This window comes from Streptomyces sp. NPDC012827, assembly GCF_042900905.1.
Classification (GTDB): domain Bacteria; phylum Actinomycetota; class Actinomycetes; order Streptomycetales; family Streptomycetaceae; genus Streptomyces; species Streptomyces gulbargensis.
This window is the reverse complement of sequence record NZ_JBIBBY010000004.1, coordinates 353,447-465,447: the sequence shown is the minus strand read 5'-3', so window position 1 is coordinate 465,447 and position 112,001 is coordinate 353,447. Positions and strand designations below refer to the sequence as shown.

The window sequence follows — 112,001 nt, the reverse complement described above, 5'->3', positions numbered from 1 at the left end:
CGGCCTCGGCGCGGCCGACGCCGCCGACCTGGCCGTACGCCTCCGCAACGCGATCATTCCGCCGATCCGGGTGGACGGCAGGGCCGTGCGGGTCGGGGCGAGTTTCGGTATCGGCTGGGCCGAATGCGGCATGTCGGTGGAAGAGGTCCTGAACTCCGCCGACCAGCGGATGTACGTGGAGAAACGCTCCCGCGCCAAGGTCCACCGCCGCGCCGGCTGACCGCGCCGGGGGCCGCCGGCCGGTCAAGGGGCCGCACCGGGGTCTGGTCCGTTCGGGGTAGGCTCGCCCGGTCGGCGACGGCTGGCGAGCATGGATAGGAGTGACCCGGATGGCTGCCGGTAACAACGGCGCGAGCAAGCCCGAGGACGACGATCCCTTCGGCTATCTGTACGCGGACGGCCAGGCAGCCGGCGCGCAGGGCCCGCAGGGCGGCGGCTACGGCTACCCGGGCCCCGCGCCCGCGCAGCCCGGTGTGCCCCGCACCTCGTACAACCAGGTCCGCACGGTCGGAGAGCGCCAGTACGGTGCCCCCACCCAGGGCCACGGCCAGGCCTACGTACCGCCGCAGCAGCAGGCGCCGTACGGCAGGCCGCACCCGCAGTACGCGGCGCCCGAGACCTACGGCGGCCCCCCGACCCGTCCCGTCCCCCCGCAGCACGGCGGCGGCTCCGGCCGCGGCCCGAACACCAAGGGCCTCCTGATCGGCGCGGTCGCGGTCGTCGCGGTCGTCGTCGCCGGCATCGCCGCGGCCGTGATCTCGAACACGGGCGACGACAAGGACCCGCAGGCGGGGACGGGGACGACCTCCGCTCCGACGGCGCCCGCGTCCCAGAGCCAGGAGACCCCGAGCGCGCAGCCCAGCAGCGAGCCCACCCCCGCAGAGCTGCCGAAGCAGGACGCTGCCACGCTGCGACTCGGTGGTTCGGCCGCGCTCGGCAAGGACGTGAAGGGCGCCGAGGGCATCGACGGCGCCTATGTCGCGGGCTTCAACGCGCAGGGCTCCTCGGTGACCTGGAAGGCGAACATGCCCGACGGCGGCCAGTACCGGCTGACCGTGCGCTACACGATTCCCGCGGTCGACGCCAACGCCACCCTGACGGTCAACGGCAAGCCGAATCCGCAGCCGATCGGCCTGAAGAACTTCATCCACTCCTCGGACCCGAACCTGGAGAAGAACTGGCAGACCACGTGGGCGCCGGTCACCCTCCAGAAGGGCGAGAACGAGATCAAGATCTCGTGCGAGCAGGGCAACCAGTGTGACGTCCTGCTCGACTGGCTGCAGGTCACTCCCGAGCGGTAGGACCGGCCCCACGGGCCGGTCACGACCCCGGCGGCCGTGCCCCTGACCCCCGGTCAGGAGACCTCCCGCACCGTCACCTTCGGCAGCAGGTCCTCGTACGCCGCCGCGTCGAACTCGCCCGCCACCGGGGAGAGGACCGTCGCCGCCGAGAGGGCGACCGCGCGGGTCAGGCGGACGGCCCAGGGGGTGGCGTCGATCAGGCCCGAGAGGAGGCCCGCGACGGCGGAGTCGCCGGCTCCGGTGGGGTTGCCGTGGACGGGGCCGGGCGGGGCCGCCTGCCAGAGGCCTTCCGGCGTGGCGGCGAGAAGGCCCTCGGGGCCGAGCGAGGAGATCACCGCGTGGGCGCCGCGCCGGCGCGCGTCGAGGGTGGCGCGGTGCGGTTCGCGGGCCCCGGTCAGCTGGGCCAGTTCCTCGGCGTTGGGCTTCACGAGGTCGGGGCGGGCGGCGATGCCCCGGCGCAGCGGTTCGCCGCTGGTGTCGAGGAGGACGGGGACGCCGGCGGCGCGGGCGGCGCGGACGAGTTCGGCGTAGGCGCCGACGTGGACGCCGGGCGGCAGGCTGCCGCAGAGGGCGACCGCCCGGGCGCCGTCGAGCAGCTCGGTGAAGCGGTCGCGGAAGGCGGCCCACTCCTCGGGGGTGACGGTCGGCCCCGGTTCGTTGAGCTGGGTGGTGTCGCCGGTGGTGGTGTCCACGACGGCGACGGTGCGGCGGGTGGGCCCGGCGGTCTCCACGAGCGCGTCGCGGACCGTGGAGAGCTCCGCCAGCCGTTCGCGGAGCACGGCTCCGGTGGCGCCGCCCGCGAAGCCGGTGGCGACCGTCTCGTACCCGAGGGTGTCGAGGACGCGGGCGACGTTGAGTCCCTTGCCGCCGGGGCGTTCGATGACCTGGGTGACGCGGTGGGAGGCGTGCGGGACGAGGGCGGGGACGCGGTAGGTGAGGTCCAGCGCCGTGTTGAGAGTGACCGTGAGGATCACCTGCCCACCCTCCGTACTCCCTGGGACGATCCTGTGGAACGAACGCTCCGACGGGCATCGATCATGCCAAACGAAAGGCGCTCGGCACAGTCCCTCCGGCCGACCCGCGGCCGACCGCCCTCGTCCGGCCGCTGATCAGACCCCCGTGGGGGCCACCGTCCGGGCGGCCGTGGGCGTCACGATCCACTCCCCCTTGCGCATCACGCCCGCGAGGTCGAAGTTCCGGTCGAGGACGACGAGGTCGGCGTCCTTGCCGGGTTCCAGGGAGCCGACCCGGTCGTACACGCCGAGCAGCCGCGCCGGGTTGGCGGAGACGGCCTGGACGATCGCCTCGACGGGCAGCCGGTCGACGGTGGCGGCGCGCTTGAAGGCGCGGTCCAGGGTCAGGGTGGATCCGGCGATGGAGCCGCCCTCGACGAGCCGGGCCACCCCGTCCCTGACCTCGACGGCGAGCGTGCCGAGGGCGTACGTGCCGTCGCCGAAGCCGGCCGCGTCCATGGCGTCGGTGATGAAGGCGACGCGTCCCGGGCCGGCGTGGTGGAAGGCCAGTTCCAGGGCGGCGGGGTGCAGGTGGGTGCCGTCGTTGATCAGCTCGACGGTGATCCGCTCGTCCTCCAGGAGGGCGGCGATGGGGCCGGGCGCGCGGTGCCCGAGGGCGGGCATCGCGTTGTAGAGGTGGGTGGCGACGGTGGCTCCGGCGTCGATGGCGGCGACGGTCTGCTCGTACGTGGCGTCGGTGTGGCCGATGGCGGCGATGACGCCGTGCTCGGCGAGGAGGCGTACGGAGTCGAGGCCCCCGGGCAGCTCGGTGGCGAGGGTCACCATGCGGGCCTGGCCGCGCCCGGCGTCGATCAGCTTGCGGACCTCGGCCGGATCGGGGTAGCGGAGCAGGGTCTCGTCGTGGGCGCCCTTGCGGCAGGGGGAGATGAAGGGGCCCTCGAAGTGGAGGCCGGCGATTTCGCCCTGTTCGGCGAGTTCGGAGAGCAGTCCGGCCCGCTGGACGAGGAAGTCCATGTCGCCGGTGACGAAGGAGGCCGCGGTGGTGGTGGTGCCGTGGAGCCGGTGGGTGTGGACGCCCTGGAGGACCTCGTCCACGGTGCCGGAGGTGAAGGAGGCGCCACCGCCGCCGTGGTTGTGCATGTCGACGAAGCCGGGCACGAGCCAGTGGCCGGTGAGATCGAGGACGGGGGCGTCCCCGGGCGCGCTGCCCGCGATGCGCCCGCCGTCGATGATCACGCGCCCGTTCTCGACGGTCCCGGTGGGCAGCACGACGTGTGCGCCGGCGAGAACCTTGTGATCGGCCATCAGGCGGAAACCTCCGGGTCGGTGGGGCGCTGGGTCGGCTCGGGGCGCCGGTCGGCGAGCAGGTCCCAGGCGAGGAGGCCCGCGCCCAGGCATCCGGCGGTGTCCCCGAGGGCCGCCGGGACGATGGCGGGCAGCTTCTGGAACGTGACCCGTTCCTCCACCGCGGCCCGTAGTGGTGTGAACAAGGTTTCCCCGGCCTCCGCGAGACCGCCACCGATGATGAGGGTGCGCGGGTCCAGCAGGGTGAGCGCGGTGACGAGCCCGTCGGCGAGCGCGTCGACGGCCTCCTGCCAGACCCGTACGGCCGCGGGGTCACCGGAGGCGACGGCCTTGGCGCAGTCGGCGGCGTCCGCGCCGGGGTCGCCGCTCGCCTCCGCCCAGGCGAGGGAGACGGCGGAGGCGGAGGCGTACCGCTCCAGGCAGCCGCGCTGGCCGCAGCCGCAGTCGGTGCCGCCGGGGCGGACGACGATGTGGCCGATCTCGCCGGCGTAGCCGTGGGCGCCGGCCTCGATGCGGTCGCCGATGCCGATGGCTCCGGCGATGCCGGTGCCGAGGGGCACGAAGAGGAAGCGGTCGGCGCCGCGGCCCGCGCCGATGCGGCCCTCGGCGAGACCGCCGGTGCGCACGTCGTGGCCGAGGGCGACGGGGAGGCCGCCGAGGCGGTCGCTGAGGAGGGCGCGGAGGGGGACGTCACGCCAGCCGAGGTTGGCGGCGTAGACGGCGATGCCCTGCTCGGCGTCGACGATGCCGGGGACGGCGACGCCGGCCGCGGCGGCGGGTTCGCCGTACCGCTCCTCGCCGAGGGCGCGGAGTTCGGCGGCGAAGCCGAGGATCGTCCCGACGACGGCCTCGGGGCCGCGCTCGCGTCCGGTGGCGCGGCGGGCCTCGTGGAGCAGGGTGCCGTCCGCCCCGACCAGGGCGGCCTTCATGCCGGTGCCGCCCACATCGAGGGCGATGACGTGATTCACGGGGGACAGTGTGGCGCGCGACCACCCAAAAGGTCTAGTCCACTTCCGTGGATTGTTGCGTGCGGATACAAATGCGGGCTCCGTCATGGAGCCATGCTTCCCACCCGGTTGCGGAAGTGATACCCGCGTGGTGTAGACCTCTTATCCGGGCCGGGGGGAGACTGACGGCCTCAAGCGGTACGAACGTGCAGCTCAACGACGAGCAAAAGGTGGATGAAGCCGTGGAGCGGCGACGATTTCTTGGACTGACCGCGGCCGCCGCCGCCCTCGCGACGACGGGTACGGCCGCCGGCTGCGGCGTCCTCGGCGGCGACGACGGGAACGTGACGCTCACCGTGGTCGCGGCCGACTACGACCTGACCGGCGGCGACACCACGAAGAGGTACTGGGACGGCCTGGTCGCCGCCTACCGGGCCAAGCACCCCGAGGTGACGGTCCAGGTGCGGATCGAGTCCTGGAACGACGTGGACCGCACGGTCGCGGAGCTGGTGAAGGCCGGCAAGGCCCCCGACATCGCCCAGATCGGCGCCTACGCCGACCACGCCGCCGCGGACCGGCTCTACTCGGCCGACGAACTCCTGTCCATACCCGTTCAGGCGAACTTCCTCGGCCCGCTGCTCGCCGCCGGGGAGAGCCGGCGCACCCAGTACGGCCTCCCCTTCGTCGCCTCCACCCGCCCCCTCTTCTACAACCGCGACCTCTTCGAGGCGGCCGGCGCCCAGCCGCCCACCACCTGGGCCGAGCTCGCCGCCGCCGCCCAGAAGCTCAAGGCGCACGGCGTCCCCACCCCCTTCGCGCTGCCGCTCGGCCCCGAGGAGGCCCAGGCCGAGGCCATGATGTGGCTGCTCAGCGGGGGCGGCGGCTGGACCGACGCCGGCGAGCACTACGCCATCGACTCCGAGGCGAACATCCGCACCTTCGAGTGGCTGCGGAAGAACCTCGTCGGCAAGGGCCTCACCGGCCCCGTCGCCCCGGCCGAACTCAACCGCAAGGCCGCCTTCGCCGCCTTCACCGAGGGCCGGGTCGGCATGCTCAACGGCCACCCCTCCCTCGTGAAGGAGGCCGCGGCGAAGGGCATCCGGGTCGGCCAGGTTCCGCTGCCCGGCGTCGACGGCAAGCCCAAGACCTCGATGGGCGTCGCCGACTGGATCATGGGCTTCAGGCAGAACGGTCATCGCAAGGAGATCGGCGACTTCCTCGACTTCCTGTACAGCGACGAGAACGTCCTCAAGTTCGCCGGCGACAACGACCTCCTGCCGGTGACGCGCACCGCCTCCGCCCGGATGGAGACCGACCCCCAGCACGCCAACCTGCGCGAATTCCTCAAGGCGCTCCCCGACACCCAGCTCCCGCCGGTCGGCAAGACCTCGTGGGCCGCGGTCAGCGAGAACATCAAGCAGAACATCGGCCGCGCCGTCGCCCCCGGCGGCCGCCCCGCCGAGGTCCTCGGCGCGATCGGCCGCGCCGCGACGGCGGCGGAGGCCGCCGAGTAGGCGGTACGGCTCCGGCGGCGGCCGGGCGCGAGGGCGCACGGCACCGCAAGCGGCGGGCCCGGACGCGTACGGCTCCGGGGCGGTGGAGCCGGGGCCCGTACGGCTCCCGGGGCTCCACGGGCGCGCCCGTACGGCTCCGGGGGCGACCGTCGGTGCCGGGTAATAGGTTGGTCGTATGACCACCGGGGAGCGGGACGCGGCACAGGACGACGGGAGCGGGCTCGGCGCGCTCGCCCGCGCCCTGCTCGCCGTCGAGCGCCGCTCCTGGCCCGGCCCCGGCGCCAAGGAACGGGCCGTCCGGGAACAGCTCGGCCTCTCCCCGACCCGCTACTACCAGCTGCTCAACGCGCTCCTGGACGATCCGCGGGCCCTCGCCCACGACCCGGTGACCGTCAACCGGCTGCGCCGGGTCCGCGCCGAGCGGGAGCGCCGCCGCCGCTGAACCGCCCGGACGGCCGCCTGCCGGCCGGCGTGAGCCGGGCCACGCTGATGAGTCGCCCGTCCCTGGGTAGGGTCATGACATGGTCAGCAGCCTTCCGCACCCGACCACACCCGCCGGCCGCGACGGCCTGGCCGCGCTGCTCGCGCGGCCCGAGCAGGCCGTCGTCGCCCTGGACTTCGACGGGACACTCGCCGAGATCGTCCCCGACCCCGAGCAGGCCCGCGCCCATCCGGGTGCGGTGGCCGCGCTCGCCGCCCTCGCGCCCCGGATCGCCTCCGTGGTCGTCGTGACCGGCCGCCCCGCGGGGGTCGCCGTCCGGTACGGCGGTTTCGCCGGTGTCGCCGGGCTCGACCGCCTGGTCGTCCTCGGCCACTACGGGGCCGAACGCTGGGACGCGGCCACCGGCACCGTCACCGCCGCCGCCCCGCACCCCGGAGTGGCCGCCGTCCGAGCCGAGCTCCCCGGCTTCCTCGACCGGCACGGCGCCTGGCCGGGCGTCTGGATCGAGGAGAAGGGCCGCGCGGTCGCCGTCCACACCCGCAGAGCGGTCGACCCCGAAGGCGCCTTCGAGGCCCTCAAGGGCCCGCTCGGAGACCTGGCGGCCCGCCACGGCCTGGTCCTGGAACCGGGCCGGATGGTCCTGGAACTGCGGCCCCCCGGCATGGACAAGGGCGTGGCGCTCGCCTCGTACCTGCGCGAGACGGACGCCGGGTCCGTCCTGTACGCGGGTGACGACCTGGGCGACCTGCCCGCCTTCGCCGCCGTCGAGAAGCTCCGCGCCGACGGCGTCCCGGGCGTCCTCGTGTGCAGCGGCTCCTCCGAGGTCCCCGCGCTCGCCGACCGCGCCGACCTCGCCGTCCCGGGCCCGTCCGGTGTCGTGGAGTTCCTGACGGACCTGGCGGAGGCGGTGGGCGAGGCGCCCCGCTCCTGACCTGACCTGACCTGACCTGACCTGACCTGACCGGAACGGACCGACGCGGCGGGGGCGGTACGGAAGGCCGAGGCCTCCGTACCGCCCCCGGGGAAGCGGGTCCGCCGGCGTGCGGCCGGGCCGCTCACGCCGATCCCGGTGCCGTCGCCGGCGTCCGGCTCAGCCGCGCGGCAGCTCCCGCAGGGCCTCCAGCTGGGTCAGGAACCAGCGCTGGGGCGGGAGGGCCGTGGCGGCCGCCGCGAGGCGTTCGGTGCGGCGGGCGCGTTCGTCGTCGGGCATGGAGAGGGCCGTGTGGAGGGCCTCGGCGGTCCGGGAGACGTCGAACGGGTTCACCGTCAGCGCGTGCTCGCCCAGCTCGCCGTGGGCGCCCGCGCCCGTCGAGAGGACCAGGGCGCAGCCGGACTCGGAGACCACCGGTATCTCCTTCGCGACCAGGTTCATGCCGTCGCGGACCGGGTTCACCAGGGCCACGTCCGCGAGCCGGTAGGCGGCGAGGGAGCGGGTGAAGTCGTCCTCCACCGAGACGAGGACGGGCTGCCAGTCGTCCGCGCCGAACTCGGCGTTGATCTCGCCGGCGAGCCGCGCCACCGACTCGGTGTAGGCGCGGTACGACTCCAGATCCTGCCGGGAGGGGTACGCGGAGGCCAGGTGGACCACCCGGCCCCGCCACTCGGGGCGGGTGGTCAGCAGCTCGCGGTAGGCGAGCAGGCCGCGCAGGATGTTCTTCGACAGCTCCGTGCGGTCCACCCGGACGATCGTCTTCCGGCCCTCTCCGACCTCCTCGCGGAGCCGGGCCAGCCGCTCGTCCACCTCGGGGCGGTACGCGAGGGCCCGCAGCTCGCCGGCGTCCACGCCCAGCGGGTAGGCCCGGACCCGGGTGCGGCCCTTTCCGATGTCGTACCGCACGTGCTCGACGCCGTGCCAGGGGTCGCCGCTCGGCCAGACGCCCTCCGCCGTCCCCGTCGCGTCGTCCCGCCGCGCGCCGCTGATGAACGCGGACGCCCATTCCCAGGTGTGGAAGCCCAGCTCGTCCGCGCCGAGCATGCCCCACACCAGCTCGCCCGCGATGTCGTCCGGCAGCATCGCCAGGTACGCGGGGGAGGCCCACGGGGTGTGCGTGAAGTGTCCGATCCGCAGTTCGGGCCGCAGCTCCCGCAGCATGCCCGGGACCAGGGCCAGGTGGTAGTCCTGCACCAGGACGGCCGCGTCCTCGTCCGCCTCGGCGGCCAGCACCTCGGCGAAGGCCCGGTTGTAGGCGCGGTACGCCTCCCAGAGGCGGCGGAACTCCGCGTCGAAGACGGGCTCGCGCGGGATGTCGTACAGGTGGTGGTGGAGGAACCACAGCACCGAGTTGGCGATGCCGTTGTACGCGTCGGCGTACACCTCCGGGTCGATGTCCAGCATCCGGACGCCGGGCTCGGCGACGCCGCGCCGCACCGCCTCGCGGTCGCCCTCGCCGAGCGCCGCGCACACCCACAGGCTGTCCTGCGAGGAGACGGCGCTCAGGCCCGAGACCAGGCCGCCGCCGCCCCTGCGGGCGTCGAGCGACCCGTCCTCGCCGAGTGTGTACGAGACCGGTCCCCGGTTGGATGCCACGAGCACAGAAGCCATGTGCCGAACCTAGCCCGTCCCGTAAACGCTCAAACGTGCGTATACGAGACGGGCCGGTCCGGCCACGGCCGGGCCCCGGGAGCCGGGGGCGCCGTTCAGAGGTCGCGGCGCCCGCGCAGGGCCGCCTTCGCCACCAGACCGGTGCCGGCCAGGGCGAGGGCCAGGCCGCCCAGCAGCCACAGCCGTTCACCGTCGCCGCCGGTCGAGGCCATCGTCCCGCCGGCGGACGGCGGGACGTCCCGGGCCCCGGGCCCCGGAGCCCCGGGGAGGGCCGGGGCGATCCCGGACCCGGCCGGGTACGCCGTCCGGGTCGGCCCCGGGGGCGCGCTCGGGGCCGGCGTCGGGGACGCGGCCGGGGTCCCGCTCCGGGCCGGCGTCGTGGACGCGGCCGGGGTCGCGGGGGCCGGAGCCGTCTCCGTCGCGGGGCCGGGCCGCGCCGCCGGCGCGCCCGCCGCCCCCGTCGCCGCCGTGTCCGGCGCGGGTACGGACAGGGCCAGGGCGGCGGGCACGTACGTGTCGCCGTCCGGGGCGAAGGACAGCTCCACCGAGGTCGCGTCCCGGGCAACCGTGCCCTCGGGCAGTTCGAAGGTGCCGACGTCGAGCCCCGGCAGGACGGCCGGGAGGCCCGTACGGGACGCGGCCGCGCTCCGGCCGTCCACCAGGAACCGGTCCCCCGGTGCGACGCCGCCGAACGCCGTCACGGCCGCCCGGACCGTACCGCCGCGCCCGGTGAGCCCGGCGAGCCCGTCGACGGTGAGCGTGGTGACCCGCGAGGCCGGACGCTGCAGGACGTGCCCGCCGTACACGCGGACGTCCCGCCGCTCGCGGCCCGCCTTCGCGTCGGGCCCGGGGAAGGCGTACACCACGGTCAGGGACCAGCCGGCCGCGCAGCCCGCGCCGTTCGCCGCCCAGACGTTGCCCACGGCCACCGGTGTCGTGCCCGGCCCCGAGACGCCCGCGAAGGCGGCCGTGACGTCGGACTCGCCGGTGTAGAAGCGCGGCCCCTGGGTCTTCGCGGGGTCCGTGACCATGCTGTCGACCGGGACCGGAGCCGCGCGGCCCGTCCCGACCCGGAGCAGCGGGGCGGTCGTCGCCGGCTCGCCCGGGGACGGCACGGCGTCCGCGCCCGAGGCGGCACAGCGCCGCAGCCCCCGCCCGTCCGCCGTCTCGTACGTGCCGTCGTGACCGCCCCAGAAGAGGCGGGCGTACGCCACCTTGGCGCCGGCCGGCACCCGGATCCCGGCGGTGCCGGAGCCGTACGCGGGGGCTTTCCCGCCGGACGAGAGGCCCGCCGGGTCGACCCGCTCGCGTACGGGCGGCTTCGCGCCGGGCGGGACCCGGCCGTCCGCCGCGCACGGGGCGGGGGCGCCGGCGCACCGCATGACCGAGGCCCCGGCGGTCGTGAAGTCCCCGTACAGGGTGGCCCCGTACCGCCGGCCGAACGGTTCGATCACGTCCGCCGACGAGGGGGTGACCGCCGGAGCGGGGGCCGGTGGGGAGCTGTCCGCCGTGGCCGGGCCGGTCGCCGCGAGCGGGAGCGCGCTCGCGGCCAGGACGACGGCCGCGAGCACCCTTCCGGGGCGCGGCCGTCCGCAAGGGGCTTGTCTGAAGCGCATACAACAGAAATGTAGGTAAAACCCACCATTTCCGGGTGTTACGCCACGCGGCGCCGCGCATACTCCGTGATCCCGGCGATCGGCGGACGCTCCTCCGTGTCCACCGCGTACGTCCGGGGCTCGAAGCCCGACTCCCCCCGCTCGAACTGGGTCAGCCAGGGCCGCGTCAGGGGCCCCCGCGACAGCCGCAGCTGAGCCGTCCGGTAGATCGCCGCCGCCATCCGGCCGAGCGCCTGACCGTCCTGGTGCCGGTGCTTGCGGACGCCCACGTCCACCTGGGCGAGGGCGTCCAGGCCCACCAGGTGCAGCGCGTCCACCAGGAGCGCCAGCTCCACTCCGTAACCGACGGGGAACGGCAGCCGCTCCAGCAGGGAGCGCCGCGCCGCGTACTCACCGCCCAGCGGCTGGACGAAGCCGGCCAGCTGCGGCCAGTGCAGGTTCAGCAGCGGGCGCGCCACCAGTTCCGTCACGCGACCGCCCTGACCAGGGGCGTCGCCGAGGGGCCGGTCGTACATCGCCTTCACGAGGTCCACGTCCGGGTCCGTGAGCAGCGGACCCACGATGCCCGTGACGAAGTCCGCCGAGAAGTCCCGCAGATCGGCGTCCACGAAGCACACCACATCCCCGCCCGTCACCATCAGTGACCGCCACAGGACCTCGCCCTTGCCCGGCACGGCGGGTATCCGGGGGAGTATCGCGTCCCGCGCGACCACCCGGGCCCCGGCCGCCGCCGCCACCCCCGCCGTACGGTCCGTGGAACCGGAGTCGATCACCACCAGCTCGTCCACGAGCGGCACCGACGCGGTCATCAGCTCGCGCCGGATCACGGAGACGATGTCCCCGACCGTCGCCTCCTCGTTGAGCGCGGGCAGCACCACGCTGACGGTCGTCGAGCGCTTGGCGGCGAGAATCCGCTCCAGCGGTCGGTCGGCCACGGACCAGGACCGCCGGCCCAGCCAGCGCTCCACCTCTTCCAGCACGTGATCTCCATCTCGCGGTTCGGACGACCATCTCAACCGTCCATGCCTTCGGTTACAGTCTTGAACAACGCGAAGGCCCGTCGCATGTCGGGGTGCCGCCCGCGTTCCACAACCGAATACCGCTCATCCAGAGGGGCAGAGGGATACGGCCCGTTGAAGCCCCGGCAACCCTCCAGTCGGTTCTCGTCCGCGCCACGGCGCGCCAGCGGGGTCCCCGGCTAGGGAAGGTGCCAAATCCGTCTCATGGCGAAACGCGTCATGAGGAAGATGAGGAGAAAGGGCCTCGCCTCCATGGCTGTACAGACCGTCGCACCCGCCACCGGCTCCGCCGGCACCACCGTCGACCTCGGACCCGCCTCCGGACTTTCCTGCCGCGAATGCGGCGAGGTCTTCGCCCTCGGCCCGATCTTCGCCTGCGAACTCTGTTTCGGCCCCCTCGAAGTGGCCTACGAGCTCCCCGCCGGCGACCCCGAGGAGCTGCGCAGGCGGATCGAGTCCGGCCCCGCCAACATCTGGCGCTACGCCCCGCTCCTGCCCGTCCCGGCCGACGTCGCCGAGAAGCCGAACCTGAATCCCGGCTGGACCCCGCTGGTCAAGGCCGACAACCTGGCCCGCGAGATCGGCGTCGAGCCCGGCAAGCTGTTCGTGAAGGACGACTCCGGCAACCCGACGCACTCCTTCAAGGACCGGGTCGTCGCCCAGGCCCTGGAGGCCGCCCGCGCCTTCGGCTTCACCACCCTCTCCTGCTCCTCCACCGGCAACCTGGCCGGCGCCGTCGGCGCCGCCGCCGCCCGCGCCGGCTTCCGCTCCTGCGTGTTCATCCCGCACGACCTGGAGCAGGGCAAGGTCGTCATGGCCGGGGTGTACGGCGGTGACCTCGTCGCCATCGAGGGCAACTACGACGACGTGAACCGCTTCTGCTCGGAGCTCATCGGCGACCCGCTCGGCGAGGGCTGGGGCTTCGTGAACGTCAACCTCCGCCCCTACTACGGCGAGGGCTCCAAGACGCTGGCGTACGAGATCTGCGAGCAGCTCGGCTGGGTCGTCCCGGACCAGCTGGTCGTCCCGATCGCCTCCGGCTCGCAGCTGACGAAGATCGACAAGGGCCTCCAGGAGCTCATCAAGCTCGGCCTGGTCGAGGACAAGCCCTACAAGATCTTCGGTGCCCAGGCCGAGGGCTGCTCCCCGGTCTCCGCCGCCTTCAAGGCCGGCCACGACGTGGTCCGCCCGCAGAAGCCGAACACCATCGCCAAGTCCCTCGCGATCGGCAATCCCGCCGACGGCCCGTACGTCCTCGACATCGCGCGCCGCACCGGCGGTGCCGTGGAGGACGTGAACGACGAGCAGGTCGTGGACGCGATCAAGGTCCTCGCGCGGACCGAGGGCATCTTCGCCGAGACGGCGGGCGGTGTGACGGTCGGTGTGACGAGGAAGCTCGTCGAGGCCGGTCTCCTCGACCCCTCGCTCACCACCGTGGTCCTCAACACCGGTGACGGGCTCAAGACCCTGGACGCCGTGGCCGACAGCTCGCAGGCGACCGCCACCATCCGCCCCAGCCTGGACGCGTTCCGCGACGCCGGCCTGGCCCACTGAAAGGTTCGTGAACACATGGCCGTGAACGTCCGCATCCCCACCATCCTCCGCACCTACACCGGCGGGCAGGCCGAGGTGCCCGCCGAGGGCGCGACCCTCGCCGAGGTCATCGCCGACCTGGAGAAGAACCACACGGGCATCGCCGCCCGCGTCCTGGACGACCAGGGCAAGCTGCGCCGCTTCGTCAACGTGTACGTGAACGACGACGACGTGCGCTTCGAGCAGGGCCTGGAGACGGCGACGCCCGACGGCGCCGGCGTCTCGATCATCCCCGCCGTGGCCGGCGGCTGCTGAACCTCTCCCTCCCCTGCTTCCTCTTCTCCCCCTTCTCTCTCGAATTGCCCCTTCCGCTCCATAAAGCGGAGGGGGCAATTCTGCATGGTTGAGCGCGGTAGAGTTGGGGAAGCCCCCTCCGCTGCTCATGCCGGACGCATATGAGAATGCGTCCCCGCGCGACAAGAAGCAGCCAAAGTGCACGCACGTTCTGTACCTTCTGCGTGCTTTGCCGGGCCCGACTTGCCCCGGAATTCACAAGATTCGGACGAATTCACCTTTCCGTCGCGCCCAGAATTCTCGCTCGAATGGCCTGTTGCAGAGGGCAGTTGGGCAGATACATTCAGCCGCGGTCGACGCGTTCCGGCGCAGGGTCTGACCCGGGTCCGCGAAGTGCGGTCCCGCGCAAGGGCCAGTAATAGGGGAGTTAGGCATGGCTCAGGGCACCGTCAAGTGGTTCAACGCGGAGAAGGGCTACGGCTTCATCGCGGTCGACGGTGGTGCGGATGTTTTCGTCCACTACAGCGCGATCCAGATGGATGGCTACCGCACCCTCGAAGAGGGCCAGCGGGTCGAGTTCGAGATCTCGCAGGGCCAGAAGGGCCCGCAGGCGGACATGGTCAAGCTCGCCGTCTGAGCGCGGCGCGATCGGCCACCGACGCAACGCCGTCGAGGGGCCCGCATCCCGAGGGATGCGGGCCCCTCGCGCGTGCGCGGGGAGGTTCCGTACGGCGCGGGACGGGCCGGTTCCGTGCGCCGGGAGGTGGCGCGAACCCTTCCACGGGGCGCCGGGCGCGCCTCGCGCGGACGGCCCGAAAACCGAGAGGCGCTTGCACTCTCCTAGGGCGAGTGCTAATCATTGGCGTTAGCACTCGGAAGGTGAGAGTGCTACGAGGATCGAGCATGGCGAGGTCGCCGGCCGGGTGGGGCAAGGAACCACACGGAGCGCGGAGGCCGTCCGTCGCGGGCGTCGGCGCGGTCCTGGAGCGTTATCCACCCCATGTCCGGGAGGACCACTTCACATGGCCAAGATCATCGCGTTCGACGAGGAGGCCCGGCGCGGTCTCGAGCGCGGCATGAACCAGCTCGCTGACGCCGTCAAGGTCACCCTTGGGCCGAAGGGCCGCAACGTCGTCCTCGAGAAGAAGTGGGGCGCCCCCACGATCACCAACGATGGTGTCTCCATCGCCAAGGAGATCGAGCTCGAGGACCCGTACGAGAAGATCGGCGCCGAGCTGGTCAAGGAAGTCGCCAAGAAGACGGACGACGTCGCCGGCGACGGTACGACCACCGCCACCGTCCTCGCCCAGGCGCTCGTGCGTGAGGGCCTCCGCAACGTCGCCGCCGGCGCCAACCCGATGGCGCTCAAGCGCGGCATCGAGAAGGCCGTCGAGGCCGTCTCCGGCGCCCTGCTCGACCAGGCGAAGGAGGTCGAGACGAAGGAGCAGATCGCCTCCACCGCCTCCATCTCCGCCGCCGACACCCAGATCGGCGAGCTCATCGCCGAGGCCATGGACAAGGTCGGCAAGGAAGGCGTCATCACCGTCGAGGAGTCCCAGACCTTCGGTCTGGAGCTGGAGCTCACCGAGGGTATGCGCTTCGACAAGGGCTACATCTCGGCGTACTTCGCCACGGACATGGAGCGCATGGAGGCCTCGCTCGAGGACCCGTACCTCCTGATCGTCAACTCCAAGATCTCCTCCGTGAAGGACCTGCTCCCGCTCCTGGAGAAGGTCATGCAGTCGGGCAAGCCGCTGCTGATCATCGCCGAGGACGTCGAGGGCGAGGCCCTGTCGACCCTGGTCGTCAACAAGATCCGCGGCACCTTCAAGTCCGTCGCCGTCAAGGCTCCGGGCTTCGGTGACCGCCGCAAGGCGATGCTGAACGACATCGCCATCCTCACCGGCGGCACGGTCATCTCCGAGGAGGTCGGCCTCAAGCTGGAGAACGCGGGCCTCGACCTGCTGGGCCGCGCCCGCAAGGTCGTCATCACCAAGGACGAGACCACCATCGTCGACGGTGCCGGTGACAGCGAGCAGGTCGCCGGTCGCGTGAACCAGATCCGCGCCGAGATCGAGAACAGCGACTCGGACTACGACCGCGAGAAGCTCCAGGAGCGCCTCGCGAAGCTGGCCGGCGGCGTGGCCGTCATCAAGGCCGGTGCCGCGACCGAGGTCGAGCTCAAGGAGCGCAAGCACCGCATCGAGGACGCCGTTCGCAACGCGAAGGCGGCCGTCGAGGAGGGCATCGTCGCCGGTGGTGGCGTGGCCCTGCTGCAGGCGTCGAGCGTCTTCGAGAAGCTGGAGCTGGAGGGCGACGAGGCCACCGGTGCCAACATCGTCAAGCTGGCCCTGGAGGCCCCGCTGAAGCAGATCGCCGTCAACGGTGGTCTCGAGGGCGGCGTCATCGTCGAGAAGGTGCGCAACCTGCCCGTCGGCCACGGCCTGAACGCCGCGACCGGTGAGTACGTCGACATGATCGCCGAGGGCATCATCGACCCCGCGAAGGTCACGCGCTCCGCTCTGCAGAACGCGTCCTCCATCGCGGCGCTGTTCCTCACCACCGAGGCCGTCATCGCCGACAAGCCGGAGAAGGCCGCCGCGCCGGCCGGCGGCGGCATGCCGGGCGGTGACATGGACTTCTGAGCCACGGCTCAGCGGTTCTTCACGCACGACGCCGAGGGCGGCACCCCCACCGGGGGTGCCGCCCTCGGGCGTTCCCGCCGTTCTCAGGGGCGGTGGAAGAGGGCCGTCCACAGGAACGGTTCGCCGAAGTGGGGGGAGGCCGGGGGCTGGTGGCGCATGCGGCGGAGTTCCGTCGCCGTCATCGGGGAGAAGATCGCGCGGAGGGACGTGTCGGTGTAGGCCAGGCCGCCCTCCAGGGTGCCCGTGCGGTAGAACGCGGCGTCCGGCAGTTCCGAGCCCATGCCGCCCTCGCCGGCCGCGAAGGCGGTCAGGGCGAAGTGGCCGCCCGGGGCGAGGACGCGGTCGAGGAGCGCCAGGTGCGTGACGCGGCGGTGCGGCGGCAGGTGGTGGAAACAGCCGGAGTCGTACACGAGGTCGTACGGGCCGTCGGCGCCCAGCTCCGGGGCGGTGAAGGCGTCCCCGCACACGAACCGGATCCGGTCGGCGAGGCCCGCCTCCCTGGCCCGGTCCCGCGCCCAGTCGATCGCCGTGGGGGACAGGTCCACCGCGTCCACCGCGTAGCCGAGCGAGGCCAGGTACAGGGCGTTCCGGCCCGGCCCGCAGCCGAGGTCGAGCGCCCGCCGGACACCCGCGCCGCCTTCCGGGAGCAGCCCCCGTTCCACGTACGACACCAGGTTCTCGTCCGGCTTCGCGACGAAGAACGGCACCGGCCTTTCGCGGTCGGCGTAGAACCCGTCCCACCATCCGGCACCGCCCCGCGACCACCGGTCGGCGCCGGGCGCGAACAGCCCGTCGAGCAGGGCCATGACGTCCTCGACCGTACGGATACCGCGGTCCGTCTCCACCATCTGGATCTCCCCTCCGTGTCCCGCCAGCCTAGGGCGTGAAGGGGAGAAAGCCCAGGTCACAGCGGGTGCGGCGACGTGGCGTGGAGCTGCTTTACGGCCTCTGGGCGGGGCGCGGAGCCGGCCGCCGACGGGGCAGGCCACCGGCCCGGGCGAAAGGCTTCCGGAGCCCCTTCCCGACCCGGGAAACGGCCTTCCCGGGCGCCGCCGGGGACGGTTTCCCGCCGTCCGCGCGGGCTCCGCCGACGGCGAACGCCGTGCGGAAAAGGGGAGTTGGGGTGGTCCACTGACCGCATGGACATTCTGGTTCTGGGCGGTACGGCATGGGTGGGCCGCGAGTTGTCGCGGCAGGCGCTGGAGCGGGGTCACGAGGTGACCTGCCTGGCGCGCGGGGAGAGCGGAGAGGCGGCGGAGGGGGCCGCCCTGGTGGCGGCGGACCGGCGGGGCCCAGGGGCGTACGACGCGCTCCGGGAGCGGGACTGGGACGCGGTCGTGGAGGTGTCCTGGCAGCCCGCCTTCGTGCGTGGCGCGCTCGACGCGCTCGGCGGCCGGGCCCGCCACTGGACGTACGTGTCCTCGTGCAGCGCCTACGCCGCGCACGACGACCCGGGCGCGGACGAGTCCGCGCCGCTGCTGGAGCCGACGGAGCTGGGCGAGGTCGGCCGCGAGCTGTACGGCGAGGCCAAGGTCGCCTGCGAGCAGGCCGCCGCGGCGGTGGTCGGCGACCGGCTCCTCGTCGCCCGCGCCGGGCTCATCGGAGGCCCCGGCGACCACACCGGCCGCACCGGTTACTGGGCCGCCCGCGCGGCCCGCGCCCCGGAGGCGCCGCTGCTCGTGCCGGACGAGCCGGAGCTGCCGACCCAGGCGATCGACGTGCGCGACCTCGCGGCCTGGCTGCTGGACTCGGCGGAGACGGGCCGCACGGGAACGTACAACGCGGTCGGGCCGGCCATCCCCTTCCGCGAGTGGGTCGCGCTCTCCCGGGCCGCCGGCGGTCACACCGGCCCCGTGGTCCCCGCCCCCTCGAAGTGGCTCCTGGAGCAGGGCGTCGCGCAGTACATGGGTCCCGAGTCCCTGCCGCTGTGGCTGGCCGACGACGACTGGCGCGGTTTCCAGGCCCGCGCGGGCGAGGCGGCGGCCGCCGCGGGCCTGCGGCAGCGCTCCCGGGAGGAGCTGATCGCCGACACCCTCGCCTGGGAACGCGAGCAGGGCCTGGACCGCGACCGGCGGGCCGGTCTCAGCCCCGCCCGCGAACGCGAACTCCTCGCGCTCCTCGACGCCTGACCGGTGTCCGGCGCCCCGGGCAACCTTCACGGGCCACGCCGGGTCCTCCTTCGGAGAGGACCGCGAAGGGAGAGGGACACGATGGAGGAACTGGGGAGCGCCGTGGTGAAGGCACTGCGCTGGGCCGCGGTCGGCCTGGAGGCCCTCACCGCCTGGTACGACCTGCGCACCACGGGCGGGGCGCCCAAAGTCACCGGGAAGAAGGGACGTTGGGGCGCGGTGGGTTCTCCTTCCGGGCGCCGGGGCGCCGCGTAGGGTCGTCGGATGACCAACAGCGAGGTACGTGGTGATGTGCGGCCGCCCGATGTCGAGGGCGACGAGAGGACGACCCTGCTGGCCTTCCTGCGGTACCTGCGGGAGGCCGTCGTCGCGAAGACGTACGGCGCTCCCGAGGAGGCGCTGCGGACGCCCGGGGTGCCGTCGGGGACGAGCGTTCTCGGGTTGCTGAAGCACCTGACGGAGGTGGAACGCGGCTGGTTCGCCTGGGCCTACGCGGGGGAGGACATCGTTCTCGCCGAGGACGACGCCCTCACCCCGCAAGACACGGTGGACAGCCTCGTGGCCGCCTACCGGGCGGCCGCCGCGCACTCCGACGCGATCGTCGTCACGTGCGACGACCTGGACCGCCCGGGGGCCCGGTCCCTCCGGGAGACGGCCGCACCGTCGATGCGGTGGATCCTCGTCCACATGATCGAGGAGACGGCCCGGCACGCCGGCCACGCCGACATCCTGCGGGAGCGGATCGACGGCGCGGTGGGGCGCTGAGGCGTCACGGCCGGGGGCGGTGGAGGCCGTCCAGGGTCGCGAGGTCCTCGGGGGTGAGGCGGAGGGAGCCGGCGGCGACGTTGGCGGTGAGGTGGGCGGGGTCGCCGGTGCCGGGGATGGCGAGCAGGTGGGGTCCCTGGTGGAGGGTCCAGGCGATGCGGATCTGGGCGGGGCTCACGCCGTGGGCCTCGGCGACGGCGAGGAGTTCGGGGCTCTCGGGGGCCGTGGCGCCGCCCTGGCCGCCCGCGGCGGCGATGGCGTAGAACGGCACGAAGGCGATGCCCTGCTCGCCGCAGTGGCGGACGAACTCCGCGTACTCGGGGCGGACGCCGATCCCGTACATGTTCTGGACGCAGACCACGGGCGCGATGGCCCGGGCCTCGGCGAGGTGGTCCGGGGTGACGTTGGAGAGGCCGAGGTGGCGGATGAGGCCGGCCTCGCGGAGTTCGGCGAGCGCCCCGAAGCGCTCGGCTATCGAGTCGGTGCCGGTGATCCGGAGGTTGACCAGGTCGAGGTGGTCGCGGCCGAGCTGGCGCAGGTTCTCCTCGACCTGGGCGCGCAGCGTCTCGGGAGTGCGGGCGTGCTCGGCCCAGGCGCCGGAGGCGTCGCGGGCGGGCCCGACCTTGGTGGCGATGACGAGGTCCTCGGGGTACGGGCCGCCGAGCGCGCTGTTGATCAGCTCGTTCGCCGAGCGGAGCGGCGAGAAGTAGAAGGCCGCGGTGTCGATGTGGTTGACGCCCAGATCGACGGCCTTGCGCAGGACGGCGATCGCCTCGGAGCGGTCCCTCGGCACGGCGTGCGGGACGAGGGCCTCCCCGTACTGCGGCAGCCGCATCGCACCGAACCCGATCCGGCGGACGGTGAGGTCACCGAGGGTCCAGGTGCCCGCTCCGTCGGCGGAGGGCGGGGTGGTCGTGGTGGCGGTCGTGGCGCGTGGCGTCGTCATGGCGGGCATGATCTCCCGGCGGCGTGAGGAGCACGAAGTCATCTGTCCCGCAAGGGGGTTGGCGCGGCGGTCATCCGTCCGGGTGCAGGGCCGCGCGGAGGTGGCCGGCGGAGGCGGTGAGGCGGCGGGCGGCGGTCGGGGCGTCGATGTCGGCGAGGATCATGAGGATGGCGTTCTTCACCTCGCCGTCGGCGGCGGCGAGGGCCGCCTCGATCTGCTCGTCCGGTGCGCCGGTGGCGAGGGCGACGATCCGGCGCGAGCGGGCGTGGAGCTTCTCGTTGGAGGCGCGGACGTCGACCATGAGGTTCCCGTACGTCTTGCCGAGCCGGATCATGGTGATGGTCGAGATCATGTTGAGGACGAGCTTCTGGGCGGTGCCCGCCTTGAGGCGGGTGGAACCGGTGAGGAGCTCGGGGCCGGGGACGACCTCGATGCCGTGCTCGGCGGCGGCGGTGAGCGCGCTGTCGGGGTTGCAGGAGAGGCCGATGGTGAGCGCGCCCAGCCGGCGGGCGTGTTCGATGCCGCCGAGCGCGTACGGGGTGCGGCCGGAGGCGGAGACGCCGACGACGGTGTCGCGGTCGGTGAGCCCGAGGGCGGTGAGGTCGGCGACGGCGAAGTCCCGGGAGTCCTCGGCACCTTCGACGGCCCGGACCAGGGCGGTGGGGCCGCCCGCGACGAGGCCGACGACCTGGGAGGGGTCGGTGTTGAAGGTGGGCGGGCACTCGCTGGCGTCCAGGACGCCGAGCCGGCCGGCCGTGCCCGCGCCCATGTAGACGAGCCGGCCACCGTCGGCCATGCGGGCGGCGGTGGCGTCGATGGCGGCCGCGATGGCGGGGAGCTGCCGCGCGACGGCGGCGGGGACGGACTGGTCCTCGCCGTTCATGGTGCGGGCGATCTCCAGGGTGGACAGCCGGTCGATCTCGGCCAGTTCGGGGCGGAAGGCCTCGGTGGTGAGGGTGGCCAGCTGGGCGCGCAGTTCGGAGTACGTGGTCGGCACGGGCGGCGGCTCTTTCCTGGTGGTTCAGCGGCTGCGGGGCGAGTGGCGGTGGGCGAGGGCCTCGTAGGAGGCGGCGAGGGCGGGCGCGGCCGTCTCGTACGTGCGCTGCGTGACGCAGGTGAACAGGCAGTCCACGACCAGGAGTTGGCTGGTGCGCGAGGACATGGCGGCGGGCCGCAGTTCGCTCTCGCGGGCGGTGGAGGTGGTGAGGACGTGGTCCGCGTACTGGGTGACGGGGCCGTCCGGGCGGCCGGTGACGGCGACGGTGGTGGCGCCGTGGTCGAAGGCGACCCGGAGCGGTTCTATGACGTCGCCGGTGGAGCCGGAGTGGGTGATGGCGATGGCGACGTCACCGGAGCGCAGCTGGACGGCGTTGGTGACGGCGAGGTGCGGGTCGCCGGGGGCGTGCGCGATCAGGCCGATGCGCAGCAGTTTCTGGCCGAGGTCCTGCGCGACGAGACCGGAGGCGCCGATGCCGTAGATGTCGATGCGGCGGGCGGTGGCGAGGGCGGCGACGACGGCGCCGAGCTGCACGGTGTCGAGTGCGGCGGCGGTGTCGGCGAGGGTCTGCTGTTCGTCGTAGGCGAGTTTGGCGACGACGTCGGCGACCGGGTCGTCGACCGCTATGTCGGCGGTGACGGACGGCGCGCGGCCCGACTGCTGCTGGGCGGCGAGGCCCGCCAGGGCGAGGCGCAGGTCGCGGTAGCCGGGGTAGCCGAGGAGGCGGGCGGTGCGGACGACGGTCGCCTCGCTGGTGCCGGTGAGTTCGGCGAGGCCGGTGACCGTGAGCGCGGCGCAGCCCGCCGGGTCGCCGGCGACGGCTTCGGCGACCCGCTGCATGGAGCGGGTCATGGACGGGGCGAGGGTCCGGACCTTGGCCGCGAGGGCGGCGGGGGCCGGCGGCGCGCCGCTGGTGAAACTTTCCTTCACGTCTTGGGTCACATATGAAAGCTACTTTCGGTCCCGGCGGGCGACAAGACCCTCCGACCCGGAGAGAACCCTGGTCCGACCCGGGCCCCGACCCTGGTCCGTCCCTGCCCCGACCCCGGTCTTCTCGCCGCTCGGCCGCCGCGCGGGTCACAATGAACGCATGAACGAGATCGACCCCGTGGAGCAGGCGCTGCACGCCGCTCGCGCGCTGGTGCTGGCCGACCTCGCCGCCCGGGAGGTGGCCGCCGCCGAGGTCGTGTCGATGGTGGAGGAGTCGGTGACGCACCGGCGCTGGTGGGTCGAGCAGTGGCCCGAGGGCGTGTCGTACGTCGCCGGGCTCGTCGCCCAGGACGTGCAGGACGCCCTGCTCGAACGGTACGGGCGCTGGCCCATCTGCCCGGTCTGCGCCTCGGGCGACCCGCACGCCCTGGACGTGGAACCGGAGCTCGGCCCCGACCCGCACTGGGTGTGCGGCAAGCAGGGCGTGGTGGTGGCACCGGTGGGCGGGCTCACGTGACCGCGCCGCCGACCGGGACGCCACGGGCCCCCGCCGTCGGGCGCCGGGGCCGGACCGCGCGGGCGGGGGCGGGCGTATGACCCTCTACATCGACCCGCCCACCTGGCCGGGCCACGGCCGCATGTGGTCGCACCTCATCAGTGACGTCTCCTTCGAGGAGCTGCACGCCTTCGCCGCCCGGATCGGCGCCCCGCCGCGCGCCTTCGAGCGCGACCACTACGACATCCCCTCGGACCGGTACGCGGACGCGGTGGCGGGCGGCGCCGTCGAGGTCGGGTCGAAGGAACTGCTGCGCCGCCTCACGGAGGCGGGCCTGCGCCGCCCGAAGGGCCGCCCGCCCGCCTGACCGGCAGCGGCCCGCCCCCGTACGCCAGGAAGCGCGGCGGTCAGCGCAGGGCGCCGTCCGGCGTGGGCAGGGGGGTGGTCTCGCGGTCCTGGGCGCCGGTGACCACGCGGGAGCGGGACGCCGAGTGGAGGCGCAGCGAGACCGCGACCGCCGCGAGCGCGAGGACGGTCATGGCGGCGCCGGCCCAGGCGGGGGCGGCGAAGCCGAGGCCCGCGTCGATGACGGTGCCGCCGAGCCAGGGTCCGCCGGTGTTGCCGAGGTTGAAGGCGGCGGTGGTGGTGGCGCCGGCGAGGGTGGGCGCGGCGCCGGCCAGGTTGAACATGCGGGCGTTGAGCGCGGGGGCGGTGTAGAACGCGGAGACGCCCAGGAGGAAGGCGAGCAGCACCGTCACGACCGGGCTGGAGGCGAAGACGGCCAGCGCCGCCAGGAAGACGGTGGAGGCGGTGATGCCGCTGAGGAGCACTCCGAAGAGGTGGGCGTCGGCGACCCGGCCGCCGATCGTCGTGCCGACCAGGGCGCCGATGCCGAACAGGCCGAGGACGGCGGAGACCCAGCTGTCGTCGAGGCCGGAGACGTCGGTGAGCAGCGGGGCCAGGTAGGAGAAGGCGCAGAAGACACCGCCGGCGGCGAGCGCCGTGACGACGATGGAGAGCAGCACCTGGCGGTCGCGGTAGATGACCAGTTCCCGCCTGAGCCGGGGCGCGGTCTTCGGCACCGGGATGTGCGGGATGCGGGTGAGGACGCCGACGAGGGCGACGGCGGAGGCCGCGCCGACCGCCCAGAACGCGGAGCGCCAGCCGAGGTGCTCGCCGAGGAAGGCGCCGGCGGGGACACCGAGGACGTTGGCGATCGACAGGCCGCCGATCATCACGGCCATGGCGCGGGCACGGGCGTTCGCCGGCACCATGGCGATGGCGACGGCGGCACCGACGGCCCAGAAACCGGCGCAGGCGAGGGCGCTCACGACCCGGGACGCGAAGAGGACCCCGTAGTTCGGGGCGAGGGCGCCCGCGACCTGGCCGAGGCCGAAGACCGTGATGAGGGCGACCAGGGTCGTCTTCCGGGGGAGCCGCAGGGTGGCGGCGGCCAGCAGCGGGGCGCCGACGACCATGCCGATGGCGAAGGCCGATATGAGCAGGCCGGCGCGGGGGATCGAGACGTTCATGTCCTCCGCGATGGGCGGGAGGAGACCGGAGAGCATGAATTCGCTCGTACCGAGGGCGAAGACGGAGAGTCCGAGGATGTAGACGGCGAGCGGCATCCGGCCGGAGTCCTTCCCGGCCGGCGGCGCGGCCGCGGTGACGGACGACTTCCCGGAGGCGGTCGCGGGGTCGTTCCCGGGTACGGGGTCGTTCTCGGGTTCGGGGTCGGGCGTGGTCGTGGGCTCGGCTGACGAAGACGGCATGACATGGGTCAACGGGCCGTTTGTGCCTGTCATTCCCGCGAGGGGCGGGGTCTCGCGATACGAGACGGAGCGGTCCACCCCCGGTCCTTCTCCGCTCAGCCCGCGCCCGGGCCGCCCTCCAGCTCCGCCAGTTCCCGTTCCAGGTTCTCCCGGGCCCGCTCCTCCCAGGCCGCCGCCCCGTACGGCGTACGGAAGAGGCGGGGGAGGGCGAGGAGCTGCCGGAGGACGGCGGCGCGGCCGGTGCGGAAGGCGTCGTCGGGGACGAAGCCGTACTCCTCGCGGACCGCCGCCGCATACCCCCCGTACGTATCGGGGTCGCCCGCCAGGACCGCGAGGTCCGCGTCGCAGAGCGTCTCGCCGTTGAGGTCGCCGGGCGCCGGGTCGTGGGTGACGGTGAGGCGGACGAGGCGAGCCACCTCCGTGACCTCGCGGGCCGTGAGGCCGGCCTCGGTCAGGGCCTTCTCGGCGAGCGCGGCGGAGCGCTCCTCGTTCTCGGAGCGGTCGGGGCGGTAGACGGCGTCGTGGAACCAGGCGGCGAGCCGGACGAGTTCGAGTTCCCCGCCCTGGTCGGCCAGTTCGTCGATGCGGTCGAGGACCGCCCGGAGGTGGTCGACCGTGTGGTAGCGGCGCTGCGGTTCCGACCAGCGGGCCAGCAGGTTCCGGCCGTACGGGACGGGGTCCGGGCCCTCGCGGCCGGCCCGGGCGGCGAGCAGGGTGGCGGTCCAGCGCCGGAGCAGCTGGGGATCCTGGTCTGCGGTCATGCGGGGCATTCTGCCGGGCCGGTGGCCGGGGCGCGGCGCCGCCCGCCCCTTCCGGGGGGCGTTCCTCCGGGACCGGCGCGACCTCCGGAACCGGGCTTTCCCCTCACCGCCGACGGTTCTCCCTCCCTCTCTCGCATACCCCCCATGGGTATGTTACGGTGCTGCGCGAAGGTACCCCCCGGGGGTATAGGGCAGCGAGTGAAGGGTCAGGACGATGTCAGCCGAAACCGTCAATCCCCGGCGCTGGTGGGCACTCCTCGTGCTCGCCGCCGCCCAGTTCATGGTCATCATGGACACCTCGATCATCGGGGTCGCGCTCCCCGCGATGCAGAAGGACCTCGGCTTCACGCAGGGCGAGCTCCAGTGGGTCTTCAACGCCTACGTCATCGTCTTCGGCGGTCTGCTGCTCCTCGGCGGACGCCTCTCCGACCTCGTCGGAGCCCGCAGGATCTTCGTCTCCGGCTGGGCGGTCATGATCGTCGGCTCGGTCCTCGCCGCGGCCGCGCAGACCGCCTGGGTCGAGATCCTCGGCCGAGCCGTCCAGGGCGTCGGCGGCGCGCTCATCGCGCCCTCCGCGATGACCCTGCTGATGATGCTGTTCACGCACGACCCGAAGGAGCTCGGCAAGGCGATGGCGCTCTACGGCGCCGCGGCCCCCGCCGGTGGCACCGCCGGCGTCTTCCTCGGCGGCGTCTTCACCGAGTGGGCCGCCTGGCAGTGGGTCTTCGTCATCTACATCCCGATCGGCCTCGCGACCCTCGCCGCCACCAAGCTCCTCCCGAACGTCGCGTCCCGCCGCGGCTCCGTCGACGTCCTCGGCGCGGTCGCCGTCACCGCCGGTCTCGCGCTCGCCGTCCTCGCCGTCGTCCGGGCCCCCGAGGTCGGCTGGGGCGCCACCGCCACCATCCTGGAACTGGCCGCCGCCGCCGTCCTGCTGATCCTCTTCCTCGTGATCCAGAAGTCCGTCCGCGAGCCCCTCATGCCGCTCGGCGTCTGGCGGGTCCCGCGCCTCGGCTCCGCCAACCTGGCCATGACGCTGCTCGGCGCCGCATGGATCCCGATGTGGTACTTCCTCAACCTGTACCTCCAGCAGGTCCTCGGCTACGGGGCCTTCGCCTCCGGCGCCGCGCTGCTCCCGATGACCGTCCTCCTGATGATCTTCATGACGGCCCTCACCTCCCGGCTCATGACGAAGGTCGGCGCCAAGCCGCTCATCGGCGTGGGCCTGCTGCTCCTCGCGGCCGGTCTCGTCTGGCTCGCCGCCGTCGAGCCGACCGGCACCTTCCTCGTCGACGTCCTGCCGGCCTCGCTGGTCGCCGCGCTCGGCATGTCCCTCGCCTACATCCCGGCGATGATCGCGGCCATGTCCGGCGCCCCGCAGGAGCAGGCCGGCCTCGCCTCCGGCATCGTCAACACCACGTACAACGCCGGCTCCGCGCTCGGCCTCGCCGCGCTCACCGCCGTCGCCATGGCGCAGGGCGCCGACCGGCTCGGCAACCTGCCCCGCCTGACCGAGGGCTTCTCCGCCGCCTTCACCGGCGCGGCGATCATCGCGGCCGTGGGCGGTGTGCTCACCCTCCTCGTCATGAAGGGGGACAAGGCCGCCGCGGCCGGGGCCGCCCCCGCCCCGCGGGCCGAGAAGGCCGGCGTGTGACGCACCGGGTGCGCGCCACCACGTGGCCCAGGGGCCGCCCGACGTCCGTCCCCACGGATGCCGGGCGGCCCCTGTTCCGTACCCGGCGGGGCGGTCGCGCCTGTCCGGGCCGGGGAACGGGGTGAATCCTTTCCCCTGCGGCACGCCTCTCATAGGCGTGCGGACGACCGCGTCCGCTCCCCAGCCCACCGGGAGGACCCCATGACCACCACCGTCGTGATCGCCGTCGCGGCCGCCGCGCTGCTCGTGTGCGCGTGCGCCGTCACCCTGCGCCGCCGTCGGCGTCACCGTGGCTGACCACGGCTGGCCCGGCGCCGGCCTCGTCACGGCGGCGCAGCGCGGTGACGTGGAGGCGCTCACCGCGCTCGTGTACGGCTCCTATCCGCACGTGCGGCGGTTCGCGCACAGCCTGTGCGCGACCCCGCAGGACGCCGAGGACGCCGCCCAGGAGGCGGTGATCATCCTCTACCGGAAGATCGGCATGCTGCGTGCCTCCGGGGCGCTCGCCTCCTGGATGTTCCGGATCGTGCGCAACGAATGCCTGCGCCGCACCCGGGCCCTGCTCCACCGGGGACCGGGTGCCGTACCCGCACCGGGCGAAACCGCCCCCGGCGGAACGGCCCGGTCCGCCGAGGAGGACACCCTGCTGCGCCTGGAGGCCGAGCGGGTCGCCGCCGCCGTCGCGGCCCTCCCCGCCGACCAGCGGCAGGTTCTCGTCATGCGCGACATCCAGGGCCTCCCCGGCCGCACGGTCGCCGACCGTCTCGGCCTGAGCACCGCCGCCATGAAGTCCCGTCTGCACCGGGCGCGTTCGGCCGTCCGGGAGGCACTGAGCGAGGAGGGGAACCGATGATCACGAAGCACGGCCCCGCACCACGGCGTTTCGCCAGCGCCACCGTGCCACGGCATCTGGCCCGGGGAGCGCTCGGCTTCGGCGCCCTCGCCGGGGCCCTCGCCCTGCTGCCCACCCTCGGCCCGCTCGGCCTGCTCCTCGTCCCGGTCGGGCTGGTCGCGCTGCGCGGCTGCCCGATGTGCTGGGTCATGGGCCTGGCGGAGACGGTCTCGGCGGGCCGCCTGCGCCGCTCGTGCGCGGACGGGAGGTGCGAGCTGACCGCGACACGCTAGGGAACTCCGGCGAGGACGGCACGCCATGGCCCGGTCCGGGCTCCGGCTCCGGTCCGGGTTTCAGGTCCGGTCCTGGCTCTGGTCCCGGTCCGGGTTTCGGTCCCGGCCCTGGCTCTGGTTCCGGTGCCGGCTCCGGATTCGGTGCAGGCCCGGCACAGCCGTTCGTCCCCGACCGGCCGGAACAGCATGGGCTGGATGTGCTCCCCTTCGCACTCCCGCGCGCCCGCGAGCCGCGCCGACAGACGGGGCCGGTCCTGCGGGTCCTGCGGGTCCTGCGCGTCCGGTGCTTCGGGGGGCGGGGGTGGTGGCGGCACCTCCCGCAGGAGGTAGCGCAGGAAGCCGCCGGGCCGGTACACGGGTGTCCCGTCGCGTGGCAGGCAGCGCCGGACGTGTTCGCGTACGTCGGCGGAGGTGTGCCCGGCGACCAGCCAGCGCGCCGCCAGCCGCGTCAACTCCGCCCGCATCCCGGCCGGTACGAACCGCAGCGCGGGCGACAGCAGCGGCAGATCCCCGACGAGCGTCCGCGCTTCCTCGGCGACGGGGTCGAGCGGCGGGGGCGGCACCTCACGACCCGGGACGGGCTCCGGTGCGGGCTCGGGTGCCGGTTCAGGTTGCGGCGCCGGTTCGGGCTCCCGCGCCGGTTCGGGCTCCCGCGCCGGTTCGGGCTCCCGCGCCGGTTCGGGCTCCCGCGCCGGTCCAGGCTCCGGCGCCTGGGGTGGCGGCCGGAAGGAGGAGGAGTCTTCTTCCGGTTTTTTCTTTGGAAGACCGTCGGCCGCCCGACGGGTCCGCTCACCGACGGCCGGACCGCCGTCACTCGGCACCACCTGCGACGACATCCATGCGAGCAACTCGGCGGCCTCAGCGGCGGTCAACGGCTCGTTGGAGACGAGCTGGTACGTCTCCCACTTCCCGCCCGGCCCCTGCACACGCTTCTCGTGCAGAAACCCCTCGTCCTTGAGCTGCCGCTTGGCCTTGAGGAACGCGCCCGCACCGATTTTGGCCTGCCTGGCCGTCTCCCACAGCGGTTCGCGCTCATCGGGACGGAGCGACAGCTGCCAGGTCAGGATGCGCGCGGCGTGCGAGTCGAGACGCGGATGCCGGATGAGCGTGTGCTGAAAAAGGGTGAAGCCCTGGGTGGGCGCGATAAAGTGCCGGTAGATCATGGGTGGTCTTCCTAGTCGTCCACTCGTGATTCAGGCCCCCGCGGATGGCTGCTACCAACGCGGGGGCTGTTTGCTGAGAACGTACAGCGCGCATATGCCAATTCGGCCACGCAGAGTGAAGAACCCCCCGTTCGAGTGATCACCAAGTCCGTTACGGATCACTCAAGTTCGGGAATGCGCGAGCTGCTCCGGCACACGTCGACCGGACCGCCCGCGCCGGAGGGAGTGGACGTGGGAGACATGACGGCCAGGACACGCGTGGGGGGTCTCGTCATCGCGTACGCGGTCCTGGTCGACGCGAGCAACGCGTGCGACGCGGTGGACGAGGTGGCGGTGGCCGCCGAGAGCTGGGCATCGGCGGCGGATCTCCTCCGGGCTCGCGGTTACCGCAGGGTTCCCCGGCGGGCCGTCGGCGACCGGGTCCCGGACGGGGCGGTCGAGGCGGCGTTCGCCAGGCCCGGAACGGTGTTCCGCAAGCGGTTCATGGCGGACACCCCGTGGACGCCCGCCACCGGCTGAGAGAAGCGCCTCACCGGGTGCGGGCGCGCAGCTCGTCGGGGGAGTCCCGGAGCCGTACGCCCGCGTGCAGCTTCCCCGACTGGAACGCCGAGAAGCCGTCCCCGCGAAAACCCTTTGCGGCCCCCGCCCCCCGGCCGCCAGGCTTTCGGGCATGACCAGTCATCCCGTCCGCCCCGTCGCGGACCTCTTCGCCGCCGACGGGCGCCTGAAGGCGATCCCGCGCAAGCCCGCCCGCCGTGAGGCGCTGCTCGCGCACCTCGCCGAGACCCTTTTCGAGGCCGGCCGTACCTACCGTGAGGCCGAGGTCAACGAGGCCCTGACCTCGGTGCACGAGGACTTCCCGGCCCTGCGCCGCTACCTCGTGGTGGGCGGCTTCCTGGCCCGTACGAAGGACGGCGCGGCCTACCGCCGACAGCAGCGGCCCACCGGCACCGGAGGCGCGATCCCCGCCGTCGCGTGACGGGCGCGGTGGTGGCCGGCCTGCTGGCCGGCTACGGCATCGCGATCCCGGTCGGCGCCGTCGGCGCCCACCTGGTGGCGGTCGCGGCCCGCGGCCCGTGGCGTACGGGAGTGGGCGCGGCCCTCGGCGTCGCCACCGCCGACGGGGTCTACGCCCTGGTCGCGGTTCTCGGCGGCGCCGCCCTCGTCCCCGTCCTGGCCCCGGTGACGACCCCGCTGCGCTGGGTCTCCGCCCTGGTCCTGCTGGCCCTGGCGGCGCTCTCGTGCCGTACGGCCGTGCGGGCGCACCGCGCGGGACCCGCGCAGGCGCCGCCCGCGGTCCCGCCCCGGCGGGCGTACCTCACCTTCCTGGGGATCACGATCCTCAACCCGATGACGGTGCTGTACTTCACCGCGCTCGTCCTCGGCGGCGGTCCCGCGCGCGGCCCGGCCGGCGCGAGCGCCTTCGTCCTGGCGGCCTTCGCCGCCTCGGCGAGCTGGCAGCTCCTCCTCGCCGCCACCGGCACGCTGCTGGGCCACACCCTGTCGTCCCCCCGCGCCCGCCTCCTGACCGGCCTGGTGTCCAGCGCGCTGATCGCCGTGCTGGCGCTGGCCGTCATGGTGTGACGCCCACCCGGTGCGCCGTACTCCCCTCGGGTCGTCAGCTTCTGATCAGCCGGGCGATGCGCCGCAGGCGCCCGATGAGGTCTTCCTCGCGCTGCCCGTAGCCGGCCACGGCGGCGTCCTGCCGGTCCGTCACCTCACGCGTCGGCGGCCCGGAAGCCCCGCAGCCGCAGGCTGTTGCCGACGACGAAGACCGAGGAGAAGGCCATCGCGGCACCGGCGATCATGGGGTTGAGCAGTCCCGCCGCGGCCAGCGGGAGGGCGGCCACGTTGTAGGCGAAGGCCCAGAAGAGGTTGGAGCGGATGGTGCCGAGCGTCCGGCGGGAGAGCCGGATGGCGTCGGCCGCCGCCCGCAGGTCGCCCCGTACGAGGGTCAGATCCGCGGCCTCGATGGCGGCGTCCGTGCCGGTGCCCATGGCCAGGCCCAGGTCGGCCTGGGCGAGCGCGGCGGCGTCGTTCACGCCGTCGCCGACCATCGCGACCGAACGGCCCTCCGCCTGGAGGCGCTTGACCACGTCGACCTTGTCCTGCGGCATGACCTCGGCGATGACCTCCCCGATGCCGACCTCGGCGGCGACGGACTCGGCGACCGCCTTGTTGTCGCCGGTCAGCAGGATCGGGGTGAGCCCGAGGGCCCTGAGGCGGCGGACGGCCTCCGCGCTGGTCTCCTTGATCGCGTCGGCGACCTCCAGGACCGCGCGGGCCTTCCCGTCCCAGGCGACCGCGACGGCCGTCCTTCCGGCCTTCTCGGCCTCGTCCTTGGCGGACTTGAGCCCGGCGGGCAGCTCCATCGCCCACTCGCCGAGCAGCTTCTCGCGGCCGACGAGGACGGCGTGGCCCTCCACGACGCCCTGCACGCCGAGTCCGGGGACGTTCGCGAAGTCCTCGGGGGTGGGCAGGGTGCCGGTCCGCGCGGTGGCGCCGGCGGCGACGGCCTGGGCGACGGGGTGCTCGGAGGAGTGCTCCAGGGCGCCCGCGAGACGCAGGACCTCGGTCTCGTCCTCGCCGTCGGCGGTGTGGACCTTGATGAGGGTCATCCGGCCGGTGGTGACGGTGCCGGTCTTGTCCAGGACGATCGTGTCGACCTTGCGGGTGGTCTCCAGGACCTCGGGGCCCTTGATGAGGATGCCGAGCTGTGCGCCGCGGCCGGTGCCGACCATGAGGGCGGTCGGGGTGGCCAGGCCCAGGGCGCACGGGCAGGCGATGATCAGCACGGCGACGGCGGCGGTGAACGCGGCGGTCAGGCCCTGTCCCGTACCGAGCCAGAAGCCGAGGGTGCCCAGCGCGAGCGCGATGACGATCGGCACGAAGACGGCGGAGATCCTGTCGGCGAGCCGCTGGGCGGCGGCCTTGCCGTTCTGCGCGTCCTCGACGAGCCTGGCCATCCGGGCGAGCTGGGTGTCGGCGCCGACGCGGGTGGCCTCGACGACGAGGCGGCCGCCGGCGTTCAGGGTGGCGCCGGTGACGGAGTCGCCCACGCCGACCTCCACCGGCACGGACTCGCCGGTGAGCATGGAGGCGTCCACGGCGGAGGAGCCCTCGACCACGGTGCCGTCGGTCGCGATCTTCTCGCCCGGGCGGACCAGGAAGCGCGTCCCGACCCGGAGTTCGGCGGTCGGTACGGTGACCTCGCGGCCGTCCCGCAGGACGGTGACCTCCTTCGCGCCCAGCTGCATCAGCGCCTTGAGCGCGGCGCCCGCCTTCCGCTTCGAGCGGGCCTCGAAGTAGCGGCCGGCCAGGATGAAGGCGGTGACGCCGGCGGCGGCCTCCAGGTAGATGTTCCCGGCGCCGTCGGTGCGGGCGATGGTGAACTCGAAGGGGTGCGTCATGCCGGGCGTGCCGGCGGTGCCGAGGAAGAGGGCCCACAGCGACCACAGGAACGCGGCGGTGGTGCCGACCGAGATCAGGGTGTCCATGGTCGCGGCGCCGTGCCGGGCGTTGGTCCAGGCGGCCCGGTGGAAGGGCCAGGCGGCGTAGGTGACGACCGGCGCGGCGAGCGTGAGGCTCAGCCACTGCCAGTACTCGATCTGCAGGGCGGGGACCATGGCCATCGCGATGACCGGCACGGCCAGCGTGACCGCGGTGACCAGCCGCTGCTTCAGCGGCCGCAGCTCCTCGTCGGCCTTCTCCTCGTCGGAGGGGCCGTCACCCCCGGCCGTGTCGGCCTTCGGCGGCTCGGGCTCGGCGGCGGTGTAGCCGGTGGCCTCGACGGTGGCGATCAGGTCGGCGACCGGGATGTCGGCGGCGAAGGTGACCTTCGCCTTCTCCGTCGCGTAGTTGACGGTCGCCTCCACGCCGTCCATGCGGTTGAGCTTCTTCTCGATCCGGGCCGCGCACGAGGCGCAGGTCATGCCGCCGATGGCGAGCTCGACCTGGGCGGTGCCCGGAGTGGTCGTGGTCATTTCCTGCTCCTCGTTTCTTCCTGCTGAGGCCGGGTGAGCCTCAGCGGCGCGTCCCGGAGGGGGCGGGGCCGGGGCCCGGCGGACGGCGGCCGGGCCCCGGCGGCCGGGTCGGTCGTGGCGGTGCCGGTCAGGCGCGGCCGGTCAGCTCGTAACCGGCGTCGTCGACGGCGGCGGCGATGGCGGCGTCGTCGGGGGCGCCGCCGGTGGTCACGGTCACCAGGCCGCCGGCGATGTCCACGTCGACGGAGAGGACGCCGTCGAGGGCGCCGACGGAGGTGGTGATCGCGGTACGGCAGTGGCCGCAGGTCATGCCGGAGACGGCGTAGACCGTGGCGGTGCTCTCGGCGACGGCGGTGGCCGTGGTGGCCTCGCCGGTGTTGGTGGAGCAGCTGTGGTCAGGGGTGCAGCAGGAGCCCATGGCTCTCTCTCCTCGTCCATACGGCGGTGAATACCCTCGGGGGGTATCCGTTCGTGGGTCCATGTATACCCCTGGGCGGTATCGGAGGCAAGTGTTGACCCGACTTGACTTGATACCCCCCAGGGGTATGGTGAGGTGTATCGAACGGGTACGCCCGCCACCCAGTACGGGAGAGCAGTCATGAACACCGGAGTGAAGATCACTGCCTTCGCCACCGCGCTCGCCGCGACCTTCGGAACCGCGTACGGGATCGGCAAGGGCGTCGGCCCCGTCGCGGAACCGGCGAAGGCCGGGCACGGCGAGCACGCCGCCGCCCCCTCGGCGAACGCGGACGCCGGCGCGAGCGCGGGCGCCGACGGACACGCCGGGCACGGCGAGGGTGACGGCGCCGCCGCGCCCGCCGTCCCCGGCGGCCTCCAGGTCTCCGACGGCGGCTACACCCTCGCCCTGGAGACGCCCACCACCACCGCCGGCCGCAGCGTCCTGAAGTTCGCCGTCAAGGACGCCGCCGGGCGGAAGGTCGCCGCCTTCACCACCGAGCACGGCAAGGAACTGCACTTCATCGTCGCCTCGCGCGACCTGACCGTCTTCCGTCACCTGCACCCCGAGAAGGCGCCCGACGGCACCTGGACGACCACCGTCGACCTGCCCGCCGCCGGCGGGTACAAGGCCTTCGCCGACTTCAAGCCGGCCGCCCCCGGCGCCCGGGCGCTCACCCTCGGCGCCGACCTCGCCGTCCCCGGCGCCTACGCGCCCCGGCCGCTCCCGGCCGCGGCGCCGACCGCGACCGTCGACGGCTACCAGGTCCGCCTGGGCGGCACTCTCGACCCCGGCCGGGCCGGTGAGCTGCGGCTCACCGTCACCAAGGGCGGCAAGCCCGTCACCGACCTGGAGCCGTACCTGGGGGCGTACGGTCACCTCGTCGCCCTCCGCCGGGGCGACCTCGCCTACCTCCACGTGCACCCGAACGAGGGCGGCCCCGGCCCGGACGTCTCCTTCACGGCGACGGCGCCCAGCGCGGGCGCGTACCGCCTCTTCCTCGACTTCCAGCACGGGGGAAAGGTCCGGACGGCCGCCTTCACGGTGACGGCGGGCGCGAACGGGAAGGCTCCCGTCGAGGCCCCCGCGCCCACCCCGTCCGGAACCGGGGGTGACGGGCACGGTGCGCCCGGTCACTCGCACGGCTAGTCTGGTCATTGGACTAGACCTGTCGCCGTCTTTGTGGAGGAATGGGCTCGATGAGCAACCGTGCAGTCCTTGAGGTGATCGCCCTCGACGAGCGGGACGCGGTCGCCGCCCGGAACGGCGGCGCCGACCGGCTCGAACTCGTCACCGACATCGCGGCGGACGGCCTCAGCCCGTCCCCGGCCCGCTTCGCCGCCATCCGCGCCGCCGTCGACATTCCGCTGCGCGCGATGCTCCGCCTCAGCGACGGCTTCGCCGCCGGGGACATGGACGCCCTCGTCCGCCGGGCGGCCGAACTGCGGGAGGCCGGGGCCGACGAGTTCGTCCTCGGCTTCCTCACGGCGGACGGCACACCCGACCTGGTCGCCGTCGAACGGCTCATCGCCGTCCTCGACGGCTGCCGCTGGACCTTCCACCGCGCCATCGACCGCGCCGCCGACCGCGACGCCCTCCGCAAGAGCCTCGCCGACCTGCCGGGACTCGACACCTACCTCACCGCCGGCGCGGCCGGCGGCGTCGACGACGGCCTCGCCACCCTCACCGCCGAGGCCGCCCGCGCCGGCGAACCGGGTTACGAACCCCAGATCCTGGTCGGCGGCGGCCTCCGCCTCGACCACCTCCCCGCCCTCCGCGCCGCCGGACTCACCGCCTTCCACATCGGCGGCGCGGCCCGCCCCGCAGGCTGGACCGCGCCGGTCTCCACCGAAGCGGTCCGCGCCTGGCGCGAGGCCCTGGACGGCTGAGGGGGCCGGCACCGGCGGGGCACGCGCGAAAATCCGTGGTCCCGCCCCGGCGGGGCGCGAAAACCCGTGGTCCCCGCCCGCCCCGCCCCGTTAACCTCCCGCGCATGGTCGATCCCACGCAGAGTCAGAAGGCCGTCGTCGGTGTCCCGCTCGTGCGGCGCCTCGTGGCCGCGCAGTTCCCGCAGTGGTCCGCGCTCGACGTGCGCGAGGTCGAGTCGGCCGGCACCGACAACGCGATGTTCCGCCTCGGGGACGAGCTGGTGGTACGGGTACCGAAGGCCGCCTGGGCGGTACGCCAGGTGGAGAAGGAGCAGCGCTGGCTGCCCCGGATCGGACCGCACCTGCCACTCGCCGTCCCCGAACCCGTCGGGCTCGGCGCCCCCGGCGAGGGCTTCGGCCTGCCGTGGTCCGTCTACCGCTGGATCGACGGCCAGGACGCCTTCACCGCCCCCGTCACCGACCTCGCCCACGCCGCCGTCGCCCTCGGCCGCTTCGGCGCCGCCCTGCGCCGCGTCGACGCGACCGGCGGTCCCGCCTCCTTCCGGGGCGGCCCCGTCACCGCGTGGGAGGAAGGCGCCATGCCCGGCGCGATCCGGGCCCTCGCCGCCACCGGGGACCTCGACGCCGTCGCGGCGACGGACGCCTGGGAGCACACCCTCACCCTGCCGCAGTGGCACGGCGAGGCGGTCTGGGTCCATGCCGACCTGCTGCCCGGCAACCTCCTGACCCGCGCAGGCCGACTCCACGCCGTGATCGACTTCGGCGGCCTCGGCACCGGCGACCCGGCCTGCGACATGATGGCCGCCTGGACGCTCCTCACCGACGCGACCCGCCCCCTCTTCCGCGAGGCGGCGGAGGTCGACGACGCCACCTGGGCCCGGGGCCGGGGCTGGGCCCTGTGCTGGGGCGTCGTCACCGAGAACCACTACCGCACCACGAACCCGGTCCTCGCCGCCGTCGCCCGCCGCACCCGCACGGAGGCCCTCGCCGACCACGTCGCGAGCACCTGAGCCGGATCTGATCCCTGCCCCGGTCCCGACCGGCGGGTGCGAGACGTCGCCCAACCGCCTACGCCCCGGGCCGGTCGGGATCAGACACCGACCCGCCTGCTCCGGCCCCGCCCCGGCCGGTCGGGATCAGATGCCGCCCAACTGCTCCGGCAGCTCCGCCGCGTGGATCACCGTCAGCCCCGACACCGCACGCGTCAGTGCCACGTACAGCCGCCGCAGCCCCGTCCGCTCGTCCGGTTCGCCGTCCACGACCGCCGCCGGATCGTCCAGGACGACGTAGTCGTACTCCAGACCCTTCGCGAGCGAGGCCGGCACCAGCGTCAGACGCGACACGGCCGTGGTCTCCTCACCCGGCGAGAGGGACGCGAGCCCGGCCGCCGCCAAGGCCTCGGCGAGCGGCGCGATCCGCGCGTCCGCCGCGATCAGACCGACGGAACCCTCGTGCTCCAGCGCCTCCCGGCACGCCGCCACCACCTCCGCGTCCAGAGCGCCCGGCTCCGTCCGGCGCACGGCGAGCGAACCGGGGTTCTCCCGCACCGACTCCACCGGCGCAAGCCCCGGCGACATGTGCGGCAGCAGCCGCGAGGCGTACGCGATCACCTCACGCGGCACACGGAAACCGGCGGTCAGCTCCTCCACCACCGCCTCCGGCTTCCCCAGGTGCGCCAGCGCCTGCGCCCAGCTCTCCGTCGCCCACGGCGTCGTCCCCTGCGCGAGGTCGCCGAGGACCGTCGCCGAACCGGTCGTGCACCGCCGCCCCACCGCCCGGTACTGCATCGGCGACAAATCCTGCGCCTCGTCCAGGACCACGTGCCCCAGCGACTGCGTCCGCTCCACCAGGTCTTTCGCCTCGTCGATCAGCACCGCGTCCGCCGCCGACCACCGCGCCGACCTCACCCCGCGCGCCGGCTTCTCCCACAGCAGCAGCTTCTGCTCCTCCTCGTCGAGGAGACCGTCCGCGTGCTCGGCCAGGAAGTCCGCGTCGCTCAGCAGCCGCAGCACCAGCTTCGCCGGATCCACCGCGGGCCAGCAGGCGTTGACCACCGCCTTCACCGCCGTGTTCCGCGCGACCGCGTTCTGCACCCGGTCGTCGGGCGCCTCGCCCGCCTCCTCCATCCGGACGAGCACGGCATGGGCGATGCGCTGCGGAAGTGCCTCCCGGGCCGCGCCGTACCGGATGTCCCGGTCCAGCAACTCCCGGACCATCTCCTCCAGTTCGTACGCCGGAACCCGCCAGCGCCGCGAACCGCGCACCACCATCAGCGGCTCCCCGGGCATCGACACGTGCGAGCGGAGCGCCCGCCGCAGCACCTCCGCCATCCGGGCATCGCCCTTCACGACCGCCGTCGCCGCCGCGTCCGTACCCCGCACCTCCACGTGCGCCACCAGGTCGTCCACCGTCGCCTGCTGCACCTCCAGCTCACCGAGCGCGGGCAGCACCTGCTCGATGTAGTGGAGGAAGGACCGGTTCGGCCCGATCACCAGCGTGCCCGTGCGGGCCAGCCGCTCCCGGTGCGCGTACAGCAGATACGCCACCCGGTGCAGACCCACCGCCGTCTTACCGGTCCCCGGCCCTCCCTGCACGCACACCGTCCCCGACAGTCCGGAACGGACGATCTCGTCCTGCTCGGGCTGGATCGTCGCCACGATGTCCCGCATCGGACCGACACGGGGCCGCTCGATCTCCGCCTGGAGCAGCCGGCTCGTCCGCTCCTCCTCACCCGGGTCCGACAGGTGTTCGTCCTCGTACGCGGTGAGCTCGCCGCCCGTGTAGCCGAAGCGGCGCCGCAGCCCCACGTCCTGCGGATCCTTCCGCGACGCCCGGTAGAACGGCTGCGACACCGGGGCACGCCAGTCGATCACCATCGGCTCACCGTCGGCGTCGTGGACGTGCCGCCGCCCGATGTAGAAGCGCTGCCCCTCCTGCGCGGTGTGCAGGTAGTCGAGGCGGCCGAAGAACAGCGGGGTGCCGGCGAGGTCGGCGAGGGCCTTGATCCGCTCCTCGATCTGCCGGCCGAGGACGAGCGAGTTGACCCAGTTCGCCGTGACGTCCTTGATGTCGAGCGCCTCCACGTCCTCGCGCATGGCGCGCAGGGCGGCGCGGGACGCCGCCAGGTGGGCGCGCTCGCGTGCGAGGGGGTCGGGGAGCGGGTCGGATGCGGACACGGTGAAGCCTCCGGGCGGTACGTACACGGACACGACGAAGTGGCCGCCGGTTTCCGACCGGACGGCGGCGCTCCACGGGCACGAGGCGGGAGGCGGGAAGCTGGCGAGTGTAGCTGCGGCGCCGCCGCCCGGGCCACCTGATTTCCCCGCCCGCGCCCCCACCCGGACCCCGCCCCGCCCGCCCGCCTCCGCACCGGGCCGCCGCCCGGGAGCGGCCCGGTGCCGCTCCCCTGAGGCGGTCCCGCTCGCCGACGCCCTTACCCGCCCAGCAGCTCGTCCGCGTCCACGATCCGGTACGCGTACCCCTGCTCCGCCAGGAACCGCTGCCGGTGCGCCGCGAAGTCCTGGTCGATCGTGTCCCGCGCCACCACCGAATAGAAGTGCGCCTGGTGCCCGTCCGCCTTCGGCCGCAGCACCCGGCCCAGGCGCTGCGCCTCCTCCTGGCGCGAGCCGAAGGTGCCCGACACCTGGATCGCGACCGTCGCCTCCGGCAGGTCGATGGAGAAGTTCGCCACCTTCGACACGACGAGCACGCTGATCTCACCGGTACGGAACGCGTCGAACAGCTTCTCCCGCTGCGCGTTCGACGTCTCGCCCTTGATGACGGGCGCGTCCAGGTGCTCGCCCAGCTCGTCGAGCTGGTCGATGTACTGGCCGATGACGAGGATCTGCTGCCCCTCGAACTTCCTCACCAGCGCCTCGGTGACCTTCCGCTTCGTCGCCGTCGTCGCGCAGAAGCGGTACTTCTCCTCGGCCTCGGCCGTCGCGTACGCGAGCCGCTCCGCGTCGGTCAGGTTCACCCGCACCTCGACGCAGTCGGCCGGCGCGATGTACCCCTGCGCCTCGATCTCCTTCCACGGCGCGTCGAACCGCTTGGGCCCGATCAGCGAGAACACGTCCGACTCGCGCCCGTCCTCCCGGACCAGCGTCGCCGTCAGCCCCAGTCGCCGCCGCGCCTGGAGGTCGGCGGTGAACTTGAACACCGGCGCCGGCAACAGGTGCACCTCGTCGTAGACGATCAGCCCCCAGTCGCGGGAGTCGAACAGCTCCAGGTGCGGATAGACGCCCTTCCGCCTGGTCGTGAGGACCTGGTACGTGGCGATGGTGACCGGCCGGATCTCCTTCCGCGTCCCCGAGTACTCGCCGATCTCGTCCTCCGTCAGCGAGGTCCGCCGCACCAGCTCGCTCTTCCACTGCCGCGCGGAGACCGTGTTCGTGACGAGGATCAGCGTCGTCGCCTTCGCCTTCGCCATCGCGCCCGCCCCCACGAGCGTCTTGCCCGCGCCGCAGGGCAGCACGACGACACCCGAACCGCCGTGCCAGAAGCCCTCGACGGCCTGCTGCTGGTACGGCCGCAGGGCCCAGCCGTCCTCGGCCAGGTCGATCCGGTGCGCCTCCCCGTCCACGTACCCGGCGAGGTCCTCCGCCGGCCAGCCCAGCTTCAGCAGCGTCTGCTTGATCTGCCCCCGCTCCGAGGGGTGCACGACCACCGTGTCCGGGTCGATCCGCTCCCCGACCAGCGGCTGCACCTTCTTCGACCGGAGGATCTCCTCCAGGACCGGCCGGTCGGTGGTGGTGAGGACCAGCCCGTGCGCCGGGTGCTTGGAGAGCGTGAGCCGCCCGTACCGGGCCATGGTCTCCGCGATGTCCACGAGCAGCGCGTGCGGCACCGGATAGCGCGAGAACTCCACCAGCGCGTCCACCACCTGCTCGGCGTCGTGCCCGGCGGCCCGCGCGTTCCACAGCCCGAGCGGCGTCACCCGGTAGGTGTGGATGTGCTCGGGCGCCCGCTCCAGCTCGGCGAAGGGCGCGATGGCCCGCCGGCACGCCTCGGCGAGCTCGTGGTCGACCTCCAGGAGCAGTGTTTTGTCGCTCTGGACGATGAGAGGTCCATTCACCTGTGATCGGGTCCTTCCGGCCTGGCGGGCCGTCCCGTGACGGCCAATCCTCCAGTGTGCCGGAAGCGGGCCGCTTGTCACGGCCGAGGCGGCGCGGCACGGCCCCGGCCGGGGCGTCCTGGGGGACGTTCCGGGCGGGGCCGTGGTGGGGGTGACGCGGAAGGGGGTCAGCTCAGGGCGGTGAAGGAGTTCCAGCCCGCGCCGAGGGCGACGCGGGTGTCGTAGCCCGCGCCGGTGGACGGGTAGAGCCACAGGCCGCCGGCGGCGTCGCGGGCCGTCAGGTCGGCCAGGCCGTCGCCGTTCACGTCGCCGGGGGAGACCACGGCGGTCATGCCCTGCCAGCCGGAGCCGACCGGGACGGGGCGGGTGAACGGGGCGCCGGACTGGCCGGTGCCGGGGTAGAGCCACAGGCGGCCGTCGGTGCCCCGGCCGATCAGGTCGGCGGTGCCATCGCCCGTGACGTCACCGGCGCCGGCGAGCGTGTCGAGGGTGTTCCAGTTCGTGCCGACCTTGATCCGGCTCAGGAAGCCCTCGCCGGTGCCGCGTCCCGGGTACAGCCACAGGTCACCGGTGGCCTTGTCGCGGGCCAGCAGGTCGCCGCGGCCGTCGGCGGTCAGGTCGCCGGCGCCGATCACGGTGTTGTAGGCGTCCCAGCCGCCGCCGAGGTCCACGTCACCGGTGGCGCGCAGCGCGTGGAGCCGACCGCCGGAGATCTTGAGGGCGGTGCCGTCGGCGCCGTCGGTGAGGGAGGACGCCCAGATCACGGTGTCGGTGGGCCGGAGCGGGTTGCCGAGGGCGTGGAAGCCGATCGGGTTCTCGAAACCGGTGTGGGAGCCGTTGACGCGGTAGTACACGAGGGTGCCGTCCGCCGCCTTGGCGAGCAGGCTGCTCTTGCCGTACGTCCCGTTGGGGGCGCTGTCGCCGGCGAGGCCGAGGGCCTGGTGGAAGGGCTTCTGCACGAGGGTCGAGGCGCCGAGGCGGCCGTCGCCGAGGCCCGGATACGTCCAGGCGTTCGGGCCGGCCTTGTCACGGGCCAGGAGGCTGACGGATCCGTCGGCGTCGCCCAGGGCGAGGATCTCGCCGAACCGGTGCCAGCCGGTGCCGACGGTGACGGGCTCGGCGAAGGCGGTGTTCGGGTTGCCGGTGCCGGCGTGGAAGGTGAGGAGACCGCCGCTGCGGGCGACCACGTCGCCGAGACCGTCGCGGTTGAGGTCGTAACCGGTGACCAGTTCCCGGTTCAGCAGGTCGCCGGCGGCCGGGCCGGAGACCGGCGTCGGGCTGCCGTACGGGCTGGTGGTGCCGGCGGTGCCGGTGCCCGGGTAGACGTGGAGGGTGCCCGTGGTGGCGCGGGCCAGCAGGTCGAGGCGGCCGTCGCCGGTCAGGTCGCCCGCGCCGAGGACGGTGCTGAAGACGTGCCAGCCGCCCGAGGTCCAGCCGGTGGCCGTGGCCCCGGTGCCCTCGGCGGTCCAGAGCGCGGCCCCGCCCTGCGTGCGGATGGTCAGCAGCTCGGGCTTGCCGTTGCCGTCGAGGTCGCCGACCGGGACGACCTCCTTGAAGTCGCCGCCGACGGCGCCACCGTCGGCGGTGAAGGTGAACCGGGCCTCGGTGCCGTCGTCGAAGCGGACGGTCCAGCCGCCCGCCGGGGCACGCTGCAGGAGGTCGTCCGTGCCGTTCGCGTTCAGGTCGAGCCGGGGGCCGGCGGCCCGGGCGGCGGCCTCCGGGCCGAGGGGGACCGCGGTGCCGCTGCCGGGGTTCGGTACGGCGGGGACGACGGCGGCGGGCTTCCCGGAGGCCACGGGCGGCTCGGCGGCGACGGCCTGGCCCGCGGTGATCATGCCGGTGGCGAGAGCGAGGGCGGTGCAGCCGGCGAGACGGAGACGGCGGGCGGTGGCGCGGGCAAACATGTGAGTGATCCCCCCCGGGACGTGGTGTGAGGCCGCCCGTTCCCGGGAGGCGTGCATCACGTTACGGCCCGGAAAACCGCTGGTGAAGGGGGATTTGGGGGTGCGGGCGGGGCTGGAGCGGCGTGGTGATGCCGCTGTGACAGGACCGCGACATCGCCCGTGGGAATGGGGTATTCCGCTGCCCGTACGGAGGCCCGTGTGCCGCGCCCGCCGCCCGCCCGGCCCACCTGCCGCGCCCGCCGCCCACCCGGACCGCGGGCCCGTCCGCATCCGTCCCGCTCCCGGCCCTACACCTGGTCGTCCGCCAGTTCCGCGACGCCCGTGATCCGGTGCAGCGGGTAGGTGCGGACCTCGTCGGCGGTGTGGTCGTACCCCGTCACGAAGCCGCCTTCCACCCGCACCGGGGCGATGACCCGCTGGCTCGCCGCGCCCTCGGCGTTGACGTAGCCGATCCAGACGGCCGAGCCGGTGAGCGCGGCGGCCTGGACGGTGGCCAGGGTCTCGGCGGCGGAGGTGCGCGGGAGCGCACCGGCGGCGGGGGCGGCCGGTTCCTTCCGTACCGCCGTCGCCGCCCGGTCACCGGCCCGGATCGCCCGGACCGCCGCGCCGAGCAGGGTCGCGTCGGGGGCGGGCGGACCGTCCGGGACGGGCACGGGGGCCGTACGGGCCGGGGTGCGGTACGCGTCGGCGCGGGTGATCAGGACGTCGCCCTCGGCGGACTCGGCCGCCGGCGCGTACCCCATGGCCCGCAGCCCGTCGAGCAGCGCCGCCGGATCGGCCTGCGCGGCCAGCACGGTCGGGGCGAGGCGGCGCAGCCGCAGGGAGGCGGAGCGCCGGTCGGCGAGGATCTCGCCGAGGAGGGTGTCGTCGTCGCAGCGCACGTACGCGGAGGCGGCGCCGATCCGCAGGTGGCCGTGCTTCCGCGCCACGTCGTCGATCAGGTAGGCGAGCGGCTGCGGAACGGGCGTGCGGGAGTGCGCGGTGAGGAAGTCGTGCAGCTCGGAGGCGGTCCGGCCGGTGTCCAGGGCACGCCGTACGGAACCGGGCGTGAACCGGTACACCGTGGCGCCACCCTTCGATTCCACGTCCGCCAGGACGGCGAGCGCGTCGGCGAGCGGACGCAGCAGCGGGCCGGGCGCGACGGCGGTCAGGTCGGCCTGGAGGAGGACGTGGTCGACGGGTTCCGGCAGCAGCGGCGCCAGGAGCTCCGCCGCGCGTTCGGCCGCGACCGAGAGTTCGACCTCGCCCGCGTGGCCGGCGGGGTCGGCGGCCTCGGCGAGCGGCAGGTTCAGCAGGGCGCGGGCCGGGGTGGAGAGGGCACCGCGCCCGGTGATCCCGAGCAGCTCCGCCTCCTCCAGCGTCCACCGGGCGATCCGGGCCCGCAGGTCGGGTGCGGGACCGCCCGGGCCGTGCCCTGAGGACCCGGGTGAGCCGGTGCCGTACGGCGGTGCGCCGTGGCCGCCGGAACCGTACGGGCCCTGCTGTCGGCCGCCGGGCCTGCCCGTGCCGCCCGCCGGGGCCGCCGGCTCCTGAGGGGCGCCGGAGGGGGTCCGGCCTCCGGGGCCCGCCGCGCCCGCGCTCCGCAGGGGCCGCTCCCAGGCCAGCCGGGCGAGCACCGTCTCCGGGTCGGCGGCGGAGCCCGGCGGCAGCGCCGCGAGGAGGGTGAGGACCCGGTGGCGGACCTCCGGGGCGGGCGCCCGGTCCAGGTCGGGGCCGAGCGCCGACAGGGTCCGGCCGCGCGCGTCCTGCCCGCCGACCAGGCCGGAGGTGCGGGTCGCGGTGAGCCAGGCGGTGACGAGCCGCGCCCAGCGCTCGGCGGGCGGCAGGTCGAGCCAGTCGTCGTAGGCGGGGGTCGGCGCGTACCGCTCGTCCGCCTCGCCGTCCGAGGCGAGCAGCCCCGCGCCGTGGCAGAGCTCCAGCCAGAACGCGGCCACCGGTTCGGTCACGTCCAGGGCGGCGGCGGTCCGCTTGAGGTCCCGTACGGCCAGACCGCCCGCGCGCAGCACCGGCGGGCCGCCCCGGTCCCAGGACTTCAGCAGCTCCTCGACCGTGGCGAGCGCCGCGTAGGCCTGTCCGGCGGCGGCGCTGTCCACCACCTGGGGGCGGTACTCGCGCAGCACCGCCGGACGCGGCGGCACCGGCTCCGGGTGCCGGTGCGCCCGCCCGCCCCGCAGGTGCAGCGCCACCTCGCGCGGCAGCACCATCGTCCGCGGAGACACCGGGAGCAGCAGCCCCCGGTCGCGCAGCCAGCGCACCGGTGGCGTCGGGTCGGCCGTCACCTCGCCGTACGGCGGACCCCACACCAGCCGGTCCAGGACCGCGAGGGCCTCCGGCGGGGCGGTGTCCAGGAGCGCGCCCATCCGCGCCCGGTCGGTGAAGAGTTCGGTGAGGGCGGCGACCGCCGAGACGGGGTCGTGAGTCGCGGGCAGTCCGGCCGCGGTGAGGAGCTCCTGCACCCGGCCCGGTGACATGCCGGACGTGGCCTCGGCGACCGTCGGCCCGAGGCCGGTGGGGGAGGGGTGCTGCGGCGAGGGCGCGAGCAGCTCCCGCGCGGTCCGCACCAGCCGCAGCCGGTCGTCCTCGCCCCACACCAGCGCCTGTTCGCGCAGCAGCGCGACCGCGCCGGGCAGCGCGGCCTCGATCCGCGCGTCGCCCTCGTCGCCGGTGAGCAGGGCGAGGAGCACGGGGTACGGGGCGGGATCCGGGGCCACGGCCAGCGCCTCGGCCGTCTGGAGCGCGAAACGGTCGAGCCGCTCCAGGGCGCGGACGACCGAGCCGCGCGTGCCGGCGCGGGTGGCGAGCTGCGTCAGGTCGTTCGGGACCGGCGACAGCAGGTCGGGGCGGGCGCGCAGGAGCGCGGCGAGCCCCTCGTCGCCCCGCGCGCGCAGCGCTTCCGCGAGTGTGCGCGGCGGCGCGGTGGCGCCGTTCCCCTCGGGACGTCCTTCCGGCACGTGCGCCTCCCGGTCGAGCTCGCCGATCCCCATCCGCACCACGTTAGCCCCTGTTCGGGCGCACGCAGGCGCTACCGTCGACGCGTAGCGGGCGCACGGGCCGTGGAGGGGCAGCATGGGCATCGAGAGCGACCAGTTGGTCTTCGACTATCTGAGCCGGGTGGGCGACGTGGCGCAGCAGCGCCATCTGCCCGCGAGCGACCGGGCGCGCCTCGTGTCGGAACTCCGGGACGAGATCGACCGGCGGCGCGCCGGGCGGGGTGGTCGGAACCCGGCGGCGGTACAGGGCATCCTCGGTGCGCTCGGCACGCCGGACGAGGTCGTGGACCGGGTGGGCCGGACGGACGGGCCGGACGCCGGGCGGGGACGTCCCGACGGCGCGGACGGCCGTCCGGACACCCCGGTGGAGGGGGCGCCCGCCCCCGGCCCGGAGATGACGAAGGCGTCCGTCCCCCGCCCGCGTACGGGCGGGGCGCCGGCGGACGAGGACGACGGTCCCGCCGCCGGCGGGGAGACGGACTGGTGGCGGGCCGGCGAACCCGAGGCACTGCCGCCCGGCTTCTTCGGCGGCATCGAGGCTCCCGAACTCTTCGCGCCGCCCGTCCCGGAGGAGGACGAGGAGGAGTCGCGGGACCCGGAGGAGGACGGCGGAGGGAAGCGGCGCCGGCTCTCCCGGCTGCTGCGCCGGCGCCGGCCCGCCGGGGCCCCGGAGGCCGTCGGGGACGCCGCGCCCGCCGCCGGCGCGGTGGCCGTGGAGGCCGCCCGGGGCCGCCCGCTCCTCGCGAACCCCTTCCTCCTTCTCGCCGCCCTGCTCCTGCTCGGCGGGGCCGCCTTCGGTTCGCTCCTCGCCCTCGCGGCCGGCTGGCTCCTCGCGTACGCCTCCCGCCGCCTCACACCCGCGGAGACCAGGACCGCCGTCCTGGTCCTGCCGGGCCTCGCCGCGGCGGGCGGGATCGCCTGGCTGTGGGGCCGCGTCGACGGCCGCTGGGGCGCCCCGCTCGCGCAGGGCGGCGAGGCCATGGGCGTGGCGATCGGCGAGACCTGGCCCTGGGTCCTGCGCGGCGCGGCCGTCGCCTCGGCCCTCTTCCTGATCTGGCGCTCGCGCACACACTGACCGGGCCCGGCCCGGCCGGGGACGACGAGCACCGCGCAGGGCACGGGCGTCACCCGGAGCGGCGCACCGGCCCGCCCCGCCTCAGCCCGTGACCGGCGCCTCCGCGTCCGCCCGCCAGGGTGCGCCCGGTACCACCAGCGGTGATCCGGTCACCGGGTCCGGGACGACGACCGCGTCCAGGCCGAAGACCTCGCGTACCAGGTCCGCCGTGACGACGGCGCCGGGCGCGCCCTCCGCCACGATCCGGCCCTCCTTCATGGCGACGAGGTGGTCGGCGTACCGGGCGGCCTGGTTCAGGTCGTGCAGGACGACGACGACCGTCCGGCCGCGCACCCGGTTGAGCCGGCGCACCAGGTCGAGCACCTCCACCTGGTGGGCGATGTCGAGATAGGTGGTCGGCTCGTCCAGGAGCAGCAGGTCCGTCTCCTGGGCCAGGGCCATCGCGATCCATACTCGCTGGCGCTGTCCGCCCGACAGCTCGTCCACGGACCGGTCGGCGAGCGCGGACACGTCCGTGCGTTCCATGGCCTCGACGACCGCCCGCTCGTCCTCCTCCGACCACTGCTTCCACCAGGCCTGGTGCGGCTGGCGGCCCCGGGAGACCAGATCGGCGACGGTGATCGCCTCGGGCGCGACCGGTGTCTGCGGCAGCAGGCCGATCGCGCGGGCGATCCGCTTGGTGGGCAGCCGGGCGAGTTCCCGGCCGTCGAGGAGCACCGCCCCGCCGGCGGGCCGCAGGAGCCGGCCGAGGGCCCGCAGGGTGGTGGACTTGCCGCAGGCGTTCGGGCCGACGATCACCGTGACCTTGCCGTCGGGGATCGCCAGGTCCAGCTCGTGGACGACCGTGCGGTCCTCGTAGGCGAGGGTCAGCCCGCGCGCGGCCAGCCGGCCGCCCCCCGCCGTACCCGCGCCGCCCTTCGTACCGGGAACCGGATCACTCACGCCTTGCCTCCTGCGGTGCGGCTCCGGACGATGAGCCAGATCAGATACGGGGCGCCGACCGCCGCCGTGAGGACACCCACCGGCAGTTCGACCGGCGAGAACAGCCGCCTGCCGAGCAGGTCGGCGAGGACCACGACCGCCGCGCCCGTGAGCGCCGAGCACAGCAGCGGGATCTGCGCGGTCCGCGTCATGCGCCGGGCGACCTGCGGGGCGAGGAGCGCCACGAAGTCGACCGGTCCCGCGACGCCCGTGGCGACCGACGCGAGGACGACACCGACGGCGACGAGCCCGAGCCGTACCCGTCCGAGCCGCACGCCGAGGGCGGTCGCCGTGGAGTCGTCCAGGGAGACCGTCCGCTGGGCGCGGGCCGCCCACAGCACGGCGGGCAGCATGATCAGGAGCGTCCAGCGGATCGGGGCGGACTCGTCCCAGCCGCGCCCGTTGAGGGAGCCGGTCATCCAGATCTGCGCCTGCTGGGCCACCAGGTAGTCGCCCTTGGTCATGAACAGGGTCGTCAGGGACCGCAGGGCGATGGCGAAGCCGATGCCGATGAGCACGAAGCGGGTCGCGTGCAGGCCGCCGCGCCAGGCGAACACGTACACGAGCGCCGAGGCGAGGACGCCGCCCGCGATCGACAGGTAGGGCAGCGCCGTGTACGAGGTGAGGCCGAAGGTCATCGCGGCGACGGTGAACGCCCCGGCGCCCTGGCTGATGCCGATGATGTCGGGGGAGGCGAGCGGGTTGCGGGCCACGGTCTGGATGAGGGCGCCCGCGATGCCGAAGGCCGCGCCGACCGCGAGGGCGACGACGAGCCGGGGCGCGCGCAGCTCCTCCACCACGAAGGCGGCCGGCGAGTCCTGCCCGAGCAGCACCCGTACGACCTCGGCGGGCTCGACGAACCTCTCCCCGACGCAGAGATACGCGACGGAGGCGGCGGCCAGGAGCAGCAGCAGGCCCGTGGCGACGGCGGCCGAGCGCCGGTGGACCAGGAAGGAGGTCCGGCCGGCGCGGACGAGTCCGTAGCCGGCGGGGCGGACGGCGGCCCGCCTCCCGGGGGTGGCGGTGGCGGTCACGCGGGCACCGCCTTGCGGCGCACCAGGGTGACCAGGAACGGCACGCCGATCAGCGCGGTCATCACGCCGGCCGGGACCTCGCCGGGCGGGAACACGATCCGGCCCGCGACATCGGCGACGAGGACCATCACGGGCCCGAGGAGGGCGGCCATCGGCAGCACCCACCGGTGGTCGGAGCCGACGACGGCCCGCGCGATGTGGGGGACGGCGAGGCCGACGAAGGCGACGGGCCCGGCGGCGGCGACGGCCGCGCCGGTGAGGACGGTGGCGCCGGCGCCCCCGACGATCCGTACCGTCGCGACCCGCTGCCCGAGCCCCTTCGCCACGTCCTCGCCGAGCGCGAGCGCGTCCAGGCCCCGGGCGACGCAGACCACCAGAACCGCCCCGAGCAGCAGGAACGGCCAGATCTGCCCGGCGATGGTGGCGTCCCGCCCGTCGAGCGAGCCGATCTGCCAGAACCGGAACTCGTCCAGCGCCGAGGCCTTGGTGGTGAGCACGCCGGTGGTGAGGGAGAGCAGCAGCGCGTTGATCGCGGCCCCGCCGAGCGCCAGCTTCACGGGCGTGGCGCCCCCGCGCCCGCCGGAGGCGATGGCGTACACGGCGACGGAGGCGAGAGCGGCGCCGAGGAAGGCGAACCACACGTATCCGGAGAGGCTGTGCACCCCGAGGAAGGCGATGGCGCACACCACCGCCACCGAGGAGCCCTGGCTGATGCCGAGGATGCCGGGGTCCGCGATCGGGTTGCGCGTGATGCCCTGGAGGGCGGTGCCGGCGAGCGCGAGCGCTGCGCCGACCATCAGCCCGATCAGGGTGCGGGGCAGCCGGAGCTGCCGTACGACCTCGGCGTCGTCGCCCGGGGCGCCGTGCAGGAGCGCGTCGAGGACCACCGAGGGGGCGACGGCGCGGGCGCCCACGGCGAGGCTGAGGAGGACGGCGAGGAGCAGGGCGACGACAGCCGCCGTGGTCGCGAGGACCCGTCTGGAACGGAGAGCGGCTGGCATGGAGACCCATCGGGGGTGGTACGCGGCCGGGCGCCCGGGAACGGCGGCCGGAGGGGCGGGCGGGTTCGGTGAGGCGTGGCTCAGTCTATGCAGCGCCCCATGGCCGAAATCGAACACCCGGCACAATGGCCCCCATGACCTCCGCCCCGTCGCCGTCCCCCGCTCCCGCGCTCCCGTCGCCGGCCCCGGTCTCCCCGTCCCGGCTCACCGTGGGCTTCGACCTCGACCTGACGCTGATCGACTCCCGCCCCGGCATCAAGGCGGCCTGGGAGGCGTTCTCCGCCGCGTACGGCGTGCCCGTGGACGCGGACCTCGTCGTCAGCCGGCTCGGGCCGCCGCTGGAGCACGAGATGGCCCACTGGGTGCCCGCGGCGCAGGTGCCGGAGATGGTCGCCCGCTACCGGGCCCTCTACCCCGAGTACGCCGTCGAGCCGTCACCGCCCATGCCGGGCGCCCTGGAGGCGGTCCGGGCCGTGCGCGCGGCGGGCGGGCGGACGCTCGTCGTGACCGCCAAGAACGGACCGCACGCCGAGCTGCACCTGGCCCACCTGGGGATCGAGCCGGACGCCGTCGTCGGCGGCCTGTGGGCCGAGGGCAAGGCGGAGGCGCTGCGCGCCCACGGCGCCGGGGTGTACGTCGGCGACCACGTCGGCGACGTGCGCGGAGCGGCCGCGGCCGGCGCCCTCTCGGTGGCCGTCGCCACCGGCCCCTGCGCCCCCGCCGAGCTGCGCGAGGCGGGCGCGGACGTGGTCCTGGCGGACCTGACGGACTTCCCCGCCTGGTGGGACTCCTACCGGGCCTGAGCCGGGGAGGCCGCGCCGGCCCGGGCCTGGCGGCGCTGGGCGGCGATCGACCGCAGCACGCCCGCGCCGGCCAGCAGGAAGCCGACGCCCATCAGCATGGACACGCAGTAGGCGACCGTGGGGAACGGGTCGGTGCCGAGGAACAGCGGAGCCACGGTGACCAGCGTCGCCAGCGCGCCGACCGCGAAGACGATCACACCGGTCTTGACGAGGCCGTCGCCCGGAGCGCTGTCGTTCACCGGTGCGGCGGGGGTTTCACTACGCATTCCGCCAGGGTAGTTCCCAGGCCGGGGCTCCACATCGGCGGCGTCTTGTCACCGGCCCCCGGACCCTTAACCTTGGTGGCGGCGGGTCGGTCGGCCCGCTGTTTGCCATACCCATCCGACGAGCAACGAGTACGAGGACGAGGACGGACGTGCCTACCGGCAAGGTCAAATGGTTCAACAGTGAGAAGGGCTTCGGCTTTCTCTCCCGCGACGACGGCGGTGACGTCTTCGTCCACTCGTCGGTGCTCCCCGCCGGGGTCGACGCGCTGAAGCCGGGACAGCGGGTGGAGTTCGGCGTCGTCGCCGGCCAGCGCGGTGACCAGGCGCTGTCGGTGACGGTCCTCGACCCCACCCCGTCCGTCGCGGCCGCGCAGCGGCGCAAGCCCGACGAGCTGGCGTCCATCGTGCAGGACCTGACGACGCTCCTGGAGAACATCACGCCGTCCCTGGAGCGGGGCCGCTACCCCGACAAGACGCACGGGAAGAAGATCGCCGGCCTGCTGCGGGCGGTCGCCGACCAGCTGGACGTGTAGCGCGCCCCTCAGGGGAACGCCAGCGCGTCGGGGCCGAGGGGCGGTACGAGCCCCTCGGCCGCCGCGCGGGTGAGGAGCCCGCGGACCGCCGCGTACCCGTGCTCGCCGAGGTCGGCGGTGAACTCGTTGACGTACAGGCCGATGTGCTGGTCGGCCACCTTCGGATCCATCTCCTGGGCGTGCTCCAGGACGTACGGGCGCGAGGCCGCCGGGTCGTCCCAGGCCATCCGTACCGACGTACGGGCCGCGTCTGCCAGCCGCCGCAGCGTGTCCGCGCCGAGCGAGCGCCGGGCGACGATCGCCCCGAGCGGGATCGGCAGGCCGGTGGTCGACTCCCAGTGCTCGCCCATGTCGGCCAGGCAGTGCAGCCCGTAGTTCCGGTACGTGAAGCGGGCCTCGTGGATGACGAGCCCGGCGTCGACCTTGCCGTCCCGGACGGCCGGCATGATCTCGTGGAACGGCATCACGACGACCTCCCCGACCCCGCCGGGCACGGCCTCGGCCGCCCACAGCCGGAAGAGGAGGTACGCGGTCGAGCGCTCGCTCGGCACGGCCACCGTCCTCCCGGCCAGGTCGGCCCCGGTGCCGGCGTCACGGGTGAGCACGAGCGGCCCGCAGCCCCTGCCGAGGGCGCCGCCGCAGGGCAGCAGCGCGTACTCGTCCAGGATCCAGGGCAGCACGGCGTACGAGACCTTCAGGACGTCGTGGTCGTCCGCGCCGCTCTCCGCCCACCCGTTGGTGACGTCGATGTCGGCGAAGGTCACGTCCAGGCGCGGCGCGCCGGGGACGCGGCCGTGCGCCCAGGCGTCGAAGACGAAGGTGTCGTTCGGGCAGGGCGAGTAGGCGATCTTCAGTTTCACGCGGGTGCCTCCACGGAGCCGGGACGGGACCCGGAACCGGATGCGGACCCGGAACCGGGGGCGGTGTCGGGGACGGTGGCGGCCCGGGCGCCGGGGACCGCGGCGAAGCCGGTACGGGCCAGCCGCCCGAACCCCTCCCGCAGCGCGGCCAGGGCCTCGCCGATGCGCCACGCGGCGCGGTCGCGCGGGCCGACCGTGTTCGACACGGCCCGGACCTCCACGACGGGCACGCCGTACGCGGCGGCGGCCTCGGCCACGCCGAAGCCCTCCATCGCCTCGGCCGCCACGCCCGGATGACGCTCCGCCAGCTCGGCGGCGCGCCGGGCGGTGCCGGTGACGGTGGAGACGGTGAGCACGGGCGCCACGGTGTACGGCACCCCCGCACCGTCCAGGGCGTCGGCCAGCGGCCGGGTCAGCGTCTCGGGCACCCGGTGCACGGAACGGCCGAACCCGAGCTCCTCGACGGCCAGGTACCCGTCGGGCGTCTCGGCCCCCAGATCGGCGGCCACGATCGCCGCCGACACGACGAGCGACCCGAGCGGCGCGCCCGGCGCGAACCCACCGCCGATCCCGGCGGACACCACGAGGTCGTAGGGCGCGGCGGCTCCCGCCACGGCGTCCGAGGGACGGGCCTCCCGCAGCGACGCCGTCGCCAGGGCCGTGCCCGTCGCGGCGGCGGCGGCCGCGGGGCCGACCCCGCCGACGAGCACGTCCACCCGTACGGCGCGGGACGCGCCGGCCGGGAGGAAGGTGTGGCGGCGCAGGGTGAGGCCGCCCGGCAGGGCCACGGCCCGCGGGCCGCCGGGCGGCAGGCCGGCGGCGACGGAGTCCGCCTCCGCCGCCACGGCCGTCACGATCAGGATCCGGCGGGCCACCGCCGGATCAGGAGTCGGACTCAGGAGTCCTTCTTCAGCTGGAAGTGCCAGATGCCGGTCAGCTTCTTGCCGGTGTTCTCGACGATGGTCACCTGGGTGGTGTTGGTGCTCTCGCCGCTCTGGCTGGAGAAGAAGGCGCTGGCCGGAATGGTCCGGTACGTCTTCTTGTACGGCTCCGGCTCGGCCTGCTGGCCGCCCAGGAAGATGGTCCAGCCGTGGTCCGCGATCTCGGGGTCGACCCCGAAGCGGATCTTGTCGTCCATCGCCACGGTGATGGACTTCTCGGCCTTCTTGTTGAGGCACTGCTGGATCTGCGACTCCTTGATGGCCTCACCGCCGTTGTAGCAGGCGGCCTCGGAGTGGACCGAGTCGGTCCCGACCGTCACGGTCGCGAGCGGAGTCGGCTTGTCGCATGCGGAGAGGACGAGGAGCCCGGCGGAGACGGCCCCGAGGGCGACGGCGGCCCGGCGGCGCGAGCCGGTGAAGAACGCAACGGTCATGAGCCGAAGGCTATCGGGCCGCGCCGCCCGCGCCACGCGGGGGTACGGCGTGCCGCCGCCCGGACCCCCCGGACACCCCCTACGCCACCCGGTTCGGGGTGCGGCCCTCGGCGCCGGGGCGGGGGCGCCGGGCCGCCGACAGCAGGCCCCGCACGGCGAGCAGCGCGCCCAGGCCGAGGATCGCGGCGGCGACCGCCATCCCGAGCGGGCCGCTCAGCGGCAGGGCGATGCCGATGCCGCCGCCGATCACCCACGCCATCTGGAGGGCGGTCTCCGACCGGGCGAAGGCCGAGGTCCGCACCTGCTCGGGCACGTCCCGCTGGATCATCGCGTCCAGGGACAGCTTCGACAGGGCCTGGGTGAGGCCGGCGACCGCGCCGAGGATCGCGACCATCACGCCGCCGAAGAAGACGGACGTGCAGACGGCGGCCGTGAACACCGTCGTGATCATCGTGGCGATGATGGTCTCGGGGCGGTGGCCCCGGTCCCGCAGCAGCGAGCCGACCGCCGTGCCGCAGGCGTTGCCGACGCCCGCCGCCACCCCGACGATGCCCAGGGAGACGGCGGCGCTCTGCCCCGACAGCGGGTGCTCGCGCAGCAGGAACGCCAGGAAGAAGATCAGGAAGCCGGCCAGCATGCGCTGCGCGGCGTTCGCCTGGAGGCCGTGCAGGACCGACGGGCCCACCGTCCGCAGGCTGGGCCTGCGCTCCCCGTGGGTGAGCAGGTGCGCCCGCCGCTCGCCCTTGTCCGAGTCCACCTTGTGCGGCATCCGCAGCGCCCAGAACGTGCCGAGCAGGAACAGCGCGCACGCCCCGTACAGCGGCCAGCCGGGGCCCACCATCTGGAGTCCGGCGCCGACGGGCGCGGCGACGCCGGTGGCGAGCAGACCGGCGAGCGTGACCCGTGAGTTCGCTCTGACCAGGGAGAAGTCCGACGGCAGGAGCCGGGGGACGACGGCGCTGCGGACGACTCCGTACGCCTTCGAGGCCACCAGCACGCCGAGCGCCGCCGGATACAGCTCCAGGCCGCCGGTGGCGACCGCGCCCGACATCATCACGGCGAGCACCGCGCGGGTGAGCATCGCGCCCGCCATGGCGGCGCGCCGCCCGTGCGGGATGCGGTCGAGCAGCGGACCGATGACGGGGGCGAGCAGGGTGAACGGGGCCATGGTGACGGCCAGGTAGAGGGCGACGCGCCCGCGGGCCTCGTCGGTGGGCACGGAGAAGAAGACGGTGGAGGCGAGGGCGACGGTGATCATGACGTCGCCCGCGCCGTTCACGGCGTGCAGCTCGATCAGCTTGCCCAGCCCCGACTCGCCCGCGCCCTGCGCGTGCGTCGCCCGCCGGATGCCGCGCGCCGTACCGGTGAACGGCAGGTGCAGGGCACGCCCGACCGACCGGCCCGCTCGACGGAGCGGCCCGGCGTGCTCGTGGGACCGTGCGGCTGCCACTCCGTCATAGTGCCCCACGGGTGCGCCCCGCGAACCGTGGCGCGGCGGGTGGGGCCCCTGCGGGCCGGGCTCGCGGGGACTCCCGCGAAGGCCGCGCGGCGCGCACCGGGTACGGGCCGCCGCACCCGCCGGAACGGCGGTGCCGCAAGGGGAGTCGCACGGTTCGGGACCCGGGCGCCGCACGGCTTGTCGTACGAGTGGCGGCACGGTCCGGCACCGGTTCACCGGCGGGTTCCGCACGGGCCGGAGCCCGGGCGTGGCGCGCCGCCGGGCGTCCGCGATACGGGCCACTTGGGGCGGGCAGGTGGGCGGCGGCCCGCGAACGGGGTAGCGTGCGTAGCGCGCCACCGGCGGTTGCTCTCGGCCGCGCGCCTCTTCGGCATCCCGCAGAATGGATGACGATAGGTGTGCCCGAGACGCGCGAGACAGGTCGGGTGCGGACGTCGATGCGGCCCTCCGGTCCGCTCCGCCCGCCGCCCGAAGCCTCGCTCCCGCTCCTCGGCCGGCGCACCCGTGAGACGGCGTAGGAGAGAAGCGAGACCTGTGAGTGCTGCGACGACGCGAAGCCGTACCCCGCGTACCCCGCGTACCCCCGACCGCCTGTGCGCCGAGGCGGTAGACCTCGCGAGGGCGGCCGCCGAGGAGGCGGCCGCACCGGGAGTCGTCGGCGAGTACGCCGGGGCCGTCGCGGAGGGCGACCGGGTCGTCACGCACTTCTTCGAGTCCCGTGAGCCGGGCTACCGCGGCTGGCGCTGGGCCGTCACCGTGACCCGCGCCTCCCGCGCCAAGAACGTGACGCTCGACGAAACCGTCCTGCTGCCCGGCGCCGACGCGCTCCTCGCCCCCGAGTGGGTGCCGTGGAGCGAGCGGCTGCGGCCCGGCGACATGGGCCCCGGCGACCTGCTGCCCACCGAGCAGGACGACCTGCGCCTGGAACCGGGGTACACGGGCGAGGACGCGCCGCCGCCGAACTCGGCCGTCTCCGAGGAGATGGCCGAGCACCTCGACGCCGAGGACGCGGAGATCACCGACCGCACCCCGTCGCGGGGCGCCATCGCCTCGGTCGCCGAGGAGCTCGGCATGCGCCGGGCGCGGGTCCTCTCGCGGTACGGGCTCCACGTGGCGGCCGACCGCTGGGACGAGGCGTTCGGCGCGAAGACGCCGATGGCGCAGGCCGCGCCCGCGTCCTGCGAGTCCTGCGGCTTCCTGGTGCCGCTGGCCGGTTCGCTGCGGCAGGCGTTCGGCGTGTGCGCCAACGAGTTCTCGCCGGCCGACGGCCGGGTCGTCTCCCTGTCGTACGGCTGCGGCGGCCACTCGGAGGCCGCGGTCATGCCGAAGCCCCCGCGCCCGGCGCCGCCGGTCCACGACTCGATGGCCGCGGACGTCTTCCCGCTCCGCCCCTCCAAGGACTCCGGCTCCACGACGGAACCCGACGCGACCTCCGAGGACCTCGGCCACTCCTGACCCCCCGCGCGGTGACCTCCGGGCACGGACCCGGGGGGCCTTCGGGGTCGCCCGGTGACGGGCCGCGGGGGTGGTGGCGGGCGCGGTACCTTCGGGCCCCGGTGTACTCACCGGTCCGCACCACACACCACCCCGCAGAGTGGAGTCAGACGTGAGCGTCAGCGTCCGGACGACGACCGACGGAAGCGATCCCTTCGGCACCGCAAGGCTCCGGCGGGGCGTGCTCGACGCCTGGGCGGCCTCGCCCGCCCGGTTCCGCGAGGACGCCAACGCCGAGGAGGACCTCGCCCTCGGCGGCTACCGCGACCGCCTCGTCGTCGAGCTCGCCCAGAACGCCGCCGACGCCGCCCACCGGGCCGGCGTCACCGGCCGCCTCCGCCTCACCCTGCACCCGGCGGGTCCGGACGGCCCCGCCGTCCTCGCCGCCGCCAACACCGGCGCCCCGCTGGACGCCGCCGGTGTCGAGTCGCTGTCCACCCTCCGCGCCTCCGCCAAGCGCGAGCACGCCCCCGGTGCCGTCGGCCGCTTCGGCGTCGGCTTCGCCGCCGTCCTCGCCGTCAGCGACGAGCCGGCCGTCCTGGGCCGCCACGGAGGCGTCCGCTGGTCCCTCGCGGAGGCCCGGGAACTCGCCTCGGACGTGGCCCGCCACAGCCCGGGCCTCGGCGACGAACTGCGCCGCAGGGACGGCCACGTACCGCTGCTCCGGCTGCCCCTGCCCGCCGAGGGCACCGCCCCCGAGGGGTACGACACCGTCGTCGTCCTCCCGCTCCGGGACGCCGCCGCCCAGGCCCTCGCCGAAGGCCTCCTCGCGGCCGTCGACGACACGCTCCTGCTCACCCTTTCGGGTCTCACCGAGATCGTCGTGGAGACGGCCGGGACCGTACGGACCCTCACCCGCTCCGAGCGCGACGGCTACACGCACATCGACGACTCGGCGTCCGGCGCCCACCGCTGGCGGACCGTCACCCACGGCGGCCCGCTCGACGCGGACCTCCTCAAGGACCGCCCGGTCGAGGAGCGCCTGCGCCCCCACTGGTCCGTCACCTGGGCGGTCCCCGTCAACGACGACGGCACTCCCCGCTACCCCCGCAGCGCCCCCGTGGTGCACGCCCCGACGCCCACCGACGAACCCCTCGGCATCCCCGCCGTCCTCATCGCCTCCCTCCCGCTCGACACGGCCCGCCGGCACGTGGCGCCCGGCCCGGTCACCGAGTTCCTCGTGCAGCGCGCGGCCGACGCGTACGCCGAACTGCTCGCCGAATGGCGGCCGGTGACGCCCGCCGCGCTCGACCTCGTCCCGGGCCCGCTCGGCAAGGGCCACCTGGACGGGGCGCTGCGCGAGGCGATCCTCGACCGGCTGCCCCGGGTCGCCTTCCTGGCCCCGGCCGTGCCCTCCGAGTTCCTGCCGGCGCTCCGCCCGGTCGAGGCGGAGGTCGTGGAGGGTGCGGGGGCCGAGACCGTACGGGTGATGGCCGAGGTGTTCCCGACGCTGCTGCCTGCGGGGCTCGAGCGGCGGCCCGAGCTGCGGACGCTCGGCATCGGCCGGGTGCCGCTGACCGAGGCCGTCGACCGGCTCGCCGGGGTGGACCGGCCGGCGGCCTGGTGGTGGCGGCTCTACGACTCCCTCGCGGGCGTCGACCCCGACCGGCTGACGGGCCTGCCCGTGCCGCTCGCGGGCACCGGCGAGGACGGCGCCCGGGTCCGTACCGCCATCGGCCCCCGCCAGGTGCTGCTGCCGCAGGACCGCACGCCCGCGGAGCTGACCCGGCTCGGCCTGAAGGTGGCGCACCCGGACGCGGCGCACCCGCTCCTGGAGAAGCTGGGCGCCCTCCCCGCGACGCCCCGCGCCGTCCTGACCACCCACCAGGTGCGGCTGGCGGTCGCGGCCTCGCTCGACGTGGGCGAGGTGTGGGACGAGGACGTGGACGCGCCGGACGCCGAGGAGCTCGCCGAGACCGTCCTCGGCCTGGTCCGGGACGCGGAACTCGAACCGGGCGACGAGCCGTGGCTCGCCGCGCTCGCCCTGCCCGACGAGGACGGCGAGCTCACCCCGGCGGGCGAACTGGTGGTGCCCGGCTCGGCCTTCGCCGCCGTCATGCGCGAGGACGAACTGCCCTTCGTGGACGCCGGCCTCGCCGCCCGCTGGGGCGAGGGGCCGCTCGCCGCCTGCGGGGTCCTCGCGAACTTCGCCCTCGTCCGCGCCACCGACCTCGTCCTCGACCCGGACGAGCTGGAACCCCGCGAGGGCGACTACCCCGAGCCGGACGACGCCGGGCTCCTCGACGCCGTCGACGTGTGGTGCGAGGACGTCCTGGACCGGCTGCCGATGACCCCGGTGCCGCCGGTGGCGACGGAGATCGTGGCCGTCCGCGACCTGGACCTGGTGGACGACGACGCCTGGCCGCAGGCCCTGGCACTGCTCGCCCGGCCGCCGCTGCGGGACGCCCTGATCCAGCCTGTGCGGGTCCTGCTGCCCGACGGCACCACGGAGAACGTCCGCTCGTACACCGCCTGGTGGCTGCGCGACCACCCCGTGCTGGACGGCCGGCGGCCCGCCGGACTGCGCGCCGCCGGCACCGACCCGCTCCTCGTCGGCCTGTACGACTCCGCCGACGCGACCGGCTTCGACGACGAGCAGGTCCTGCGGGCGCTCGGCGTCCGCACCTCCGTCGCCGCGCTCCTGGACGAGCCGGGCGGCGCGGCCGAACTCCTCGGCCGCCTCGCGGACCCCTCCCGCGAGGTCACCGGCGCCCAGCTGCACGCCCTCTACACGGCCCTCGCGGATCTGGACCCGGAGCAGGTGACCCTGCCGGACGAGCTGCGCGCGGTCGTCGACGGCGAACTCGTCGTGGTGGACGCCTCGGAGGCGCTGGTCGCGGACGCCCCGGACCTCCTGCCGCTCACGGCCGGCCTGCCGCTGCTGCCGGTCTCCCCGTCCCGGGCGGCCGACCTGGCGGACCTGCTCCAGGTACGGCGCCTGAGCGAGACCGTCGAGGCCGAGGTGACCACGGTCGGCGAGGAGCACGAGGTCCCGGCCGCCGTCCACGCCCTCCTCGGCCCGGCCACCCCCGCCACGTACATCGAGCACGAGGAGCTCCGCGCGGCCGGCCGTGAACTGGACTGGCGCCTCACCCCCGACGGCGTGCTCCACGCCGCCACCCTGGAGGGCGTGGCCGCCGGCCTCGCCTGGGCCACCGCCCAGTGGCCCCGCCGCTTCGAGGTCGCCGCGCTCCTGGAGGACCCCTCCCGCACGGCGGAGCTGGCGAGGGACCGCTGGTTCGACTAGGCGCCCCGGCGTGGGAAGCCCGCCGCCGACCGATGAGTTTCCGGCGGGCTCCCGGTCTCCCTTCCCAGAAGCCCGCCACCGGGGCCGCGTGCCCCCAGAACCGAGGATCTCCGATGCGCACCCTGATCAGCTCCGCCTTCGTCTCGCTCGACGGTGTCATGGAGGCGCCGGGCGGCGAGCCCGGTTACCGGAACGCCGGCTGGACCTTCAAGGACATCGCGTTCCTGCCCGAGGCGTACGAGATCAAGGGACGCGAGCAGAAGGAGGCCTCGGCCATGCTGCTCGGCCGGGTCAGCTACGAGGCGTTCAGCGCCGTGTGGCCCGGCATGGAGGACTTCGCCGACTACAAGGTCATGCCGAAGTACGTCGTCTCGACCACCCTCGCCGACGGTGACCTGGTGACCGGCTGGGGCGAGACGACGATCCTGCGCTCGCTCGACGAGGTCGCCGCCCTGAAGGAGACGGAGGGCGGCCCGGTCATCGTCCACGGCAGCGCCACCCTGAACCGGGCCCTCGCCGACGCGGACCTGATCGACCGCTACCACCTGCTGGTCTTCCCGGTCCTGCTGGGCGCGGGCAAGCGCCTGTTCAGCGCCACCGACAAGGACGCCCGGAAGCTCCGGCTGGTCGAGCACGAGGCGTACGCGAACGGTGTCCAGAAGAACGTCTTCGACGTCGTCCGCTGAGGCGGCGGACACCCCCCTAGGCCGGGACCTTCCGGTCGACCCACCGCCAGGCGGCCTCCAGGAGCGCCGCTCCCGCCGCCGCCACGGCGACCGCCGCCCAGGGCATGGTCGCACCCACCAGTTTCAGGGCGAAGAACTCCTGGAGCCAGGGCACGACGAGGACCAGGAGGAACGCGCCGCCCATGGCGGCGACCAGGGCGATCCGCCACCACGTGTAGGGACGGGCGATGATCGCCAGCACCCACATGGAGACCAGGAAGAGGGTGAGGGTGGCGGCGCTGGTCTCGGCGTTCAGCGCGTCCGGGCCGGTGTAGTGGTGCCGGGCGAGGAGGTACGTCGTGAAGGTGGCCGCCGCGGCGATGACGCCGCCGGGGATCGCGTACCGCATCACCCGGCGGACGAAGTGCGGTTTCGCCCGCTCCTTGTTGGGCGCGAGGGCCAGGAAGAAGGCCGGGACGCCGATGGTGAGGGTGGAGAGCAGGGTCAGGTGCCGGGGCAGGAACGGGTACTCGACCTGGGTGCAGACCACCAGGATCGCCAGCAGCACCGAGTAGACCGTCTTGGTGAGGAAGAGGGTGGCGACGCGGGTGATGTTGCCGATGACCCGCCGGCCCTCGGCGACCACGGAGGGGAGGGTGGCGAAGCTGTTGTTCAGGAGCACGATCTGCGCGACCGCCCGGGTCGCCTCCGAGCCGGAGCCCATGGAGACGCCGATGTCGGCGTCCTTGAGCGCGAGGACGTCGTTCACGCCGTCCCCGGTCATGGCGACGGTGTGCCCGTGGGACTGGAGCGCGGCCACCATGTCCCGCTTCTGCTGCGGGGTGACGCGCCCGAAGACCGCGTTCCCGTCGAGGACCTGCGCCATCTCCTCCCGGTCGTCGGGCAGCTTCCGCGCGTCGACCGTGTTCTCGGCGCCCGGCAGGCCGAGCTTGCCCGCCACCGCGCCGACGGAGACCGCGTTGTCGCCGGAGATCACCTTCGCGGCGACGTCCTGGTCGGCGAAGTAGGCGAGGGTGTCGGCGGCGTCGGGCCGCAGCCGCTGTTCCAGGACCACGAGGGCGGTGGCGCGGGTGCCGGCGGCCACGTCGGGGGAGTCGAGCTCGCGGGTGGTGCGGGCCAGCAGCAGGACCCGCAGGCCCTGCTCGTTGAGGTGGTCGATCTCGCTGAGCACCGGGTCCCCGGGCGGCAGCAGCACGTCGGGCGCGCCGAGCAGCCAGGCGGACTCCTCGCCGTTGCCTTCGCTGAACGCGGCCCCGCTGTACTTGCGGGCGGAGGAGAAGGGCAGCGCCTGGACGCAGCGCCAGTCCTCGGCGTCGGGGCAGGCGTCGATGATCGCCTGGAGGGAGGCGTTGGGGCGCGGGTCGGACGCGCCGAGCGCGCCGAGCACCTTCCGTACGTACGCCTCGTCGGCGCCGTTCAGCGTCCGCAGCTCGGTGACGTCCATGCCGCCCTCGGTGAGGGTGCCGGTCTTGTCGAGGCAGACGACGTCCACGCGCGCGAGTCCCTCGATGGCGGGCAGCTCCTGCACGAGGCACTGTTTGCGCCCCAGCCGGATGACGCCGATGGCGAAGGCGACGGAGGTGAGGAGCACCAGGCCCTCGGGGATCATGGGGACGATGCCGCCGACGGTGCGGGCGATCGAGTTCTTGAAGTCGGTGTCCTTGACGACGAGCTGGCTGATGACGAGGCCGGTCGCGGTCGGGACCATCATCCACGTGACGTACTTGAGGATGGTGGAGATGCCGCTGCGCAGCTCGGAGTGGACGAGGGTGAAGCGGGACGCCTCCTCGGCGAGCTGGGCGGCGTAGGCCTCGCGGCCGACCTTGGTGGCGGTGAAGGCGCCGCCGCCGGCGACGACGAAGGAGCCGGACATGACGGTGTCGCCGGGCTGCTTCACGACCGGGTCGGCCTCGCCGGTGAGGAGGGATTCGTCGATCTCCAGGCTGTCGGCCTCGGCGACGACGCCGTCGACGACCACCTTGTCGCCCGGTCCGAGCTCGATGAGGTCGCCGAGGACGATCTCGGAGGTGGAGATCTCGCCGGAGAGGCCGTCGCGGCGGACGGTGGGCCTGGCCTCTCCGATGACGGCGAGCCCGTCGAGGGTCTTCTTGGCGCGGAGCTCCTGGATGATGCCGATGCCGGTGTTGGCGAGGATGACGAAGCCGAAGAGGCTGTCCTGGATCGGCGCGACGAACAGCATGATCACCCACAGGACGCCGATGATGGCGTTGAAGCGGGTGAGGACGTTGCCGCGGACGATGTCGGCGGTGGAGCGGCTGGAGCGGACCGGTACGTCGTTGACCTCGCCGCGTGCGACGCGTTCGGCGACCTCGGCGGAGGTGAGGCCGGCGTTCCGGTGCACGACGGGAGGGCCGGCCTCCGTCGGCCCGCCGCCGTCGGTGTCGATCTTCGCCCGCTGAGTCATGCTTCCGACGGTACGACCGGAAGGGCGCGCTCACCCGCCGAGCGGTCGGAAGATCAGACCGGGGGAGGACGGAAATGGTCCCCCGGTACGACGAGCCGGCCCGGGAACCCCGAGCCGGACCCGTGCACGTCTCCGGGGCGGCTCCCTACGCGGAGGGGGATCCCTCCCCGGACCCGGTCTCCGGGGCCGCCGCGCGGGCCGCCGCCTCGTGACGCTTGATCGCCGCGTCCCGCTTCCGCACGTACCAGATGCCGATCAGGCCGAGCCCGCCGCCGGCCAGGCAGGTCCACACCCACCAGGTGAGGTCCCGGTCCTCGAACCAGCCGTAGAAGGGCACTTGGACGAGGAAGAGGACGAACCAGAGGATCGTGCCGCCGGTGATGGTGCCGACGACCGGCCCTTCGAGGGGCTCGGGTGCCTCGTGCTTCGGTGATCCCGAAAGAATGCCGGTCATGCGGCTCAGTCTAAGCGGCCGAAATCGGGGTCTACGCGCGGAGATGGACGCCCTCTCGTTCATGTGTTCATACTGAAACGGTTTGCCTGTGGCGGGTTTCCTTCGTATGAACCGCCAATAAAGGACATCCCGTACGAGGACTCCCAAGGACTCCCATGAGCACCACGGCCACCGCCAAGGCCTCCCCCGAGCCCGGCGGCCCTCAGCCCACCTCCGGCCTCGACCGCTTCTTCAAGATCTCCGAGCGCGGTTCCACCGTCGCCCGCGAGGTCCGCGGCGGCTTCGCCACCTTCTTCGCGATGGCCTACATCATCGTGCTGAACCCGATCATCCTCGGCAGCGCCAAGGACATGTACGGGAACCAGCTCGACGGCGGCCAGCTCGTGACGGCCACCGTCCTCACGGCGGCCTTCTCGACGCTCCTCATGGGCGTCATCGGCAACGTGCCGATCGCCCTCGCCGCCGGCCTCGGCGTCAACACGGTCGTCGCCCTCCAGCTCGCGCCCCGGATGTCCTGGCCGGACGCCATGGGCATGGTCGTCCTCGCCGGCGTCGTCGTCATGCTGCTGGTCGCCACCGGCCTGCGCGAGCGCGTGATGAGCGCGGTCCCGGTCGGCCTGCGCAAGGGCATCGCGATCGGCATCGGCCTCTTCATCATGCTCATCGGCCTGGTGGACTCGGGCTTCGTCTCCCGCATCCCGGACGCCGCGCACACCACGGTCCCGCTCCAGCTCGGCGGCGGCGGCCACCTCACCGGCTGGCCGGTCCTCGTCTTCGTCCTCGGCACGCTGCTGACCCTCGCCCTGCTGGTCCGCAAGGTGCCGGGCGCCATCCTCATCTCGATCGTCGTCATGACGCTCGTCGCCATGGTCATCGACGCCGTCGCCAAGGTGCCCTCCTGGGGCCTGACGACCCCGAAGTGGCCCGGCAACCCGCTCGCCACGCCCGACTTCGGCCTGGTCGGCGAGGTCAGCCTCTTCGGCGGCTTCGGCAAGGTCGGCGTCCTCACGGGCTGCCTCTTCGTCTTCACCGTGCTGCTGTCCTGCTTCTTCGACGCGATGGGCACCATCCTCGGCGTCGGCGACGAGGCCGAGCTGATGGACAGGAACGGCAACTTCCCCGGCATCAACAAGGTGCTGCTCGTGGACGGCCTGGCCGTCGCCTCCGGCGGCGCGACCTCCTCCTCGGCCACCACCTGCTTCGTGGAGTCCACGGCGGGCGTCGGCGAGGGGGCCCGTACCGGTCTCGCCTCGGTGGTGACCGGCGGCCTCTTCTCGGTGGCGCTGTTCCTCACGCCGCTGGCGACCATGGTCCCCTCCCAGGCGGCCACCCCCGCGCTCCTCGCGGTCGGCTTCCTGATCCTGGCCGGGTCGGTCAAGGACATCGACTGGAGCGACTACACCATCGCGGTGCCGGCGTTCCTGGCGATGCTGATGATGCCGTTCACGTACTCGATCACGAACGGCATCGGCATCGGCTTCATCACCTTCAGCGTGCTGCGGCTCGCCGCGGGCCGGGGCCGCGAGGTCCCGGTGGCGATGTACATCGTGTCGGCGGTCTTCGTCTTCTACTACGCGATGCCGGCGCTCGGCCTCACGTGATCCGGTGGCCCGGGGACGCGCCCTCGGGCGCCGCCCCGGCCCCGTAGAACTTCTCCGTCTCGTCGACGGCGGTCTTGAACCGCTCGTCGAAATCCTCGCGAACGAGCGTCCGGACGACGTAGTCCTGGACGCTCGTTCCTCTTTTGGCGGCGTGACTCCGGAGCCGGTCGAGCAGCTCACCGTCGATGCGCAGGCTGAGCACTGTCGATCCCATGCCGTTCAGGGTCGGGGCAGGCCGGGCCCCCTCGCGTCACTTTCCGGATCCGACTCACTCGTTCGGGTGATACATGGCGCCGGAAGCGTGAAGCGCGCCCGCGTGGTTTCACGCCCGCCCCAGGCGCCACGGGGGTACCCGTGTGATGCGCGCTACGTCGGGGTGTGACCGTTGGTATTTAGCGAGAGTAATGAGTTAAGCTAACGACTATGCCAGATCTGTCCCACGGTTCGCCCGACGACGCCGCGGCCGTGAACGCGCTCCGCTCCTCCGTCATGCGCCTGAGCCGACGCCTCAAGCACCAGCGCGTCGACGAGTCGCTCAGCCCGACCGAGATGTCGGTGCTCGGCACCCTGTCGCTCTGCGGTTCGGCCACCCCCGGTGAGCTGGCCCGCAAGGAGCACGTACAGCCGCCCTCGATGACCCGCATCGTGGCGCTGCTCGAAGCCAAGGGACTGGTCCGGCTGGAGCCGCATCCCGACGACCGCCGGCAGAAGGTGGTCAGCCCGACCGAGCGGGCCGAGACCATGCTCGACGAGTCCCGCCGCAAGCGGAACGCCTGGCTGGCCGCCCTCGCCGAGGGTCTGGACGAGGACGAGTGGGCCCGGCTGCGTGCCGCCGCCCCGGTCCTGGAGAAGCTCGCGCACCTGTAGACCGAGAGCCCGAGGAGGCGACGCACTTTGAGTACGGGACCCGGAGCAGACTCCGCACCCGTCCACAAACCCGATACCAACACCCCCCGCCCGGGCAAGGGAACCTTCTCCTCGCTCGAGATCCGGAACTACCGGCTGTTCTTCACCGGAGCGATCGTCTCCAACACCGGTACGTGGATGGCCCGGATCACCCAGGACTGGCTGGTCCTGAGCCTCACCGGCTCGGCCGCCGCCGTCGGCATCACCACGGCCCTGCAGTTCCTGCCGATGCTCCTCTTCGGCCTGTACGGCGGGGTCGTCGCCGACCGCTACCCGAAGCGCCGCCTGCTGCTGGTCAGCCAGGCCGCCCTCGGCCTGTGCGGGCTCGCGCTCGCCGCCCTGACCCTCTCCGGTCACGTCCAGGTCTGGCACGTCTATCTGATCGCCTTCCTCCTGGGCATGGTGACCGTCGTCGACAACCCGGCCCGGCAGTCCTTCGTGTCCGAGATGGTCGGCCCCGACCGGCTCCGCAACGCGGTCTCGCTGAACTCGGCGAACTTCCAGTCGGCCCGGCTCATCGGTCCCGCCGTCGCCGGTGTGCTCATCGCGGGCGTCGGCAGCGGCTGGGCGTTCCTGCTCAACGGCCTGTCCTTCCTCGCCCCGCTCGCCGGCCTGATGATGATGCGGACGAGCGAACTCCACAAGGTGGAGCGCGCCCCGCGCGGCAAGGGCCAGCTGAGGGAGGGCCTGCGGTACGTCGCCGGGCGGCCGGACCTGATCTGGCCGATCGTCCTCGTGGGCTTCATCGGCACGTTCGGGTTCAACTTCCCGATCTGGCTCACGGCCTTCGCGGACGACGTCTTCCACGTCGGCGCAGGGACGTACGGCTTCCTCAACACCCTCATGGCGGCCGGTTCCCTCGTGGGCGCCCTCGCGGCGGCCCGGCGGGGCTCGACCCGGCTGCGGATGCTGGTGGTCGCGGCGGGCGTCTTCGGCGTCCTGGAGATCGCGGCGGCGCTCGCGCCCGCCTTCTGGCTGTTCGCGCTGCTGCTGGTGCCGATCGGCATGATCGGCCTGACCGTCAACATCACCGCGAACTCCGCCGTCCAGATGGCCACCGACCCGGCCATGCGCGGCCGGGTGATGAGCCTGTACATGATGGTCTTTGCGGGCGGCACCCCCATCGGCGCGCCGCTGCTGGGCTGGGTCACCGACACGTACGGCGCCCGCGCGGGCTTCGCCACCGGCGGCCTGGTCTCCCTCGCGGCGGCGGTCGTCATCGGGCTGGTCCTCGCCCGGGTCGGCGGCCTCAGGGTCGCGGTCGGCTGGCACCACGGCCACCCGAGCGTCCGCTTCGTGCCCGTACGCCGTGAGCGCCTGGCGACGGCGGCCTGACGGGGCGGGACGTACGGCGAAGGAGTACGGACCCGGGTGCGCGGCCGCCACCCGGACCCGGTCCCTTCCCCGTACGGCTCCCGTCCCCGTACCGCCGCCGTCCGCCCCGTGCCGGGCCGGCGGTGCCACACTCGGCCCATGAGGCTTTTCGCCGCCGTGCTCCCGCCCGCCCCGCAGCTGGCCGAACTCGCGGAGACCGTCGACCGGCTGCGCCGGCTCCCCGGGGCCGACGGGCTGCGCTGGACCTCGCGGCCGGGCTGGCACCTCACCCTCGCCTTCATGGGTGAGGTCGACGACGGCCTCCTCCCCGACCTGTGCGACCGTCTCGCCCGCGCGGCGCACCGGACCCCGGCCTTCCCACTGCGCCTCCACGGCGGTGGCCACTTCGGGCGGCGCGCGCTGTGGACCGGCGCGGCCGGTGGCCTGGACGAGCTGCGGCTGCTGGCCGAGCGGGCCGACGCGGCCGCCCGCCGGGCCGGGGTGGCGATGGACGAGCACCGCCGGTACCAGGCGCACCTGACGGTGGCCCGGCAGCGCGCCGGGGACGTGGACCTGAGGCCCTTCCTGGACGAGCTGGCCCGTTTCGAAGGCCGCCGCTGGCAGGTGGCGGAGCTGGCGCTCGTCCGGTCGAACCTGCCGGTGAGCGGGGTGCCGGGGGAGGGGCCCCGGTACGAGACGGTCGAAGGCTGGCCCCTCGGGCGCGGAGGGGAGGACGGGGCGGGGGGCCGGGCCGGGAGCGGGCCGGGGAACGCGGCGGGTTAACCTCGTCGGGTGGACCCGAAGACTCGAAACCGGATCATGGCCGGTGTGCTGGTGCTGATGTTCGCGATCATCGCGGTGACCTCGGTGGTCGGTCAGTAACCCCTTGCTTCGAGCGCACTCCAGGCAGTTGGCTTGCCCCTCATGGAGTACACGCAGCTCGGACGCACCGGACTCAAGGTCAGCCGCCTCGTCCTCGGCACGATGAACTTCGGACCTCAGACGGACGAACCCACCAGCCACGCGATCATGGACGCGGCGCTCGACGCCGGCCTCAACTTCATGGACACCGCGAACGTCTACGGCCAGACGGCGGGCAAGGGGCGCACGGAGGAGATCATCGGCTCCTGGTTCGCCCAGGGCGGCGGGCGCCGGGACAGGACCGTCCTCGCCACCAAGATGTACGGCAACATGGGCGCCGACGGCGCCGCCTGGCCCAACCACGACAAGCTCTCGGCGGTCAACATCCGCCGGGCCGTCGACGCGAGCCTGAAGCGCCTCGGCACCGAGTACATCGACGTCTACCAGTTCCACCACGTCGACCGCGCGACCCCCTTCGACGAGATCTGGCAGGCGATCGACGTCCTGATCCAGCAGGGCAAGATCCTCTACGCCGGTTCCTCCAACTTCCCCGGCTTCAAGATCGCCCAGGCCAACGAGGCCGCCGCCCGGCGCGGCATGGTCGGCCTGGTCAGCGAGCAGTGCCACTACAACCTGTACGAGCGGCGCGCCGAGATGGAGGTCATTCCGGCGGCGCGGGAGTACGGCCTCGGCGTCATCCCCTGGTCGCCGCTGGCCGGCGGGCTGCTCGGCGGCGTCCTCGGCAAGGAGGCGCAGGGCGGTCGCCGGGCGGGCGGCCGGACCGCCGACGCGCTCACGGACCCGGCCGTGCGGGCCCGCGTCCAGGCGTACGAGGACCTGCTCGACAAGCACGGTCTGGCGCCGGGCGAGACGGCGCTCGCGTGGCTCCTGAGCCGTCCGGGCGTCACGGGCCCGATCATCGGCCCCCGCACGCCCGAGCAGCTGACGGGCGCCCTGCGCGCCCTCGAACTGGAGCTCCCCGACGAGGTCCTGGCGGGCCTGGACGAGATCTTCCCGGGCCCGGGCCCGGCCCCGGAGGCCTTCGCCTGGTAGGCGAGTGTCCCGTCCGGGCGGGCGGGCGCGGGGCCGGTGGCCGGTGCCCGCCCGCGCCGGGGGCCGGGGCTCACCGGCCACGGGTTCGCGGCGAGGCCGGCGTTCGGGTCCGCCCCCGGCCGGGGTAAGTTGAACGCGTTCAAGACGTCGAGTCGTGGGGGCGGTCATGCGGGTCACCGTGCGGGAAATCGTTCATCCGTGGCAGATCGGCCTGGCCGCGTGCGCCGTGGCCGTCCCGCTCGTGCCGGTCCTCGCCTCGGGGGACCCGTTCTTCGTGCTCCCCTTCGTGTTCGCGACCGCTGTGCTGACCGCCGTACCGCTGTTCCTCCACTCCCGGCCCCATGCCTTCCGGTGGGTCGCCGGGGCCGTCTCGGCGGTGCTGCTGCCGTGGTCGGTGTTCGGCTCCTGGGTCGGGATGCTCGTCTTCCTCCCGTCGGTCCCTCTCCTGCTCCTCGCGGCGTTCTCGGACCCGCGGCAGTACCCGAAGGCCGCCGGGTTCCTGGCGGGGGCCGGTTGCGCGTCGGCGGTGGTGGTGGCGCTGTTCTGGTGGGGCCGCGGGTACTGAAGCCCGCGCGTCGTCGGCACCGCCGCGGCGAGTGTCCGCCTACGCGTGCGCCGGGGCGAGTGGGCGGTAGGGGCCGCCGAGCGACCAGGCGCGGTGCATCGCGCCGGCGAAGGCGGCGGCCAGTTTGTGTTCCCCCGTCGGGCCCGGATGGGTGCCGTCGTAGGTGTCGGCGTCCAGGTCGTACGACTCCGGCACCGCCGCCAGGAGCAGGGGCGAGCCGGGCGAGTCCAGGTCCGCGAGCGCCCGGGCGAGCAGGTCGTTGAAGCGGGCGCACTCGGCGGCGAACGGGGCGTCGTAGGTGGCGCGGACGTTGGGGATGACCGGCAGGAAGACCGCCCGCACGCGCGGGTCGGCGGCGCGGGCCGCCGTCACGAACGCCCGGACGTTCTCCTCCGTCTGGTCGCTGTTGGTGTAGAAGCCCAGGTCGATCAGGCCCAGGGAGACCAGCAGCACCTGTGCCCCGGTCGCCGCGACCGTGTCCCCGATCACCGGGGCCATGTGCAGCCAGCCCTCCCCCCAGCCGGCCAGGTGCCGGCGGGCCGGGGCGGGGAAGTCGGGGTCGGCGTACGCCTCGGAGACGGGCGCGTCGGCCGCCGGGTCGTACAGCGCGGTGCGCGGACCGACGATCTCGTACGCGCCGGGCAGCGTGGCCTCCAGGTGCTGCCACATCCGGTAGCGCCAGGTCCAGTCGCCGGCGCGTCCGATGGTCATGCTGTCGCCGACGAACAGAAAACGCATGGTCATATCATCGCGGACGCCCTCGGCCCGCTCGACGTGATCCGGGCCACGGGCACCCCCGGCTCGCCGGTGCCTCAGGCGTCCAGGAAGGACGCCACCCGGCGCGCGAACCACTCCGCGTCGTCGTGCCACGGGTAGTGGCCCGCCCCGGGCAGGACCGCCAGTTCGGCCCGCGGAAAGAGCTCCGCGTACGCGGTGGCCGTCGGCACCGGGGTGTTCACGTCACCCTCCCCGGCGACCACGAGGACCGGCCGCGCGAAGGCCGCCAACGCCGCCCGCGTCACCGCCGGTTCGAAAGCGCCCTCGCTCCCGTGCACCGCCGCGCCCTCCGCGTTCCGCCGCCGCGCCGACGCGGCGTGCCGCTCCCGGGCGGACACGTCCCAGGTCCCGTGGAAGAAGGGCGCGACCGCCTCGAACGTGCCGGCCGAGCCGCGCCCCGCCGTCAGCTCCTCCAGGGCCGCGTACGCCGGGCCGAACCACGGCTCCGCGCTCCGCAGCCGTGCCGCCGCCAGCCGCGCCTCCCCGGGGGTGTCGATCCCGACGGCCGCCGTGCCCGGGGTGACGAGGACCAGCCGGCCGACCCGCTCCGGGTACCGCGCCGTGTACAGCGCGGCCAGGTTCGCGCCCGCCGAGTGCCCGAGGAGGTCGACCGTGTCGAGCCCGAGACGGACGCGCAGCGCCTCCACGTCCTCCACGAGCCGGTCGCAACGGTACGAGGCCGGATCGTCCGGCACCGCCGAGTCGCCGGTGCCGCGCGGATCGAGCCGGACCAGGCGGCGGCGGGCGTCGAGTCCGCCGAGGTCGCCGAGGTAGGCGGAATCCTGGAGCGGACCGCCCGGCAGACAGACCAGCGGGGCTCCGGTGCCGGAGGTGTGGAAGGCGAGTACGGTGCCGTCGGGCGCGGGGAAGAAGGACATGGGCGCGACCATGACAGCCGTCTTCTGCCTGGTCAACCGGGATTGCCCGCACCGTGGCAGGCTTGAGGGCATGCGATCTGCTCTCCGTGCCCTCGGCGTGGCCGCGGCCCTGGCCCTGCTCCCCGCCGGGCCCGCCCTTGCCCAAGGGCAGGAGCCCGACCGGGACTTCACGATCGGGGACACCCGGATCACCGAGTCCAGCGGCCTCGCCGCCAGCCGCGCGCACCCCGGTGTCTACTGGACGCACAACGACCAGGACGCGCCCCTGATTTACGGCATCGACTCCCGTACGGGAAAGACCGTCGCGACCCTGACCCTGTCCGGGGTCGGCACCCCCCGCGACATGGAGGCCATCGCCGTGGGCCCCGACGGGGACATCTACGTCGGGGACATCGGCGACAACCTCGACGGCTCCTGGGACCACGTCTGGATCTACCGCTTCCCCGAGCCGAAGACCCTCGGCGACCGCACGGTCGCCGCCCGCCAGTACACCATCCGGTACGCCGACGGACCCCGCAACGCCGAGGCCCTGATGGTCCACCCCGACACCGGCCGCGTCTACATCGCCAGCAAGAACGAGGACGGCGGCGGCCTCTACGCCGGCCCCGAACGGCTCTCCACCTCCGGCCCCAACGTCTTCCGCCGCGTCGCCGAGGTCCCCTGGGTCACCGACGGCGCCTTCTCGCCCGACGGCGAACACCTCGTCCTGCGCGGCTACTTCAGCGCCCGCGAGTACCCGTGGCGCAACGGCCGCCCCGAGGGCGACGGCGCCTCCGTCGGCGCCCCCTTCCAGGGGCAGGCCGAGTCGGTGACGTACACGCTCGACGGCTCGGCGTTCATGTTCGGCTCCGAGGGCCGCGACAGCCGGGTGATCCGGGTGGACCGCACCCGCGCCGACCACCCCTCGCAGGAGCAGCGCGGCACCCCCGACCGGCCGGGCGCCGCCTCCCCGACCCCGCCGGCCGCCGGTGGTCCCGGCGGTGAGCAGGGGAACGCCACCTTCGGCTTCCTGGTCCTCGCCGGTGCCACCGCGCTCGTCCTCGGCGCCAAGCGCCTCCTGCGGCGCGGCGGCGGCCGGGGCGGCGAGTGACCGCCCCCGGGGCGAGACTGGAAGGAGACCGCCGGAGTCCCGAAGCCGGGCGGGGAACGGTCCCCACGAGGTGTGGAGGAATCATGACGGCATTCAGGCGCGAGGACACACCCGTCGCCATCGAAGGCGGTGGCGTCGACTTCCGCACGCGCGAGGCCGGGGGCGGCCTGTCCGTCGCCTTCATCCACCTGCCCGAGGGCACCGACATGGGACCGGCGCTCAAGGGCCTGGAGGACGACCTCTGCCAGTGCCCCCACTGGGGCTACGTCCTCAAGGGGAAGATCAGGATGCGGACCGCCTCGGGCGAGGAGTTCTACGAGGCCGGGCAGGCCTACTACTGGGGACCCGGACACGCCCCCGAGGCGCTCCAGGACACCGATGTCGTGGAGTTCTCCCCGACCGCCGAGTTCACCGCGGTGATCGACCACGTGAAGGCGCAGTCGGCCGCCGGCTGAACCCCGGAGCCGTACGGCGTCACGCGACGGGGCCCGGTGCCGGACGCCTCACGCGTCCCGCACCGGGCCCCGCCGGAAAGGAAACCCGCGCCGCCGCGGGGACCCGCCTACAGCTTCTCGATCACGTGGTCGACGCAGGCCGTCAGCGCCCGCACGTCCGCCGGGTCGACCGCCGGGAACATCGCGATCCGCAGCTGGTTGCGGCCCAGCTTGCGGTACGGCTCGGTGTCGACGATCCCGTTCGCGCGCAGCACCTTCGCGACCGCCGCCGCGTCGATCTCGTCCGCGAAGTCGATCGTGCCGATGACCTGAGAGCGCTTCGCCGGGTCCGTCACGAACGGAGCCGCGTACTTCGACTCCTCCGCCCAGCCGTACAGCGCCTGCGAGGACTCCTTCGTCCGGGCCACGGCCCAGTCGAGACCGCCCTGGCCGTTGATCCACTTCAGCTGCTCGTTCAGCAGGAAGAGGGTCGCCAGCGCCGGCGTGTTGTACGTCTGGTTCTTCAGCGAGTTGTCGATCGCCGTCGGCAGCGAGAAGAACTCCGGGACGTGCCGGCCGGACGCGTGGATCCGCTGCGCCCGCTCCAGGGCCGCCGGCGAGAACGCCGCCAGCCACAGGCCGCCGTCCGCCGCGAACGACTTCTGCGGGGCGAAGTAGTAGACGTCCGTCTCGGCGATGTCGACCGGCAGGCCGCCCGCGCCCGAGGTCGCGTCGACCAGGACGAGCGCGCCCTCGTCGGCGCCCGCGACCCGCTTCAGCGGGGCGGCGACACCGGTGGAGGTCTCGTTGTGCGTGAAGGCGTACACGTCGACGCCCGCCTCGGCCACCGGCTCGGGGTGCGTGCCCGGGTCGGAGGAGATCACGGTCGGCTCGGCCAGCCACGGGGCCAGCTTCGCGGCCTTCGCGAACTTCGAGGAGAACTCGCCGAAGGTGAGGTGCTGCGACTTGTTCTCGATCAGACCGTGGGTCGCGATGTCCCAGAAGGCGGTCGAACCGCCGTTGCCCAGGATCACTTCGTAGCCCTCGGGCAGCGAGAAGAGGTCACGGATGCCGGCACGCACTTCGCCGACCAGGTTCTTCACGGGAGCCTGGCGGTGGGACGTGCCGAGGAGGGAGGTGCCGGTGGCGGCCAGGGCGTCCAGCGCCTCCGTACGCACCTTGGAGGGGCCCGCGCCGAAACGGCCGTCGGCGGGCTTGATGTCAGCGGGAATCTGGATCTCAGCCACGAGCCGGAGGGTATCGGGTCGGAAGGGGTGGGGCGGCCGGATGTCCGCCGGATGAGACGAAGTCTGGGACATCCTGGTCCTGTGGGAAGACACGACGCACTCGCCGCCGCCCTGCGCTCCGCCGTCGCCGGAGACGTCGACTTCTCCGCCGGCGCGCGGGCCCTGACGACCATGGACGCCTCCAACTACCGCCGCGTGCCCGCCGGTACGGTCGCCCCGCGCGACGCCGCCGACGTCGCCGCCGCCCTCGCCGTCTGCCGGGAGCACGGCGTGCCCGTCGTCGCGCGCGGCGGCGGCACCTCCATCGGCGGCCAGGCCACCGGCACCGGCGTGGTGCTCGACCTCACACGACACATGGGACGGCTCCTCTCCCTCGACCCGGACGCGCGCACCGCCGTCGTCCAGCCCGGCCTCGTCCTCGACCGGCTGCGGGAGGCAGCCCGCCCCCACGGGCTGACCTTCGGGCCCGACCCGTCCACGCACAGCCGCTGCACCCTCGGCGGCATGATCGGCAACAACGCCTGCGGGGCGCACTCCGTCGCCCACGGGACCACCGCCGACAACGTGCGCTCCCTCGAAGTGATGACCTACCGGGGCGCGGAGCTGACGCTCGGGCGGGACGGGGCGGGAGCCCCGCCCGGCCTGCTCGACCTCGCCGGCCGGCACCTGGCCCTGCTGCGCACCGGCTACCCGGACGGGCTGCCCCGCCGCATCTCCGGGTACGCCCTCGACGCCCTGCTGCCCGAACGCGGCCACGACGTGGCCCGCTCCTTCATCGGCAGCGAGGGCACGCTCGGGGTGGTGACGGAGGCGACCGTACGGCTCGTTCCGCTGCCCGCCGAGCCCGTGCTCGTCGTCCTCGGGTACGCGGACGAGAGCGCGGCGGCCGACGCGGCGGCCGGGCTCCTCCCGTACGGGCCCCTGACGGTCGAGGGCATGGCCGCCGACCTGGTGCCGGGCGGCGGGCGGGGCCTGCCGAAGGGCGGGGCGTGGCTGTTCTGCGAGACCGACGGGGAGGCGGCGGCCCGCGCACTGGTCCGGGCGGCGGACGCGGTCGACACGGCCGTGGTCCGCGACCCGGCCGCGCAGCGTGCGCTGTGGCGCGTCCGCGAGGACGCGGCCGGGACCGCCACCCGGGGCCCCGGAGGCGGAGCCGGCCCGGGTCCGGACGGCGACGCCCGAGCCGGGGGAGCGGGCCGGGCAGAGGCGTGGCCGGGCTGGGAGGACTGCGCGGTGCCGCCCGCCCGCCTCGGCGCCTATCTGCGGGAGTTCCGTGCCCTGCTGGCCGAACACGGCCTCCGGGGCGTCCCCTACGGGCACTTCGGCGAGGGCTGCGTCCACGTCCGCATCGACTTCGACCTGTGGACGGCGAAGGGCGTACGCGAGTTCCGCCGCTTCTCCGAGGCCGTCGCCGACCTCGTCGTCGCCCACGGCGGCTCGCTCTCCGGCGAACACGGCGACGGGAAGGCCCGGGCGGAACTGCTCCCGAAGATGTACGGACCGGAACTCGTCGGCCTCTTCGGCGCCGTGAAGGACCTGTGGGACCCGGACGGCGGCCTCAACCCCGGCATGCTCGTCCGCCCCGAACCCCTGGACTCGGGCCTGCGCTTCACCGGCCTGCCGCTCGCCGGACCGGGGCGGGAGGCGGCCCGCTGCGTCGGCGTCGCGAAATGCCGCACCGGCGGAGCGGCCCCCGCCCCGGCGGCCGGAGCTCCGGTCCCGGCACCGGCGCCGGGCACGGGCGTGATGTGCCCCTCGTACCGCGTCACCGGGGAGGAGAAGCACTCCACCCGGGGCCGGGCGCGCCTGCTGCACGAGATGGCGCTCGGCGAGGTGATCACCGACGGCTGGCGCTCCGAGGAGGTCCGTGAGGCGCTCGACCTCTGCCTGTCCTGCAAGGGCTGCCGCAGCGACTGCCCGGTCGGCGTCGACATGGCCGCGTACAAGGCGGAGTTCCTCGACCGGCACTACGCGGGCCTGTCCGCCCTGCGCAGGCCGCGCGCCCACTGGACGGTGGGCCGGCTGCCGCACTGGCTCGGCGTCTTCGGACGCGGCCTGAACGCGGCCCTGCGTCTGCCGTTCGCGACCCGCCTCGCCGGGATCACGCCCGAACGGTCCCTGCCGAGGGTGGCGGAGCGTTCCTTCACCTCCTGGTACGGGGAGCGCGGCTCGACCCGCCCGCCCGCGCTGACCCTCTGGCCCGACACCTTCACCGAGCACCTGGCCCCCCAGGTCGGGCGCGCCGCCGTCCGGGTCCTGGAGGCGGCGGGGCTCGGCAGCACGCTGCCGCCGGGCCGGGTCTGCTGCGGGCTCACGTACGTGTCCACCGGCCAGCTGCGCGCCGCGCGGAGGGTCATGCGCCGCGCCCTCGACGTCACCGAGAACATCCGGGGACCGGTCGTGGTCCTCGAACCCTCCTGCGCGGCCACCCTCCGCACCGACCTGCCGGCCCTGCTGCCGGACGACCCCCGGGCCGGGCGTCTGGCCGCGTCCGTACGCACCTTCGCGGAGGCCCTGGAGACCCTCGCGCCCGACTGGGAACCGCCGCGCCTCGACCGCCCCGTCACCGGGCAGACCCACTGCCACCAGCACGCCGTCCTCGGCGACGCCGCGGACCGGCGGCTGCGTGCCCGCGCCGGGCTCACCGGCGACCTCGCGGGCGGCTGCTGCGGCCTGGCGGGCGACTTCGGCGTCACCCCCGGCCACTACGAGGTCTCCGTCGCCTGCGCCGAGGACCAGCTGCTCCCTGCCCTCAGGGCGGCCCCCGAGGACGCGGCCGTCCTCGCGGACGGCTTCTCCTGCCGCACCCAGATCGGCGACCTGACCGACCACCGGGGCCGCCACCTCGCGGAACTCCTGGCGGAGGGCCTCCGGGAGGGGCTGGAGGACGGGTAGGGGGCTGGGGCGCGGGGTTCCGGGGGCGGCCGCACCGCAAGCCCGCGAAGCAGGGCACGCCGTTGTGCGCCGCCCGCTGCCGCGTGCGCCTCGTGACCCACGTTCCCCCGATCGAAGGGAGGTTCGCTCTTTCGGGCCCCGCGCCCCGCCGGGCCCGTTACGCTCCGCCACAGCCGACAATGGGGGTGAATTCCTCGTGGTCAACGTCCGCGATCTGGATCCGAGCGCCTCACCGCTGAGCTACTACGGATCCGAACTCCGCCGCCTCCGCGAAGCCGCAGGCCTCCGACAAGCCCAGTTGGGCGAGATCGTGTACTGCACGGGCTCCCTCATCGGCCAGATCGAGACCGCGAAGAAGGTCCCCACCCGGGACTTCTCCGAGCGCATCGACGCCGCCCTGATGACGGGGGGCGTGTTCTCGCGCCTGATCGGCCTCGTGCTGCGGAGCCAGCTTCCGAACTGGTTCCAGCCGTACGCGGAGATGGAAGCGAAGGCCGCGTACATCTCCACGTACCAGTGCCAGCTCGTCTACGGCCTGCTGCAGACGGAGGCGTACGCCCGTGCCGTGCTGAGCGTCGAGGGCACCGACACACTGGACGAGAGGGTGGCGGCCCGCATGGAGCGGCAGCGGATACTCGACCGCGACCACCCGCCCGTCCTCTGGGTCGTCCTGGACGAGGCCGTCCTGCACCGGGAGATCGGCGGACCGGAGGTGATGCGCGAACAGTTGGCGCACCTGCTGAGCTTTGCCGACAACCCGTGGGTGCACATCCAGGTGCTGCCGAACACGGTGGGAGAACACCCTGGCCTACTCGGCTCCTTCAACCTCCTGCGTTTCGAGGACGACCCCGACCTCTTCTACTGCGAGACCTACGACTCGGGTCACATGACCGCGAATTCCCAGGTGATCAGGGAACGTTCCGTCGGTTACGCTCGCCTTCAGGCGATGGCGCTCTCGCCAGAGGATTCCGCCACGCTGATCGCGCGCGTCATGGAGGAACGGTATGGACCCGGTGCAGTGGCGTAAGTCCTCGTACAGCGGCCCCAATGGTGGCGACTGCGTCGAGTGCGCCCCCCTCGGGTCCGTCGCCTGGCGGAAGTCCTCGTACAGCGGGTCCAACGGCGGCGAGTGCGTCGAGGTCGCCGATCTTTCCGCCCACGTCGCCGTGCGGGACTCCAAGGACCCCGCCGGGCCCCACTTCCGTGCCACGCCCGCCGCCTTCGCGGCGTTCGTCGTCGCCGCCGCGCAGGGGCGGCTCGGCTAAAGCTCTGACGGTTCGGCGCGGATGATGTCGCGGGCCATGGCGACCAGCGCGGCCGTCGCCGGATGCGGGAAGGCGTCGCGCCAGGCCAGGAGGACCGGGAGCGGTGGGGCGTCGGTGAGCGGGCGGTAGGTGACGCCCGGGTACGGGTGGAGCGCGGCCGTGGAGGCGGAGGTGACGCCGACGCCCCGGCCGGCGGCGATGGCGGTGAGCCAGTCGTCGGTGTTGGCGACGGTGAGGGTGCTCGTCGGGCGGGCCGCGGGCGGCCAGAGGGCCGGTGTGGTGGTTCCGGAGACGGTGTTGAGGACCACCGTCTCGCCGGCGAGATCCGCGAGGGCCAGGGAGGGCCGGGCGGCGAGGGGCCCGTCGGCGGGGAGCGCGGCCACGCGGGGTTCGGTGGTCAGTTCGGTGGTGACGAGGCCGGGGGCCTCGACCGTGCCGCGCAGGAGGGCGGCGTCGACCTCGCCCCGGGCGAGACCGGCCGTGCGGTCGTCCACGCGGAGCAGCTCCAGCGGGGTTTCCGGGTGCTCGCGCTGCCAGCGGCGGAGCAGGGGCGTGGTGTACCGGCCGAACGCCGACCAGGCGTGTCCGAGGCGCAGGGGCCGGTGGCGGAGACGGGCCGGGTCGACGGCCGCTTCGAAGGCGGCGAGGGCGGCGGCCGCCCGGTCGCGGAAGGCGTGCCCTTCGGCCGTGAGGGCCAGGTGGTGGGTGGAGCGGTCCACCAGCCGTGCGCCGAGGTGCTGTTCGAGCGCGGCGAGCGTGCGGGAGACGGCCGGCTGGGTGAGGTGGAGTCGTGCCGCCGCCCGCGTCAGGCTCGACTCCTCCGCGATGGCGAGAAAACAGCGCAGATGACGCAGCTCGATGCTCATGCGTCCGGAGCATAACCCCAGCGCAATCGGCATTTCCCGTGCCGCGCGGAGGGCTCGTAGCGTGAAAGCGGAATGCCGACGACAGTACGAGCGTGGTCCAGTGTGATGTACTGGGAGTCCAGCCTGCTGAACTGAACGTGTGAGGAGTCGCCCCCGTGGACAGCCCGGTCAAGGACGTCATCCCGGCCGCGCCGGTCACCACCCCGGAGGTGGCGGCCGTCCCGGACCCGGCGGGCGGGAGCGCGGGCCACCGGTTCGGGCCCGTCGCGCTCGTCGTCGCCGGCGGCCTCTCCGTCCAGTTCGGGTCGGCGGTCGCCGTGCTGCTGATGCCCCGGGCCGGTGCGCTCGGTGTCGTGACGCTGCGGCTCGTCCTGGCCGCCGCCGTGCTGCTGATCGTGTGCCGGCCGAAGGTGCGCGGCTACGGCCGCGCCGACTGGGGCACCGTCGTCGCCTTCGGCACCGCCATGGCGGGCATGAACATCCTCTTCTACCAGTCCGTCGACCGGATCCCGCTGGGCGCCGCCGTCACCCTGGAGGTGCTCGGCCCGCTCGCCCTCTCCGTCATCGCCTCGCGGCGGCTGCTCAACCTCCTGTGGGCCGGGCTCGCCCTCGCCGGTGTCGTCCTCCTCAGCGGCGGCGGCTTCGACCGGCTCGACCCGGCGGGTACGGGCTTCGCCCTCGCGGCGGGCGCGATGTGGGCCGCGTACATCGTCTTCAGCGCCCGGACCGGCCGCCGTTTCCCGCAGGCCGACGGACTCGCGCTGGCGATGGCGTTCGGTGCGGTGCTCACCGTGCCGTTCGGCATCGCGGAGGCGGGCGACAAGCTCCTCGTACCGTCCACGATCGGTCTCGGCCTCGCCGTCGCGCTGATGTCCTCCGTCCTGCCGTACACGCTGGAGATGCTGGCCCTGCGGCGGCTGCCCGCGCCCACCTTCGCCATCCTGATGAGCCTGGAACCGGCCATCGCGGCCACCGCCGGCTTCCTCGTCCTCAGCCAGGCCCTGGCCGTCACCGACGCCCTGGCCATCGCCCTCGTCATCGCGGCGAGCATGGGCGCGGTCCGCACGCAGGTGGGGCCGGCCCGCTCCCGCCGGAAGGCGGCGGACCGCCGGGGCGCCTGAGCGGCGCCCGGACCGGAGCGGTGACCGGCCGGCCCGTGCGGGCCGGCCGCACCGGCGACCCGCCCGCCCGTCGGTCCCCGGCCGTCCGCTCGCCGGCTCTTAAACTGCCGCGCATGATCGCCGAACTGCAGTGCGTCGTCCTCGACTGTCCCGACCCGAGGGAACTCGCGGAGTTCTACCGCGCGGTGCTCGGCGGGGAGGTGGACAGGCCCGACGAGCGCTGGGAGCCCGACGACAGCTGGACCACGCTGCACGTGCCGAGCGGACAGGTGCTGTGCTTCCAGCGGGCCGCCGACCACCGGCCGCCGACCTGGCCGGACCCCGAGCGCCCGCAGCAGTTCCACCTCGATCTCCAGGTCCCGGACCTCGACGCGGCGCAGGAGCGGGTCCTCGCGCTCGGGGCGCGGCTGCTGGACGACGGCGGCGGCGACCGGGTGTGGCGGGTGTACGCGGATCTCGCCGGCCACCCGTTCTGCCTGGTCCGGCACCGTCCGTCCGGGCGCTGACCCGATCCTGTCGGACCTTGGCCGCCGGGCTGTTTCGGCGCCCCGCCCCCGGCGCGGACGATGGAGCCGTACCACCGACGCGCGGCAACCGCCGCCGTCCCGCCGAGGAGGGGAGCCGGGCATGGCCCTGGAGATGCGAGACCGGTGCGAACGCTGCGGGACGGCGGGCCTCGGCCCGGACGGGTCCGCCGCCATCTGCTCGTACGAGTGCACCTTCTGCGTGCCGTGCGCCGAGGCCATGAGCGGTGTCTGCCCCAACTGCGGCGGCGAACTGGTCGCCCGCCCGCGCCGCGTGGCCCCGGCGTGACCGGGGACCTCTACACCAGCGCCCCTTCCACCGCCGTGTAGGTGACGCCGTGGTCCGCGAGGGCCTCGGAGACGACGCCGGGTCGGGCGGTGAGGGCGAGCAGCAGGTGTTCGTCGCCGATGGTCTTCTCGCGGCGGCCGAGGCAGACCCGCAGGGAGCCTTCGAGCACCTTCTTGGCCTCGCGGGTGAAGGGGCGGCGCCCGGAGCGGCGGGACGTGGGCGGGCGGTCGTGGGTGAGGGCGCCGGTGCCGTGGGTCTCCTCGACGCGGGCGACGATCTCCGTGACGTCGATGCCGAGACCGGCGAGCGCGTCGGTGTCGGCCTTCGACAGGCCGCCCCGCCGGCGCGCCTCGGTCAGGGCGGCCTCCAGGGAAGCGCGGCGCGGGCCGGTCAGGCCCAGGGCGCGCAGGGCGGTGGCGGCCCGGGTGTCCTCCTGGTCGAGAAGGGCGAGGAGCAGGTGCTCCTCGGTGACGGTGGGGGCGCCGAGGCGTTCGGCGCGGGTCACGGCTCCCGTGACGACGGCCCGCGCTCCCGGCGAGAAACGTTCGAACATCAATGCCTCCCGTGCTTCTTGTGGACGGCCTGGCGGCTGACGCCGAGTTCGGCGGCGATCTCCTGCCACGACCAGCCCTGGGCGCGTGCGCTGCGGACCTGGACGGCCTCCAGCTGTTCGAGGAGGCGCCGCAGCGCGGAGACGGCGCGCAGGCCGACCCGGGGATCGCGGTCGCCCGCGCGGGCGGCGAGATCGGTTGCATCGCTCATGCTGTCAACTTAGGTTGACGCCTCCCGCTTGTCAACCGAAGTTGACGACCGAGGTGCTGTGGGAGATCAATTCAAGCAAGCATGCTTGCTTGTTTTCGGGTTGGCTGCCATGCTCCAGGGCACGCCGTCGTGTCCCGAGCCCGCGAGTCTCCCGAGGGGAGCGCACCGTGTCCGACCCCGCCGCCGTCCTCGCCGATCTGCGCGAGGAGAGCGAAGAACTCGACGCCCTCGTCGGCAAGTTGAGCGCGCAGGGGTGGTCGGCCCCCACCCCCGCGCCCGGCTGGACGATCGCCCACCAGATCGCCCACCTCGCCTGGACCGACCGGGCCGCGCTCCTCGCCGCCACCGACGCCGAGGCCTTCGCCGCGGAGACCGAGAAGGCCCTCGCCACACCCGACCGCTTCGTGGACGAGGGCGCGGAGGAGGGGGCACGCCTGCCCCCCGCCGACCTGCTCGCCCGCTGGCGCACCGGCCGGGAACGCCTCCAGGACGCCCTGCGGTCCGTGCCGCCCGGCGCGCGGTTCCCCTGGTACGGGCCGCCCATGAGCGCCCCCGCCATGGCCACCGCCCGTCTGATGGAGACCTGGGCGCACGGGCAGGACGTGGCGGACGCCCTCGGGGTCGTCCGCACGCCGACCGCCCGGCTCCGGCACGTGGCGTGGATCGGCCACCGGGCCCGCGACCATGCCTACCTCGTCCGGGGCGAGCAGGCCCCCGCCGAACCGTTCCGCCTCGAACTCACCGCGCCCGACGGCACCCTGTGGACGTACGGCCCCGAGGACGCCGCCCAGCGCGTCACCGGACCGGCGCTCGACTTCTGCCTCCTCGTCACCCAGCGCGTCCACCGGGCCGACACCGCGCTCGTCGCGCACGGCCCCGACGCCGAACACTGGCTCGGCATCGCCCAGGCCTTCGCCGGACCGGCGGGACAGGGGCGCGCCCCGAAGGGAGCCGCGGCGTGACCCTGCGGATCGGCAACGCCTCCGGCTTCTACGGCGACCGCTTCGACGCCGTCCGCGAGATGCTGACCGGCGGCGAACTCGACGTCCTCACCGGTGATTACCTCGCCGAACTCACCCTCCTCATCCTCGGCCGCGACCAGCTCAAGGACCCCTCCACCGGCTACGCGAAGACCTTCCTGCGGCAGATGGAGGAGGGGCTCGGCCTCGCCCACGAGCGCGGTGTCCGCGTCGTCACCAACGCGGGCGGCCTCAACCCCGCCGGACTCGCCGGCGCCCTGCGCGCCCTCGCCGCGAAGCTCGGCCTGCCCACCCGGATCGCCCACGTCGAGGGCGACCGGCTGCCGCCCGGACCGGGCGTCCTGACCGCCAACGCCTACCTGGGCGGAGCCGGGATCGCCGCCTGCCTCACCGCCGGCGCCGACGTCGTCGTCACCGGCCGGGTCACCGACGCCGCCCTCGTCACCGGGCCGGCCCAGTGGCACTTCGGCTGGGGGCCGCAGGAGTACGACCGGCTGGCGGGGGCGGTCGTCGCCGGGCACGTCCTGGAGTGCGGCGCCCAGGCCACCGGCGGCAACTACGCCTTCTTCGCCGGGCACGACCCGCGCACCTTCCGCCGCCCCGGCTTCCCCCTCGCCGAACTGCACGCCGACGGCTCCTCCGTCATCACCAAGCACCCCGGCACCGGCGGCCTGGTCGACCTCGGCACCGTCACCGCCCAGCTCCTGTACGAGACCTCCGGCGCCCGCTACGAGGGGCCCGACGTGACCGCCCGGCTCGACACCGTACGGCTCACGCCGGACGGGCCCGACCGGGTACGGATCGACGGGGTGCGCGGCGAGGCCCCGCCGCCCACCCTCAAGGTCGCCCGCACCCGGCTCGGCGGCTACCGCAACGAGGTCGTGTTCGTCCTCACCGGCCTCGACATCGAGGCCAAGGCGGCCCTGGTGCGGGCCCAGGTCGAGGACGCCCTCGCGCCCTCCCCGCCCGCCGGCGTGCGCTGGGAACTCGCCCGCACCGACCGGCCCGACGCCCCCACCGAGGAGACGGCCAGCGCCCTGCTCCGGCTCGTCGTCAGGGACCCCGACCCCGAGAAGGCGGGGCGCGCCCTGACAGGGGCCGCGATCGAACTGGCCCTCGCCAGCTACCCCGGCTTCCACGTCACCGCCCCACCCGGGAAGGGTTCCCCCTACGGGGTCTGCGAGGCGGTGCACGTACCCGCCGCCTCCGTCCCGCACACGGCCGTGCTGCCGGACGGCACCCGCCTGGAAATCCCCCCGCCCCGGCCCCCGGCCGCCCCCGCGCCCCCCGTCCCCGCCCCGGAGCTCCCCCCGCCCCTGCCGCCCGGGCCCGTGCGGCGCGTCCCGCTCGGGCGGATCGCCGGGGCCCGCAGCGGCGACAAGGGCGGGGACGCCAACGTCGGCGTGTGGGTCCGCACCGACGAGGAGTGGCGCTGGCTCGCCCACACCCTCACCACCGACCTCTTCCGCACCCTCCTCCCGGAGACCGCCGGCCTGGCCGTCACCCGCCACGTCCTGCCGAACCTGCGGGCCCTCAACTTCACCGTCGCCGGAATCCTCGGCGAGGGCGTCGCCTCCCAGGCCCGTTTCGACCCGCAGGCCAAGGCCCTCGGCGAATGGCTCCGCTCCCGCCACACCGACGTACCGGAGGTCCTCCTGTGACCGTCCTCGCCTCCGCCCTCGACACCGGCGGACCCGACCACGCGGCGCACCGGGCCGCCATGCTGGAGAAGCTGGCCGCCCTGGAGGCCGAACACGCCAAGGCCCTCGCGGGCGGCGGCGAGAAGTACACCGCCCGGCACCGCCGGCGCGGCAAGCTCCTCGCCCGCGAGCGCGTCGAGCTCCTGGTCGACCCCGACAGCCCCTTCCTGGAACTGTCCCCGCTCGCCGGCTGGGGCAGTGACCACACCGTAGGGGCCTCCCTGATCACCGGTATCGGGGTCGTCGAGGGCGTCGAGTGCCTGATCACCGCCAACGACCCGACCGTGCGCGGCGGCGCCTCCAACCCGTGGACGCTGAAGAAGGCGCTGCGCGCCAACGAGATCGCCTACGCCAACCGGCTCCCCGTCCTCTCGCTCGTGGAGTCCGGCGGCGCCGACCTGCCGTCCCAGAAGGAGATCTTCATCCCCGGCGGGGCCCTCTTCCGCGACCTGACCCGGCTGTCCGCCGCCGGCATCCCGACCGTCGCGGTCGTCTTCGGCAACTCGACGGCCGGCGGCGCGTACGTCCCCGGCATGTCCGACCACACCGTGATGATCAAGGAGCGGTCGAAGGTCTTCCTCGGCGGCCCGCCGCTCGTGAAGATGGCGACCGGCGAGGAGAGCGACGACGAGTCCCTGGGCGGCGCCGAGATGCACGCCCGCACCTCCGGCCTCGCCGACCACTACGCCCTGGACGAGGCCGACGCGCTGCGCCAGGCCCGCCGGATCGTCGCCCGCCTCCACCACCGCAAGGCCCACCCCGACCCCGGGCCCGCGCAGCCCCCGAAGTACGACCCCGAGGAACTCCTCGGGATCGTGCCCGGCGACCTGAGGACGCCCTTCGACCCGCGCGAGGTCATCGCCCGGATCGTCGACGGCTCCGACTTCGACGAGTTCAAGCCGCTGTACGGGACCAGCCTGGTGACGGGCTGGGCACGGCTGCACGGCTATCCCGTAGGGGTCCTCGCCAACGCCCAAGGGGTGCTGTTCTCGGCCGAGTCGCAGAAGGCGGCGCAGTTCATCCAGCTCGCCAACCAGCGCGACATCCCGCTCGTCTTCCTCCACAACACCACCGGCTACATGGTCGGCAAGGAGTACGAGCAGGGCGGCATCATCAAGCACGGCGCCATGATGATCAACGCCGTGTCGAACTCGAAGGTCCCGCACCTCTCCGTCCTCATGGGCGCCTCCTACGGGGCCGGCCACTACGGGATGTGCGGCCGGGCCTACGACCCCCGGTTCCTCTTCGCCTGGCCCAGCGCCAAGTCCGCCGTCATGGGCCCGCAGCAGCTCGCGGGCGTCCTGTCGATCGTCGCGCGCGCCTCGGCCGAGGCGAAGGGGCAGCCGTACGACGAGGAGGGTGACGCCGCGCTGCGGGCGCTCGTCGAGGCCCAGATCGAGGCCGAGTCCCTGCCCCTGTTCCTCTCCGGCCGGCTCTACGACGACGGGGTCATCGACCCCCGCGACACCCGCACGGTCCTCGGACTGTGCCTCTCCGCGATCCACACGGCACCGGTCGAGGGCGCGCGCGGCGGCTTCGGCGTCTTCCGAATGTGAGGCCTCTGGTGATCAAGACCGTCCTCGTCGCCAACCGGGGCGAGATCGCGTGCCGGGTGTTCCGTACCTGCCGCGCGCTGGGCATCGCCACCGTCGCCGTCCACTCCGACCCGGACGCGGGCGCGCTGCACGTCCGCCAGGCCGACGCGGCGGTACGGCTGCCGGGGGCCACGCCCGGGGAGACGTACCTGCGCGGCGACCTGATCGTGCGGGCGGCGCTCGCGGCGGGCGCCGACGCCGTCCACCCCGGCTACGGCTTCCTGTCGGAGAACGCCGGCTTCGCGCGGGCCGTGCTCGGCGCCGGACTCGCATGGATCGGCCCGCCCCCCGAGGCCATCGAGGCCATGGCGTCCAAGACCCGCGCCAAGGAACTCCTCGGCATCGCGCCCCTGAAGGACGTCACCGAGGCCGACCTGCCCGTCCTGGTGAAGGCCGCGGCGGGCGGCGGCGGGCGCGGCATGCGGATCGTGCGCGAACTGGCGGCGCTGGAAGCCGAGTTGGCGGCGGCCTCGGCGGAGGCGGCGAGTGCCTTCGGCGACGGCGAGGTCTTCGTCGAGCCGTACGTGGAGAACGGCCGCCACGTCGAGGTGCAGCTGCTGGCCGACACCCACGGCACCGTGCTCACGTTCGGCACCCGCGACTGCTCCCTCCAGCGCCGGCACCAGAAGGTGATCGAGGAGGCCCCGGCGCCCGGCCTGTCGGCCGCCCTGGAGGCGCACATGCGCGACACGGCCGTGCGGGCGGCGAAGGCCGTCGGCTACTTCGGGGCGGGCACGGTCGAGTTCCTCGTCGCCGGCGGCCGGGCGCACTTCCTGGAGATGAACACCCGCCTCCAGGTCGAGCACCCGGTCACGGAGGCGGTGCACGGCGTCGACCTGGTCGCCCTCCAGATCGCCGTCGCCGAGGGCCGGGCGCTGCCCGCCGCGCCGCCCGCCGCGCCGCGCGGCCACGCGGTCGAGGCCCGGCTCTACGCCGAGGACCCGGCACGGGACTGGGCCCCGCAGACCGGCGTCCTGCACCGCTTCGAGATGCCGGGCGCGCGGGACGCCGGGACCGGCGCGCCCTCGGTCCGGGTCGACACCGGATACGTCTCGGGTGACGCCGTCACCGTCCACTACGACCCCCTGCTCGCCAAGGTGATCGTCCACGCCCCCACCCGGGAGGAGGCGCTGCGCAAGCTGGCCCACACCCTGGAGCGGGCCCGGATCCACGGGCCCGTCACCAACCGGGACCTGCTCGTCGCCTCGCTGCGGCACCCCGAGTTCACCGATCCCGCCCGGCTCGACACCGGCTTCTACGACCGGAACCTGGACACCCTGACCACCACCCAGCCCGGCGAGGAGTACGCGGCCGTCGCCGCCGCCCTCGCCGGGGCCGCCGCCCGCCGGGGCCGCTTCGGCGGCGCCTGGCGCAACGTCCGCTCCCAGGACGAGGTGCGCGTCCTCGGCGGCCACGAGGTCCGCTACCGGCCGACCCGCGACGGCGGCTACGAGGTTTCCGCCCCCGAGGGCGTCCGGGTCGTGGCGGCGGAACCCGGCCGGGTGAGCCTGGAGATCGCCGGCGTCGTCCGGCACTTCGACGTCACGGCGTACGAGGACGGGAACGGGGGCGGCGGCACCGTCCACGCCGGGCCGCACCGCCTCACCGCCCGCCCCCGCTTCGAGGACCCGCGTGAGCGGACCACGGCCGGTTCGCTGCTCGCCCCCATGCCCGGCACCGTCGTCCGGGTCGCGGACGGCCTCGCCGTCGGCGGCCCGGTGACCGCCGGCCAGCCGCTGCTGTGGCTGGAGGCCATGAAGATGGAGCACCGCGTCACCGCTCCCGCCTCCGGCACGCTCACCGCGCTCCACGCCGCCCCCGGCCGCCAGGTCGAGGTCGGTGCCCTGCTCGCCGTCGTACAGCCCGCCGCACCGGCCGGGACCCCGGCCGCCGCGTCGCCGGGCGCGCCGTCCCCCGTACCGACCGAAGCACAGGAGGACCCGTCAGCATGAGCACCGACATCGAGCCCGCCGAGCACACCGCGCTCCGCGCCGCCGTCTCCGCCCTCGGCCACCGCCACGGCCCCGGCTTCGACCGGGCCACCCTGTGGGCGGAGGCCGGGAAGCTCGGCTACCTCGGGGTGAACCTGCCCGAGGAGTACGGGGGCGGGGGCGGCGGCATCGGCGAACTGTCCATCGTCCTGGAGGAGGCGGGCGCCGCCGGGGCCCCGCTGCTCATGATGGTCGTCTCGCCCGCCATCTGCGGCACGGTCATCGCCCGCTTCGGCACGGACGCGCAGAAACGCGCGTGGCTGCCGGGCCTGGCCGACGGCACCCGCACCATGGCCTTCGGCATCACCGAGCCCGACGCCGGATCCAACGCGCACCGCATCACCACCACCGCCACCCGCACCGAGGACGGCTGGGTCCTGAACGGCCGGAAGGTCTTCGTCTCGGGCGTGGACATCGCGGACGCGACGCTGATCGTCGGCCGCACCGCCGACGCCCGCACCGGCAGCCTCAAGGCCTGCCTGTTCATCGTCCCCAGGGACACGCCCGGCTTCGGCCGCCGGCACATCGAGATGGAGCTCGACGCCCACGAGAAGCAGTTCGAACTCACCCTGGACGACGTGCGCCTGCCGGCCGACGCGCTCGTCGGCGACGAGGACGCGGGCCTGCTCCAGCTGTTCGCCGGGCTCAACCCGGAGCGGATCATGACGGCCGCGTTCGCGATCGGCATGGGCCGGTACGCCCTCGGCCGGGCCGTGGCGTACGCGAAGGAACGGCAGGTGTGGAAGGCGCCCATCGGCTCCCACCAGGCCATCGCCCACCCGCTCGCCCAGGCCCACATCGAACTCGAACTGGCCCGCCTGATGATGCGGAAGGCGGCGCGCCTGTACGACGCGGGCGACGACACGGGCGCGGGCGAGGCCGCCAACATGGCGAAGTACGCGGCGGCGGAGGCGTGCGTGAAGGCGGTCGACACGGCCGTCCACACGCTCGGCGGAAACGGCCTGACCAAGGAGTTCGGCCTCGCCCGGCTGATCACGGCGGCCCGGGTGGCACGGATCGCGCCGGTCAGCCGGGAGATGATCCTGAACTACGTCTCCGTCCACTCCCTGGGCCTGCCCAAGTCGTACTGAACGGCGACGGCGCAGGCGGCCTGGACCGCCGTCCCGCCCGCCGATTTCGGTAAACCGGCCCCCGCTTGTGGAGGACCTGTGTACGCTCCCGCCACTTCGCCCTAGCGGCCCGATCCCTCCGGGAGCACCCACGTGTACCAGCACAACACGCCGTACCCCCCTCCTCCGCCCTGGGCTCCGCCCCGCCGCTGGTGGCAGCACCCCGCTCTGGTCGTCGTCCTGCTGGTGATCTTCCCGCCGGCCGGTATCGCCCTGGCGTGGCTGAGCCGCTGGAGCACCCGGACCAAGATCGTGGCCACGGTCCTCTCGGCCCTGTGGTTCCTCCTCGCCCTGCTCATGGACGACCCCGAGCAGCGGAAGACGGAGGACCCGAAGCCCGTCTCGACGGCCACGGCACCCGCCACCACGGAGCCCCCGAGCCCCAGCCCCACCCCGACCCCCACTCCGGCGGCCGCGTCCTCGTCGGCCGCGCCGTCGACGGAGCCGGCGCCCGAACCGACGACGGAGGCGACGACCGAGGCGCCCGAGCCCACCGCCGTCCCGACGACCGAGGCGCCCGCACCGACGCGGACCGCCGTGGCCGTGCCCACGACCACCCGCGCCCCGGCCCCGCGCCAGACCACCCGGCAGGCCGAGACCGCCGAACCGACCGAGACGGCCGACGAGTCGAGCGTGTACTACGCCAACTGCTCGGCCGTCCGCGCCGCCGGAGCCGCCCCGATCCGCGTGGGCGACCCCGGCTACGCCCGTCACCTCGACCGCGACGGCGACGGCGTGGCCTGCGAGCGCTGACGCACCGGACCCCGGGGGCCCAGGGCCCCCGGGCCTCCCGGCCGCCCCCGGAACCATGCGGGCGTGCCTGCTTGTTTCCCGGGGTACGGAAAAGGTCTGCCCACGCCGTACCGGTATCCGCGATCCCGGCGCTCAGCCCCCGCCCCGCCCGCCCTCCCGCGGGGCGGCGCCCGGAACGCACCTCCGTCGAGAGTTGAGGAACCGCACGTGACCTTGATCAGCAGCACCGAGGAGCGGGGCATCGCCACCCTCGCCCTCGACTCCCCGGCCACCCGCAACGCCCTCTCCGCCCCCCTCGTCGGTGAACTCGCCGACGCCCTGGCGGCCTGCGCGAAGGACCCGGCCGTCCGGGCCGTCGTCCTCACCCACACCGGCACCACCTTCAGCGCGGGCGCCGACCTGAAGGCGCCGCCGAGCCCGTACGCCTTCGTCGACCTGCTCCGGCGGATCGTCGAACTGCCGAAACCCGTCGTCGCCCACGTCACCGCCGGCTCCCACACCCGCGCGGGCGGGGTCGGCATCCTCGGCGCCTGCGACATCGTGCTGGCGGGCGAGGGGGCCGACTTCGCCCTCACCGAGGTGCGGCTCGGGGTCGCGCCCGCCGTCGTCTCCCTCACCCTGCTGCCGCGCCTGGAGCCGCGCGCCGCCGCCCGCCACTACCTCACCGGCGAACGCTTCGGTGTCCCCGAAGCCGTCACCATGGGGCTCGTCACGGCCGGCGAGGAGGCTCTCGACGGCATCCTCGACGCCCTGCGCGCGGCCTCCCCGCAGGGTCTGCGCGAGGCGAAGCGGCTGGTCACCGCTAGAGTCCTGGAGACCTTCGAACGCGATGCGGAGGACCTCGTGCAGAGGTCGGCGACGCTGTTCGCCTCCGCCGAAGCACGCGAAGGGATGACGGCCTTCCTCGAACGACGGGACCCCGCATGGCGGCTGTGACCGCACCCAAGCAGGACCGGAGCCGCGCCACCCGGCAGCGGCTCCTGGAGGCCGCCGTGTCCTGCCTGGCCGAGCACGGCTGGGCGGGCTCCACGGTGGCCGTCGTCGCCGAACGGGCCGGCGTCTCCCGGGGCGCCGCCCAGCACCACTTCCCGACCCGCGAGGACCTCTTCACCGCGGCCGTCGAGTACGTCGCCGAGGAACGCTCCCAGGCCTTGCGCGCCCTGCCGGCCCGCGACCGCGAGGAGGCCGTCGCCGGCATCGTCGCCCTCTACACCGGCCCCCTCTTCCGGGCCGCGCTCCAGCTGTGGGTGGCCGCCGCCCACGAGGACCAGCTCCGCGACCGGGTCGCCGAGCTGGAGGCCCGCGTCGGCCGCGAGTCCCACCGCATCGCCGTCGAACTGCTCGGCGCCGACGAGTCCCGGCCCGGCGTCCGGGAGACCGTCCAGGGCCTCCTCGACATGGCCCGCGGCCTGGGCCTCGCCACCCTCCTCACCGACGACACCCCCCGCCGCGAACGGGTGGTGTCCCAGTGGGCCCGCCTGGTCGGCGAGGCCCTGGACGGCTAGGTTCTGTCTCCCGGTCAGCGCACCCCGAAGCGCTCGGCCCAGTCGGCCACGTCCGCGGTCGTGACGTTGCCGCCGCAGATCACCAGGCCCAGCCGGGCGTCCTCGCCGACGCGCGTGAGCACCCGGCGGGCGGCGGGCAGCAGGCATCCGGCGGCGGGTTCGGCCCACACCTTGGCGTGCTCGGCCAGGTCGAGGGTGCCCCGCACGGCCTCGGCGTCGGTCACCGTGACGACGTCCGTGACCAGGGCGCGGACGTGCTCGTAGGTGAGGGGCGAGACGCTGGGGGCGCTCAGCGTGGAGACGACCGAGGACAGCTCGACCGGCACCGGGCCGCCCGCGGCCAGCGCCGCCGACATGGCGGCGGCGCCCTCGGTCTCCACACCCCACACGCGGACGCCGGGGCGGAGCGCGCGCAGGGCGGCGGCGACACCGGCGATCAGGCCTCCGCCGCCGATGCTGACGAGGACGTCGGTGAGCTCGCCCGCGTCCTCGGCGAGTTCCAGGCCGACCGTGCCCTGGGCGGCGACGACGGCGGGGTCGTCGAAGGGGTGGACGGCGGTGAGCCCGGAGGCCCGGTACTCGTCCATGAGGGCGAAGGCCCGGCCCATGGTGTCGGCGAGGACCACGTCGGCGCCGGCCGCCTTGGCGATGTCCACCGCGCGGGCCGGGGCGGACCGCGGCATGACGACGGTCGCGCGGACGTCCAGCGCGCCCGCCATCACGGCGAGCGCGATGCCGTGGTTGCCGCCGCTCACCGCGACCACCCCCGCGGCCCGTTCGGCCTCGTCGAGCGAGAGGAGCTTGGCGGTGGCCCCGCGCGCCTTGAACGAGCCCGTGCGCTGAAGCAGTTCGAGTTTCACGGTGACGTCCGCGCCCAGGAGGGCGGACAGCCCGACGCCGGGCAGCGTCGGGGTCCGTACGACGTGGTCCTTGATGCGTTCGGCTGCGGCTTCGAGGTCCGCGACAGTGGTCAGCACGCGACCACTGTGCCCCACGGGGCCCGTTCGCGTCGCCGGTCAGACACCCGGGATCTCGCGGGCCCGGAAGGCGTCCCGTACGGCCTGCGCCGCGCCCGCCCCGTACATCCGCTCCGCCGTCGCGACCGTCGTCCGCGCCGCCGCCGCGAAGCTGGTGCCGGCGGTGAAGCCGAACTGCGCGTTGATGATGATCCGGTCGGCCGTGCGGGCGCCGAGCGACCGGCGGATGTCGAAGAGGGCGCGCGACCAGATCTCGCCGTCCGCGTGGACCTCGCCCTCCCGGTCCGCGTACGTCTTCGCGCTGTCCAGGCGGCGCAGGCAGTGCGGGGCCTCGCTGTAGCCGGTCGCGTCCCAGTCGGCGACGCAGGCCTGCTCGGCCTTCACGGGCCAGCCGTACTTCGCGGCGGCGTGGGTGCCGACCGCGACGGCCAGGTAGTCACCGAAGGCCTCGCCGATCGAACCGGCCTCGACGGAGGTGCCGAAGCCGGGGACCTGCGCGTGGTGCACGGCGTGCCCGTACTCGTGCAGGATCACCTCGGCGTCCTCGGCGTCGTCCACCCCGCCCTTGCCGAAGCGGATCTCCGCCTTCTTGTCGGTGAAGTACGAGTTGTCGGCGCCCCACTGGTTGAGCCGCACCGGCTGCACCCGGTCGTTGGCGCCGGGCAGTTCGGTGCCGAAGCCGAGGCCCTGGAGGTACTCCTGGCCCTCGTTGACCCAGAAGTACGCCATGACCTGCTCGAACTGGTCCTGGGAGCGGTCGTACGAGGCGGCGTCGGCGACCTTCGCGGGGGCGCCGGTCTCCGAGCGGACGGTGACCCACTTCCCGGACAGGGTGCCGCTCGCGTCGAGGTTCCGCAGGGTGGCCAGGGCGTAGGCGGAGGCGGGCACGTCGGTGGCCGCGTCCTTGTGGTCGGCGAGGGTCTGGTCACCGGTGGACTGGACGGGGTTCACCATGAAGACCCGGCCCTGGGGCAGGGGCGCGGCGCTCGCCCCCGTGAGCGGGAGCAGGGCGGTGGTGGCGACGGTCGCGGCGACCAGGCCACGGAACGAGCGGCGGCGGGACATGGACATCCTCCTGCGCGGGGACGCGGCGACGAGATGATTGGCATGGGCGTGTCATGCGTGGCGGCGATCTTCGCGCACCGCCGCCGCTTTGAACAGGTCCGCGCCCCTCGCCGCACTGTGACCCGGGCCACAGGCGCGGGGGCCCGCCCGCAGTACCCTGGTCGCATGCCTCTGCTCGTACGCCGCCGCCACGTGGACTTCGTCCGCGTCACGAGCATGAGCTGTCGCCGCTCCGCCTGACCTGCCGGGGCCGTCACCTCCGTCACCCCGCCGGGTCCCTCATCCGAGCCCTGTCGACCGGCACCCGCGGCCCCCGCCCCACCCCTGGCGGCCGCCCCGGGCACCCGTACACCCCGCGGACGCACCCATGACCCACAGCAGCACCCTCGGCACCCCTCCCCAGGCGACCCCCGGCACCCGTGCCACCTCGCGCGCCGGCGCCCCGGCGGCCCCCGCCGCCCCGCGCAGCTCGTACGCCTCACAGCTCCCGATCGTCGACCTCTCCGCCGCCGGCCGGGGCCCCCAGGCCCGCCGGCTCCTGCACGCCCAGCTCCACTCGGCCGCCCACGACGTCGGCTTCTTCCAGCTCGTCGGACACGGCGTGACCGAGGCCGAGACGCAGGCCCTCACCACCGCCATGCGCGCCTTCTTCGCCCTCCCCGAGGCCGACCGGCTCGCCCTGGACAACATCAACTCGCCGCACTTCCGCGGCTACACCCGCATCGGCGACGAGCGCACCCAGGGTGCCCGCGACTGGCGCGACCAGCTCGACATCGGCGCCGAGCGCCCCGCGCACACCCCCGCCCCCTGGGAAGCCCCCTACTGGTGGCTCGAAGGCCCCAACCAGTGGCCCGCCGCCCTCCCCGGGCTCCGCACCGCCGCGCTCCACTGGATCGACCGGCTCAGCGGGGTCGCCGCCCGTCTCCTGCACGAGCTGCTCGCCTCCATCGGCGCGCCCGCGGACTTCTACGACGACATCTTCGGCCCCCACGCCCACCCGCAGCTCAAGCTGGTGCGCTACCCGGGCAGCAGCGGCGAGGGCGACGACCAGGGCGTCGGCGCCCACAAGGACTACGGATTCCTCACCCTGCTGCTCCAGGACCAGGTCGGCGGCCTCCAGGTCCAGCGGGAGGACGGGGACTTCCACGACGTGCCGCCGCTGCCCGGAGCCTTCGTCGTCAACCTCGGCGAACTCCTCGAAGTCGCCACCGACGGCTATCTCGTCGCCACCAACCACCGGGTGGTCTCCCCGCCCGGCGCGACGGAACGCTTCTCCGTCCCGTTCTTCTACAACCCGCGGCTCGACGCCCGGATCGCCCCGCTCGACTTCCCGTACGCCTCACAGGCCCCCGGCGTCACGGCCGACCCGGCGAACCCGCTGTTCGCCGAGTACGGCTACAACGCCCTGAAGGGCAAGCTCCGCGCCCACCCGCTGGTGGCGGCCCGCCACCACGCGGAGCTGCTCCTGCACCCCGAGGGTCAGCCGGCGATGTCGGCGTAACCCTCGATCTCGCGCGGGTCCCGCTGGCCGGGACCCGTGTAGCGGGCCGAGGGACGCACCAGGCGGCCGGTGCGCTTCTGCTCCAGGATGTGCGCCGACCAGCCGGCCGTCCGGGCGCACGTGAACATCGACGTGAACATGTGCGCCGGGACCTCGGCGAAGTCCAGGACGATCGCCGCCCAGAACTCTACGTTCGTCGCCAGGACCCGGTCCGGGCGGCGGTTGTGCAGCTCCTCCAGCGCCGCCTTCTCCAGCGCCTCGGCCACCTCGAAGCGCGGCGCCGCCAGCTCCTTGGCCGTGCGGCGCAGGACGCGGGCGCGCGGGTCCTCGGCGCGGTAGACGCGGTGGCCGAAGCCCATCAGGCGCTCGCCCTTGTCGAGGGCCTGCTTCACGTACGCCGTCGCGTCGCCGGTGCGCTCGATCTCCTCGATCATGCCGAGGACCCGCGAGGGCGCGCCGCCGTGCAGCGGGCCGGACATGGCGCCGACGGCGCCGGACAGCGCCGCCGCGACGTCCGCGCCGGTGGAGGCGATGACACGGGCGGTGAAGGTGGACGCGTTCATGCCGTGCTCGGCGGCCGAGGTCCAGTACGCGTCGACGGCCTTCACGTGCTTCGGGTCGGGCTCACCGCGCCAGCGGATCATGAACCGCTCGACCACCGACTGCGCCTTGTCGATCTCGCTCTGCGGCACCATCGGCAGCCCCTGGCCGCGCGCCGACTGGGCGACGTACGAGAGGGCCATGACGGCGGCGCGGGCGAGATCGTCACGCGCCTCCTCGGCGGAGATGTCCAGGAGCGGTTTGAGGCCCCAGACCGGCGCGAGCATGGCGAGCGCGGACTGCACGTCCACGCGGATGTCGCCGGAGTGGACGGGGATCGGGAAGGGCTCGGCGGGCGGCAGACCGGGGTTGAAGGCGCCGTCGACCAGGAGGCCCCACACGTTGCCGAAGGAGACGTGGCCGACGAGATCCTCGATGTCGACGCCGCGGTAGCGGAGCGCGCCGCCCTCCTTGTCGGGTTCGGCGATCTCCGTCTCGAACGCGACGACTCCCTCGAGCCCGGGTACGAAGTCGGACATCAGGCGGCTCCTCTATCGATGATCGATCAACCGGGTCACGGTCGATGGCGGGATTCAACAGTCGTCCGACCGAAGAGTCTGTACGGTTCCGATGATGCGGGGAAGCGTGACATCCGGCACACTGCGCCGAACCGGCGAGGGAGGGTTAGCGGCACGCGGTGCCGGGCAGACTCGGCCGCTGCGGCAGGATGATCCCGTGACCGACGCCCCGGACCCCGCCGACATGCGCGAGCAGTACCGCACGATGGAGCTCCATCCGGCCGATCTCGCGCCCGACCCGATCGCCCAGTTCGCGCGCTGGTTCAAGGAGGCCGCCGCCGACCCGGCGATCCACGAGCCCAACGCGATGGTCGTCTCCACCGCGACGCCGGACGGCCGCCCCTCCTCCCGTACGGTCCTGCTCAAGCACTACGACGAGGCCGGCTTCGTCTTCTTCACCAACTACGGCTCCCGCAAGGGCACCGAGCTGGCCGCCAACCCGCACGTCGCGCTGCTGTTCCCCTGGCATCCGCTGGCCCGCCAGGTCATCGTCACCGGCCGCGCCGCCCGCACCGGCCGCGAGGAGACCGCCGCCTACTTCCGGACCCGGCCGCACGGCTCCCAGCTCGGGGCGTGGGCCAGCGACCAGTCCCGGGTGATCGGCTCCCGCGCCGAACTCCTCGCCCGGTACGCCGACCTCGCCGCCCGCTACCCCGACGGCCAGGAGGTCCCGGTGCCCCCGGAATGGGGCGGCTTCCGGGTCGTCCCGGACACGGTGGAGTTCTGGCAGGGCCACGAGAACCGGCTGCACGACCGGCTGCGGTTCGCACGCGCCGAGGACGGCTCCTGGTACGTCGAACGCCTCTGCCCCTGAGGCCGGGGACCGCCGGGAAACGCGGACGACCCGTGAGCCTTGGTCCCGTCCGCCTAGGTTCGGACAGGAGCCGGCCGGACTGACCGGCGACTCACGGGTCGGGTGACTGCGTTGGTGTTCGGCAGAGGGCCTGCCGAGGTGCACAGAGTGCGACGGCAGGCCTCAGCCCGCAGTCACCTCACGAGTCCGAAAAGAAACCATGTTTTCGGATCACCTCCTTTCGCGTGTACCCCCACCCTAAGAACCCTCCCGCGTCCGCTCAAGGGATTTATTCGAGGCGCCTGCCGGGCGCCCGTCAGGCGTCCCGCCGGGTGACCGCCCACCAGCCGGCGAGGAGCGCCGCCGCCGCCCACAGCGCCGTCACGCCGAGCCCCGCCCAGGGCCCGAGGCCCCCGACCGGGTCCTGGTGGAGGATCTGCCGCCCGGCGCGGTCCGGCAGGTAGTCGGCGACACCCGCCGAGACGTCCCCGATCACGAAGGAGACCATGAGCAGGAACGGGATCAGCAGGCTCATCACCGCCACCGCGCTGCGCAGCAGGAACGTCAGGCCCGCCGCGAACAGCGCGATCAGGGCGAGGTAGAGGCCCGCGCCGAAGCAGGCCCGCAGCGCCCCCGGCTCGCCGAGCCCGATGGCGTGCTCGCCCGCGAAGGCCTGCCCGGAGAAGAAGGTGACGAACGCGGTCACGAGCCCCGTGCCGAGGGCGGCCACGGCCACGACCGCCGTCTTCGCCGCGAAGAAGAGGCTCCGGTGGGGCACGGCGGCGAGCGAGTTCCGCACCGCCCCGTGGACGTACTCGGACGAGACGGCCGTCGCGCCGAAGGCGATGGCGGCGATCTGCGCGAAATTGATCTGGAAGAGGGCGTCGGCGACCGGGTCGCCCGCGCCGTCCGGCTCCGGGCCGCCCACGGTGGCGTACAGGAGCACGTTGAAGACCAGCGCGACGGCGAAGACGGCGAGGAGCGACCCGAAGCTCGACCGGACCGATCTGATCTTGATCCACTCGGAGTGGAGCACGGCGGTGGGGGACACGGTCAGACCTCCTGCGTCGGCGGCGTACGGGGGGTGGCGGCGAACTCGGCGGCACCGGCGTCCGTCGTGAGCGCGAGGTACGCCTGCTCCAGGGAGGCGCGTTCGTCGGCCAGTTCGAACACGGGGATGCCCTCGCGGGCGGCGACGGCCCCGACCTGCTCGGCGGTCGCGCCCTCCACGAGCCAGCGGCCGTCGCCGTCGGCGCCATCGGCGACGGCGTACCCCCGGCGCGCGAGCGCGGCCCGCAGCGGGACGGGATCGCCGGTGCGCACCCGCACGCGCGCGTGGCTGTGGGCGTCGATGAAGTCCCGCATCGGCACGTCGGCGAGGAGCCGGCCCCGGCCGAGGACGACGAGGTGGTCGGCGAAGGTCGCCGTCTCGTTCATCAGATGGCTGGAGACCAGGAGCGTGCGCCCCTCCCCGGCGAGCCGGCGCAGCAGCTCGCGGATCCAGACGATCCCCTCCGGGTCGAGCCCGTTGGACGGCTCGTCCAGCAGGAGGACGGCGGGGTCGCCGAGGAGCGCGGCGGCGATGCCGAGGCGCTGGCGCATGCCGAGCGAGAAGGTGCGGACGCGGCGCCGGGCGGCGCTCGCCAGCCCGGTCTCCTCCAGCACCTCGTCCACCCGCCGGGCCGGGATCCGGTTGCTGACGGCAAGGGCCCGCAGGTGGTCCCGCGCGGTCCGGGAGGCGTGGGCGGCCTGCGCGTCGAGCAGGGCGCCGACCGTACGGAGGGGCTCGTCGAGCGCCGTGTAGGCGCGGCCGCCGACCGTGGCGGTCCCGGAGGCCGGCCGGTCGAGGCCGAGCACGAGCCGCATCGTCGTGGACTTCCCCGCCCCGTTGGGGCCGAGGAAGCCGGTGACGCGGCCCGGTTCGACGGCGAAGGTCAGCCGGTCCACGGCCCGCTTCCCGCCGTACTCCTTGGTGAGGTCCCTGACGTGGATGCTGGTCATGGCCCCAGCCTCGCCGCCGGGCCGCCTCCGGCCATCCCCCGCGCGGGGAGAGCGCCTCCCCCGGGCGGGGGAGCCGCCCGACGCGGCCGCGCTGCCAGGATGGAGGGATGCCCGGACCCCTGCGGCCGCTGCTCCGCGCGGTCACCTACACCCGCTGGCTGCACCTCCTGGTGGGGGCGGTCGTCCCGCTCGGCTGCGGCCTGATCCATCCCGGCCTCGCCGACCCCGGCCCGGCCGGCTGGGCGCTGGTCGCGCTCCTGCCGGTTCCGCTGCTCGCGGTGGTGGCCCTGGTCCCGTCGGTCCGGCGCGCGGAGGGGCTCCAGGCGCGGCTGATGCTGTTCCCCGGGGCCCACGCGCGCGTACGGACGCCTCACGGCGGGTCCGCCGGCACGCGCGTACCGGCCGGAGAGGGGGACGGCGGCAACGCCGGGTTCCCGGCCGGGGACCCCGGCGTCTCCGCCGTCCCCTCCGCCTCGTGGACGGACCGGGCGAGGACGGCCGCCTGGCTGGTCCTGCGGGCCGAGGCGGGCCTGGTCACCGTGTTCCTGTCGGTGTGGCTGCCGCAGGTCGCCCTGACGCTGGCCGGGACGGCCGTGGAGGACCCGATCGCGGGGGCGCCCCTGCCGTCGCCCACCGGCGGCCCGGCCGCCGCCGTCCTCGCCCCGCTGCCCGTCCTCGCCCTCGTCGCCGTGGTCGTCACCGGCGGCGGACTGATGGCCGGGGCCGCCCGCCGCCTCCTCGGCCCGTCGGTCAGGGAGCGCCTGGCGGCCCTGGAGGAGCGCACCGAGCGGATCCTCGAACGCAACCGCATCGCCCGGGAGCTGCACGACTCCCTGGGGCACGCCCTCACCCTCGCGGTGGTGCAGGCCGGAGCCGCGCGGGCCGCCGCGGATCCGGGGTTCACCGACCGGGCCCTGGAGGCGATCGAGGAGACGGGCCGCGCGGCCCTGGAGGACCTGGAGCGGGTGCTGCTCCTGCTGCGCGAGACGGGCGGCCCGCCCGGTTCCCGGCCGGACCTGGCCGAGGCGGACCGCCTCCTCGACTCCGCGCGCTCCTCGGGCGCCCGGGTGGGCGCCGAGGTGACGGGCCCGCTGGAGCACGTGCCGGGCCCCGTCTCCCGCGAGGCGTACCGGATGCTTCAGGAAGGCCTCACGAACGTGCTGCGGCACGCGGGCCGGGTCCCCGTGGACGTCCGCATCGCGGTGGAGGACGCCCGGCTCCGCCTCGAGGTCCGCAACTCCCTGGGAACACAGGCCCCGACGGGGACGGGCACGGGCAGCGGTCTGCGCGGGATCCGGGAACGGGCCGCGCTCCTCGGCGGCTCGGCCCGCGCGGGCCGCGACGGCGACGCCTGGGTCCTGCGCGTCGACCTCCCCCTCCGCTGACCGGGCCGTACGCCACCGCCTCCGCGTGCCGGAGCCGTCCGGCACCGCCTACGCTGACCGGATGCCGATCACCGTCCTCCTCGTCGACGACGAGCCGCTGGTACGGGCGGGCCTGCGTGCCGTCCTCGACGCACAGCCGGACATCGAGGTGGTGGGCGAGGCGGCCGACGGGGCCGCCGTCATCCCCCTCGTCCGCAGCCTGCGCCCCGACGTCGTCGCCATGGACGTCCGCATGCCCCTGATGGACGGCATCGAGGCGACCGAGGCGGTGCTCCGCACGGTCCAGGACCCGCCGAAGATCGTCGTGGTGACGACCTTCGAGAACGACGAGTACGTGTACGGGGCGCTGCGCGCGGGTGCCGACGGGTTCCTCCTCAAACGGGCCCGCCCGGCCGAGATCGTGCACGCCGTCCGGCTGGTGGCCGAGGGCGACTCCCTCCTCTTCCCGGCGGCGGTACGGCAGTTGGCCGCCTCGTACGGCCGGGGGAGCGGCGGCACGGCGGCCCGGACCGCCCTGGAGCGGGCGCGGCTCACCGAGCGCGAGGCGGAGGTCCTGCGGCTCATGGCCCGTGGCCTGACGAACGCGGAGATCGCCGCCCGCCTGGTGGTGGGCACGGAGACCGTCAAGTCCCATGTGAGCGCCGTCCTGGCGAAGCTGGGGGCCCGGGACCGCACGCAGGCGGTCATCGCCGCGTACGAGTCGGGCTTCGTCTCCCCGGGCTGAGCACCGCGCTCGGATCGCGCAAGGATTTCGGCGAACCCGGTGTGTCCTGGGTCACGTTCCAGTTGAATGGCCTCACCAGGGATGACCAGGGGGGATACGGGGGGAGTGCCGACGTGAGTGCCTTCACGGAGTCCACGAGCGACACCGCGCCCGTGCCGGGAGCGGGCGCCGATCTGCTGGCCGCGCTGCTCGACGGCATGGACGCGGCGCTCTGCGCCTTCGACGCCGGCGGGACGGTGACCCACTGGAACCGCGAGGCCGAACGCATCCTCGGCTGGCCCGCGACGGAGGCCGTCGGGCGGCGCGGCTTCGCCGGCTGGGCGGCGCGCAGCGCCGACGCCGAGGACATCCTGGCCCGGCTGATGCGCGCCATGAGCACCCCGGGCCGGCAGGTCCACGACCTCGCCCTGCTGCGCAAGGACGGCGGGCGCGTCCTGGTGCGCAGCCAGTCCGCCGGGGTGCGCGGCGCGGACGGCGCCCCCGCCGGGGTGTACTGCGCCTTCAGCGAGGTCCACGTCCAGGTCGATCTGGAGCGGTCCGTCGCCCTGAGCGAGGTCCTGTTCGGCGAGGCCCCCTGGGGTCTGGTCCTCGTCGACGCCGACCTGCGCCCGGCGGTGGTCAACGGGCACGCCGCCCGCGCCATCGGCACGGCGCGCGCCGCCCTGCTCGGCCGCCCGCTCGGTGACGTGGTGCGGCAGGGCGTCGACGAACTGGAGGGCGCCCTCCAGCACGTCCTCGCCGAGGGCACCCCGCCCGCGCCCGCCGACGTGTGGGTGACGGTCACCGGGCCCGGCGGGGACCGCCGACGCTGCTGGCACAGCGCCTTCCTGCGGCTGGCCTCGCCGCTCTCGGAGGAGCCGGTGCCGCTGGGCGTGGCCTGGCTGTTCCAGGACGTGACGGAGGAGCGGCTGGCGGCCCGGGAGGCCGACCGGATGCGGTTCCGGTGGAGCCAGTCGCACCGGGCGGGGCAGGCGGCGGCCGAGTGCGAGGACCCCGCCGAGGCGGCGGCGCTCCTGCTGGACTTCGCCCTGCCCGGTTTCGCGGACCACGCCCTGGTGGACCGGGTGGCGGGCGAGCGGCGCCTCACCCGCGCCCTGGCCACCCCGCCCGCCGTGCCCGGCCCGTCCGCGCCGGTCACCGGCGGCGGCATCCCGCTGCGGTACGGCCCCGCCCACCCGGCGCTCCAGGCGTGGGACCGGGCGGGCGCGGTGCGGGCGAGCGCGGGCCGTACGGCGGAGGTGTGGGCGGACGCGCACCAGTGGCCGGGCGGTGTGGCGCACGCCCTGTGCGTGGTGCTGCGCTCCCGGGGCCGGACGCTCGGCGTGCTCACCTTCCTGCGGTCGGCCGGGCGCGCGGCCTTCGACCGCCACGACGTGACGTACGGCGAGACGGTCGCGTCCCGGCTGGCGGCGGTGCTCGACCTGTCGCCCGCTGACGGCTGACGGCGGGCGCGGGCCGGGCGGTGCCGTCCGGCTCCGTACCGGCTCAGCGCCGGTAGAAGATCCGGTCGGCGTACTCGGTCATGACGCGGCCGTTCCACTCGTGGCCGCCGTCGACGTTCCCCGAGCGCAGCAGCGGCGGCTCGATGCCCCGCCGGACCAGTTCCTCGGCCGCCGCCGCCATGACCGCCTGCATGAGGGCGCTGGTGACGACGGTCGACGCGGGTGCGAAGGGCGCCTCGACGCCCTCGTGGGTCAGCTCGGCGTCACCGACGGCGATCTTCGAGTCGAGGACGACGTCGCAGTGGTCCTTCAGGTACGTCCCCGACACGTGGCGGGACCGGGTCTCCGTGGCGTACGCGACCGAGGTGACGCCGATGACCTTGAGTCCGAGCGCGCGGGCGTTCATCGCCATCTCGACCGGCAGGGCGTTGCGCCCGGAGAGCGAGACGACGATCAGGACGTCCCCGGGCCCGGCGGGGGACGAGTCGAGGACGGCGCCGGCGAGCCCGTCCACCCGTTCCAGGGCGGAACCGAGCGTCGCGGGCATGACGTCGACGCCGACGACCCCGGGCACGGCCAGCAGGTTCACGAGGGCGAGGCCGCCGGCCCGGTACACCACGTCCTGGGCGGCGAGGGAGGAGTGACCGGCGCCGAAGGCGAAGAGGCGGTTGCCGGCGGCCACGGCCTCGGCGATCAGGGCCCCGGCCTCGGCGATCTCGGCGGAGTCCTCGTCCCGGACCCGCTGCAGCAGGCCGATCGCGGCGTCGAAGAACTGTCCGGCCAGCTTGCTCTCGCCCATGGCGGCGACTCCTTCTGCTCGTGGTCGCCGCTCACGGTGCGGTCTGGACCTTTGCTCTGTCAATACCGCGATACCGCCGTGAGACCCGGTTGCCGTTGCGATGCGTCAGAATTGGTGGAGGGCCAGCGCACGACTCATCGAGGGGCACGTATGTCCGGACTGATCGACACAACGGAGATGTATCTCCGCACCATCCTCGAGCTCGAGGAGGAAGGCGTGGTCCCGATGCGCGCCCGGATCGCCGAGCGGCTCGACCAGAGCGGCCCGACAGTGAGCCAGACCGTGGCCCGGATGGAGCGCGACGGCCTGGTGGCCGTGGCGAGTGACCGCCATCTGGAGCTGACGGACGAGGGCCGCCGCCTCGCCACCCGGGTCATGCGCAAGCACCGGCTGGCGGAGTGTCTCCTCGTCGACGTCATCGGTCTGGAGTGGGAGCAGGTCCACGCCGAGGCCTGCCGCTGGGAACACGTGATGAGCGAGGCGGTGGAGCGCCGGGTCCTGGAGTTGCTGCGCCACCCGACCGAATCGCCCTACGGGAACCCGATCCCGGGCCTGGAGGAGCTGGGCGAGAAGGCGGAGGCGGAGTCCTTCCTGGACGACTCGATGGTCTCGCTGGCGGAGCTGGACGCGAGCGGCGAGGGCAAGACGGTGGTCGTCCGGCGCATCGGCGAGCCGATCCAGACGGACGCGCAGCTGATGTACACCTTGCGCCGCGCGGGCGTGCAGCCCGGGTCGGTCGTCTCCGTGCGCGAGTCGCCGGGCGGTGTCCTGGTCGGCTCCAGCGGCGAGGCCGCCGAGCTGGAGGCGGACGTCGCGTCGCACGTCTTCGTCGCCAAGCGCTGACCCCGGCGACGGCCGGCGGACGCGTGAGGGGTGCCCCCGTGGCACCCCTTTCGCGCGCCCGGACCGGGGCGGCGCCCCCCGGTCAGAGGTAGGGGGCGGCGATGCCCCGCACGCCGAGCGCGAGGATGCCGAGGCCGAGGGCGAGGTAGACGACGTGCTTCACCACGGTCCACGCCGGCGGCTCGGGGAAGGCGCAGATGCCCGGTTGTTCCGGGTCGTGGACGAGGTGCGCGGTGACCGCCGAGCGGCCGCTGTGACGGACGTGTTCGTTGCCGCTGGTGTCGGTGTACGTGAAGTAGCCGTGCCGTTTCCCGTTGGGGTAGGTGCCCCGCGTGGCGATGACGGTGATGCCCCGCCGGGCCAGGTTCACCCGCGTGCGGGCGCTGTCCACGGTCCCGATGACGCAGCACAGGCCGACGAGCGCCCCGAGGACGGACAGCACGGTGACGAAGGCGTCGGCGATGCCGTGGGTGCCGCCGACCCAGGCCGTGTAACCGACGTAGGCGAGCAGGAGGGCGACGCCCGCCGTCCAGTACGGCCAGTTCCTGCGGGCTTCCTTCTCCTCGGTGTCGCCGTCCTTGATGAGTACCTGGGGGGAGATCACGTTCCCTGGACATGTACGGAGGCGGTCCGGTTGTACGGGGGGCGGATCACGAAGAGGTATCGCCTCGGCTCGCGGGGGTGACGGCCCGCCGGGCGCCCCGTTTTACGCCGGAATGGCCCCGCGCTCGCCCTCGGCGTGCCACGCTGGAGCGAACCGCGCGCCGCGAGACCGTCAGGGATGCGGGGAGGGGTGGGGCCATGCGACCGGCGAGGGCCGTACGCCGACTGCCGGACGCCCCGGGCGTGAGGGGCCGCCGGACGGTACGGGGCCCCGGCGCCGTGGGGCGCCGGGGCCTGTCCTCCCCTGTTCCGACCTGGAGCCCCGAGCTCTCAAGGTCGTTCCCTTCGGACCGATTTCCCCGAGCGGTCCGCCTCCCGCTGAAGATCTCCCCTCGGCAGCGGGCGTCAATCCTTGAGCCGTGTCACTCGAACGAGGGGTGTTGGACGGCAGGAGCGCATTTTCGAATACGAGTTCGATAGTCTGGCGTGGTTGGACGGGAAAGAGGGGGTGCCAGGGATGGCGCGACGACTCGACGTCACCGGGGCCGACGGCGTACGCCTGGCGGCCTGGGACTTCACACCCCGGGCCGCCGCGCGGACCGGCCGCCCGGCGCCCCCGGAGGCCGTACCGCACGGCACCGCCCTGCCCGCGCAGGCCGGGCCGGAGCCCACGGACCCCCAGGGGCGGGGGACCGCCCGGCGCACCGCCTCCGCCGGCGGTCCCGGGGTCCTGCTCCTCCACGGCCTCATGGGCCACGCCGGCCACTGGGCGCGGGCCGCCCGCGCCCTGGCCGGCGGGCACCGCGTCGTCGCCCTCGACCAGCGCGGCCACGGAGCCAGTGACAAGCCCCCCGAGGGCCCCTTCACCCGCGAGGCGTACGTCGCGGACGCGGCCGCCGCCGTCGAGCAGCTCGGCCTCGGCCCGGTCACCCTCGTCGGCCACTCCATGGGCGCCCTCACCGCCTGGCAGCTGGCGGCCGAACGGCCCGACCTGGTCCGCGCCCTCGTCATCTGCGACATGCGGGCCTCCGCCCTCGGTGCCGCCTCCCAGCGCGCCTGGCAGGACTGGTTCCGCGGCTGGCCGGTTCCCTTCCCGTCCCTCGACGCCGTCCGCCGCTGGTTCGGCGAGGAGGACCCCTGGGCCGAGCGTCCCCACCCCGCCCGCGGCGCCTTCTTCGCCGAGGTGATGGCCGTCCACGCGGACGGCTGGCGCCCGGTCATCGACCCGGCCCAGATGCTGACCTCCCGCGAGACCTGGGTGCACGACGCCCACTGGGAGTCCCTCGCCCAGGTCCGGTGCCCGGCCCTCGTCGTACGCGGCCTGGACGGTGAACTGGGACGCGCCGAGGCCCAGGAGATGGTCCGGGTCCTGCCCCGGGGGGTCTACGCGGAGATCCCGGACGCCGGGCACCTCCTCCACTACGAGCACCCCGAGGCCTGGGCCGAGACCGTCGAGCCCTTCCTCACCGGGGTCCTGACGGCCTGAGGCCACCCCGCCGTCACCGGTCCGCGCGCCGCCGGGTAGGGTCCGCTCCCGCGGCGCGTCGAGGTCTTCTCCGCGCCGTTTTCAAGAAGGAGAGACTTTGCGCACTTCACTGCTGCGGCGCCTCGTCACCACGGTCACGGCGCTGGGGCTCACGTCGCTGGGCATGGTCGGCGCGGGCGCGGCGCCGGCCCAGGCCGCGGTCAGCGACTGCCCGTCGGGTTACTTCTGTGCCTGGAAGTCCGACAACGGCACCGGCACGATGTACAAGACGAACACGAACGCGCCGACCCTGGGCAGCTGGGACAACACCTTCCGCTCGGTCGTCAACCGCACCAACAAGTTCGCCTGCCTGTACGACGACCCGAACCACGGCCTCGTGGGCGGTGTCACGGTCGTCGAGTCCAGCCCGTCGGGCAGCGAGTGGGGCGGCCCGGGCAGCGACTCGATCAGCTCGGTCAAGTTCGTCCCCACCGAGCGCGAGTGCGTGCTCCCCGCCTACCCGACCTGGCACGCGGCCACCGCGCCCAAGGCCGCCGGCTTCGGTGACCTCAACGCCGACCGCGTCTCCGACATCGTGGTCCGCGACACCGCCGGCCGCCTGTGGTTCCTGCCCGGCGACGGCTCGGGCAAGCTCGTCGGCACCGGCGGCTGGAACGTCTTCAACAGCCTGATCCGGCACGGTGACTACAGCCGCGACGGCCGCGAGGACGTCATCGCCCGCGAGACCGCCACCGGCAAGCTGTGGCTGTACCCCGGCACCGGCACGGGCACCCTCGGCGCCCGCACGCTCATCGGCACCGGCGGCTGGAACGCCATGAGCCGGCTCGTCGCCTTCGGCGACCTCAACGGCGACACCCGCGCCGACCTCGTCGCCGTCGAGAAGTCCACCGGCAAGCTGTGGCTCTACCCCGGCACCACCAGCGGCACCCTCGGCGCCCGCGTCCTGCTCGGCACCGGCGGCTGGAACGGCATGAACGCCCTGGTCGGCGCCGGTGACATGAACGGCGACGGCAAGCCCGACCTGGTCGCCCGCGAGGCGTCCACCGGCAAGCTGTTCTTCTACCCGGGCCGCACCAGCGCCTTCGGCCCGCGCGTCATGATCGGCTCCGGCGGCTGGAACGCCATGGAGACCATCCTCGGCGTCGGAGACTTCACCGGCGACGGCAAGCACGACCTGACCGCCGTCACCAACGAGAACTTCGACAGCGACACCTGCTACGCCGACGGCTGCCTCGTCCGGTACACCGGCGCCGGCACCGGCGCGATCGCGCCCGGCTCCGTCGACGCCGACGACTGGTGGAACCTGAACGGCGCCTTCTGATCCGCCGTCCTCCGGTCCGTCCGTGACGGCGCAGGCCCCCGCCCCCACCGGGCGGGGGCCTGCGCCGTACCCCCTCCCTCGTACAACCATTCGCCTCACGGCGAGTCTCATCCGGTGCGGCGCACGGTGCGCCCGCTGACTCCTGGAGGAAACGCACGTGCCTCTGGCCCGTTCCACCCGACGCCGACTCGCCGCGGCCGTCACCACCGTCCTCGCCGTCACCCTCGGCGCGGGTGCCCTCACTACCCCCGCGCAGGCCGCCCCCGCCACCACGGTGACCGCGACGACCACCGACCCGGTGTCCGTCCGCTACCCCGGGTCCGCCACGCTGACCGCCGCCGGCGTGACCGGTTTCCTGACCCGCGACCAGAACAACGTCAACCGTTGGCAGCGGTACGCGGACGGCGGTGGGCAGGCCTACGACGGCCGCGTCGAGCAGACGTCCACGCGCACCACCGACTACCTCGTCCACAGCGGGCTCCACCAGGTCACCCAGCGGAACCTGCACACCTTCGGCGCGCTCGACGTCCCGCTCTCCTCGGCGCCCGACGGCCCCAAGTACGCCGGAGCGGCCGGTGACGCCGTCTTCACCACCGTCACCGGAGGGACCGGCACGGTCCTCCGCAAGCACACCGAGGCGCAGCCGAACACGGCGGTCACCGGCCTGCCCGCCGACGCGACCCGTGTCAAGGTCGCGCCCGGCACCCCGGACCACGCCCTGGTCACCTTCGCCCAGGGCACGGCGGCCAAGTGGGGCCTCCTCGACCTCGCCACCGGCGCCGTCGGCGCGATCCGGGACGGGATGACCGCCCCCACCGCCGACCGTGCCGTCTCCACCACCCACGTCGCCTGGGCCGAGGGGGACAACACCCAGCAGCCCAGGCTGTTCGTCCTGGACCGCGCCACCGACGAGGTGCGGGAGATCCCGCTGCCCGACGTGTGGAGCGGCGACCTCCGGATCGGCCTGGTCGGCGGCTGGATCGTGTACGGAGAGGGCGGCGGGTTCCGCGCCCCGCAGCAGACCGCGCTGCACCCCGTCACGGCCCGCCACCTGGCCACCGGTACCACGGTCGAGCTCCTCGACCACGTGCTCTCCTCCGCGGCCGCCCCCGACGGCAGCCTCTACGTGCGCGGCGGCCTCCTCGGCCGGGGCGAGGGCCTGTACAGGATCACCGCCACGGGCGACGAGACCCCGCGGGCCGTCATGGTCGCCACGACCGGCGAACCCACCGAGGCCGTTCTCACCGCCGACCACGCCCCCCGGACCGTGGACCTCGACCAGGCCGACGGCGCCCGCTTCGCCTGGGACTTCTCCCGGGAGCTGGAGCAGGTGACGGTCACGCTGCGCCACGTCCGTACCGGGAGAACGGCGCACACCTACGTCCACACGATGAACTCCGGGCGGCTGACGTACGACTGGAACGGCCACCTCGGTGACCGGGCCATGGCCGCCTACAACGGCGCCTACACCTGGCAGGTCACGGGGAAGCCCGCCAACGGCCTCGGCCCGGACCTCGACGCGCGGGGCACCTTCACGGTCGTCCGCGAGCCCGCCCCGCACGACTTCACCGACAACGGCACCCCCGACCTGCTCACCCGGGACGCCGCCGGCCGCCTCTGGCGCACCGACACCCTCCACAGCCCCGAGTACGGCGAGTTGATGCCCGCCGAGCCCAAGGCCTCCCTCGGCTCCGGCTGGAACGTCTACGACCGGATCGAGGCCACCGGCGACCTGGGCGGTTCCGCGGTCGGCGACCTGCTGGCCCGTGACACCTCCGGCGCGCTCTGGCTCTACCAGGGCACCGGCACCGGCGGCTTCGCCGGGCGCGTCAAGGTCGGCACCGGCTGGGGCATCTACGACAGGATCACCGGCGGCTCCGACCTGACCGGCGACGGGAAGAACGACCTCCTCGCCACCGACCGGTCCGGCGGCCTCTGGCTCTACCCGGGCACCGGCAACGCCACCGCCCCCTTCTCCGCCCGCAAGAAGGCCGGTACCGGCTGGGGGATCTACAACGACCTCACGGCCACCGGCGACCTCGCGGGCACCCCCGCCGGCGACCTCGTCGCCCGCGACACGGCGGGCGTCCTCTGGCTCTACCTCGGCAAGGGCGACGGCACCTTCGCGCCGCGCGCCCGGCTCGGCGCCGGCTGGAACGCGTACCGCCACCTCGTCGGCGTGGGCGACGCCGACGACGACGGCCGCGCCGACCTCCTCGCCCTCGCCCCGCACACCGACAACTGGCTCTACCGGGGCACCGGCGACTGGCGGACCCCCTTCGCGCCGCGCCAGTCCGCCCTCTCCTTCGTCCCGACGGACGGCACCCAGCCCGTCGCCTGACGAACGCTCGTGCAGAAACCCCGGGGCGGGCGCGGAATCCTCCGCGCCCGCCCCGGGGCGTACCGTACGGGCCCGTCAGCCCTTGCTGACCGCCTGGAGGATCTCCGGGAGGCGGGCCGCCATACGCGGGGCGACGGACTTCAGCCCGGCCCACGCCAGCAGCGCCCCGTACAGCACACCGGCCGGCAGGACGAGCCACAGCAGGTCGTGCAGGCCGGCGACGTGGAGCCAGATCACCAGGCCGATGAGCGGGGCGCAGAGCACCGGGCCGGCCAGCATGCCGCCGAAGACCGCGCCCATGGCGAGCCCGCCCTGCCCCGCCGCGACGTTCCGGTGGGAGTCCTGCGGGATCGAGTACGGGAAGCGGACCGACAGCACCGCGCCGAGCGCCAGCATCGCCCCGATCAGGGCGAACGCCACCCCGAGGCCCTCCGGCAGCTGTGAGAAGTCCCCGAGGATCGCCGCCGTGCCGACCGCCACCACCACCGTGTACGGCACGGTGATCACCAGCAGGGCCAGGGCACGGTCCCGCAGTTCGGCGTAGGCGCCGGCCGGTGAGGAGATGGTCTGGGAGACCATCCAGAACGCCGAGGAGTCCTGCCCGAACTGGTTGAACATCTGCATGCCGAGCATGCCCGAGGCGAACGACGCCCAGTAGATGCTGCCCGCGCCCTGGTAGGCGTTGAACACCGGCACGAGCGCGCCGATCGCGAGCGCGGTGACCCAGGAGGCCTTCGTCTTCGGGTCGCGCCCGATGTAGCGCAGACTGCGCTCCATGACGGCGCCCGTACGGCCCTCCGGCAGCAGCCGCGCGAGCCGCCCCCGCCCGTCCGTCGCGTCCTTGGTCACCGTGGCGGCGGCGAGGGTGGAACCGTCCGGCTCGACCATCAGCCGCACCAGGCTCCGCCGCCACCACACGAGCAGCAGCACCAGCGCGGCGACGGTCAGCAGCAGCCGCCCGGCCGCCTCGGCGTACGCGCCGTCGCCCGCGTCCCCGATCGCGGCGAACGCCGCGGCGGGCGGCAGCCACCCGGCGACGGACGCCGCCGGGTCGAGCACCGACAGGTCGCCGGACCTGCCCAGGCTCTGCGCCCCGAAGTTGATCACCTGCATGCCGACGGCGATGAGCAGACCGCTGAGCAGGGCCAGGTCACGGCCCTTGCGCGAGGTGAGGAGCCGTACGTTCGCGGCGGCGACCGCACGGGACAGCGCCACGCACACCAGGACGGTCAGCGGCACCGCGAGCACCGCCACCACGGTCCCGGCCGCGTCGTCGGCGAGGGCCAGGGCGGCGCCGATCGCGAGACAGAGCGCGAAGAACGGGCCGATGCCCACCAGGGACGCCACCAGCAGCGCCCGGACCAGCGGCTGCGGCCGCAACGGCAGCATGACGAGCCGCGACGGGTCGAGCGTCTCGTCGCCGCCCGGCACGAACAGCGGCATGACCACCCAGCCGAGGGCGAGCAGCGCGATGACGAGGACGGAGACCGTGCCCGCCGCCGATCCGCCGCGCAGCAGCAGGAACGAGAGCATCATCGCGACCGCGATCAGCAGCGTCACCACGATCGACGTGATGTACACGGCGGTCCGGCCGCTCGACTGCCGCAGCCCGTTCCGGAGCAGCGCCAGCTTGAGCCGTACGAAGACGGAGGTGAGGGAGGACGCCGGCGCGGGGGAGGGGACGACGGCACTCACCGCGCGCTCCCGCCGGCCGCGCCGTCCGGTCCGGCCGCGGTCGCGCCCGTACCGCTGCCCAGCCAGTCCAGGGAGTCACCGGCCGCGGCGCGCTCGTTCGCCCCGACCAGCTCCAGGAACGCGGCCTGGAGGGACGGCGCGTGACCGCGCACCTCGGCCAGCGGGCCCTGGGCGCGGATGCGGCCCGCGGCCATCACGGCGACCCAGTCGCACAGCGACTCCACCAGCTCCATGACGTGGCTGGAGAAGACGACGGTGGCACCGGAGGAGGTGTACCGCTCCAGGACCCCGCGGATGGTCTGCGCCGACACCGGGTCGACGCCCTCGAACGGCTCGTCCAGGAAGAGCACCTCCGGGTTGTGCAGGAGGGCGGCCGCCAGGCCGATCTTCTTCCGCATACCGGTCGAGTAGTCCACGACCAGCTTGTTCTGCGAACCGGTCAGATCCAGGACGTCGAGCAGCTGTGTGGCCCGCTTGTCGACCTCGGCGCCCGGCATCCCCCGGAGCCGGCCGCTGTACGCCAGGAGTTCACGCCCCGACAGGCGCTCGAAGAGACGCAGCCCCTCGGGCAGGATGCCGATGCTCGCCTTCACCCGCGCGACCGACTCGGGGTCGCGCCACACGTCGTGGCCCGCGACGAGCACGCGCCCGGCGTCCGGCCGCAGCAGACCGGTGATCATGGACAGGGTGGTCGTCTTGCCGGCCCCGTTGGGGCCCACCAGGCCGATGAACTTCCCCGCCGGCAGGACCAGATCGATCCCGTTCACGGCGATCTGCTCACCGAACCGCTTCCACAGTCCCTCCACCCGAACGGCGGGGGGCGCCCCCGCCCCCCGCGGGGGGGCCCCCCCCCCCGCCCCACCCGCAAAATGCGGGGGCCGCCGGGTGTTTGAAACCATGCGGTTGTCCCCGGGGGTAAGGGGTGCCCCAAAAGGGGGGAGGGCC

The 112,001-nt window shown here is 74.2% G+C and carries 105 protein-coding genes and 1 riboswitch (1 of these 106 cut by a window edge); of the genes, 60 read left to right on the top strand and 45 right to left on the bottom strand.

The window, feature by feature from the left end; genetic code table 11:
* Nucleotides 1-220: the end of a diguanylate cyclase CdgB gene (cdgB, locus tag ACFY60_RS11595; RefSeq protein WP_388610401.1), read on the top strand. The gene continues 1,508 nt to the left of window position 1, outside the view; only the last 220 of its 1,728 coding nucleotides appear in the window; its start codon lies off the left edge, out of view; it ends in the stop codon at nt 218-220.
* 109 nt (nt 221-329) lie between these two features.
* A complete protein-coding gene (locus ACFY60_RS11590; protein WP_388610403.1) occupies nt 330-1,301 on the top strand; it encodes a CBM35 domain-containing protein in 972 nt (323 codons plus the stop codon).
* A 53-nt stretch (nt 1,302-1,354) separates the two neighbouring features.
* On the opposite strand, the gene ACFY60_RS11585 is transcribed toward ACFY60_RS11590, so the two are convergent.
* From ACFY60_RS11585 to ACFY60_RS11575, 3 genes are all read right to left on the bottom strand, one after another.
* Nucleotides 1,355-2,275, bottom strand: a complete 921-nt coding sequence (locus tag ACFY60_RS11585; RefSeq protein ID WP_388610405.1) for a 1-phosphofructokinase family hexose kinase — start codon at nt 2,273-2,275, stop codon at nt 1,355-1,357.
* A 135-nt stretch (nt 2,276-2,410) separates the two neighbouring features.
* Nucleotides 2,411-3,580, bottom strand: coding sequence for an N-acetylglucosamine-6-phosphate deacetylase (gene nagA, locus ACFY60_RS11580; protein WP_388610406.1), 1,170 nt, complete (start codon nt 3,578-3,580; stop codon nt 2,411-2,413).
* Nucleotides 3,580-4,548, bottom strand: coding sequence for an ROK family protein (locus ACFY60_RS11575; RefSeq protein ID WP_388610408.1), 969 nt, complete (start codon nt 4,546-4,548; stop codon nt 3,580-3,582). The genes nagA and ACFY60_RS11575 overlap by 1 nt, the downstream gene beginning before the upstream one ends.
* A gap of 209 nt (nt 4,549-4,757) precedes the next feature.
* Here ACFY60_RS11575 and ACFY60_RS11570 point away from each other — a divergent pair, with 209 nt between their 5' ends.
* From ACFY60_RS11570 to otsB, 3 genes are all read left to right on the top strand, one after another.
* Entirely contained in the window at nt 4,758-6,041 is a 1,284-nt protein-coding gene (locus tag ACFY60_RS11570) for an extracellular solute-binding protein (RefSeq protein ID WP_388610411.1), read from the top strand.
* 175 nt (nt 6,042-6,216) lie between these two features.
* The gene (locus tag ACFY60_RS11565) at nt 6,217-6,483 is read left to right on the top strand and encodes a DUF3263 domain-containing protein (RefSeq protein WP_388610414.1); all 267 of its coding nucleotides are present in this window, start codon (nt 6,217-6,219) and stop codon (nt 6,481-6,483) included.
* A 79-nt stretch (nt 6,484-6,562) separates the two neighbouring features.
* On the top strand, nt 6,563-7,414 hold the full coding sequence (otsB, locus tag ACFY60_RS11560) for a trehalose-phosphatase (RefSeq protein ID WP_388610415.1): 852 nt from the start codon (nt 6,563-6,565) through the stop codon (nt 7,412-7,414).
* A 159-nt stretch (nt 7,415-7,573) separates the two neighbouring features.
* On the opposite strand, the gene ACFY60_RS11555 is transcribed toward otsB, so the two are convergent.
* From ACFY60_RS11555 to ACFY60_RS11545, 3 genes are all read right to left on the bottom strand, one after another.
* Nucleotides 7,574-9,025, bottom strand: coding sequence for a trehalose-6-phosphate synthase (locus tag ACFY60_RS11555; protein WP_388610418.1), 1,452 nt, complete (start codon nt 9,023-9,025; stop codon nt 7,574-7,576).
* A gap of 95 nt (nt 9,026-9,120) precedes the next feature.
* Complete coding sequence (locus ACFY60_RS11550; protein ID WP_389458023.1) at nt 9,121-10,596, bottom strand: hypothetical protein; 1,476 nt, start codon at nt 10,594-10,596, stop codon at nt 9,121-9,123.
* Nucleotides 10,597-10,679: 83 nt separating this feature from the next.
* Nucleotides 10,680-11,621 carry a glucosyl-3-phosphoglycerate synthase gene (locus tag ACFY60_RS11545; RefSeq protein WP_388610422.1) on the bottom strand — a complete coding sequence of 314 codons (942 nt, stop codon included), beginning with the start codon at nt 11,619-11,621 and terminating at the stop codon, nt 10,680-10,682.
* A 120-nt stretch (nt 11,622-11,741) separates the two neighbouring features.
* A riboswitch (SAM riboswitch) is annotated at nt 11,742-11,895 on the top strand.
* Between ACFY60_RS11545 and thrC the strand changes: the two genes are divergently transcribed.
* The 4 genes from thrC (at nt 11,889) to groL (ending at nt 16,132) form a co-directional block, all read left to right on the top strand.
* A complete protein-coding gene (thrC, locus tag ACFY60_RS11540; RefSeq protein WP_388610423.1) occupies nt 11,889-13,214 on the top strand; it encodes a threonine synthase in 1,326 nt (441 codons plus the stop codon). (Overlaps the previous riboswitch by 7 nt.)
* Before the next feature lie 15 nt (nt 13,215-13,229).
* Nucleotides 13,230-13,508 (top strand): MoaD/ThiS family protein, encoded by a 279-nt coding sequence (locus tag ACFY60_RS11535; RefSeq protein ID WP_128985002.1) that lies wholly within the window; start codon nt 13,230-13,232, stop codon nt 13,506-13,508.
* A 412-nt stretch (nt 13,509-13,920) separates the two neighbouring features.
* On the top strand, nt 13,921-14,124 hold the full coding sequence (locus tag ACFY60_RS11530) for a cold-shock protein (RefSeq protein ID WP_005315736.1): 204 nt from the start codon (nt 13,921-13,923) through the stop codon (nt 14,122-14,124).
* 385 nt (nt 14,125-14,509) lie between these two features.
* Nucleotides 14,510-16,132, top strand: coding sequence for a chaperonin GroEL (gene groL / locus ACFY60_RS11525; protein WP_345278755.1), 1,623 nt, complete (start codon nt 14,510-14,512; stop codon nt 16,130-16,132).
* An 83-nt stretch (nt 16,133-16,215) separates the two neighbouring features.
* Here groL and ACFY60_RS11520 read toward each other — a convergent pair whose 3' ends face one another.
* On the bottom strand, nt 16,216-16,980 hold the full coding sequence (locus ACFY60_RS11520; RefSeq protein ID WP_388610425.1) for a class I SAM-dependent methyltransferase: 765 nt from the start codon (nt 16,978-16,980) through the stop codon (nt 16,216-16,218).
* Nucleotides 16,981-17,271: 291 nt separating this feature from the next.
* Here ACFY60_RS11520 and ACFY60_RS11515 point away from each other — a divergent pair, with 291 nt between their 5' ends.
* From ACFY60_RS11515 to ACFY60_RS11505, 3 genes are all read left to right on the top strand, one after another.
* Nucleotides 17,272-18,261 carry an NAD-dependent epimerase/dehydratase family protein gene (locus ACFY60_RS11515; protein WP_388610426.1) on the top strand — a complete coding sequence of 330 codons (990 nt, stop codon included), beginning with the start codon at nt 17,272-17,274 and terminating at the stop codon, nt 18,259-18,261.
* Nucleotides 18,262-18,342: 81 nt separating this feature from the next.
* Nucleotides 18,343-18,516 carry a hypothetical protein gene (locus tag ACFY60_RS11510; RefSeq protein ID WP_388610428.1) on the top strand — a complete coding sequence of 58 codons (174 nt, stop codon included), beginning with the start codon at nt 18,343-18,345 and terminating at the stop codon, nt 18,514-18,516.
* A 9-nt stretch (nt 18,517-18,525) separates the two neighbouring features.
* Entirely contained in the window at nt 18,526-19,026 is a 501-nt protein-coding gene (locus tag ACFY60_RS11505; protein WP_388610429.1) for a DinB family protein, read from the top strand.
* A 4-nt stretch (nt 19,027-19,030) separates the two neighbouring features.
* Here the strand turns inward: ACFY60_RS11505 and ACFY60_RS11500 are convergent, their stop codons facing one another.
* The 3 genes from ACFY60_RS11500 to ACFY60_RS11490 form a co-directional block, all read right to left on the bottom strand.
* A complete protein-coding gene (locus ACFY60_RS11500) occupies nt 19,031-19,972 on the bottom strand; it encodes an aldo/keto reductase (RefSeq protein ID WP_388610431.1) in 942 nt (313 codons plus the stop codon).
* Nucleotides 19,973-20,042: 70 nt separating this feature from the next.
* A complete protein-coding gene (gene murQ, locus ACFY60_RS11495; RefSeq protein ID WP_388610434.1) occupies nt 20,043-20,969 on the bottom strand; it encodes an N-acetylmuramic acid 6-phosphate etherase in 927 nt (308 codons plus the stop codon).
* Between the two features lie 24 nt (nt 20,970-20,993).
* Nucleotides 20,994-21,911, bottom strand: coding sequence for a MurR/RpiR family transcriptional regulator (locus ACFY60_RS11490; RefSeq protein WP_388610437.1), 918 nt, complete (start codon nt 21,909-21,911; stop codon nt 20,994-20,996).
* 148 nt (nt 21,912-22,059) lie between these two features.
* Here ACFY60_RS11490 and ACFY60_RS11485 point away from each other — a divergent pair, with 148 nt between their 5' ends.
* A complete protein-coding gene (locus tag ACFY60_RS11485) occupies nt 22,060-22,416 on the top strand; it encodes a hypothetical protein (protein WP_309053364.1) in 357 nt (118 codons plus the stop codon).
* 76 nt (nt 22,417-22,492) lie between these two features.
* The gene (locus ACFY60_RS11480; protein ID WP_388610439.1) at nt 22,493-22,762 is read left to right on the top strand and encodes a DUF4031 domain-containing protein; all 270 of its coding nucleotides are present in this window, start codon (nt 22,493-22,495) and stop codon (nt 22,760-22,762) included.
* A 40-nt stretch (nt 22,763-22,802) separates the two neighbouring features.
* On the opposite strand, the gene ACFY60_RS11475 is transcribed toward ACFY60_RS11480, so the two are convergent.
* Both ACFY60_RS11475 and ACFY60_RS11470 read right to left on the bottom strand, forming a co-directional pair.
* The gene (locus ACFY60_RS11475; RefSeq protein WP_388611020.1) at nt 22,803-24,023 is read right to left on the bottom strand and encodes a Cmx/CmrA family chloramphenicol efflux MFS transporter; all 1,221 of its coding nucleotides are present in this window, start codon (nt 24,021-24,023) and stop codon (nt 22,803-22,805) included.
* Nucleotides 24,024-24,262: 239 nt separating this feature from the next.
* Entirely contained in the window at nt 24,263-24,928 is a 666-nt protein-coding gene (locus tag ACFY60_RS11470) for a hypothetical protein (protein WP_388610442.1), read from the bottom strand.
* Between the two features lie 214 nt (nt 24,929-25,142).
* Here ACFY60_RS11470 and ACFY60_RS11465 point away from each other — a divergent pair, with 214 nt between their 5' ends.
* The 3 genes from ACFY60_RS11465 (at nt 25,143) to ACFY60_RS11455 (ending at nt 27,707) form a co-directional block, all read left to right on the top strand.
* Nucleotides 25,143-26,582 carry an MFS transporter gene (locus ACFY60_RS11465; RefSeq protein ID WP_388610444.1) on the top strand — a complete coding sequence of 480 codons (1,440 nt, stop codon included), beginning with the start codon at nt 25,143-25,145 and terminating at the stop codon, nt 26,580-26,582.
* A gap of 289 nt (nt 26,583-26,871) precedes the next feature.
* Entirely contained in the window at nt 26,872-27,435 is a 564-nt protein-coding gene (locus ACFY60_RS11460; RefSeq protein WP_388610446.1) for an RNA polymerase sigma factor, read from the top strand.
* Entirely contained in the window at nt 27,432-27,707 is a 276-nt protein-coding gene (locus ACFY60_RS11455; RefSeq protein ID WP_388610447.1) for a hypothetical protein, read from the top strand. Before ACFY60_RS11460 ends, ACFY60_RS11455 begins: the two co-directional genes overlap by 4 nt.
* Here the strand turns inward: ACFY60_RS11455 and ACFY60_RS11450 are convergent.
* Nucleotides 27,704-28,870 carry a hypothetical protein gene (locus tag ACFY60_RS11450; protein ID WP_388610450.1) on the bottom strand — a complete coding sequence of 389 codons (1,167 nt, stop codon included), beginning with the start codon at nt 28,868-28,870 and terminating at the stop codon, nt 27,704-27,706. The genes ACFY60_RS11455 and ACFY60_RS11450 overlap by 4 nt on opposite strands.
* A 174-nt stretch (nt 28,871-29,044) precedes the next feature.
* Here ACFY60_RS11450 and ACFY60_RS11445 point away from each other — a divergent pair, with 174 nt between their 5' ends.
* The 3 genes from ACFY60_RS11445 to ACFY60_RS11435 all read left to right on the top strand — a co-directional run bounded on the left by ACFY60_RS11445 (nt 29,045) and on the right by ACFY60_RS11435 (nt 30,454).
* On the top strand, nt 29,045-29,389 hold the full coding sequence (locus tag ACFY60_RS11445; RefSeq protein WP_388610452.1) for a hypothetical protein: 345 nt from the start codon (nt 29,045-29,047) through the stop codon (nt 29,387-29,389).
* 151 nt (nt 29,390-29,540) lie between these two features.
* Nucleotides 29,541-29,849: a DUF2087 domain-containing protein gene (locus ACFY60_RS11440; protein ID WP_309052153.1), complete on the top strand. Its 309-nt coding sequence runs from the start codon at nt 29,541-29,543 to the stop codon at nt 29,847-29,849.
* Nucleotides 29,846-30,454 (top strand): LysE family transporter, encoded by a 609-nt coding sequence (locus ACFY60_RS11435; protein ID WP_388610455.1) that lies wholly within the window; start codon nt 29,846-29,848, stop codon nt 30,452-30,454. Before ACFY60_RS11440 ends, ACFY60_RS11435 begins: the two co-directional genes overlap by 4 nt.
* A gap of 134 nt (nt 30,455-30,588) precedes the next feature.
* Here ACFY60_RS11435 and ACFY60_RS11430 read toward each other — a convergent pair whose 3' ends face one another.
* Together ACFY60_RS11430 and ACFY60_RS11425 are read right to left on the bottom strand one after the other, a co-directional pair.
* Nucleotides 30,589-32,853: a heavy metal translocating P-type ATPase gene (locus ACFY60_RS11430; protein WP_388610457.1), complete on the bottom strand. Its 2,265-nt coding sequence runs from the start codon at nt 32,851-32,853 to the stop codon at nt 30,589-30,591.
* Between the two features lie 127 nt (nt 32,854-32,980).
* Nucleotides 32,981-33,271, bottom strand: a complete 291-nt coding sequence (locus tag ACFY60_RS11425; RefSeq protein ID WP_388610459.1) for a cation transporter — start codon at nt 33,269-33,271, stop codon at nt 32,981-32,983.
* A 180-nt stretch (nt 33,272-33,451) separates the two neighbouring features.
* Between ACFY60_RS11425 and ACFY60_RS11420 the strand changes: the two genes are divergently transcribed.
* From ACFY60_RS11420 to ACFY60_RS11410, 3 genes are all read left to right on the top strand, one after another.
* A complete protein-coding gene (locus tag ACFY60_RS11420) occupies nt 33,452-34,459 on the top strand; it encodes a hypothetical protein (protein ID WP_388610461.1) in 1,008 nt (335 codons plus the stop codon).
* Between the two features lie 50 nt (nt 34,460-34,509).
* On the top strand, nt 34,510-35,199 hold the full coding sequence (locus ACFY60_RS11415; protein WP_388610463.1) for a copper homeostasis protein CutC: 690 nt from the start codon (nt 34,510-34,512) through the stop codon (nt 35,197-35,199).
* 104 nt (nt 35,200-35,303) lie between these two features.
* Entirely contained in the window at nt 35,304-36,209 is a 906-nt protein-coding gene (locus tag ACFY60_RS11410; protein ID WP_388610464.1) for an aminoglycoside phosphotransferase family protein, read from the top strand.
* 126 nt (nt 36,210-36,335) lie between these two features.
* Here the strand turns inward: ACFY60_RS11410 and ACFY60_RS11405 are convergent, their stop codons facing one another.
* From ACFY60_RS11405 to ACFY60_RS11390, 4 genes are all read right to left on the bottom strand, one after another.
* Complete coding sequence (locus ACFY60_RS11405; RefSeq protein ID WP_388611022.1) at nt 36,336-38,294, bottom strand: HelD family protein; 1,959 nt, start codon at nt 38,292-38,294, stop codon at nt 36,336-36,338.
* 338 nt (nt 38,295-38,632) lie between these two features.
* Nucleotides 38,633-40,273: a DNA repair helicase XPB gene (locus ACFY60_RS11400; protein WP_388610465.1), complete on the bottom strand. Its 1,641-nt coding sequence runs from the start codon at nt 40,271-40,273 to the stop codon at nt 38,633-38,635.
* Between the two features lie 167 nt (nt 40,274-40,440).
* Nucleotides 40,441-42,177, bottom strand: a complete 1,737-nt coding sequence (locus tag ACFY60_RS11395; protein ID WP_388610466.1) for an FG-GAP repeat domain-containing protein — start codon at nt 42,175-42,177, stop codon at nt 40,441-40,443.
* A 287-nt stretch (nt 42,178-42,464) separates the two neighbouring features.
* Nucleotides 42,465-45,161: a helicase C-terminal domain-containing protein gene (locus ACFY60_RS11390; protein WP_388610469.1), complete on the bottom strand. Its 2,697-nt coding sequence runs from the start codon at nt 45,159-45,161 to the stop codon at nt 42,465-42,467.
* 82 nt (nt 45,162-45,243) lie between these two features.
* Here ACFY60_RS11390 and ACFY60_RS11385 point away from each other — a divergent pair, with 82 nt between their 5' ends.
* On the top strand, nt 45,244-46,242 hold the full coding sequence (locus ACFY60_RS11385) for a hypothetical protein (RefSeq protein WP_388610471.1): 999 nt from the start codon (nt 45,244-45,246) through the stop codon (nt 46,240-46,242).
* 81 nt (nt 46,243-46,323) lie between these two features.
* Here ACFY60_RS11385 and ACFY60_RS11380 read toward each other — a convergent pair whose 3' ends face one another.
* The 3 genes from ACFY60_RS11380 to ACFY60_RS11370 are packed head-to-tail and all read right to left on the bottom strand — an operon-like array spanning nt 46,324 to nt 49,258.
* Nucleotides 46,324-47,184: an ABC transporter ATP-binding protein gene (locus tag ACFY60_RS11380; RefSeq protein WP_388610472.1), complete on the bottom strand. Its 861-nt coding sequence runs from the start codon at nt 47,182-47,184 to the stop codon at nt 46,324-46,326.
* Nucleotides 47,181-48,257 carry a FecCD family ABC transporter permease gene (locus ACFY60_RS11375; protein WP_388610475.1) on the bottom strand — a complete coding sequence of 359 codons (1,077 nt, stop codon included), beginning with the start codon at nt 48,255-48,257 and terminating at the stop codon, nt 47,181-47,183. Before ACFY60_RS11375 ends, ACFY60_RS11380 begins: the two co-directional genes overlap by 4 nt.
* Complete coding sequence (locus tag ACFY60_RS11370) at nt 48,254-49,258, bottom strand: FecCD family ABC transporter permease (protein WP_388610477.1); 1,005 nt, start codon at nt 49,256-49,258, stop codon at nt 48,254-48,256. The genes ACFY60_RS11375 and ACFY60_RS11370 overlap by 4 nt, the downstream gene beginning before the upstream one ends.
* Before the next feature lie 125 nt (nt 49,259-49,383).
* On the opposite strand from ACFY60_RS11370, the gene ACFY60_RS11365 reads away from it, so the two are divergent.
* A complete protein-coding gene (locus tag ACFY60_RS11365; protein WP_388610479.1) occupies nt 49,384-50,061 on the top strand; it encodes an HAD family hydrolase in 678 nt (225 codons plus the stop codon).
* Here the strand turns inward: ACFY60_RS11365 and ACFY60_RS11360 are convergent.
* The gene (locus tag ACFY60_RS11360) at nt 50,049-50,327 is read right to left on the bottom strand and encodes a hypothetical protein (protein ID WP_309055819.1); all 279 of its coding nucleotides are present in this window, start codon (nt 50,325-50,327) and stop codon (nt 50,049-50,051) included. The genes ACFY60_RS11365 and ACFY60_RS11360 overlap by 13 nt on opposite strands.
* A 149-nt stretch (nt 50,328-50,476) precedes the next feature.
* Here ACFY60_RS11360 and ACFY60_RS11355 point away from each other — a divergent pair, with 149 nt between their 5' ends.
* A complete protein-coding gene (locus ACFY60_RS11355) occupies nt 50,477-50,860 on the top strand; it encodes a cold-shock protein (protein ID WP_388610480.1) in 384 nt (127 codons plus the stop codon).
* An 8-nt stretch (nt 50,861-50,868) separates the two neighbouring features.
* Here the strand turns inward: ACFY60_RS11355 and ACFY60_RS11350 are convergent, their stop codons facing one another.
* The 4 genes from ACFY60_RS11350 to ACFY60_RS11335 all read right to left on the bottom strand — a co-directional run bounded on the left by ACFY60_RS11350 (nt 50,869) and on the right by ACFY60_RS11335 (nt 54,545).
* Nucleotides 50,869-51,720, bottom strand: coding sequence for a 1,4-dihydroxy-6-naphthoate synthase (locus ACFY60_RS11350; RefSeq protein ID WP_388610482.1), 852 nt, complete (start codon nt 51,718-51,720; stop codon nt 50,869-50,871).
* A complete protein-coding gene (locus tag ACFY60_RS11345) occupies nt 51,717-52,595 on the bottom strand; it encodes a futalosine hydrolase (protein WP_388610485.1) in 879 nt (292 codons plus the stop codon). Before ACFY60_RS11345 ends, ACFY60_RS11350 begins: the two co-directional genes overlap by 4 nt.
* A gap of 20 nt (nt 52,596-52,615) precedes the next feature.
* Nucleotides 52,616-53,095, bottom strand: coding sequence for a DUF2771 domain-containing protein (locus tag ACFY60_RS11340; protein WP_309052294.1), 480 nt, complete (start codon nt 53,093-53,095; stop codon nt 52,616-52,618).
* Nucleotides 53,096-53,174: 79 nt separating this feature from the next.
* Nucleotides 53,175-54,545 (bottom strand): MFS transporter, encoded by a 1,371-nt coding sequence (locus ACFY60_RS11335; protein ID WP_388610487.1) that lies wholly within the window; start codon nt 54,543-54,545, stop codon nt 53,175-53,177.
* Between the two features lie 543 nt (nt 54,546-55,088).
* On the opposite strand from ACFY60_RS11335, the gene ACFY60_RS11330 reads away from it, so the two are divergent.
* The 3 genes from ACFY60_RS11330 (at nt 55,089) to ACFY60_RS11320 (ending at nt 59,981) form a co-directional block, all read left to right on the top strand.
* Complete coding sequence (locus ACFY60_RS11330) at nt 55,089-56,009, top strand: DUF3027 domain-containing protein (protein ID WP_388610490.1); 921 nt, start codon at nt 55,089-55,091, stop codon at nt 56,007-56,009.
* Between the two features lie 139 nt (nt 56,010-56,148).
* Entirely contained in the window at nt 56,149-59,295 is a 3,147-nt protein-coding gene (locus ACFY60_RS11325) for a sacsin N-terminal ATP-binding-like domain-containing protein (protein ID WP_388610492.1), read from the top strand.
* Nucleotides 59,296-59,408: 113 nt separating this feature from the next.
* Nucleotides 59,409-59,981, top strand: a complete 573-nt coding sequence (locus ACFY60_RS11320) for a dihydrofolate reductase family protein (protein WP_388610493.1) — start codon at nt 59,409-59,411, stop codon at nt 59,979-59,981.
* 16 nt (nt 59,982-59,997) lie between these two features.
* Here the strand turns inward: ACFY60_RS11320 and ACFY60_RS11315 are convergent, their stop codons facing one another.
* Together ACFY60_RS11315 and ACFY60_RS11310 are read right to left on the bottom strand one after the other, a co-directional pair.
* Nucleotides 59,998-62,406 carry an HAD-IC family P-type ATPase gene (locus ACFY60_RS11315; protein WP_388610496.1) on the bottom strand — a complete coding sequence of 803 codons (2,409 nt, stop codon included), beginning with the start codon at nt 62,404-62,406 and terminating at the stop codon, nt 59,998-60,000.
* 145 nt (nt 62,407-62,551) lie between these two features.
* Nucleotides 62,552-62,860 carry a DUF2530 domain-containing protein gene (locus tag ACFY60_RS11310; RefSeq protein ID WP_388610498.1) on the bottom strand — a complete coding sequence of 103 codons (309 nt, stop codon included), beginning with the start codon at nt 62,858-62,860 and terminating at the stop codon, nt 62,552-62,554.
* Between the two features lie 155 nt (nt 62,861-63,015).
* Between ACFY60_RS11310 and ACFY60_RS11305 the strand changes: the two genes are divergently transcribed.
* A complete protein-coding gene (locus ACFY60_RS11305; protein WP_388610499.1) occupies nt 63,016-64,461 on the top strand; it encodes an NCS2 family permease in 1,446 nt (481 codons plus the stop codon).
* On the opposite strand, the gene ACFY60_RS11300 is transcribed toward ACFY60_RS11305, so the two are convergent.
* Nucleotides 64,454-64,675 carry a hypothetical protein gene (locus tag ACFY60_RS11300; RefSeq protein ID WP_309055675.1) on the bottom strand — a complete coding sequence of 74 codons (222 nt, stop codon included), beginning with the start codon at nt 64,673-64,675 and terminating at the stop codon, nt 64,454-64,456. The two genes, ACFY60_RS11305 and ACFY60_RS11300, sit on opposite strands and share 8 nt — an antisense overlap.
* A gap of 209 nt (nt 64,676-64,884) precedes the next feature.
* Between ACFY60_RS11300 and ACFY60_RS11295 the strand changes: the two genes are divergently transcribed.
* The 5 genes from ACFY60_RS11295 to ACFY60_RS11275 all read left to right on the top strand — a co-directional run bounded on the left by ACFY60_RS11295 (nt 64,885) and on the right by ACFY60_RS11275 (nt 69,160).
* Nucleotides 64,885-65,328 carry a MarR family transcriptional regulator gene (locus ACFY60_RS11295; protein WP_352062321.1) on the top strand — a complete coding sequence of 148 codons (444 nt, stop codon included), beginning with the start codon at nt 64,885-64,887 and terminating at the stop codon, nt 65,326-65,328.
* Nucleotides 65,329-65,355: 27 nt separating this feature from the next.
* A complete protein-coding gene (locus ACFY60_RS11290; RefSeq protein WP_388610501.1) occupies nt 65,356-66,702 on the top strand; it encodes an MFS transporter in 1,347 nt (448 codons plus the stop codon).
* A 138-nt stretch (nt 66,703-66,840) separates the two neighbouring features.
* Nucleotides 66,841-67,464 carry an RNA 2',3'-cyclic phosphodiesterase gene (gene thpR, locus ACFY60_RS11285; protein WP_388610504.1) on the top strand — a complete coding sequence of 208 codons (624 nt, stop codon included), beginning with the start codon at nt 66,841-66,843 and terminating at the stop codon, nt 67,462-67,464.
* A 141-nt stretch (nt 67,465-67,605) separates the two neighbouring features.
* Entirely contained in the window at nt 67,606-68,595 is a 990-nt protein-coding gene (locus ACFY60_RS11280) for an aldo/keto reductase (RefSeq protein ID WP_388610507.1), read from the top strand.
* A 178-nt stretch (nt 68,596-68,773) separates the two neighbouring features.
* Nucleotides 68,774-69,160: a hypothetical protein gene (locus tag ACFY60_RS11275; RefSeq protein ID WP_389457995.1), complete on the top strand. Its 387-nt coding sequence runs from the start codon at nt 68,774-68,776 to the stop codon at nt 69,158-69,160.
* Between the two features lie 39 nt (nt 69,161-69,199).
* Here ACFY60_RS11275 and ACFY60_RS11270 read toward each other — a convergent pair whose 3' ends face one another.
* Nucleotides 69,200-69,898: a GDSL-type esterase/lipase family protein gene (locus ACFY60_RS11270; protein ID WP_388610510.1), complete on the bottom strand. Its 699-nt coding sequence runs from the start codon at nt 69,896-69,898 to the stop codon at nt 69,200-69,202.
* A 74-nt stretch (nt 69,899-69,972) separates the two neighbouring features.
* Nucleotides 69,973-70,815 (bottom strand): alpha/beta fold hydrolase, encoded by an 843-nt coding sequence (locus ACFY60_RS11265; protein WP_388610512.1) that lies wholly within the window; start codon nt 70,813-70,815, stop codon nt 69,973-69,975.
* 70 nt (nt 70,816-70,885) lie between these two features.
* On the opposite strand from ACFY60_RS11265, the gene ACFY60_RS11260 reads away from it, so the two are divergent.
* Complete coding sequence (locus ACFY60_RS11260) at nt 70,886-71,905, top strand: YncE family protein (RefSeq protein ID WP_388610513.1); 1,020 nt, start codon at nt 70,886-70,888, stop codon at nt 71,903-71,905.
* An 83-nt stretch (nt 71,906-71,988) separates the two neighbouring features.
* Entirely contained in the window at nt 71,989-72,360 is a 372-nt protein-coding gene (locus ACFY60_RS11255; RefSeq protein WP_388610515.1) for a hypothetical protein, read from the top strand.
* A gap of 107 nt (nt 72,361-72,467) precedes the next feature.
* On the opposite strand, the gene serC is transcribed toward ACFY60_RS11255, so the two are convergent.
* Complete coding sequence (gene serC, locus ACFY60_RS11250; protein WP_309052550.1) at nt 72,468-73,586, bottom strand: phosphoserine transaminase; 1,119 nt, start codon at nt 73,584-73,586, stop codon at nt 72,468-72,470.
* A gap of 51 nt (nt 73,587-73,637) precedes the next feature.
* Here serC and ACFY60_RS11245 point away from each other — a divergent pair, with 51 nt between their 5' ends.
* The 3 genes from ACFY60_RS11245 (at nt 73,638) to ACFY60_RS11235 (ending at nt 77,746) form a co-directional block, all read left to right on the top strand.
* Nucleotides 73,638-76,481 carry an FAD-binding and (Fe-S)-binding domain-containing protein gene (locus ACFY60_RS11245; protein ID WP_388610517.1) on the top strand — a complete coding sequence of 948 codons (2,844 nt, stop codon included), beginning with the start codon at nt 73,638-73,640 and terminating at the stop codon, nt 76,479-76,481.
* A gap of 196 nt (nt 76,482-76,677) precedes the next feature.
* Nucleotides 76,678-77,508: a helix-turn-helix transcriptional regulator gene (locus ACFY60_RS11240; RefSeq protein WP_309052552.1), complete on the top strand. Its 831-nt coding sequence runs from the start codon at nt 76,678-76,680 to the stop codon at nt 77,506-77,508.
* Nucleotides 77,486-77,746 (top strand): DUF397 domain-containing protein, encoded by a 261-nt coding sequence (locus ACFY60_RS11235; RefSeq protein WP_388610519.1) that lies wholly within the window; start codon nt 77,486-77,488, stop codon nt 77,744-77,746. The genes ACFY60_RS11240 and ACFY60_RS11235 overlap by 23 nt, the downstream gene beginning before the upstream one ends.
* Here ACFY60_RS11235 and ACFY60_RS11230 read toward each other — a convergent pair.
* Nucleotides 77,743-78,612, bottom strand: a complete 870-nt coding sequence (locus tag ACFY60_RS11230) for a LysR family transcriptional regulator (RefSeq protein ID WP_388610520.1) — start codon at nt 78,610-78,612, stop codon at nt 77,743-77,745. The genes ACFY60_RS11235 and ACFY60_RS11230 overlap by 4 nt on opposite strands.
* A 179-nt stretch (nt 78,613-78,791) precedes the next feature.
* On the opposite strand from ACFY60_RS11230, the gene ACFY60_RS11225 reads away from it, so the two are divergent.
* The 3 genes from ACFY60_RS11225 to ACFY60_RS11215 all read left to right on the top strand — a co-directional run bounded on the left by ACFY60_RS11225 (nt 78,792) and on the right by ACFY60_RS11215 (nt 80,546).
* A complete protein-coding gene (locus tag ACFY60_RS11225) occupies nt 78,792-79,733 on the top strand; it encodes a DMT family transporter (protein ID WP_388611024.1) in 942 nt (313 codons plus the stop codon).
* Nucleotides 79,734-79,846: 113 nt separating this feature from the next.
* Complete coding sequence (locus tag ACFY60_RS11220) at nt 79,847-80,239, top strand: VOC family protein (RefSeq protein WP_388610522.1); 393 nt, start codon at nt 79,847-79,849, stop codon at nt 80,237-80,239.
* Between the two features lie 121 nt (nt 80,240-80,360).
* The gene (locus tag ACFY60_RS11215; protein WP_388610523.1) at nt 80,361-80,546 is read left to right on the top strand and encodes a DUF1272 domain-containing protein; all 186 of its coding nucleotides are present in this window, start codon (nt 80,361-80,363) and stop codon (nt 80,544-80,546) included.
* A gap of 10 nt (nt 80,547-80,556) precedes the next feature.
* Here ACFY60_RS11215 and ACFY60_RS11210 read toward each other — a convergent pair whose 3' ends face one another.
* Nucleotides 80,557-81,099, bottom strand: coding sequence for a Clp protease N-terminal domain-containing protein (locus tag ACFY60_RS11210; protein ID WP_388610524.1), 543 nt, complete (start codon nt 81,097-81,099; stop codon nt 80,557-80,559).
* Entirely contained in the window at nt 81,099-81,308 is a 210-nt protein-coding gene (locus tag ACFY60_RS11205) for a helix-turn-helix domain-containing protein (RefSeq protein WP_309053078.1), read from the bottom strand. Before ACFY60_RS11205 ends, ACFY60_RS11210 begins: the two co-directional genes overlap by 1 nt.
* Before the next feature lie 167 nt (nt 81,309-81,475).
* On the opposite strand from ACFY60_RS11205, the gene ACFY60_RS11200 reads away from it, so the two are divergent.
* The 8 genes from ACFY60_RS11200 to ACFY60_RS11165 all read left to right on the top strand — a co-directional run bounded on the left by ACFY60_RS11200 (nt 81,476) and on the right by ACFY60_RS11165 (nt 90,962).
* Complete coding sequence (locus ACFY60_RS11200; RefSeq protein ID WP_388610526.1) at nt 81,476-82,270, top strand: TIGR03084 family metal-binding protein; 795 nt, start codon at nt 81,476-81,478, stop codon at nt 82,268-82,270.
* Complete coding sequence (locus tag ACFY60_RS11195; protein WP_388610527.1) at nt 82,267-83,949, top strand: acyclic terpene utilization AtuA family protein; 1,683 nt, start codon at nt 82,267-82,269, stop codon at nt 83,947-83,949. The genes ACFY60_RS11200 and ACFY60_RS11195 overlap by 4 nt, the downstream gene beginning before the upstream one ends.
* Nucleotides 83,946-85,544: an acyl-CoA carboxylase subunit beta gene (locus ACFY60_RS11190; protein WP_388610529.1), complete on the top strand. Its 1,599-nt coding sequence runs from the start codon at nt 83,946-83,948 to the stop codon at nt 85,542-85,544. The genes ACFY60_RS11195 and ACFY60_RS11190 overlap by 4 nt, the downstream gene beginning before the upstream one ends.
* Nucleotides 85,545-85,552: 8 nt before the next feature.
* The gene (locus tag ACFY60_RS11185) at nt 85,553-87,535 is read left to right on the top strand and encodes a biotin carboxylase N-terminal domain-containing protein (RefSeq protein WP_388610531.1); all 1,983 of its coding nucleotides are present in this window, start codon (nt 85,553-85,555) and stop codon (nt 87,533-87,535) included.
* Nucleotides 87,532-88,665: an acyl-CoA dehydrogenase family protein gene (locus tag ACFY60_RS11180; RefSeq protein ID WP_388610532.1), complete on the top strand. Its 1,134-nt coding sequence runs from the start codon at nt 87,532-87,534 to the stop codon at nt 88,663-88,665. The genes ACFY60_RS11185 and ACFY60_RS11180 overlap by 4 nt, the downstream gene beginning before the upstream one ends.
* Before the next feature lie 132 nt (nt 88,666-88,797).
* A complete protein-coding gene (locus ACFY60_RS11175; protein WP_388610533.1) occupies nt 88,798-89,457 on the top strand; it encodes an excalibur calcium-binding domain-containing protein in 660 nt (219 codons plus the stop codon).
* Between the two features lie 207 nt (nt 89,458-89,664).
* Nucleotides 89,665-90,393 (top strand): enoyl-CoA hydratase family protein, encoded by a 729-nt coding sequence (locus ACFY60_RS11170; protein ID WP_388610535.1) that lies wholly within the window; start codon nt 89,665-89,667, stop codon nt 90,391-90,393.
* Entirely contained in the window at nt 90,381-90,962 is a 582-nt protein-coding gene (locus ACFY60_RS11165; protein WP_388610537.1) for a TetR/AcrR family transcriptional regulator, read from the top strand. The genes ACFY60_RS11170 and ACFY60_RS11165 overlap by 13 nt, the downstream gene beginning before the upstream one ends.
* Nucleotides 90,963-90,976: 14 nt before the next feature.
* Here ACFY60_RS11165 and ACFY60_RS11160 read toward each other — a convergent pair whose 3' ends face one another.
* Both ACFY60_RS11160 and ACFY60_RS11155 read right to left on the bottom strand, forming a co-directional pair.
* Complete coding sequence (locus ACFY60_RS11160; RefSeq protein ID WP_388611026.1) at nt 90,977-91,936, bottom strand: threonine/serine dehydratase; 960 nt, start codon at nt 91,934-91,936, stop codon at nt 90,977-90,979.
* A gap of 42 nt (nt 91,937-91,978) precedes the next feature.
* On the bottom strand, nt 91,979-93,004 hold the full coding sequence (locus ACFY60_RS11155) for a M4 family metallopeptidase (protein WP_388610539.1): 1,026 nt from the start codon (nt 93,002-93,004) through the stop codon (nt 91,979-91,981).
* 367 nt (nt 93,005-93,371) lie between these two features.
* Here ACFY60_RS11155 and ACFY60_RS11150 point away from each other — a divergent pair, with 367 nt between their 5' ends.
* Nucleotides 93,372-94,505 carry an isopenicillin N synthase family dioxygenase gene (locus ACFY60_RS11150; protein ID WP_388610541.1) on the top strand — a complete coding sequence of 378 codons (1,134 nt, stop codon included), beginning with the start codon at nt 93,372-93,374 and terminating at the stop codon, nt 94,503-94,505.
* Here ACFY60_RS11150 and ACFY60_RS11145 read toward each other — a convergent pair.
* Nucleotides 94,484-95,584, bottom strand: coding sequence for a citrate synthase 2 (locus tag ACFY60_RS11145; RefSeq protein ID WP_309050181.1), 1,101 nt, complete (start codon nt 95,582-95,584; stop codon nt 94,484-94,486). The genes ACFY60_RS11150 and ACFY60_RS11145 overlap by 22 nt on opposite strands.
* Before the next feature lie 223 nt (nt 95,585-95,807).
* Here ACFY60_RS11145 and pdxH point away from each other — a divergent pair, with 223 nt between their 5' ends.
* Nucleotides 95,808-96,437: a pyridoxamine 5'-phosphate oxidase gene (gene pdxH / locus ACFY60_RS11140; RefSeq protein ID WP_388611027.1), complete on the top strand. Its 630-nt coding sequence runs from the start codon at nt 95,808-95,810 to the stop codon at nt 96,435-96,437.
* Nucleotides 96,438-96,732: 295 nt separating this feature from the next.
* On the opposite strand, the gene ACFY60_RS11135 is transcribed toward pdxH, so the two are convergent.
* Entirely contained in the window at nt 96,733-97,467 is a 735-nt protein-coding gene (locus ACFY60_RS11135) for an ABC transporter permease (RefSeq protein ID WP_388610543.1), read from the bottom strand.
* Between the two features lie 2 nt (nt 97,468-97,469).
* Nucleotides 97,470-98,417, bottom strand: a complete 948-nt coding sequence (locus ACFY60_RS11130; RefSeq protein WP_388610545.1) for an ATP-binding cassette domain-containing protein — start codon at nt 98,415-98,417, stop codon at nt 97,470-97,472.
* A gap of 107 nt (nt 98,418-98,524) precedes the next feature.
* On the opposite strand from ACFY60_RS11130, the gene ACFY60_RS11125 reads away from it, so the two are divergent.
* The 3 genes from ACFY60_RS11125 (at nt 98,525) to ACFY60_RS11115 (ending at nt 101,968) form a co-directional block, all read left to right on the top strand.
* Nucleotides 98,525-99,802 carry a sensor histidine kinase gene (locus ACFY60_RS11125; protein WP_388610547.1) on the top strand — a complete coding sequence of 426 codons (1,278 nt, stop codon included), beginning with the start codon at nt 98,525-98,527 and terminating at the stop codon, nt 99,800-99,802.
* 61 nt (nt 99,803-99,863) lie between these two features.
* Nucleotides 99,864-100,526, top strand: coding sequence for a response regulator (locus ACFY60_RS11120; protein ID WP_388610548.1), 663 nt, complete (start codon nt 99,864-99,866; stop codon nt 100,524-100,526).
* Nucleotides 100,527-100,639: 113 nt separating this feature from the next.
* Entirely contained in the window at nt 100,640-101,968 is a 1,329-nt protein-coding gene (locus ACFY60_RS11115; RefSeq protein ID WP_388610550.1) for a PAS domain-containing protein, read from the top strand.
* Nucleotides 101,969-102,011: 43 nt separating this feature from the next.
* On the opposite strand, the gene ACFY60_RS11110 is transcribed toward ACFY60_RS11115, so the two are convergent.
* The gene (locus tag ACFY60_RS11110; RefSeq protein ID WP_388610551.1) at nt 102,012-102,767 is read right to left on the bottom strand and encodes an SIS domain-containing protein; all 756 of its coding nucleotides are present in this window, start codon (nt 102,765-102,767) and stop codon (nt 102,012-102,014) included.
* Nucleotides 102,768-102,917: 150 nt separating this feature from the next.
* On the opposite strand from ACFY60_RS11110, the gene ACFY60_RS11105 reads away from it, so the two are divergent.
* On the top strand, nt 102,918-103,610 hold the full coding sequence (locus ACFY60_RS11105; RefSeq protein WP_309050174.1) for a metal-dependent transcriptional regulator: 693 nt from the start codon (nt 102,918-102,920) through the stop codon (nt 103,608-103,610).
* Between the two features lie 82 nt (nt 103,611-103,692).
* On the opposite strand, the gene ACFY60_RS11100 is transcribed toward ACFY60_RS11105, so the two are convergent.
* A complete protein-coding gene (locus ACFY60_RS11100; RefSeq protein ID WP_388610553.1) occupies nt 103,693-104,214 on the bottom strand; it encodes a hypothetical protein in 522 nt (173 codons plus the stop codon).
* A 516-nt stretch (nt 104,215-104,730) separates the two neighbouring features.
* Between ACFY60_RS11100 and ACFY60_RS11095 the strand changes: the two genes are divergently transcribed.
* The 3 genes from ACFY60_RS11095 to ACFY60_RS11085 all read left to right on the top strand — a co-directional run bounded on the left by ACFY60_RS11095 (nt 104,731) and on the right by ACFY60_RS11085 (nt 109,361).
* Complete coding sequence (locus tag ACFY60_RS11095; protein ID WP_388610555.1) at nt 104,731-105,699, top strand: alpha/beta fold hydrolase; 969 nt, start codon at nt 104,731-104,733, stop codon at nt 105,697-105,699.
* 97 nt (nt 105,700-105,796) lie between these two features.
* Nucleotides 105,797-107,020, top strand: a complete 1,224-nt coding sequence (locus tag ACFY60_RS11090; RefSeq protein WP_388610557.1) for an FG-GAP-like repeat-containing protein — start codon at nt 105,797-105,799, stop codon at nt 107,018-107,020.
* 157 nt (nt 107,021-107,177) lie between these two features.
* Entirely contained in the window at nt 107,178-109,361 is a 2,184-nt protein-coding gene (locus ACFY60_RS11085; RefSeq protein WP_388610559.1) for an FG-GAP-like repeat-containing protein, read from the top strand.
* Nucleotides 109,362-109,436: 75 nt separating this feature from the next.
* Here ACFY60_RS11085 and ACFY60_RS11080 read toward each other — a convergent pair whose 3' ends face one another.
* Both ACFY60_RS11080 and ACFY60_RS11075 read right to left on the bottom strand, forming a co-directional pair.
* Nucleotides 109,437-111,056 (bottom strand): transporter, encoded by a 1,620-nt coding sequence (locus ACFY60_RS11080; RefSeq protein WP_388610561.1) that lies wholly within the window; start codon nt 111,054-111,056, stop codon nt 109,437-109,439.
* On the bottom strand, nt 111,053-111,955 hold the full coding sequence (locus ACFY60_RS11075; protein ID WP_389457975.1) for an ABC transporter ATP-binding protein: 903 nt from the start codon (nt 111,953-111,955) through the stop codon (nt 111,053-111,055). The genes ACFY60_RS11080 and ACFY60_RS11075 overlap by 4 nt, the downstream gene beginning before the upstream one ends.
* Between the last annotated feature and the right edge of the window lie 46 nt (nt 111,956-112,001).

Bases quoted from the DNA above. Each gene is read 5' to 3' on its own strand.
- ACFY60_RS11535 (WP_128985002.1), top strand. From the start codon at position 13,230: ATGGCCGTGAACGTCCGCATCCCCACCATCCTCCGCACCTACACCGGC.
- ACFY60_RS11480 (WP_388610439.1), top strand. From the start codon at position 22,493: ATGACCCTCTACATCGACCCGCCCACCTGGCCGGGCCACGGCCGCATG.
- thpR (WP_388610504.1), top strand. From the start codon at position 66,841: ATGAGGCTTTTCGCCGCCGTGCTCCCGCCCGCCCCGCAGCTGGCCGAA.
- ACFY60_RS11420 (WP_388610461.1), top strand. From the start codon at position 33,452: ATGAACACCGGAGTGAAGATCACTGCCTTCGCCACCGCGCTCGCCGCG.
- ACFY60_RS11205 (WP_309053078.1), bottom strand. From the start codon at position 81,308: ATGAGCGATGCAACCGATCTCGCCGCCCGCGCGGGCGACCGCGATCCC.
- ACFY60_RS11075 (WP_389457975.1), bottom strand. From the start codon at position 111,955: ATGGTTTCAAACACCCGGCGGCCCCCGCATTTTGCGGGTGGGGCGGGG.
- ACFY60_RS11365 (WP_388610479.1), top strand. From the start codon at position 49,384: ATGGCCCCCATGACCTCCGCCCCGTCGCCGTCCCCCGCTCCCGCGCTC.
- ACFY60_RS11120 (WP_388610548.1), top strand. From the start codon at position 99,864: ATGCCGATCACCGTCCTCCTCGTCGACGACGAGCCGCTGGTACGGGCG.
- ACFY60_RS11310 (WP_388610498.1), bottom strand. From the start codon at position 62,860: ATGACCGGCATTCTTTCGGGATCACCGAAGCACGAGGCACCCGAGCCC.
- ACFY60_RS11245 (WP_388610517.1), top strand. From the start codon at position 73,638: ATGAGACGAAGTCTGGGACATCCTGGTCCTGTGGGAAGACACGACGCA.
- ACFY60_RS11465 (WP_388610444.1), top strand. From the start codon at position 25,143: ATGTCAGCCGAAACCGTCAATCCCCGGCGCTGGTGGGCACTCCTCGTG.
- ACFY60_RS11165 (WP_388610537.1), top strand. From the start codon at position 90,381: ATGGCGGCTGTGACCGCACCCAAGCAGGACCGGAGCCGCGCCACCCGG.
- ACFY60_RS11405 (WP_388611022.1), bottom strand. From the start codon at position 38,294: ATGCGCGAGGACGTGGAGGCGCTCGACATCAAGGACGTCACGGCGAAC.
- ACFY60_RS11265 (WP_388610512.1), bottom strand. From the start codon at position 70,815: ATGTCCTTCTTCCCCGCGCCCGACGGCACCGTACTCGCCTTCCACACC.
- ACFY60_RS11255 (WP_388610515.1), top strand. From the start codon at position 71,989: ATGACGGCATTCAGGCGCGAGGACACACCCGTCGCCATCGAAGGCGGT.
- ACFY60_RS11520 (WP_388610425.1), bottom strand. From the start codon at position 16,980: ATGGTGGAGACGGACCGCGGTATCCGTACGGTCGAGGACGTCATGGCC.
- ACFY60_RS11235 (WP_388610519.1), top strand. From the start codon at position 77,486: ATGGACCCGGTGCAGTGGCGTAAGTCCTCGTACAGCGGCCCCAATGGT.
- nagA (WP_388610406.1), bottom strand. From the start codon at position 3,580: ATGGCCGATCACAAGGTTCTCGCCGGCGCACACGTCGTGCTGCCCACC.
- ACFY60_RS11440 (WP_309052153.1), top strand. From the start codon at position 29,541: ATGACCAGTCATCCCGTCCGCCCCGTCGCGGACCTCTTCGCCGCCGAC.
- ACFY60_RS11150 (WP_388610541.1), top strand. From the start codon at position 93,372: ATGACCCACAGCAGCACCCTCGGCACCCCTCCCCAGGCGACCCCCGGC.
- ACFY60_RS11555 (WP_388610418.1), bottom strand. From the start codon at position 9,025: ATGGCTTCTGTGCTCGTGGCATCCAACCGGGGACCGGTCTCGTACACA.
- ACFY60_RS11105 (WP_309050174.1), top strand. From the start codon at position 102,918: ATGTCCGGACTGATCGACACAACGGAGATGTATCTCCGCACCATCCTC.
- ACFY60_RS11125 (WP_388610547.1), top strand. From the start codon at position 98,525: ATGCCCGGACCCCTGCGGCCGCTGCTCCGCGCGGTCACCTACACCCGC.
- ACFY60_RS11410 (WP_388610464.1), top strand. From the start codon at position 35,304: ATGGTCGATCCCACGCAGAGTCAGAAGGCCGTCGTCGGTGTCCCGCTC.
- ACFY60_RS11315 (WP_388610496.1), bottom strand. From the start codon at position 62,406: ATGACTCAGCGGGCGAAGATCGACACCGACGGCGGCGGGCCGACGGAG.
- ACFY60_RS11500 (WP_388610431.1), bottom strand. From the start codon at position 19,972: ATGACGACGCCACGCGCCACGACCGCCACCACGACCACCCCGCCCTCC.
- ACFY60_RS11320 (WP_388610493.1), top strand. From the start codon at position 59,409: ATGCGCACCCTGATCAGCTCCGCCTTCGTCTCGCTCGACGGTGTCATG.
- ACFY60_RS11505 (WP_388610429.1), top strand. From the start codon at position 18,526: ATGACCAACAGCGAGGTACGTGGTGATGTGCGGCCGCCCGATGTCGAG.
- ACFY60_RS11270 (WP_388610510.1), bottom strand. From the start codon at position 69,898: ATGCGTTTTCTGTTCGTCGGCGACAGCATGACCATCGGACGCGCCGGC.
- ACFY60_RS11445 (WP_388610452.1), top strand. From the start codon at position 29,045: ATGCGCGAGCTGCTCCGGCACACGTCGACCGGACCGCCCGCGCCGGAG.
- ACFY60_RS11095 (WP_388610555.1), top strand. From the start codon at position 104,731: ATGGCGCGACGACTCGACGTCACCGGGGCCGACGGCGTACGCCTGGCG.
- ACFY60_RS11565 (WP_388610414.1), top strand. From the start codon at position 6,217: ATGACCACCGGGGAGCGGGACGCGGCACAGGACGACGGGAGCGGGCTC.
- ACFY60_RS11220 (WP_388610522.1), top strand. From the start codon at position 79,847: ATGATCGCCGAACTGCAGTGCGTCGTCCTCGACTGTCCCGACCCGAGG.
- ACFY60_RS11430 (WP_388610457.1), bottom strand. From the start codon at position 32,853: ATGACCACGACCACTCCGGGCACCGCCCAGGTCGAGCTCGCCATCGGC.
- ACFY60_RS11425 (WP_388610459.1), bottom strand. From the start codon at position 33,271: ATGGGCTCCTGCTGCACCCCTGACCACAGCTGCTCCACCAACACCGGC.
- ACFY60_RS11590 (WP_388610403.1), top strand. From the start codon at position 330: ATGGCTGCCGGTAACAACGGCGCGAGCAAGCCCGAGGACGACGATCCC.
- ACFY60_RS11415 (WP_388610463.1), top strand. From the start codon at position 34,510: ATGAGCAACCGTGCAGTCCTTGAGGTGATCGCCCTCGACGAGCGGGAC.
- ACFY60_RS11145 (WP_309050181.1), bottom strand. From the start codon at position 95,584: ATGTCCGACTTCGTACCCGGGCTCGAGGGAGTCGTCGCGTTCGAGACG.
- ACFY60_RS11530 (WP_005315736.1), top strand. From the start codon at position 13,921: ATGGCTCAGGGCACCGTCAAGTGGTTCAACGCGGAGAAGGGCTACGGC.
- ACFY60_RS11390 (WP_388610469.1), bottom strand. From the start codon at position 45,161: ATGGGGATCGGCGAGCTCGACCGGGAGGCGCACGTGCCGGAAGGACGT.
- ACFY60_RS11180 (WP_388610532.1), top strand. From the start codon at position 87,532: ATGAGCACCGACATCGAGCCCGCCGAGCACACCGCGCTCCGCGCCGCC.
- pdxH (WP_388611027.1), top strand. From the start codon at position 95,808: ATGCGCGAGCAGTACCGCACGATGGAGCTCCATCCGGCCGATCTCGCG.
- ACFY60_RS11385 (WP_388610471.1), top strand. From the start codon at position 45,244: ATGGGCATCGAGAGCGACCAGTTGGTCTTCGACTATCTGAGCCGGGTG.
- ACFY60_RS11230 (WP_388610520.1), bottom strand. From the start codon at position 78,612: ATGAGCATCGAGCTGCGTCATCTGCGCTGTTTTCTCGCCATCGCGGAG.
- ACFY60_RS11450 (WP_388610450.1), bottom strand. From the start codon at position 28,870: ATGATCTACCGGCACTTTATCGCGCCCACCCAGGGCTTCACCCTTTTT.
- ACFY60_RS11295 (WP_352062321.1), top strand. From the start codon at position 64,885: ATGCCAGATCTGTCCCACGGTTCGCCCGACGACGCCGCGGCCGTGAAC.
- ACFY60_RS11455 (WP_388610447.1), top strand. From the start codon at position 27,432: ATGATCACGAAGCACGGCCCCGCACCACGGCGTTTCGCCAGCGCCACC.
- ACFY60_RS11305 (WP_388610499.1), top strand. From the start codon at position 63,016: ATGAGCACCACGGCCACCGCCAAGGCCTCCCCCGAGCCCGGCGGCCCT.
- otsB (WP_388610415.1), top strand. From the start codon at position 6,563: ATGGTCAGCAGCCTTCCGCACCCGACCACACCCGCCGGCCGCGACGGC.
- ACFY60_RS11215 (WP_388610523.1), top strand. From the start codon at position 80,361: ATGGCCCTGGAGATGCGAGACCGGTGCGAACGCTGCGGGACGGCGGGC.
- ACFY60_RS11210 (WP_388610524.1), bottom strand. From the start codon at position 81,099: ATGTTCGAACGTTTCTCGCCGGGAGCGCGGGCCGTCGTCACGGGAGCC.
- ACFY60_RS11260 (WP_388610513.1), top strand. From the start codon at position 70,886: ATGCGATCTGCTCTCCGTGCCCTCGGCGTGGCCGCGGCCCTGGCCCTG.
- ACFY60_RS11510 (WP_388610428.1), top strand. From the start codon at position 18,343: ATGGAGGAACTGGGGAGCGCCGTGGTGAAGGCACTGCGCTGGGCCGCG.
- ACFY60_RS11340 (WP_309052294.1), bottom strand. From the start codon at position 53,095: ATGACCGTTGCGTTCTTCACCGGCTCGCGCCGCCGGGCCGCCGTCGCC.
- ACFY60_RS11395 (WP_388610466.1), bottom strand. From the start codon at position 42,177: ATGTTTGCCCGCGCCACCGCCCGCCGTCTCCGTCTCGCCGGCTGCACC.
- ACFY60_RS11360 (WP_309055819.1), bottom strand. From the start codon at position 50,327: ATGCGTAGTGAAACCCCCGCCGCACCGGTGAACGACAGCGCTCCGGGC.
- ACFY60_RS11515 (WP_388610426.1), top strand. From the start codon at position 17,272: ATGGACATTCTGGTTCTGGGCGGTACGGCATGGGTGGGCCGCGAGTTG.
- ACFY60_RS11110 (WP_388610551.1), bottom strand. From the start codon at position 102,767: ATGGGCGAGAGCAAGCTGGCCGGACAGTTCTTCGACGCCGCGATCGGC.
- ACFY60_RS11485 (WP_309053364.1), top strand. From the start codon at position 22,060: ATGAACGAGATCGACCCCGTGGAGCAGGCGCTGCACGCCGCTCGCGCG.
- ACFY60_RS11370 (WP_388610477.1), bottom strand. From the start codon at position 49,258: ATGCCAGCCGCTCTCCGTTCCAGACGGGTCCTCGCGACCACGGCGGCT.
- ACFY60_RS11130 (WP_388610545.1), bottom strand. From the start codon at position 98,417: ATGACCAGCATCCACGTCAGGGACCTCACCAAGGAGTACGGCGGGAAG.
- groL (WP_345278755.1), top strand. From the start codon at position 14,510: ATGGCCAAGATCATCGCGTTCGACGAGGAGGCCCGGCGCGGTCTCGAG.
- ACFY60_RS11475 (WP_388611020.1), bottom strand. From the start codon at position 24,023: ATGCCGCTCGCCGTCTACATCCTCGGACTCTCCGTCTTCGCCCTCGGT.
- ACFY60_RS11155 (WP_388610539.1), bottom strand. From the start codon at position 93,004: ATGTCCCGCCGCCGCTCGTTCCGTGGCCTGGTCGCCGCGACCGTCGCC.
- ACFY60_RS11280 (WP_388610507.1), top strand. From the start codon at position 67,606: ATGGAGTACACGCAGCTCGGACGCACCGGACTCAAGGTCAGCCGCCTC.
- ACFY60_RS11300 (WP_309055675.1), bottom strand. From the start codon at position 64,675: ATGGGATCGACAGTGCTCAGCCTGCGCATCGACGGTGAGCTGCTCGAC.
- thrC (WP_388610423.1), top strand. From the start codon at position 11,889: ATGAGGAGAAAGGGCCTCGCCTCCATGGCTGTACAGACCGTCGCACCC.
- ACFY60_RS11470 (WP_388610442.1), bottom strand. From the start codon at position 24,928: ATGACCGCAGACCAGGATCCCCAGCTGCTCCGGCGCTGGACCGCCACC.